We start from the raw sequence: 115,343 nt of genomic DNA on the forward strand, positions 1-115,343 counted from the left end.
TAGGGCAACCCAATATAACGCCTATAGGAACCGTATTCTTAAAAAATAATCAAACTGGATTTTTCTTTGATACTTATAGTGAATCATTTAAAGAAAACATTCCTAACAATAGCAAAGCATGTTTACAAGCAGTGAATATTAAGCGTTTTTTCTGGTTGAAATCGATGATTTTAGGTAAATTTTCAGATTTCCCTGGTGTTCGTTTAAATATCGAAATTGGTGAACTACGTATCGCCAATGCTGAAGAGTTAGCAATGATTGAACAGCGTATCAAACCACTCTCATGGACTAAAGGGAGCCAATTGATTTGGTCTAGTTTTACCCATGTTCGAGATTTTAACGTAACTGGTTTTAAATGGGTTCAATACCCAACCATGATGCCAAATTATGAGTTTTAAACTTACTTAAAGTAAGCCTATTTCTTTAAATAAGTTCTTATATGCCTCTGCCTTCTTATCCAGTGCTAATGGATATGCTCTTGATGAAGAAGGCATCCGATATAAACATATCTCTCGTTCAGCAAATATAGCTTGTGAGGATTGCCCTATCTGTGGCTTTTCAGTTTCTTCAGGCATAGATAACATCAGGGTATCTGTTGCCTTATCTCCAGTGGTCATGATGCTGTTACATTCAGGAATTTGCGCTAAAAGCTGTGATAGGTCTGTGGGGGTTTTAATCTGTAGGAATTTATCTGAGGCATTCCCTTTTAAGCGAATAACTTGATACGCCGTATCAAAAATTGCGATACCTTTTTCGATTAAGAATTCGCGAATATGTTGTTCCTTAAAATTTTTATTAGGTAAATCTAAAAAGTGATCTTTATTATCAAAGAAAATAAGCCCAAAAATTCGCCACATATCATTTTGATAATTCGGATAATAAAAATCCATCTTCCATCTGCTTTGAGGCGGTGGAAAGCTACCAAGCATCAATAGCTTGGCATTTGTAGGAAGAAATGGTTTGAGTGGGTGGGTTTCTATTTCGATATCAGTCATTTATTAAAAGAACCAAAGTTTATAATTTAGTGAAAATTTTAATGATTTTATCTGGATTTTAATTTTTTACCTATGCCTTTTGGTATCTCTAATTTGTACTTTCAAATTTTTTTACTGAAAATTCGGAATACTCTTTTTTATACAGCACATTCAACCTGTTTATCCGATAGATGCTATTTTATTTAAAGGCTTGCTTCTTATCCTAAATAATCTATTGAAACAGGATGATTTATAAATTGTTTTAGCCCTCTATAAATAGAGGGCTTTTCCATAGATATGGAATAGAAAATTTCAATTCATTTTCTAACTACTGGACATATAAATTTTATTTTGATTCAAAGGAATTAAGCAATAAAACCACCATCGACACTTAATTCAGCACCGCTAATATAGCTAGCTTCTTCACTCGCTAAAAATAAAACAGAATTCGCAATATCAATGCCCTCTCCATATCGACCTACGGGGATATTAGGCAGTAGTAGGCTTGCTATTGGTCCATCTATAGGGTTCATATCAGTATTGGTTGGACCAGGGTGAATGGTATTAATTGTAATACCTTTAACGCCAAGCTCCCTGACTAATCCTCGTGAAAATCCAGTGATTGCACCTTTTGTAAGAATATAAATTGATGCTCCACTAAAACCAGAATAATTGACCATCGTGCTGCCTATATTTATTATTCTTCCACCTTTCCCCATATGTTTTAAACTTTCACGTGTGGCCAAAAATACCCCCGTAATATTGACAGCCACCAATCGCTCGAAAGCACTGATTGATACTGACTCTAGACTGCCTAAATGACTTATTCCAGTATTGTTAATTAATATATCAATTTTATGAAATTTTTTAGCAACGTCTTCTATCGCTTTGCTTAACATTTCAGGGTTTCCTGAATCTGCCTTTATCGCTATGGCTTGTCCACCATGAAACTCAATTTCTTTAATCAATTCCTCAGCTTTGATTTGCGAAGAATGATACGTAAAAGCAACTATAGCGCCATGGGCGGCTAGCGTTTTGACAATTTCAGCACCAATACTTCGCGACCCACCGGTAACTAACGCAACTTTTCCAACCAGCGATAATTTATTTAACATTTCACATTACTCTTTCATTAAAGTCTCCAGACTATAAAATCAGTACTCATTGTGAAGTAGAGTGCTTTTGCTATAATCTTTTTCAAGTAAAAATTGAAAATAGAATATGGAAACGCTGTCTAATCTCGAATCATTTATAAAAAGTGCAGAATATGGAAGTTTTTCTGCCGCAGCACGACATTTAAGCCTAACACCTGCTGCAGTGTCTCGAAATGTAGCGCAGTTAGAGCAAAATTTAGGTGCTCGACTTTTTCATCGAAGTACCAGAAATCTTAAATTGACGGAAGATGGTGAACACTTTTTTATCAGTATTCGAGACAGTTTAAATAGTATTCAGACAACTATTTCAGAATTTAATGTTGATTCGAGCAAGCCCAAAGGCATTTTAAAAGTCAGTTTAAGTGCTGGATTTGGGGTGGAATATATCCTGCCATTGATGCCTGAATTTATTAGCAACTATCCAGATATCAAACTTGAGTGGCACTTATCTAACAGACAGGTCAACTTAATAACAGATAATTTTGATGTGGCAATTGGAAGTGGGATTAAATTAGGTCAAGGCATCATTATCAGACCACTGTCCCCGCTGCACATGATTATTGTTGCCTCACCTGATTATTTAAAACATAAAACACGGCCCAATCATCCAGCGCAAATCTCCGAATGGGATGGCATTGTCATGAAATCCCCTCAAACAGGTAAGTTACATGAATATCAATTCACAGGTCCAAATGAACAAGAGTTTTACTTAAATTTAAATGAAAAACTTATCGCAGATGATCCAAGTGCATTACATCAAGGCGCCGCTTTAGGATTAGGTGTTGCTGCGATATCCACTGCTCATGCAAGAAAATATATAGAAGATGGAACTTTAATTAGAATCCTACCTGACTGGTATGCAGATTTAGGAAATACCAATCTTTATTTTTCTAGCAAAAAGCACATGCCCGCAAAAACTAGATGTTTTATCGATTTTATTGCGCTTAAATTTGAACAACTAAAATTGAATCAACAACTATCCGCTTTGAATATGGGAAAAAACACAACACTTTCAATTAAAAATTAGTTTCATTGGCAGATTTTCAACAAATCAGAATAAGTGTTTCAACTGTTCTGTAGCTACAAGGGATGCTTCAATACAACAATAATGTATTGATCAGTCGTTAGATACGGCCCCCTATCTAGAGCAATGTTGGAGATCTATTTATGAATACTGTGAATATACAAAATACTGAAAATCGAGAAATAACTGAAACTTTAGCTGTTTTAGAAAGGCATCTAAATGCTTTCCGCTTAGGTGATGTAGACTTAACTGTTCAAGATTATGCACCTGATGCCATCATTATCAATGGAACCGATACGGTAATACGTGGTACCGATCAGATTCGAGAAACATTTATAAACGTATATCGGGATTTTTTCCCTGAAGGTACACGTGAAATTAGCATAGAAGAAAAAACAGTCTATGGTGACGTCGCCTATATTCGCTGGTCAGCGCCCAATGCAAAAATGGCCACGGATACGTTGATTGTGAAAAACAATAAAATCGTGGTGCAAACCTTTGCTTGTCATTTCGGTAATGAATCTCAGAAATAAATGCACGTCAGCTGAATTTAAATTAGCGAATACATTATATCTAGACATTCCCAAAATGGATGAAATGCTTCTTATTTTAAGCAATGAGCACAATGCATAAATCTGAGTGACGCTATTTTTTTTCATCCATTCTGCGGAAGATCATCATTTAGGTAAGATTATGCCTCGATCACCCCATATACAGAAATCAACTGATAACCCCTCTGAAACAAAACCTTATACCCTAGCATGGATCAGTATTTTAAGCTTTTTAACCTTGCTCGGCCCTATGTCAATAGATATGTATTTACCTGCATTTCCTGAAATTGCTATAGAGTTTGGTGTGACAACCAGTGTCGTGTCATCATCATTGCCCGCATATTTTTTAGGTTTAGTCATCGGTCAACTTGTTTATGGCCCGATTAGTGATCGATTTGGTCGTAAACCACCGCTATATTTTGGATTAACTTTATTTGTGATTGCATCTGTTTTGTGTATTTTTACCACACAAATAAATCAATTGTTAATGACAAGAGTATTGCAAGCTTTAGGTGGTTGCGTTGGAATGGCAATGGTTCGTGCAGCGATTCGTGATCGATTAACACCTAAACAGTCAGCAAGAGCTTTATCCAGCATGATGCTCATGATGGGGCTGGCACCAATTCTTGCCCCGATATTAGGTGGATGGCTTTTAGTCAATTGGGGATGGCAAAGTATTTTCATTTTCCTTGCCTGTTTTGGTGTCATCAATATTGTTCTTGTGCATTTTTATTTTGAAGAAACACTGAATGAGCATAAAAGAAAATCTCTTCATGTTGGCGATATTTTTATCAATTATTTCCATGTTTGTCGGGACAAAAGTTTTTTAACCCCTACACTTATAGGTAGTTTGTCTTATGCAGCATTCTTTTCTTATATTGCCGCTGCACCAGCGATTTTCATTGATCAATTCCAGATAAAACCTGAAAATTTCGGTTATTATTTCAGTATAAATGCCGCTGGCTTGATTATTTTCTCGCAAATCAATCTTCGTCTGATTGGTCGATTTAGCCTTATAAGAATTTTATTACTCGGTATTCTTATCCAAGTGATGAGTGCGGTTTGGCTATTTATCTCGCCTCGATATGATTTGGTCAGTCTATCCTCAACCATGCTCGGATTGTTTGGTCTTGTCGCAGGTCTTGGATTGGTAAGTGCAAACAGTAATGCATTGGCATTATCTCAACAAGGTCAACGTGCGGGTACTGCAAGTGCACTTCAAGGCGCTATTCAATTCTTAATTTGCTTAATTGTGGTGCCGATCAGTCATAGCTTTAATTTTAATCCACTTATGAATCTATCAATGATTATTATGCTTTGTACAATGCTGGCATTAATCCTCACAATGATATATCAGAAACAGTTCCATACCATTTAAGACATCGCTACTGATATTGTGTACATTGGAATAAACAGGAAATACAAACCTCAAACACTCAAAATCAATTCAGAAAATGAGCGTTTGTAACTATGTATTATCTTTTAAAAATAATTACTTAAGCCTGTAAATTACTTTTCCAATTTAGGAAAACTGACAGGTCTTTTAAGATGTTCATTATCTGAGTGCAATTGATAAACAAGCTTGCTGTTTAATCCTCTAAATTGTCTATGCAGATCTATAAAATGAATCAATATTATTTATGCTTCAAGCTAAAATTATATTAAAGATATACGTCATCACATTCCTTTAAAAAAATACCAAATTTAAACAATTCAGGATCCTGCTGACTACCAAAAAAGTGAATTACGTTCAATCCTTCTGCCTGTCTAAAAACCCGACTTGAACCAAAATCATCGTTACAAATTTCCCATTTAAGTCTTGATTGGATTTCATCAGTCTGAAAGTCAGGGATATACTTTATTGAAGCATTATCAATTTCATTATAAATAAGCAAATTTCTCCCTTCTATTTGAATCTTCTTTAATTCAACAAATTTATTGATCTCATAAGGTAGACCTTGGTTTATTTGTTTTAAAAATACTTTATGTAGATAATCATCAAAAGCCTGATTATCTACAATTTTATAATCTTGGTTGATAATACCCGCATTCAATAATAAAGCTTCAAGGGTTTCTATCGGTTTAAGTTGCGTTTTTGAACCATTAACATCAGCAAAAATATTCAGACTTAACAGTAGTGCAAATAGCAGTAAAAATAATCTCATATGTATCTATCTTTCTTTAATATAAAACCACCCGCAGGTGGTTTAAATGCGACAAACACAATAAAACTCAGTAGCCATTCGCGCTTAACTTAACTCTAAAAGGCTCTGTTTGATTTTTCATCATTTCCTTCATCTCTGCTGTGATCTCAACACCCATCTCTTCAAGCATTAACAAACCAAATTCTGAAGTGCTCTCTGCAAAATTTTTGTTATCAATTAACATTTGAGCAAGCTTTACATTTTTAGGAAAATCAGGGAAAAACTCATTAAAGTCTTTTTTATCTTCAATTCCAAAATAGATAAATCTTCTCCATTCATTAGTTTGAATATCGCGTATAAAAATTATGTCAGCTTTAGTCTGCATACGCTTTTTGAATATTTCATCTTGTGATTGCATAGGCACAACACAAACTTCACCTACACTTGAGATATAATTTAATTTTGGTTTTAAAAATGTAGAATCTATATTTTTATAAGATCCATCTTTGGCTAAATCTTGCTGTAATTTAATGTCTTTTCTGTACTCAGCATCGCTAATCCATTCGCCTGAAGAAAAAGTCTGTCCTTGATGCTTAGGTTTAAGTTTACGATCATATTCAATTTGATCATAATAACTGATCACATCATCAAGTGAACCATTTTTTAGTATTTCTATTTCCTTGTCCCCTTGCTTATTAAAAATTTCATAGCTTTTTTCACACTGTAAGTTCTCTGCAAAGGAGAAACTTGATGCTAAGGTTGTTAAAGCAATAATGAATAATTTTTTCATGAAATACCCTCTTAATATTTTGGGGATAAGATACTCAGGTTGAGATCAGAAATAAACCTTACAAAAAATTTATTTAACACAACACATTAGCTGATTTTTTCAACTTGACCACTAAGCTATTATTTTTAAATAAATTTTAACAACATTCCGACAAAACTATTTTGCATCAAATCTCTTTATGAAGGGTCAATTCTTTATTGCTGCTGTGATTACTGGTTTTAAAAAATTACTAGAAATTTCATATAGAACAAAGCTTTAATCAATATTCTTAGTTCTAATAAAAGTCGTTGCGTCAATTCCACCCGTATAAAAAATACAAAACTTAGCTATGTGCTGTTTTTAATCGGAAAGTTCAAATAAAATCATTAAACATCTTGAATTTGTAACAATTTCAAGATATGGTAATAAAAATCATTGCATATCTCGGTAATATATTTGATAGTTAAGGTTCTTTAAGATTTATCTAAATATTAACTGACTTTATACAACCGAAAACTTTTTCTTAACATTAAAAATCAATTCGTTATGAACATTAAACTTTTTACAGCATTATTCTTGATCATTGCCCTGTCTGCTTGCAATAAAGAGCCTGAGCAGCATGTAACTGCGCAAACAGATCGACCAACCCTCACTGCACAATTTGAACAATCAGATGAAATGATTAGTAAAATCTTGATCAACTTGATGATCCAAATACAACATTGGATGATAAGACCAGAATCGTATGTCAAGATTATCCTAAAGAATACAAATCGAATTACATGCCAAATTTACTTAAATTAAATCCAGAGAACTATACTGAAGCTAAATTACTTTCAGACTTAGATATTGCTTTAAACTATTACAAAGAAAAAGAAAATATTCAGTGTAAAGTTACAAGATAGTGATTTTAGTTAATTAGTTTTTTCTAATGAAATCAACAAAGTAATATTTTATGAATGGCGTTGATACTTTTTTGAATCGTACTTTTAGTCTTTTGTTATAGTCAAAGATAGATATTTGAACGTTGTATTAGCTAAATTTTTTAAAAATACACTGTGAAATTTGTTTTGCCCAAATTTGATAAATTTCCTGACTCGGGTGAAAACCATCACGTGCCATTTGTAAATTTAAAGTTTTAAAATGGGCTAAATCAAAACGAATCAATTGATAATTGATTTTATTTTCGATGAATTGGGCTAACTTCTGATTCATTGCACTCGAATACTGTCCAAACAGCCATCCCAGTGGATTTGGTAATGCTGGAAACAGATTCATTGGGGGAACACCCGTAACTAAAATCATCTTTGGCAAAAACTTAGCTTCAATTTCTGTATAAAGCCCCTTTTGTTGCTGAATCCATTTTTGTGGTGAAATAAGTTTTGTGACATCGTTTACTCCAACCGATGTAATCACAACATCAAACTGCTGATTGTCTAATTGTTTGGTTCTTTGCAAAATTTCTAAGGTGCTATCCCCCGTTTTCGCTTCTAATTGATAAGTGACTTCAAAATTAGAGGCTAATTCATCGAGTAAACACCCCAATAAGGCTTCACGTTGATCTTCAACCCCCACACCTGCGGCAGCAGAGTCACCCAAAATTAAAATAGATAGTGCTTTTCCTTGTCCTATAACACCTTTTCGCAATCCTTGAGGTTCAGCTAATCGAAGTGTATTTTTCTTGACGCGATAACCTTGAAGAATTAATGCTGGAACGAGAGCAATGGTAGAAATTTTTAAAAGCATATTTGGGTACCAATCCAACAAAGCTATCTCAAAATCAGTCAGAGTCAGATATAGTTTGTCGCAATATTAAAATCATAAAGTTCAATGTCGATTTTACTTAATTGTATGGCCAAGTTGCTATTGGGCTAAATCAACAAAATTTAAGGCAAAAGCAAATATAAATGTACCAATAAACTCAAAAACTAAAACCGCATACTTTCTACTTTTGCTCATCAAATAGGCATTATAGGTCCCGATTAAAATGATACCAAGATACATTAACTTTTGAATACCATCGATTTGCATAAGGCATTGTTGAATTTCACAGTGCTTTTCAAAAAAGAAGAGATACAAGATACGCGCAAGAAAAACTAAAAAGCTGGTCAGGAAAAAACCCAATACGATAAACATGTTAAAATTCTCATTATTTTTTTATCCAGTTAGATTTTAAAGCTTTATCTATGCAATGCAATAAAAAAGACCCTTGCTGGGTCTTTTTAAAGCTTAACCAAGTTTATTCACAATTTTTAATGGCAATATTTTCATGGCTAGTCCTATCGGTAACCAAGGCCATTGTGGTACATAAGCTTTAACAGGTTGTTTTTCAATTGCTTTAACCAATAAATGAGAACCTGTTTCAACATCGACCTCAAACGGTAGTTTTTTTGCCCCTTCATTAATTTCAGTACGAATATAACCAGGGAAAATCGTAGAAACTTTAATTTTCGTGTCAATTAACTCAGCACGTATCCCTTCCGCTAAAGCAGCTACACCAGCTTTACTTGCGCCATATGCGGTCAAGTGTTTAGGCATACCACGAAGTGCACTCATAGAAGAAATCACAACCAGATGACCAAACTTTTGCTCACGGAATATTTCAACAGCGGCTTCACACTGTGCCAATGCAGAAATGAAATTGGTTTCTACAGTTGCACGGTTAATCTCAAATTTACCATTGCCAATACGACGACCATCACCAACACCTGCATTGACAATAATACGATCGAGCTTACCAAAGTCCTGCTTAAAAGCTCGAAAGACTTGAAAAACTTGCTCATAGTTGGTCACATCTAAAGTTTTGGCAATTACTTTGATACCATATTTAGACTCCAACTCTTGTTTTAAGCTTTCTAAACGCTCTAAACGACGCGCACAGACGGCTAAGTTATAACCTTTTTGCGCAAATTCTCGTGCCATTCCTGCACCAATTCCAGAACTTGCGCCTGTGATTAAAATGGTTTTTGCCATGACAAATTCCTTAAACTGTTTTTATATTTCTAAAAGTGCGACTTTAAATCCACGTCAATAATTGCGGATCTTCAGCCTTAATAAAATGATGTTCATTCAGACTCAGTAATTGCGGTTCATTTCCCACCAGTCTTAATGTCGTTAAACTGGTATTGGCAATTGCCCAATTCAATGCAAAGGTTTTATTGGCACTTAACTCCAAGAGTTTTCCTGCAACAACTGAAATAACTCCGCCAGAAGTAAATACGATTGCATAGCGAGGTTTGGTTTTCACTAACTCATCACATAAATTCTGTAAAGCCGTTTCTACACGGTTTTTAAAATCTGGCCAAGATTCGTCATACTCATGGTGATATTCACCACCAGTCCAACGGTCAATTGCCCCTTCAAAAATTTTTGCCAAGTAGGCACGTGGACTTTTTTCTTTGGCAACATCTTGTTGAAGTAGATGCGGTTGATTAAAACGCGGATCATATTGAGCAAAAACTTGTTGGTGGTTAAATTCATTCCAATGATGGTCAGTCACAATTTGAGCATCGGAAAAACTTTCAGCCAAAGCAAAACTTGCTGTTTGCTGATGGCGTAACATTGAACCTGCAACCACATAAGGCTCTTCTTTCAAAATTTTATCGAGATATTGCCCCAATAGTTTGGCTTGTAACTCGCCATTGGGTGAAAGTTTGTCATAACTCTCTGCACCAAATGACGCTTGTCCATGACGAACGAGGTAGATTGTGGTCATTTTCCTAAAATTTCCTTAAATTTTTCAAGATATTTCTGTGCAACTTCATTGGCTTCAATTTTTTGTAAACCGATAAGTTTTAATGCACGAATATGTAAGGCATGAATCACAATCCAAAAATCTTTAAAAGCAGGATTATCTGTTTGTTTATGATAGTAACGATAATAAATTTGCTGTGCGATTACAGCTAAACGGAAAATACCAAATACTTCGTAGAATGCCCAATTATCAGGTTTTAATCCGGTTTTTTCTAAATAATATTCAACCACTTCTTTACGGGTAAGCATCCCTTTTAAATGTGTAGGCTGGCGACGGGTTGATTTAAAAATTTGGTTGTCTGTATCTTCCACCCAATAGGCCAAAGCAGAACCTAAATCCATAAGAGGATCACCAATGGTTGCCATTTCCCAATCCAATACACCAATCACTTGGGTTGGTTTTTTAGGGTCAAGAATGACATTATCAAAACGCCAATCATTGTGAATCAAACACGTGTTTGAGTCAGCAGGAATATTTTCATTAAGCCATTTACGTACAAATTTAAAACTCGGCACATTGATGGTGTGCGCCTTTTCATAACGTGCATCCCAACCTTCAACTTGACGACGGCAATACCCATCACCTTTTCCAAGTTTTTCGAGTTCGGTGCCTTGATATGGAACTTGATGTAATTCAATCAGCTTGTCTAAGACATTAATACATAATTCATGCACTTGCTGTTGAGTAAAATTCAGCTCAGGGGGCAGTTTGGCACGCGGAATAATACCTTCAATGCGTCTCATCACATAGAAGTCACAACCAATTACGGATTCATCCTGACACAGCGCGACCATTTCAGGAAGAACTGGGTAGTATGGTGCAAGCCATTTTTGTACATGATATTCACGCGCCATATCATGTGCAGATTTCGCCTTTGTCCCTTTGGGTGGACGACGTAAAATTAAATCAGCATTGTCATATTTTAAACGATAGGTCCAGTTTGAAGCTCCGCCAGAATATTGAGTCACTTCCACATTGCCTGAAATTTCAGATCCATTTTCAATGAGCCAATTTCCGACAGCACGAATGTCCAGCTCCTCGCCTTCACGTATACTTCCACCAATATCAATGACTGACATATTATTTCCCTGAATCTTATGTTTTAAACCATACATCTCTAAAGAATGATACTTTTAACTAAAAACTTCACTTGCTCACTACTTTATATATAACACCTCTAACATAAAGCAGTTATTTTTTATCAGCAAATTGTTATTTTTTACGCGAGCCATAACCTCGTTTTTTTAATTCTAATTTTGCAATCATCCCTTTATGCACTTCATCTGGGCCATCCGCTAAACGTAAACTGCGGGCTTGAGCAAAGAATGCTGTTAAAGGTGTATCTCGTGATACGCCCATGCCACCATGAATTTGAATGGCCATATCAACTACTTTTTCAAGAACTGAAGGTGCAACAACTTTAATGGCTGAAATCTCGGTAAGCGCAGCCATAGTCCCTTGAGTATCCATTTTATACGCCGCATACAGGGTTAACAGTCGTGCTTGATCAATCGCAACACGAGCATCTGCCACACGTTCTAAATTTCCACCTAATTTAAGCACTTCTTTACCAAAAGCAGTTCGACTCATTCCTCGATCAATCATTAATTCTAATGCTTTTTCAGCAGCACCAATGCATCGCATACAATGATGAATACGACCCGGACCTAGACGCCCTTGTGCAATTTCAAACCCTTGTCCAGCACCACCAATAAAATTACTTACAGGTACACGAACTTGATTAAAACTAATTTCGCCGTGACCATGTGGCGCATCATAATCACCAAACACGGGTAACATACGTTCAATGGTCACGCCTTGAGTATCTACAGGCACTAAAACCATGGAATGTTGATGATGACGATCTTTGCTTTCATCAGGCGTATGCGCCATAAAGATAATAATTTTCGCATTTGGATCTCCCAAACCTGAAGACCACCATTTACGACCATTCAATACAATTTCATCACCATCTACCACTGCAGTTGCCTGCATGTTGGTTGCGTCCGATGAAGCAACTGCTGGTTCAGTCATACAGAATACTGAACGGATTTTTCCTTCTAATAACGGCTTAAGCCATTGTTGTTTTTGTTGATCTGAACCATAACGCCATAGCACTTCCATATTGCCACTATCTGGAGCATTACAATTAAATACTGTGGGTGCGATTAAACTACGGCCTGACAGTTCTGCGATATGGGCATATTCCTGTACAGATAAACCTGCACCCAATACTGGGTCTGGTAAAAACATGTTCCAAAGTCCAGCAGCTTTTGCTTTATTTTTCAGGAGTTCAAGTTGTGCTGGCCATTGCCATTTTGTCCAATCACCGCCTTGATTCAAATGATGGACTTCATTCCAAAAATCAGCTTCTACTGGTTCAATTTCATTTTTAATAAAGGCTTGGGTACGTTCTACAAATTCTTGCGCACGTGCTGAAAGTTCAAACATCCTTATCTTCCTGTAAATATATGGATAAATATTTGAATAGTGACTCTTTACTTTACCTTAGCTGAAAACCTATTATGAACCAAATGATTTAATTCAATACCTCACTATGAATATGATTCATAATAAAACCAATCTTGATATGTCGATTTTCAATCATATTGATATTAATTTATACCCGCTTTTTATCACCATTTATGAACAAAGAAATATTTCAAAAGCGGCAAAGATTTTATGCATTACTCAGTCTGCTGCAAGTCATGCTTTACAAAGACTTAGGCTGCATTTGCAAGATGATTTATTTGTTCGCGCTGGGAGTAAAATGCTGCCTACCCCTTTTGCTGAACAGATTTATCCATCTGTACAAAATGCTTTATTTGCTTTTCAAAATATCTCCAAACAAAAACAACAGTTTGATCCCAGTTCAGTACAAACCTTACGCATTGCAATACATGATGAAATTGAACCGATTATTTTTCCTAAATTGATTCATCATTTTCAAAAATTGAATTTAACCATTCAGTTTCTAAGTACCAAGCTTGACCGCAAAAATGTAATTGCTGATTTAGCTGCTCAACAAGTCGATTTTGTCATTGATCTAGAACAAAATTATGGTGATAAAATTAATTATCAAAATTTGGTTCAAGATCATTTTGTGATTTGTTCTCAGCATACAAATATCAATTCTGAACTGTATTTTGCATCACCTCATATCGGTGTTTCTTCACGCCGTACTGGTTTGCTTTTAGAGGATATATATTTAAATCAAGCGCAATTTCGTCGTCAGATTTTTATGCGTTGTCAGCATTATTCAACTGCCCTGCAAGTTTTAGCACAATATCCTGATGCGATGTTAACCATTCCAAAGCAGATACTGGCACATTTACAAGTTGATCAAAGTATCAATATTTTTGAGCATCCTATTGATCTACCTGTATTAAATATGGGAATTTATTGGCACGGTGCGCTAAATGAAAATTCTAGGCATATTTATTTAAGAGAAGAAATTTCTAAAATTTTTGCTTAGGCTATTTTATAAACGATTGGATTTAGCATGCGGTTAAGCCGCTCATTTACTATCATTCCTATTCTTGATGATTTTCTTCATTCTAGTAGGTGAAATTAAGCTACTTAACTATTCCATTCAGCATCAATACATTGAACTCAAATTATAAAAATAAGACATAAAATCCATGTTAACCATGATAGTATACATTTTATGTCATGTTTTGGATGATATTGCTATGAGAACTTCGGCGCATAATTTTATGCTTGATGGTGTGGAAGACATGTTGACTCAAATTGGGACAAATATCAAAAAAGCCCGACTTCGACGTAATATGACCATTCATGATTTGGCCAATCGCATTCATGTAGATAACCGAACGATCTCACGTATGGAAAAAGGTGATCCAAGTACCAGCCTAAAAAATGTGATTTCAGTTTTAGTGATCTTTGGCCTTGAACATACCCTAGGCTCACTCGCGAATCCTGAGTTGGATGAAGTTGGCTTAGCACTCGAAAATCGTAATAGTTCAGTACGTGCAAGATTAAAAAAACAGTCTGTAATTAGTGATGATTTCTGATAGGTAAATGAACATGGATGAAGTTAAAGGATGTTATGTTTTCATAGATACAGGCTCCCAGCCAACAATTGCTGCACACTATTCTTATGAAAAGCCAATTTATCGCTTTCTTTATGGTCAATCATACTTACAACGTGCAGATGCCTTCCCTTTAGATCCACTTAATCTAAGCTTTCAGTCTTATAACAAACCATATGAAACTATTTCTAAAGATGGTTTTGGTGTACTTGCAGATGCAACACCAGACAATTGGGGTAAACGCTTAACCAATGCCTTACACCGTAGAACACCATTAAATCAATTGGAATGGTTACTCGCTTCACAAGGAAATTCAGTAGGCTGTATTGTTGGAAGCTTGTCTAAATCGCATATAAAAAACAATTCAAATATCATTCAATATGAAGAATTAGAAACTTTTATACAAATTACTGAACTCATCGAAAAAAAACGAGATCCGTTTGAGATGAAACTTGAGCAACTCGAATTAAATAAGCTGTTATATAACGGGGCTTCAATGGGCGGAGCCAGACCCAAAACCCTTGTGATGTATAAGAATAAGGAATGGATTGCCAAATTTAATAAAAGTGATGATTTGTTTGATACCTGTAAAGTTGAATATGCTTCGCTGAATATGGCACGAGACATGGGGCTCAATACATGTAATGCTGAACTAACAGAATGTGCCGGTCGCCCTATTCTCTTAGTTGAACGCTTTGATCGAAATTGCCCTGAACGTAAAAAACACTATATCAGTGCCAATAGTTTGCTCAATATTCAGAAAATTCGTATAGATGATCCTAAAATGTCCTATATGAGTATTGCCAAAGTCTGTAGTCAGATTTGTTTTGATGCTATCAGTAATCAAAAAGAACTCTATAAGCGGATGGTGCTGAATGTCATGATTAGCAATACTGACGATCATTTAAAAAATCATGGTTTTTTAATGTATGACATGAAAAAGCAACATTATGCCCTAAGCCCGCTTTTTGATGTTTTACCTCATGGTATGCCAAGCTCATTTCCAAATGAACATGCTCTGGTTTTAGGCAATGATGGACGGTTTGGAAGCTATGACAACCTTATCAGTCGTAGCAATGCCTTTGGACTAAACCTAGATCAAGCCAGAGCATGTATTAAGGATGTCCGTGATGTTCTCGAAAATAGAGAAAAATACTTGTTAGATGCGGGTCTTAAACCCACAGAAATTCGTCAATTAGAACCCTATTTCTTTCTAGATATACTCAAAAACTAAAATTCAACAATGCCAGCCATTTATATATTATGGATAATGAATCGGTATTTAACCATTCATCTTGGCAAGAAAATGATCCAAACATGACATAAAATCCAGTTTAAATTAGATAAAGTACTTTTTATGTCATTATAAAAGATAAAATCCAATTGCATTCCTATAATCTTGCTTAGGCTATTTTATTATTTTAAGATTATTTTCATTGTTGCCATTACTGTGATTCATATTTTTATTTCAGTCTATTATCTCAATAGTTAATGAAAAACAAAAAATGAGGAACTGCGTTCCTCATTTTTACTTTAGCAAAACCTTAGTAGGCCAACTGAATCAACATTCTAAAAAAACCAGCAATAAGTGCCAATGTTAGAAATCCACCTAGCCATAACACGACAAACCATTGCGTTTGAGATAGTTTCATACTTGCTTACCTCATTTAAACCTTTAAATTTTTTACCCTACTGCATGTTTAATCTTACTTAGGCTATTTTTTACTCAAGCCAAAAGATTAAACATGCTACTTTTAAGTTTAGTGATAACCTTCATCACCAATTCGAACTTTGTCTCGGAACACCCAATATGAAAGCCCGGTATAGATCAAAATAATTGGAATTAAAATCAATGCACCAATTAAAGCAAACAATTGACTGCTCTGTGGCGCAGCAGCTTCCCAGATAGTCACTGATGGCGGAATCACATAAGGCCACAAACTGATGATAAACCCAGTATAAGCAAGGAAAACCAAAGCCAAGGTATAAAGGAATGGGCTTAGTTCATAACGCTTTTTACATGCGCGAAGTACTAGGAAAGTAAACAGCACCACCAATATTGGTACGGGACTAAAATACATCAATTGTGGTTGGCTAAACCAGCGTGCTGCAATTTCAGGATGCGCCATCGGGGTATAAATACTGACTGCGCCAAAGATGACAAACAAAGCAACGATTAATTTAGGCATCAACTGATACATACGATCTTGTAAATCAAGTTCAGTTTTAAAAATTAACCACCCACAACCCAATGCTGCGTAAAGCACAACAACACCAATACCTGTAAACACAGTAAACGGCGATAACCAGTCTAAACCACCACCTGCATACATATGATTTTCAACTTTGATTCCTTGGATATATGCACCAAGAATCATCCCTTGGAAAAAGCTGGCAAGAATTGAACCACCAATAAATGCTTTGTCCCATAAATGCTTGGTTCGATTGGCTTTAAAACGAAACTCAAAAGCCACACCTCGGAAAATTAAAGCAATCACCATAAGGATAACTGGCATATATAACGCGGATAATACAGTGGCATAGACCATTGGAAACGCCGCATATAATGCTGCACCGCCCAGTACCATCCAGGTTTCATTACCATCCCAAACAGGTGCAACGGTGTTCATCATCACATCACGTTCGTGTTGATCCTTAACAAAGGGAAATAAAATCCCAATCCCTAAATCAAAACCATCTAGTACCACATAAATGAATACACCAATGGCGATAATAACAATCCAAATCAGAGATAAATCAATCATTATTTACGCTCCTGTTCATTGGAATCAACGCTATCTTCAACACTCGTCAATGGACGTTTAGAGGCCAAAATAACCGCTTCTTCACTATGCGCTACACTTTCTGGTGTGGCGTAGATAAATTGTGGACCTTTGTGCATCAATTTCAACATATAGTAAATGCCGATGCCAAATACGATGCAATACACCACAACGAAAATAATCAAAGTGAGACCGACTTGTTCCGCCGAAACTGGAGATAAAGCATCTTTGGTTCGCATCACTCCATATACCACCCACGGTTGACGACCAACTTCTGTGGTAAACCAGCCTGCAAGCAAGGCAATAAATCCTGAAGGTCCCATAGCAAAAGCAAAACGGTGTAACCATTTGTTTTCATAAAGCTTGCCGCCTTTGCGTAAAAACAATGCCATCACGGCAAGTAGAATCATCAGCATGCCCATTCCAACCATGATTCTAAAACTCCAGAATACCACGGTAGAATTAGGACGATCTTCAGGTGCAAACTCTTTTAAGCCTTTTACCTCACCATCCAGCGTATGGGTCATGATTAAGCTGCCAAGATTTGGAATACCGATAGCATATTTGGTTTCTTCTGCCTGCATATCAGGAATACCAAACAGATATAGCGGCATGCCCTCACCTTTGTTGGTTTCCCAATGCCCTTCAATCGCTGCAAGTTTAGCAGGCTGATGTTTTAAGGTATTTAGACCGTGATTATCACCAATCAGAACCTGTAATGGTGCAAGGACCAGAATCATCCACAATGCCATAGAAAACGATTTTTTGATTAATGCGTCACGGCGTCCTTTTAATAAATGCCAAGCAGCAGTTGCAGCCACTAGCAAGGCTGAAACAAGGAATGCTGCTGCAGCCATATGGGCTAAACGGTAAGGAAATGAGGGGTTAAACACAATTGCAAACCAATCTTGCGGCACGATAATCCCATTTTCGATGCTAAAGCCTTGTGGTGTTTGCATCCAACTGTTTGAAGATAAAATCCAAAACATTGAAATACAGGTACCAATGGCCACCATAGCCGTTGCAAAGAAATGCGCCCGAGGACCTACCCGTCCCCAACCAAAGAGCATAATGCCAAGGAAACCAGCTTCTAAGAAAAATGCACTCAGCACTTCATAAGCCAGTAATGGACCAGTTACCGAGCCTGCAACACGTGAAAATTCACTCCAGTTTGTTCCAAACTGATAACTCATCACCACACCAGAAACCACGCCCATCCCAAAAGCGACAGCAAAAATTTTCACCCAGAATTTAAATAAATCTTGGTAAACAGGATTTTGAGTTTTTAGCCAGCGCCATTCAAGCACAGCTAAAAAGCTTGCAAGCCCGATAGAAATTGAAGGAAAAATAATATGGAAAGAAACAGTAAAAGCAAACTGAATACGCGCCAATTCTAAAGCAGTTAATCCTAGATCCATGACATCACCTTATTCATTGGTAAAGTTGGTAAAGATTGAGTTTTGAATACATTGATAAACATTTTTTGTTGTACAAACTCAGCATACGCCTGAACATTCAGTACAATCTGTTGTTTTCTTTTTGCTGTATTTTTAAACAATACTAAAAATAGCATGCAAAGGCTGCTTTCCTGCAAATCGAGGAAATTTTGAAAAATCATGATCATTCTCTACACAATAAATTCGAAATACGATCGCATGGCTTTAAAGCATTTATTTAAAAATGCTAAACCTATGGATCGGTGAATGTGTTATGCAAAGACTACAGGTGGGGCTCGCCCTTGAGGAATCAGAAACAGGCGTTGTAATTGAAAATAGACATGCTGAAAGTTTTCAACATAGGCCATTAAACGTACTTGGATACGCACTAAAATTTCTTTTACGCCAATTTCTGGTGGCATCACTAAATTGCCATATACCACACAATACTGACATTGATGGTTAATGTCATGATGATCATGACCTGAGCTGCTTGCTTGCTGGGCTTGATCTAAATGCAAATAGTGATGAATAAAACTAGATTCTTGCTCATGATGAAGATGTGCATGTGTTGGTCGCAATAAAGCTTGAGTGATGTCTTCACAGACCGGAGCAATTTGATACTGCTCAGGTAATAACGGCTGTAAAAAAACCGCAAGCTGTAAAAATACTGTCGCAAATGCCAGCAACAGACCACTGCTTCTTAACACAATTGATTGCTCATATTGAGAGAGATAGAAAAAAGTATAAGTTTGCTTTTAACTGTAGATCTTTAACTTGAAATAAAGAATCAACTGCATAAAAACCAAGCATATTACTCAACTTTTCTAGCTTTACTATAGTACATTTAAATTTTAAATCAAAGCCTCTTTAGCACTTTTTTGGAAATCGTTTTCTTTTTTAATGATTTGTTTGTTATATAGCAATCATCAATAAAACTTAAAAAGCATCCATCGTCGCCTCAGCTTTTAGTGAGTAAATAGCACCAGCTCAATTTTCCAGCTAAATTCAATTGAAAAGCTGATATCCAACGACTAAATCTGCAACGATATTCTAGGGGTGTTAAGCTAGTTTTCTTTCTAAACAATCTGCGAAATGAACTTGGGTCTAGATAACCGACACTTTGTATAATTAGATCAATGGATTGATTAGCATTTTCAACAGCAAAGCTTCTTGGCTAAGCAAGCCAAGAAGCTAGAAAAAATAAAAATTATTTAAACACTTTAAAACGCACAGCATCATCGATATAGGCTTTTTCAGCAGCCTCCGCTTCAATTGAACCAAATACCAACTGTGCCCGAAGTTTCCAAGTTTTGGGTATATCCCATTCCGCATGAACTTGTTCATCGACAATTGGATTATAGTGCTGTAAGGATGCACCAATACCGTCACTATTTAAGGCTGTCCACGTTGAAAATTGTGCGATTGCTGTAGAGTGTTCAGCCCAAATCGGAAAGTTTTCTGCATATGCTGGAAATTTTTCCTGTAAGTTTTGGATCACCTCTAAATCTTCAAAGAAAAGAACGGTACCAAAGCCTGCGATAAAGCTGTCCATTTTAGTCTCTGTTTTTAAGGCACTTGCTTCATCTTTGGCATAAGCTTTCAGTTGAACTTTTACAAAGTTCCAGAACTTCTCATGTTCAGCATTAAACAAGATCACTGCCCGAGATGATTGCGAGTTAAAAGAAGATGGACTTTGCTTGATCGCTTGCTGAATCAAATCAGTAAGATGCTCAGGAGATTGATTAACATTACGTCCAATCGCATAAATTGTACGGCGTTTATGAATTAAATCTAAAAAATTATTCGACATTGCTGAATATCCTTGGATATATCCCCGGGGAAATCCGATACTTTAAAAAAGATTATCAAGATATTTTAAAAAATCATAACAAGTATGAATTGATTAAAATCAAAAGTATTACAACATAAAAAAACTTGCTAGAAATATCTACTTTTGTCATATGTTTCTAAGCAAAAGTGAATTAGCAGAAATATAAGGGGCTGTTGACATTTCATAACTGGCTTGCGTTGTAGTTTAAAATTGAGCATGAGATGTATACATCGTAAAGCATGAAGGATAATAGCGAATCTATTTTCGACTTTCATAACGAAGACTGAGATAATTTTAGCCACAATCAGAAGTTTTATCGTACAAACGCGTAATAAAGAAGATTGAATAAGAAGTGCCAACATTTAAAATTAAATCATAAAGACTTGCTAAATGAATGACCTCATTTAAATCATTGTCATCATGCTTAAACAACTGTCGAATAAAATCTAAGCATTAAAAATGTTTCCACTCAAAATTTAGATATCGCAATTGGTTAAAAAATGAAAGTTTTAAACATATTAAGTATCATCAGTTCAATATTTATTCTATTTTTTATGTTTTATACGCTTGGGCCTACAATTTAAAAAACTTAAACAGATGAATAAAAAATAAAAGGCAGTTTAAAACTGCCTTTTATACTTGAATTTGAGCATTTCAATCTATTGCTAATTTTTGACTAGAAATTAGCATTCAGCACTTTGGCAGGTACAGAATTTTTCCAAATATCTCGCAAAGTAGGTAAATAGAATTTTTCACCTAACTCAACCAATTCAGCGTCAATCAATGCATGTGTTTCATGCATAAATAAGTAGTCCAGTTCAACCGTAGACAATTGTTGCTGCTTTTTTGCAAATTCTTTACGTTTGGCTTGAGCTTGTTTAAGCAATTGATCTGCAAAATTTTTATTTTTATATTGGCTAATCGCTTGTAAACGTAACTCAATCACGCCCCAACCTGTAAGGAGTTTCTTAAAAATCTCAAAATCTTCAGTTGTGGATTCCCAAGTCATTTTATCCAAGTCTTCATCATCAGGAAGTACTGGGAGTAAAATTTCCATTACACTTGGAAAAATCTTTTTGAAATTTAAAATAAATTTAACAGGGTGCTCACCAGGGTAATCTTTAAACTGCACATTTTCCTGAACATCTGTTAAATAAATTGATAACATTAAAAAATCCTTAATTAAAATACTGTTTAATATAACGTTATTGGTCATCTTGCAGCCTAAGTACAAAATAAAAATAACATGAAAACAGCGAAAGAAATGCATTCTAACAATTATGACAGTTTATTCAATGCCAATTGCAGTATTCACCTGTTGTCGATCAAAGATTCTGGTGGGCGAATAGGTTAATTGTTAAAAAGAATTGCTCTTGAATAATTAAGCTCACCCTTGTTAGATGAGCCTATGTACACAAAATTACAAATAAATTTAATACTATTGTATTGGCAACTGAGTATTGTTTAGCAAACTAGGAGTACTAATTTTAGGGCTGCTTTGTATTAATTTATCTGTTTCAAATAATAGCTTTTCTTTATCTTTTGTTGAAGAAATCTTATTTATCTGATTTTTTAATTCCTTAATTTGCTCATCTAAATTCGTTACTTCATTTTTACTCTGCTGCTCTTGAGATGGTGTTACCACTGAATTTACCATTTTCGTTTGTATTACGCTTGAAGCATACTTACACTCACCAGCCAGCTTTATTGAATTAAAAACTGCATGATCAAATTTATTATCTTCTATATTTTTCAGGACAGCCTCATTGTATTTTCCAACTAACTCTTGTATAGATGTCAAGGAAGCAAATGTAGCTGTCGCAGAGAACATTTCGGTAGTAGACACTTGAAATGCGTTTGATGCCCCAGAAAAACCCGATAAGAATTTTGCAGATGTTCCTGATGTTGTAGTTCCGGCAATACCTAAAATTGCACCTAAAATACCGATCCCTCCTTTAATTCCTTTTACATTACTTATATCACTTCGATATTGATCATATATTGCTACACAATAATTCGAAGCTCTTAGAAATGATTCCACAGCATCTTTCTTATCACAAGCATCTGATTTACAAGATAAATTAGCCACACCAGTTTGGCTACCAACTCCAATCCATGGCCATTCAGGTTGTTTAGAGCCTTGTAGCGTGTTACAACCCGTCAATAATCCGATAATTATAGTAGTAAACAATAATTTTCCCATTTTTTTCTCCTTTTTGTTTCTTATAATGTCACGTTAAAAATACTATATTTATTTATAAAAATTAATAAGATGAATAAAATGTTACATTTTATAATGACTACTTATTATAATTTTCACGTGAAATTATTAACAAGATTAAATTTAGTTAAAAAACATTTTTTTCAAGAATTCTAGTTAATAAATACCCAATTCTAGGTATATCAATTCCAAGAATTACAATTAATATAATTTAAATAGATAACAACCTAATCATTAAATGGGAATATAAATATGACAAATATTTCTTTTTTTCCGAGATCTTTCAACATAACTCAAGAGGAAATAGAAAAGTTACAATTCAGTACAACATTAAGTGTTGAGCCACCCCCAAAAAACTCCTTGTTCCAAATCATGTGGGATGAATGCTTACCCATTGCAGAAAAAGTTTTAGCAACCGATTATTTTCAACATATGATTATAGGTAATCTTGACCCTCAAGATTATGGTCGTTTAATTAATCAAGATTCATTTTACTGCTTTAATGGTCAATTTGATTATGAGCTTGCATCGCAAAGAGCACAAAGTGATAAAATCTTATTTGACTTTTATAATGCAAAAGCACAAAGCTATAAAAGATATAATGTATATTTTACAAATTATTGGGGAATAAAGGATAGAAATAGTATTTTTCCAAACAACTTTATAAATGCATACGTTGAACATGAAAAATTAATTGCTAGTAATGAGCAAAGTCCATATCTCATGTGCGCAATGCTCCCCTGTGAATATCTATGGTTTTGTATAGCTAGAGGTATTGATAACAGGGTTAAGTTATCAAATATATATCGTTTTTGGGTTGAGGAAAATTTATCAGGAGGTGGCCAAGGTGCTTATTTAATGGGAAATATTCTAGAAAAATATAGAAATCAGTTAGATATAAATAAATGTATTAGAATATACATGGAGTCTATGAAGCATGAATTAAATGTATTTACTAATGCAACATTAAAAAGCGAATTTATGCATATAAAATAACCATTTCAAATTAAATCTCTTAAGTTGCAGTTCAATCAGAGAGTTACTCAAAAGCACAAGAAGTTGTGACAAACAAAGAAGTATTTGATTCAGTACGTAAATAATTTTAAATAAATGATGATTTTAGACACCTTTCGAGGTGTCTAAACCTTTGTTATGACGCAGTAATTACTATTTTCATTTTATTGCTACTTCAAGTTTAGAGAATAAATCATGTCTTTAGATTAAAAAAATTAATGTACATGATCCGTCTCCTTTTCCGCCACCTCAAGTGCGGCAGATTCATTGGCAACGTCATTGACCCAACCATAGCCATTTTTCATCAAAATGGTATAGGTTTTACCATCTGCTGTAATCGTGCCCATAGTAAAATTGTCTTTAATGGTTTGAGTAATATGAAACTTCTCATTATTTTGATCTCCTCCTTCTAGAGAGCCTGACCAACTAACAATATCTTCACCTGGATCTACTTCTATACGTTCTATAACAGCCTGTCTGTTTAAACCATAGCCTGGCACATTAAACACGATTTGATCGCCGACATTCTTCGCCTCTAAGGTATATAGATCATTCCTCAGAAATATTCGCCCATCTTTTTTTTGTGCATCTGTCAAAGGAACGGGATTATGCATAGACACCGTATCGACAGTACTCAAATTGAACATCTGTTGATTGAAAATCCCTGCACGTAATTTGTCCTCATCCAGCGTTACAAGATTACGGCGAGCATGGCTGTCTTTTATACGTTGCAATACTTGTGTTTCAGTAAGATTTGCATTTAGTTTCGGTGAATTCACTTGATCGATTTGTTCATTTTGTTTAGACGCAATCGCTTTAGCTATATCAGCTGTCTCCTGTTGACCTGAGATGAACCAAGCCAACAAAGAAACCACCAAAACAGTTAAAACAACGGAAATAATGAGATATATCCGTTTATTCATTATGGATTAACCGCCACTAAAAATTTTGAAATGGCTTCAACATTCTCATTAATTTTTCTTAAGCCATCAAATTTGTCAGTTTCACCTAAACGCACACCATATTCAGGACTATAGATATCTGGGCTTGAATATAAGCCAATTTGATTTCCACCCATAATGGTACTGCCTAAAGGATGACCGAATCCCCAGTTATAACCTGTAGTTCGATCAAAACTATGTCCTAGCCCCATGTTATGCCCTAACTCATGTCGCATTGCAGTGATACCACAACCATAGTTATGTGATCCGATCATGTTGTACTTGCTCGGTGTGCTATTTACATAGGCGAGACCGCAACCCGAATGATCTGTAATGGTATATATCGCATCGGCCCCTGTTCTGGTTCTTTCCGCTTGTACAGTGGCATCTGAACGTCCTAAATTAATCGCATCACCGAGTGTCGTTCCAGGGATTCGATAATCCAAGTATCCGACTTCTTTGTAGTAGGCTTTTGCTTGCGAGTTTTCAAGCGCTTCATTGGTTAATCTGAGTGCTTCACGGGCTTGAATTTTTGCAGCAGTTGAACCGAGTTTGTCATTGACTACCGGGCTATTCACAAGCAATAGATCAATCTGATAGCTATCGGTGTTCCAAACACCGTTGTTAAATACCAAACGGATTTTATCGCCTTTTTTCAAACTTGCACTAATGTTACTACCTGAAACTGTAAACGCTGTATCCGCAGAATTAGATACGATGACTTTGTCACCCGACTGAGCCGCTGGCAAGTTTACAACAGGTGCCCATTGTGCATTATCAGCGGTTATTTCAACAACAGGGGTTTTAAATGTAAAACCTTGTGCAGCGGTGTTTGCAGTAAATACGGTTTTAGGAGAAGAAGCCAAAACCCAATACGATTTATCTGCAATATAAATGAACTCGTAACGATTGCCCTTGTTGAGTTTTAGGGTTGCGGTGGTATTGGTATTTTCATTTTCAATCACTGATTGCCAGCTTGCTGTTGAGCTAACAATGATACGATCTCGGTCGTTTGCTGTTTGCGGTAATTTTAATGAAGACACCCACGCCCCATCAGCAAAACGAATTTCTGTTTTAGGTGCAGTTAAATTTTGCAAAGCCGTATTTAATGCCGCAGTATTACCATTGATCACGTTGATAATACGTGTCGGAACAGACAGTGGAACCCATTTACTCAGTTCTTGATTATATTGAAAGATATATGCATCATTTTTATTAACAACCAATGTACTTGGAAATAAAGCATTTTGTGAATTAATTTTTGAGGATTTAAGCGCATTAGACTTAATTACAAGGATCTGGCCATTCTGACCTGTTTGCGGTAAATGAATTGTCTCAGTCCAAGCAGCATCACTTAAAACATATTGGGCCTGTGATTGTTGAAATACTGGAATGGTATTGCCATTTTTTTCAGGCGTAAAATTGGCAGTTTCAGGCGCATAAAACTCCCATTTTCCATTACTAAATTTAAAACGATAACTGTTTCCAGACTTTAGTGTGAGAACGCCTTTTTTTTCAATATTTACATTACTTAAATCAATATCACTGTCATAACCCGCAGTTGATTGAATTGTAATTAGGGCACCTTCTTTTGCTACATTCGGTAAGGAAATATTCTTCACCCAATTGCCATTGGATACACTAAATATCAGATCATCATAGCCTGTTGGGATGATTCCACTCTGGTTATTCTGGTTTGGTGATAGTGTGGTTGCGGCTATGGCAAAAGTGACCATGCCACTTGTAATGAAGACTGTAATAACTTTTCTTTTATTCATGTTATACCTGAGTCAATATTATAAAGTTGAGCTGACACTATAAATTAATTTTTATTGAAAAATAAAATTAAAAATTGTTAATAAAATGGATAAAACTAACAGCAACCCCAGGTTCTATTAACTTATAAATATATGATATATAAATAAAAATAAATATTACAACCCCAGAATAATGCAGAGCTCATAAAATAAAACTTAGTAAAATCATTAATATAAATCAATCAATAATTCGTGAATTATCCTTCTTTTTGTTGAATAATCGCTGAGCTTAAATCTTAATATTCCATTATAGAAATTTGATATTTCTATAGCTGATTCAACCCATTAAAATTATTTCTATATCATTTCATCCACATTGATTTTCACATCTTTATTTTCTGGATTTGTAAATTAAAAAATAACAATATCAATAATTTAAATAAATAATGTTAAGTTTATAAAGCAATATTTTCTATTCAAAAGAGTAAAAATCACAAAAAAAGTGTCCTCAAAGGATATGGTCGCTAATTATTCTAAATGGTAAAAACTTTTAATCGCTTAACAGTTTCATGTTGGATAACCACAATGATCACGGAAAGTCATCAAATTAAAGCAAGAAAAGTACATTTCGATTTTTCTGAGTCTTCTGTATGTTGGATGCCAGATGATCCACTATGTTCACATATTGCCAATGGTATCAATATGCTTTTGCCTGCGGGTGAGTTTTGGTTTTGTCGGGTATTTAATAAAACCCTCCCACATATTACAGATGAAAAATTAAAACAAGAAGTTATTGGCTTTGTCCGTCAAGAAGCTGCACATGCACGCGCACATGAAAAAGTACAAGACTTTTTAAGAGAAAATGGCTATGACATACAAGAACCATTAAATCGTGCCCATCTTGTTTTCAACATTTTATTAGGTGACAAACCATTAGGAATTCCTTTTTTAAAAGGGAAAAAATTTGATGAATATTGGTTAATCTTTCGTGTAGGTGTCATTGCAGCAATTGAGCACTTCACAGGTACAATTGGGCAATGGACGCTTGATAGCAAATCTTGGGATAAAGCAGATCCAGCCATGGCTGATTTATTCCGCTGGCATCTCGCTGAAGAAGTTGAACATCGTTGTGTCGCTTATGATTTGTTTGAGCATTTATTACAACAAAAGCTAGGTTTTTATGTTTCCAGACAAATCATTATGATGGGAATTTTTCCGCTTTTTATTTACTTCCTTGTTGATTTTGCTCGTAGTCTTGGTCAACAAGATACTGAGCATCAACAAATCCAGAAATTAATGCGCCGTGGGTTCTTTGCTTTTATTCGAGAGTTTGAAAAAACTGCAACCAAAACAGATCACCTACCGACCATTAAATACCTATGGAAAGCCACTCTACGTTGGACATCTCCAAAGTTTAACCCAATTCATGAGGGTGATACAGAACAGGCTTTAGCTTATATGTCACGTTCACCTGCTGTTCAGTATTTTGAGAAAACGGCGCTCAATTAGAGTCAGGACATAATATAAATTGTGTTTATAAAAAGCCTTCTATAAAAGAAGGCTCATGTAATCACTTTATGAGTGGCATACTTTCTTTTGTACTATTTGGTGGGATGATGATTTGAACTCTGCGTTGGCCATTTCCAACGGCCTTAATTTCTCCACTGGTCAGCCCATATGTAATCTTAGCACTCTTAAAACTCTTTCCAGAATCACTTGAAATCTCGGCATTACCTTCTAATGTAACCAAAAGCCTATTTGCATCATATGTAATCTTTTCAGCGCTACCATTGATCAATTCACCTGTTTGATAATTTTTCTTTTTAAATTCTACTGGATGACCTAAAGCAATAATACGATCAAGCTGTTTGTTCTTCTTTTGTTTTAGCTCGATTTCATTTCCCTCAATACTCATCGACCCTTGTTTAGCGATGAAGTTTCCTTGATATACGCCTTCTCTAGCGTTTAAATTGAAACTTAAAAAATCACCAGACAACTCTAAAGGTTTACTAAAGTCAGGATCAAATTGAGCTCTAGAGGCAATAGGAATCAAAGACAAGAGGATTATAAATAAAGTTTTTTTCATATCGAAAGATTATTAATAATAATGAGTATCATTTTCAAATAATACCATAATGGCAATGTTTTCGACACCATTCAGAGCCATGACACCCTATTCCCCCTAAACAACGTTCAAACTATTAAAGGATTGTTTTAACCTTAGCACTCTATCAAGATATTTATTTACCAAACTCGCACATCCTAAATCTAGAGAATGTCGAGCCTTATCTCTTAAAATATAGCTATTATGAATCTAATTAATGTTGGCTTATTTGTTTTAATGACATTAATTGTGCTGATGATTAAAAGAATAAACGTCTTCACAATCAGGTTAAACAACTAATGGCGGAAAGGTTATACTAGCTATGACACTGACAGGATACAACAATCTTGATCTCGTCCCATTACAAACGACTTTAGATTTCATCAAACGAAAGCATCCTTTACTCGAACAATGGTGGCAACATGAATTCGGATTCCCGCTCGAATATCTCACACAAGGCGAACTCGGACATTTCAAAAAACCCCACAGCCTTGACGAAATCAGAAATCGACTCATTGAGGCTGGATTTCAAAGCTGCCATGAAACTCGCGAGAAACATGGTTAATGCGAGTCCTATAACTCCTCCAAATTCAAAATAAAAAAGCACCTTAAGGTGCTTTTTTAAACGACTGATGCTTGCTCAATAAATCATCAACAGTACCGTCACTTACAGCTTTTGATTATTTCGCGTTTGGACGTACCATTTTTTCAGGTTGTACCACTTCATCAAACTGTTCAGCCGTGACAAAGCCAAGTTCTATCGCGACTTCTTTTAAAGTCTTATCTTCTTTATAAGCCGTTTTGGCAACTTTAGCGGCATTTTCATAACCAATCACAGGATTCAGTGCTGTTACCAACATCAATGAATTATGTAAGAAGTAATCAATTTTTTCACGATTTGGTTCAATCCCTACAGCACAGTGTTCATCGAAGCTGTTACATGCATCGCCAAGCAATTGAATCGACTGAACAAGATTATATGCAATCACAGGCATATAAACATTCAGTTCAAAATTCCCCGCTGCACCTGCAAAATTAATCGTGGTGTCATTCCCCATCACTTGCGCAACCACCATGGTCATTGCTTCACATTGGGTTGGGTTGACTTTACCTGGCATGATGCTTGAACCTGGTTCATTCTCTGGAATACGCAACTCACCCAAACCACAACGTGGTCCACTTGCTAACCAACGTATATCATTGGCAATTTTATTTAAACTTGCAGCTAAGGTTTTCAATGAACCAGAAGCAAATACAGCAGCATCACGACCAGCAAGTGCTTCAAACTTATTTGGATTACTGATAAATGGCAAACCCGTCAGTTTGGCTAATTCTTCCGCTGCTTTGTCTGCATATTCAGGATGCGCATTTAAACCTGTACCAACAGCTGTACCACCAAGTGGTAACTCATAGAGCCACACCAAAGCCTGTTGTAAACGTTTTAGTCCATGATCCAGCTGTGAAACATAGCCACTGAATTCCTGTCCTAATGTAAGTGGTGTTGCATCCTGTAAATGAGTACGGCCAATCTTAACAATATCGTCAAACGCTTCAGATTTGCGATGTAAAGTGTCTCGTAAACGTTTTACTGCTGGAATAAGCAACTCATTGATTTGTACCGCAGCAGCCACATGAATCGCTGTTGGAAATGAATCATTCGTAGATTGCGCACGATTGACATGATCATTCGGATGCACAGGCTTTTGTGAACCTAATGGATTGCCTAGTTTTTGATTGGCGATATTGGCAATGACTTCATTACAGTTCATATTACTTTGCGTACCTGAACCTGTTTGCCAAACCACCAAAGGAAATTGTGAATCCCATTTGCCTGAAATTACTTCATCAGCAGCATCGACAATATACTGTGACAGATCATGCGGAATTTGGTTTAAGCTGGCATTGGTTATTGCCGCTGCTTTTTTGACTAGCCCCATCGCTCGAATCATCGGGCGTGGCATATGTTCTGTACCAATTTTAAAATTTTCTACGCTTCGCTGAGTTTGTGCGCCCCACATTGCTTCGCTTGGGACTTCAACATCGCCCATTGTGTCATGTTCAATACGTGTTTGCATTTTCAACCTCTTCTTCATCCATATCTTATTTTCAAGTTAAAGCTTGTTTTGACAACATCTGCGTAAAAACACCAGCTTCAGCGAAGCGATTATGCTAAACAAATCAATCAAAAATGTAAATGATAATTATTTACAACAATCATCTATTCTGGATTTTTATCGGTTGTTTAAGGTATTTTGATAAAAACGCCATTCATCTTCAATCATTTGTTTAAGCGAGCGCTGTGCTTTCCATTTTAAAATCTCAAATGCTTTTTGGCTGGTAGATGCAACCTGATCCAGTTCATCTAATTTATACACCGCATCAATTTGATGGATTTGACTTGCTGTAACCTCTTCGATCAAGTTGATCAGGTTTTGTATCGAACTGACAGGACCTGCAATATCAAAACTTTGATAAACATTGCCCTGCTCATGTAGCCAAAGAATAGTTGATTTAATTGCTTCACATACATCAAGTACATGCACAAAGCTACGCTCAGTCGTTTTATCCTCAGTCTCTGAATTACGTTGTACTTCAATTAGATCACGTTGTTGAGCCGCAACTTGTAAAGCCAAAGGGACAACATTTTTAGGTAGAGGTGCAACAAACTCACCCAAGACACCATGCTCAAATGCACCGACGACATTTGAAACCCTTAAAATGGCAATTTTCCATTCTTCATCAGTTTTGAATGTGTCTTTAATGATTTCTTCAATCATTTGCTGAGATTTTATATAAGGATTAGGGTAACTATAATTAAATGCGGTTTGTTCATTCAGCTCTAAACTTGATTGCGCATAAACCATAAGGCTAGAAAGATGTACCAAATTTCTGACACCGGTACGCTGCATCGCGCGTAATAAACTCATAATACAACTGAGATTGTCATTATAATATTCAAGTGGTTTTAGATTTGACTCTTCAATGGACTTAAATCCCGCACAATGCACAACGGTATCTATTGAATATTGTTCAAATACTTTATTTAAAGCGGGGGTATTACGAATATCAATTTTGACAAAGGGAATGTACATTCCTGTTATAAATTCTAAGCGTTCTAAGCATTGCAGATTGGCATTGGCTAGATTATCCACAATGACGACCGCTTGCCCTTGAGCTAGCAAACTTAAAACCACATGCGAGCCTATAAAGCCTAAACCACCAGTCACTAAAATCATTGTATACTACCTATCATTATCAAGTTTGAATGTTGCAAACTGTCCATTCTCCAAGTGAATCGCCATCAAATGAGTACTTTATTACTAATCACCGCAGCACCGACTTCAATCCATGCATGGCATGCATTGGGTTTAGCGCAGGCACTGCAAGCTGAAGATCAAGAATTTCGTGTTTTCTTTTATCAAGATGGTGTACAAGTTGCGAACAACTTGCAATGGGTTCCTGACGATCAACGTAATTTATCTGTAGAATGGCAAAAACTCTCAATTCGACTTCCTGTCTGTGTGAGTGCTGCATTAGCGCGGGGGATAACAGATCAAGAGAATGCCAAACGTCACCAAATTCCAGCCGATAATCTTGCAAAAGGCTTTGAGCTTGTGGGTTTAGGCGAACTTGCAGATGCTGTTCAATCTACAGATCGTATCATTCAATTCTAAGTTGATCATCCCATTAGCGTGTTGCATTTAAAAGGTAATTTGTGTGAATACTGTGCTCGTTGTGATAACTCAAGCAAATTTAAATACATTGCAGATACATGAAAGCTTGTCAGCAACCATGGTGCTTGCAACTTTTGGCTGTAAAGTCAAAGTGTTACTTAAAGACGCTGGATTAAGCCTACTTAAATCAGAAATGGCTTTTAGCCAATTAAATCACGTATTTAAGCTTGCTTCAAATCTGGTCGATAGCTTTGAATTCTATGATTTAACACCAGTTTTAGTAGAAAATATGAATAAATCCTCGACTTTTGTTACTCAATCACAACAAGAGTTGGAATTTGTAGAACTGAATGCTGAATTTATTCAGTCTTTTGATCATGTGTTGTATTGGTAAGCAGTAGATGGAAAGTCCAAATGTCAGATAAAACACTTTATTTAATTCAATCTTCTTTTATACATACAGACCATATATTGAATCAGTTGGATCAACTGTATGGTTCTCATGATCACGTTGTTTTAATGGGTGATGCGGTACTGTTTGTAGCAGACCAGCGTTTAACAAACAAACAGAATCTTTATCTTCTTGAAAATGATGCTGAGATTTTATCTGAATCCATTCCTGAAAATTTTAAATCAATTTCTTACCCACAATTTGCTCAGTTGGTTTTAGACTTTAGCCGTTGTATCAGTTTAAAATAGTGGGCTAGCTTGTCAATTATCTTCGATTTTTTAAAAATCAATCTTTGATGTTTTGTTGATCAAAAGTTACATTGTTTCAGTTGTTTTGTTTAGGTGGTTTTATGAGCTTTGAGTTAGACCAAGATGGTCATTTAGTAGATTACACCATTTGGAATGAACAGGTTGCTCAAGAGTTAGCACAAAGTTTAGATCTACAACTGACCCCATGGCATTTTGAAGTGTTGCATGCAGTACGTCAATTTTATACCCAGTTTGGCCACTCACCTGCAACTCGTCCACTGATTAAATTTTTAATGAAAACGATCAACCCAGCAATTGATAATGCTGTTCTACAAGACAAGTTTAATACAGGACTGGTTGCCCGCCATTTAAGCCGTTTGGCAGGTATCCCTAAACCTGCAAATTGTTTGTGATCAGTTCGTAAATATTAATTCGTTTAATTCAATATGAGATCAAACCCATCAATATAGCGAGTAAATATCTAAACTGGCGATAGCATAAATTATTTCACTTTCTTCCTGAGCAAATCCCATTGGTATTTGAAAAAATATTTTAGTGTTTGATTTGGATTGACTGCAGTTTTATTTTTTAAATTTACGCCATCCGAATGATCATAATCTAAAAAATTAGCTGTAGTACCCTGTATAAATTGAAAGCTCGATCCTTTGGCTGTAATTTTCTGTGATTCAAACAAATGATCTAATCCAAAACGATGCCCTAATTCATGTACCACGACTTGATTAAATATATTTTGAGGACAGTTAAATAAGGTAACGCTGTCACCACCAGCACCAACTGCGTTCTTTATCTCTACAGTTGTGACGAAAACATAATTTTTAGTCGCTAAGTTTTTATCTTGATATTTTTTATAAAACTTACTTAAGTCACTTAAAAAATAACCCGTGTCATTTATATTTAATTTATTCAAAGATATATTAACATCATCGTCTTTGCTACGATATTTGTTTAAATCAAATGTTGGGGCATTTTTTATTTCTACATTAATTAAAGTTTGGTTAAATGAGTTATGCTTTAAAAAATTTTCATAATCATGTGAACGGCTTGGTTTTTTTCCATCAGTTATAACGTCTACAAAGATAACCGATATAGTAGGAATCACAGCATTATGATAAAGCATTAGCTTCCCAACTTTCTCTTGGGTCTCTCCTTTTATTGCTGTTACAATGATTTCTTCATGTTTTTGCAAAGCACCTGTGCACTTAATATTCACTATTTCTGAAGCTAGATAATAAATCTCTTCTTCTCTTTTAATATCTTCGCCTAAATCTCGGGTCATTTTTTTGGCGTAAATAAAATCTTCGACACTGAACTCTGCTGGTTCAATAATAATATTCGGATTTGAAACTTCAAACTTAATCTTTGTTCCATCATTTTTTAATGAAAAATTATTTTCTGAATCTAATAGTCTCAACTCTAAATTAAGCCTAACCCCTTGATTGACAGGATTAGAACTATTGCTATCCTCCTGTGAGCTTGGGTAAATTGCTAACCATGCAGGGATATATTCTGTACCAAATGGGCTAATTTTAGTAATTTGGTCTTGAGTATATGTCGCTTTTAATGATTGTATCGAACCACTAACTAAAGCAACTTTGTTTCCAAATTTTGTTGCTGCATTCGGTCTATAGTTGGTTAATTTTTTAAAGTATTCAGGTCTGTACCAATCAAAACCATAACTTCCATCATATATGTTATCTTCACATCTTCGAAAATGAATCGTAAACTTCTGTAGGCACGTATCACAAGTACTTCCGACTGTTGGGCTTGAACCAATTCCCATTCGATGACTCCATATTAAATATTTTATAAATTATTAAATTTTTGCATCAGTTAAATAAGTATATAAAAATTAATAACTTGATCAAAGTTATCTGTTAAAAAAAACTCTAAATTCTTTATCAAGCAATAAACCTTATTTTCTAAACTAAGATTACAGTTACTGTTTTTCATACTTTTACTTATTAATTTAAATTATATCTTTTTAAAATTGAACAATCACATATTTTATATCTTGTTAACAAAAATCAAAAACAATATCAGTAATTAAAAGTTCAAATTACTTGCAACGCTTCATCTAAACATTTTCACAAACACTAAAGATAATGAGTGCCCCTGCCTTTAGATTTTTATGAAATTTACCAACAACTTAATCTAAAATTAATTCATGAAAAATATTGAAAAATCATCTAGGAAATAGCAATCAAGCTAATTTTTTCTGCGCTATGTATTGAAAAAAAGCTGGGGTAACGATTGGCTTCACCTGTCTTGCATTCACCGCCTGCTGACATTCTGAACATACCAATACCGGAGTAAACTCATGACCACAAACGGTATGTTGATACACCATAGGTGCACCCAGCCCCTCATCCATCCATTTATCCGCCCATGCCACCATGGTTAATAAAATAGGATATAGATCTAAACCCTTTTCAGTTAAGCGATATTCATAACGCTCTTGTCGATCGACATAAGCTACTTTAACCAATATTTCATGCTCGACCAAACGTTTTAGCCGTTCAGACAATACATGTCTTGTCACACCTAAATTTTCTTGAAAATCATCAAAACGACGTAAACCCATAAAAGCATTACGTAAAATAAGCATGGTCCATCGATCACCCAATACAGATAATGTACGCGCAATTGAACACGGTTGATTGCCTATTTCTTCCCATTTCATACGAAGTTCCAAATTACATTTGTAAATTTAAAATACCATTGCTGAATACTATGAAATAAACAGAAAAAGAAAGATAGTATTTCAGGGATTTTTTTTACATTCATTTAAATTGAGCGACAAGTGCTTATGCTTTACAAAAGGATGACTCACAACTAAAAGTAGCGTTAGTCAACATTAAAAAATGCTGGGATTTTTTTAATGCTCAAAAACAATAAAAGCCCAATTCTGGGCTTTTATCTTAAAAGAAATCTTACTTATTCAATAACTTGTCCACGACACCAAATTTTTTGAAAATACTTGCTCGGCGTTTAGGATAAATACTGGCCTTATTCAAATCACCCTTGTAATGATCAAATACACGCTTATCCATAATTTTAAACCACCACGATGGGATCATCGCTGGCAACAGCATACTTGCATAACCGCTTGGTAATTCAGGTGCTTCATCAAAGTGACGTAACGCTTGGAATGGGCGTGTCGGAAATGCATGATGATCTGAATGACGTTGTAACTGATATAAGAATAAATTAGTTACGATGTTGTTATTGTTCCAACTATGCTCAGGCATTGTGCGTTCATATTTGCCATTTTCATCTTTTTGGCGCAATAAACCATAATGCTCAATATAATTAATGATCTCAAACAACGTAATACTATAAGCTGACTGAGTTGCTAAATAAGGCAAAATACCTTTACCAAATAACCCGACCATAGACGAATGGAATGCTGCGGTCATTGTCCAGCCTTGCAATAACTCATTATCTTTAGACCAGAATCCAAGGCCCTTACGTTTAAGACGGTTGGTTTCAATCTCAATCGCTGATTTAAATGAGCCAATGACGGTACGTGGTAAAAACTCATAAAGCGTTTCACCCATTTGCGACGAAGCAGGATCTTCAGGCGTCGCAGCGCGTTTATGGTGTCCATAAGGATGTTCGATACGGAAATGGTTATAACCTGATGGAACCAATGCCAAATGCGATAAAATATGGTCCATACGGTCATGCTTATGGCTTAACTCATGTGCTGTGTTAATGGCAATACCATTAATTGCACCCATTGAAACACCTAGCAAAATCTTATCTAAAAGTGATGTTTGTTTACGTCCCACCAAATAACAAGCATAAACATTGGCGACATATTGAATCGGAATAAAGGATTTGACCAAACGTGAATAATACGGATCTTGCTCAAGTAATTTTACATCTTCACTGGTCGGATTGTTTTTATCCTTACCAATCAATGAATCAATGGCTGGAATAATCACATGCAGTACCAGTGGCCCACCCAATGCAAAAACTTTTTTTAGTGGCTTAGGTGCAACATGATATCCCGCTAAAATTCCTAACCCAATCACTGGAAGTGATGGGCTAATCATCCAAAGATAACGCTTTTTATCAAGTGCCAAACCTGACTTTGGTTTTAATTCTTGCAATTGCTGCTCTGTCAGTTGAACTGGTGCATTCATGGCTATATCTTCCCTATCTTTCTACTTAGTTATATATTTATGTAAAATTCAACTTAAAGACAGTTGTAAGCGTCCATAAAACCTATGAAAAAGTCTTTGGCATCTTCAACATAGAGTTTGTCCTTTGCGCACATGTTTTAATAGCATGAAACATTTTTATTATTTGAGAACAGGAAATTTGAACTGAATCTATGGATGCTTTAAGTAAAATTTTTGATGATATTCATCTCAACCATTCAGAATATATTTACCTTCAAGCTCAAGGTGATTGGTCATTTCAGAGCCCAAAACAAGATGCCGTGATCGCGCATATTGTTCTGTATGGAAATGCTTATTTAGAATTTTCACCCAAAATGACTGTTGCACTACAAACCGGCGATATGTTTTTAATCCCAGCAGGATTAGCACATACTGTAAAAAATCATTTAGACACGCAGTTAGTTGAAAGCCTCAATATAGAATCACTGTTTGATGGATTAAGACAAGACGCAATTGAATTTGGTCAAGGAAGCTCAGAAAAGACCCTTATCCTTTCTGTACGATGCCATATGAATGCAATCATGGCTCGTCCATTGATCAATGCACTCCCACCATATTTACATATTCAAAATGCCTTGAGTGATGAGGCACCTGAATGGCTTAAAATTGGATTATATTTTGTTTCTGCTGAAACCCGTAGAACCATGGCAGGTAAAAATAAAATTATGGACCACGTCGTCAGTATTTTGATGATTGAGTGTGTACGTGACTATATTGAGCAAATGCAAGATCACAATAACTGGTTAAATGCCCTGGTGCACCCTGAACTTTCAAATGCACTTGCAGCCATTCACAGCCGTCCAGAACAGAGCTGGACCGTAGAAAGCTTAGCAGAAACCTGTTGTATGTCGCGTTCTAAATTTGCCAGTTTATTTAATCAAATTATTGGGGAAACACCTTTAGCCTACTTGCAACAACATCGCTTACGTCTTGCCAGCCAGCTGATCAAACAAGGACAACTGCCTATTCAGCAGATTGCACACCAAGTGGGATATTCATCTGAAACCGCATTTAGCCAGGCATTTAAGAAACAATTTGAACTTAGCCCAAGCCAATATCGCAATCAGATCTAAAAAAGATTAGAGACATCCGCTAATCATATCTTAGTGATATAGCTCCTGTACTCACACTATATTTCATTTCACATAAAAAAAAGCGCCGAGGCGCTTTTTTTAATCAGAGAAGATCAATTATTTAATTTTTGCTTGTGCTTTTAAATAACGTGAATAATCATCTAATAATTGTTCACCACGGAACTTCTGATACATTTGCGTAAGTTGCTGAACTTCAGCAGGATCCATCTGAGCAGTATCTACTTTTTTCACATTCGCTACAGCCACAACAACTAACTCATTTGGCAGCTTGGCAGTGCTGACAGACCACATGCCTGCTTTAGGTACTGGCTGGCTAAAGGCAACGCGCTCAATCTCACGCTTAAGGCCTTTTGAACGTGTGAATGTTCCCGCATGGACAAAATTAGACTGATATTTCGCAGTAACCTCTTGAGCCGGCAATTTTTTAAAATCTGCAATCATGGCATTTAATTTTGCATGGGCAGCATCAAACGCTTTTTGTTCAATCAATTGTGCTTTTACACGCGCAGTTGCTTGCGCTAAAGGCTGTACACCTGCTGGATGATACTTACGAACTTTAACCCAGACAACATCACCATTGGCTGTTTGGATATTACTTGAAGCCGTCGTATTTCCGCTTTTCACATCTTCATTAAACAGTTTAGATTTAACAGCAGGATCAGCAAGAACTGGATTGGTTGTCGTTAAATTCACATTATTTGCAGATTGAACTTGAACAGTCTTCACTGCTTGTGAAACCACATCCAATGCATCACTGTTAACCACTTGCTCATTTAAACTATTTACAGTGTCTGAGAAATAGTTGGCTGATTTATTCTTTAAAACCTCAGCAGTCAATTCAGCTTTTTTCGACTCAAATGATGGCACTGAATCTACTGGTGTATTCACTTCAATCAAATGATAACCGAATTGAGTTTTAACAGGCTTAGACACTTGACCATTGCTTGTTGAGTTCACAGCTTTATCAAAATCATCACCAAAGGCACCTGGCGCATAGGCAGCAAGTGCACCACCTTTCGCTTTAGAATCAGGGTCTTCTGAATATTGCGCAGCAGCTTGAGCAAATGACGTACCTGCCTGAATTTTTGCATACACTTCATTTGCAAGTGTAGCAGCTTGCTCAGGCGTACGAGAATCAGTCGTGATCAGAATATGTTTAACATCACGCTTCAAACTTTGCTTATATTTTTCTACAAACTGAGTATAAGCTTGTTGTAATTCAGCATCAGTCACTGCCGCATTTGGCTGTGTCAATGTCGCTGGGCTGAGCACCACATAGTCCACATCCACTGAAGCAACTTGTTTAAACTTATTTTGATGCTTGTTGTAATAATCCACAATTTCCTGATTGGTCACTTTAACATTGGCTTTATAGTCATCAAGTTTAACGCTTGATAAGAATAATTCACGTTGTTCAGATTGCAAGTTGGCAATTTGCTGGATATCCAATTTACTGATCAGTGCATTATCCGAAATTGTAGAGCTCAAAATGCTTAAGGCAAAATCTTGGCGAATATTTTGGATAAAGGCTTGGCTAGTTAAACCCTGTGAACGTAAATAGTTTGCATATAGTGTATTTGAAAATTTACCATTTTCCTGAAAAGCAGGAATTTGTGCAATTTTCTGTTCAATTTGAGCATCGCTCAAAGTCACACCTAACTTATCAGCTTGTTGTCTTAAAAGACTTTGGCTAATTAGGTAATCAAGTGCTTTATTTGCAATAAATTCTTTGTTCAATAAAGACTCATCCCCATGTATAGCAGGATTTGCCAATAATTGATCTGTATAGCCTTTTGTAACCGTTTCTAACTCTTTTTTAGAAATATCTTGACCATTAACAGTTTTAGCTACGTCTGCTTTTTGCCCACCGCTGAAATAGCCTTCAATACCAACCACAGCAAATGGCGCTAAAAATAACACAAGGAGAACTTTACCAAACCAGCCCCTTATGAGAGTGCGAAACGATTCCATGAGTATTCCAATATTATATTTCGTAAGGATTCTAACTGAAATTGTGAAATGAATGAACGAGCAATCACTGATAATTTAATATATTTCATAAAAAACGCGCCACAAAGGCGCGCTTTTAACAAGCTCAGATTAAGCTACTGAGTCTTTTAAGCCTTTACCAGCTTTAAAGCTAGGTACTTTGCTTGCTTTAATCTGAAGCTCTTCACCAGTTTTAGGGTTACGACCAGTACGAGCAGCACGGTCTTTAACACTGAATGTGCCAAAGCCGACTAAAGTCACTGTGTCGCCTTTTTTAAGCGCTTCACCAATTGAAGCAATAGTCGCATCTAATGCTTTACCAGCATCGGACTTTGACAATCCCCCTTTTTCTGCAATCGCATCGATTAATTCTGATTTATTCATGAAGATTACGTCCTCTTATATCGTTTGTTTAAGTTCCAAGGCTGTAGATCAAAGGCCATGACGACTTTATAGCAATGCTTTGGGGGGAAACGCAAGACTCCAAACACGCTTTTCACAAAAATTACGACTAAAATTTACGATTTTTTTGGATTAATGGTAATTATTTCATTTTTTTTAGCAATTGGTCGCGTAAGTTTTGGTTCTCTTCAGCCAATGCATCGACCTTATTGTGGAGTTGCAGGATCAAGTTTTCCAAATGCTGAAGATCTTTAGCAGTCACTAAACCAATTCTGTTTAATGAATGATTTACACGCTGATCTAAAAGTTTTTCAACCTTGTCTTTGGTTTCTGCAACTGACTCTTTGGTTTTTTCAGTGACTTTATTGACTGTCTGATCTGTGACTTCAACTGTCTTGGATTCAAGCTCCTCACCCACCTTGACTAAAGAATCAAAGAGTTTATTGCCTTCTTCTTCGGCTCTGGAGAACGCTCCCAACCCTGCCAACCAGATTTGTTTTGTATATTTTCTGAAATCTAATCCTGACTTTTTATGATTTCTAGGCTTTATTTGAGATTCATCAAACTCATTTTGATCTTCATAAAGATCCGTTTGTTCTTTGTTGCTCTTTTTCATATCTTGCTCCATTTACCCCAAACTCCAGCGTGTAATGACCTATATGACCAAATTATGTAGAAAATATTGCTATATTATCAAATAAAACTATTGAACCTTTTGCTAAACTGTTCTACAAAGCAAAGTAATTGTTTTAATGTTAAGGAACACTTGGCAATTCGACAATGGTTATTAAGATAATTTTTATATCATTGTGGAAATATTGTGTTTCCAGTCATGGATGAGATTGTTTCAAATTTATTTAGAGATCGGACTCTCTGTTTTGCTATAGGAATTTTTTATGAATGAATCGCAACAAAAGCAAGGTCATTCTCGTTTGTTGCTAAACATTGTCATGATTATATTGGAAACCATTTATTCTTTCGTATTAAAACATGATCGTGTTGTTCGCTTACAGGCAAAAAAATTCGTCGGACAGCAGATTACAATTAAAATGAATAGTTATATTCCTTATTTTGACTTTTATGTTCAATTTACAGATCGTGGTATTCTTTTTGATTTGCAACCTCCAGAAAAAGCCATTGACCTTTCTGTGAGTAGCACACTCATCGATTTCATCCAAATTTTTGTCTTTGCTAATCGTCGTAGCATGAAAAAAATGCGTCTGGAGGGCGATAACCTGCTCAAGGAACAGTTTCGTGATCTGGTTGTACACTTAACTGCACCTAAATTGCTTTCAGACTGGAAGCAATGGTTAACCAATCCAGATGATGACAGCCAGACTAAAGCATCAAAAAAACGCATTGCCCCTTTGCTTGAAAAGATTGATCAGCAACGCTCTAAGATCAACACACTCCAAGTTGAAGTGAAACAATATCAAAATCGTGTTAAACGCTTGCAGCTCAATCAACAACGTTTATATACGGCTTTAGGCGTATTGGGCTTTCTATTTATGGCATTAGTCGTGTATAATCTTTGGCAAATATTTTCATAAAACTTGAACAAAAATTGAATTTTTCCTGTAATTTTTGTTCAAATAATAAATTCTGACTAAATTAGTCAGAATTAAACTTAAAAATACTTGACTATTTTAGTCAGGATTCATAAAATTCATACATCTAGTCTAAAACATGTGTATCGAATCATGCGCCTAACTACTCGCGGTCGCTATGCAGTGACTGCACTACTTGACTTAGCATTGCAGCCACCTGAACAAACGATTACGCTTGCAGAAATTGCAACCCGCCAAACGATATCTGTCGCTTATCTTGAACAATTGTTCGCTAAACTTAAACGTCATGGCTTAGTTTCAAGTGTTCGTGGAGCAAATGGCGGTTATCACTTAGCGCGCCATGCTGAAGAAATTACTGTCTTAGAAATTATTGAAGCTGTAAATGAAACTGTTGATGCGACTCGTTGTGACCACAAAGGCAACTGCCAAAATGGTGCAATGTGTTTAACTCACGATTTATGGCAAGAACTCTCTCTCCATATTGCCGATTATTTAGCTAAAATCACCCTTGCGGATTTAGTAGCTCGTGACAACGTACAAACCGTTGCAGTTCGCCAAAATTCAGCACCTCTTGATTCAGCCCTTTTATCGGTTACAGGTATTTGACATGAAACGTCCGATTTATCTTGACTATGCAGCAACTACGCCTGTTGATCCTCAAGTAGCAGAACGCATGATGGAGTGTTTAACCTTTGATGGTACATTCGGTAATGCTGCTTCTCGCTCACATGCTTATGGATGGCAAGCTGAAGAAAAAGTTGAATATGCACGTGAACAAGTCGCAAATTTAGTAAAAGCTGATCCACGCGAAATTGTCTGGACTTCTGGTGCTACTGAATCTGATAACCTTGCCCTTAAAGGTGTTGCTCAGTTTTACGGTTCTAAACGCAAACACATCATCACAAGTAAAATTGAACATAAAGCAATTTTAGATACTTGTCGTGAATTAGAAGAAGAAGGTTTTGAGATTACCTATCTTGAACCTGAACCTAAAACTGGTTTAATTACCCCAGAAATGGTTCAAGCTGAACTTCGTCCAGATACGCTACTTGTTTCATTGATGATGGTGAACAATGAAATTGGTACTGTGACAGATGTTGCTGCAATTGGTGAGTTAACACGTGCCAATAAAACCTATTTCCATGTTGATGCTGCACAAGCTGCGGGTAAAGTTGAAATCGATCTTTCTACCATGAAAGTTGATTTGATGAGCTTCTCAGGTCATAAGGTTTATGGACCTAAAGGCATTGGTGCTTTATTTGTACGCCGTAGCCCACGTGTTCGTATCAAAGCACAAATTCATGGCGGTGGTCATGAACGTGGTATGCGCTCAGGTACACTTGCAACCCATCAAATTGTCGGTATGGGTGAAGCATTTGAACTTGCTGGCAAATCTTTACAAGCTGAACAAACACGTTTACGTGTACTCCGTGACAAACTTTGGAACGGTTTACAAGATTTAGAACAAGTCTTCTTAAATGGCCATCCTGTATACAATGTTGCAAACTACTTAAATGTTAGCTTCAACTTTGTTGAAGGTGAATCATTGATGATGGCGTTAAAAGATGCTGCTGTATCTTCTGGTTCAGCATGTACATCTGCAACACTTGAACCTTCTTACGTACTTCGTGCCCTCGGTCTTTCTGACGAGTTAGCACATAGTTCAATTCGTTTTAGCTTTGGTCACTATACGACTGAAGAAGACATTGATCATGTAATTAAGATTACTAAAGCTGCTGTTGAGAAATTGCGTGAGCTTTCTCCGCTTTGGGATATGTACAAAGAAGGGATCGACTTAAATTCAGTTGAATGGGCTGAACACTAAGTTCCTTGAAATCAAAACGCGGCATTTTATTGAAAATCAGTAAAATGCCACCAAATTAGATTGTAGAAATACATATTATCAACGCTGACCCCGAGGTTTGGAGAAGCAACATGGCTTATAGCGAAAAAGTAATAGATCATTACGAAAATCCTCGTAATGTTGGTGTGTTGGATAAAAATGCAGAAAATGTTGGTACAGGTATGGTGGGTGCACCTGCATGTGGCGATGTAATGCGTTTACAAATCCAAGTGAATGACAGTGGTGTAATTGAAGAAGCTCGCTTTAAGACTTATGGCTGTGGCTCTGCAATTGCGTCTAGCTCACTCGTAACCGAATGGTTAAAAGGTAAAACGCTTGACGAAGCACAGGCGATTAAGAATATCGACATCGCAACTGAACTTGCACTTCCTCCTGTAAAAGTACACTGTTCTGTACTTGCAGAAGATGCAATTAAAGCTGCTGTTGAAGATTACCGTAGCAAGAAAACTAAAGCCTAATATCTGTTCGTCAAATTTAGCAGATGATTTTTTAACGGAGTTTTCATGATCAATCTAACTGAAAATGCTGCAACTCATATCAGCAATTACTTAAAGAATCGCGGTAAGGGTGAAGGTATTCGTCTTGGTGTGAAAACTTCAGGCTGTTCTGGCTTAGCTTATGTACTTGAGTTTGTTGATGATATTGACACTCATGATCAAATGTTCGAGCAGTTTGGTGTAAAAGTTTTTGTAGATCCAAAAAGTTTGGTTTATCTCGATGGTATGGAAATGGACTATGTTAAAAATGGTCTCAATGAAGGCTTCGAGTTCAATAACCCAAATAAAAAAGGTGAATGTGGCTGCGGTGAATCTTTCACTGTATAATCTGCCCTGCTTTTTCTCATGTTAAAACAGTGTCTTGCACTGTTTTAATCACATTTAATTACACCGTTTTCCTGTAAAACATCGTGGATGAGTATCTCCCATGAGTCATTTTGAGTTGTTCGATCTCCCGGAAGCACTCGATATTGATTTAGCGACATTAAAAGCTAATTTCCTAAAACTACAACAGCAGTATCATCCTGATAAAGCTGAAGATAAAGACAAAGCTTTGATTAAATCAAGTGAAATTAATCAGGCATATAAAGCTTTATCCAATGTAGACAGTCGTGCTGCTTATCTACTGTCACTCAAAAAGCAAGATCATCACTTAGATCAATCAATTAGTGATTTTGAGTTCTTACAATCTGCTTTAGAAATTCGTGAGCAGCTTGATGAAGCAACCAATACCGAACAATTGCATTCTTTAAAAAAAGAAGTCCAACAATGGATTGATGGCTTAGTTCGTGAATTCAAAATTGATTTTGAGGATGAAGATTGGGCTGAAGCACGTGACACGGTGCGCAAGTTACGATTCTTTCAAAAAGTCATGAATGATATTGATAAAGCGGAAGATCAGCTTTTAGATGATGAAGATTTTAGTTTAGATGATGATTTCTAAATTTTAACTTTCATTATATGTTTTACCCGAATTTGTTTTTAGTTTTTATTTTAAGGATGTGACAAATGGCACTCTTGCAAATTGCTGAACCAGGACAATCAAGTGCGCCACACGAACACCGTATTGCGATTGGTATCGACTTAGGGACAACCCATTCTCTTGTTGCTACGGTATTATCAGGCAAAGCCAAAGTACTGAACGATGAGCAAGGTCGCGTGTTACTTCCTTCTATTGTACATTATTCTAAAAATTCGACCGAATATGGCGATGCAGCAAAACCGTTTATTACTGCTGACCCTAAAAATACCATTGTTTCTGTTAAGCGCTTTATGGGGCGTTCTAAAGCAGATGTTAAATTTCAACACCCTTACACGCTTGCGGGTGCTGATAATGAAATGCCAGCATTTGAAACAGCGCAAGGTCGTAAAACACCCGTAGAAATCTCTGCAGAAATTTTAAAACAACTGAAAGATCGTGCCGAACAAAGCTTAAGTAATCCGGTGAATGGCGCTGTGATTACGGTTCCAGCCTACTTTGATGAAGCGCAACGCCAAGCTACACGCGATGCAGCTGAACTCGCAGGTTTAAATATATTACGCTTACTCAATGAACCTACCGCTGCAGCTGTTGCATATGGCTTGGACCAAGAGAGCAACCTAACAACAGACCGCAACTATGTCATTTATGATTTAGGTGGCGGTACATTTGATGTATCTATTTTGCGTTTTTCTCAAGGTGTGTTTGAAGTTTTAGCCACAGGTGGTCATACCGCACTGGGTGGTGATGACTTAGATCGCCTTATTGTGAAATGGGCAAAAAAACAACTCAATATTGAAACCTTAGATGATGCAGAATATGCACACTTTATCGTTTCTGCGCGTAAAGCCAAAGAAACACTCAGTGATGCAACCTCTGTTGATATTAAAGTTCTAACACATCATCTCACCTTAGATCGCACAACATTTGAAGAAATCATTCAAGTGGCATTAGATAAGACGATCAATGTATGTAAACGTGTCATGCGTGATGCAAAACTTGAACTCAATGATATTCAAAATGTAGTTCTTGTTGGTGGTTCAACCCGCTCTTATGCTGTACAGAAAGTGGTGCGTGAAGTATTTAAGCAAGAGCCGCTTTGTACCATCAATCCTGATGAAGTTGTGGCGATTGGCGCTGCGATCACTGCGAATCAACTCATTGGAAATTCTAAAGATGGCTCATTACTGTTAGATGTTACCCCGCTGTCACTTGGTCTAGAAACCATGGGCGGTTTGGTTGAACGTTTAATTTCACGTAATACAGCCATTCCTGTTGCACGCCGTCAAGAGTTCACCACCTATCAAGATGGTCAAACCGCCATGTTGATCCATGTCTTGCAAGGCGAACGTGACTTAGTTGAGCATTGCCGCAGCTTAGGTCGTTTTGTATTACATGGTATCCCACCAATGACCGCGGGTCAGGCACGTATTGAAGTCACTTTTCAGGTCGATGCAGATGGCCTGCTTACTGTTTCAGCCAAAGAAACCACATCAGGGGTCAATGCGCAAATCGACATTAAACCTTCTTATGGATTGTCTGAGACCGATACTGAACGCTTGCTTTTAGAAGGTTATAAATTCGCTGAAGAAGATAAAAATCTTCGCCATCTCAATGAAACTAAAGTTGAAGCACAGCGTGAACTTGAAGCCTTAACACAGGCGTTAAAGGTCGACTCCAACCTGCTCAGTACTGAACAACTGACTGCGCTCAACCAAGCCGCTGAAGCTTTAAAAGCCCAGCTTAAAACAAACGATATCAAATCGATTGAGCATGCTGTTGAACAGTTAAAAACTTATAGCGATGCCTTTGCAGCAGAACGCATGAATCAACACATTGATCATGCACTCAAAGGCACCAAACTTGATGATTGGTCTAACTCAAACTAATTTAAGGTAACGACTATGCCACGTATTAAAGTACTACCTCATGCAACAATTTGTCCAAATGGTGCTGAGTTTGAAGTTGAACCAAACGCGAACCTGTGTCAAAGCTTACTCGATAATGGTATTAAAATCGAACATGCCTGTGACATGTCTAAAGCATGTACTACATGCCATGTGATTGTACGTAAAGGCTTTGATGAGCTCGAAGAGATGGATGATATTGAAGCCGATTTACTCGATCGCGCTTGGGGCTTAGAACCCGATTCACGTCTGTCTTGCCAAGTCAAAATCACAGACGAAGATATGGAAGTTGAAATTCCAAAGTATACAATTAACCATGCTTCTGAAAACCACTAAGTTGCTTTTCATATAGGCAAAAACCACTCTTTATGAGTGGTTTTTTAATGTCTTGGCAATTTTTAATGGCTTAGGTATTTAATTTAATATTTAATGATTTTACAAATAATTTGAGTTGACTTCATCTTCAATATTAAGCTTTGCAACGCCTTGAGAGTTGGTAAGTTTTTGCTGAACCTTAATCCGTTCTACCATTTTTTCTAATACTTCCACCAACTCTGGATATTCAAAGTTTTGCACTTCTTCTAAATTCAGCACCAAATGGAAGCCTTTATACTCATAATCAAACCATTGTTGATTTTCATTCTTGGTTGCTGAATATTTTTCCATCACTTGCCAAGTGCGCACCTTACCTTGAATCCCTTTCAGTTCAATCGGGGTTTTGGGTGCACAAAGATAATCGTTTTTAATCAGCTTATAGGTCTCATCTGAAACCAAAATTTCATCGATATCTGCAGCATATTGCAAACGCGCTGCTAAATTGGCATCACGACCCACAATGGTATACGCCATACGATGTACAGCACCATAGTTTCCAACGTGGCAATAACCTGTACTTACCCCCATACGAATATGTAAAGGTGCATAGCCCATTTTCACCCAACGTTCACGGAGAAATTTCATCTGCTGGCGCATTGCAATCGACATATCAATACAGTTTTTTGCATCCTGCTCCACACCTTGTGAGTCTGGATCACCAAAGAAAATCAGGATTGCATCACCCATAAATTTATCAATGGTTGCACCATATTGTTTGGCAATTTCAGTCATATGACTTAAATAGTCATTTAATACAAAGGCCAAATCATCTGGAATCAAAGTTTCTGATAATTCTGTAAATCCTTGAATATCAGAAAAGAAAACCGTCATTTTTTTACGTTTATATTCAATCTTGGCTTCTGTATCGCCACGCATAATCGCCTGCCAAAGCTGTAATGGCGCATAACGACTGAGTTGATTTGACAACTCAATATAACGATTCATTTCATTGAAATAGGTGTTTTTCTTGGTTTCTACACTTTTGATACGGCGATTTTGATAATAATTTCCGATGTTTACAAACAAGATAATACTAATAAAAGACAGGACTGATAGCTCAGGGCTGGTTTGCTGAAAATAATCATAAAAACCAAAGATAAAAATAATATTGGTATAAAACACAACAAAGGCAACTAAAATTGCCAAAGAGCCCATCATAAAAGAAATTTTGTTGTTAATCGCTGTATAGATCAGTGCAAATAACAATACAAAAGTTACCACGAGGCTTAAATGTACAGCAGCCAATGCGGTAGAAACAACGATGACATCAATTAAAAAATAAATATTCTTCCGAATCTTAGAGCCATATGAATATTCTAGCCAACGCGATAATTTAGGGCTAACAATAAAAATAAAGCCAATAAAAAAAGGAACATAAAATTGATAATTTGCAATTGGGGAGGTGAAATAATAAACCATGACCACCAAAGCAATAATCAAATACCCCATAAATCGCTGGAATATTTCAAATTGCTTTGGCTCTTTATCTAACATACGTTCAAATGGCAAAATATTTTACCTCGGATGTCATTTTATTAAACACTTCCCTTGTGCTGTTTACACTTAATCCATACGCCAATCGAATGGCATCTCACCTTGACCACGTAACGCCAACATCAGTGTTTGACGCATGTGTGCTAATACTTCATTGCTATAAGGAACAGCTTGCAGGCCAAATACAGGTTTAGGCCAAGCTACATCATTCTGATAACGAACTACATGATGAAAATGTAATTGCGGAACCATATTTCCAAGTGCAGCGACATTCATTTTATCTGCACGAAAAACACGAGAAAGCTGACTAGACAACCAGCTTGATTCACGTAAAAACTGCTCTTGGTCAGCTTGACTTAGTTCATATAACTCAGTGATACCAGGAACACGTGGAATAAGAATCAACCACGGAAATTGCATATCATTCATTAAACGACATGTTGAAAGCGGAAAATCGCCTACAAAAAAAGTATCTTGAGCAAGTTGTGGATGCAAACTAAACATATCTTTATAAATGACGCAAAATTAAAAGGATGGCTAATACTAACACATCGGTTTTCGTGTGAATATTGGTTATCTTGTGTTTTGGTACAAATAAACACAGTTTGTTTTGAACCTGATCACAATTACACTTTAAAGAATCACAGAATTTTTTCAAGTGATTTACCTGAAAAAATTCATAAGCACTTTTAATCTCAGATTGAGCATTTTTTAAGCTCAAAATCCTGATAAATTAACGCTTTAATTCTGTCAGTAAATTGTTTAATAAATCCTGAATAAACTGAATTCGCTTGTCATTTTCTTCAAGCATCACCATCACTTTTAAACGTTGTCCACCTTCCATACGGAACCAAGTTGGATGCTTCTGCATGAGTTGAATAATACTGATCGCTTGCACAGGTGTATCAGGTGAAAATTCGATCACCCCACCATTGGCCCCAATATCAATTTTGGTAATTTCTAAGGCTTCAGCCTTAACCCGAATTTGATGAACACTAAACAGTTGTTTTACTGGTAATGGCGGTACACCAAAGCGATCAATCAGCTCCATACGGATATTGTCAAGTTTATCCTGAGTATCGGTATTACTAATACGTTTATAGAACATAAGACGCTGATGTACATCGCCCAAATATTCATCGGGAATCAAAGCGGGCATATGCAGGGTAATTTCAGAGGTAAGTGAAAGTGGTGTATCAAAATTAGGCGTCTTGCCCTGTTGAATTGCTTTGGTCGCTTTGGCCAACATTTCCATATATAGGCTATAACCAATTGCATTCATTGAACCGCTTTGTTGTTCACCCAGTAATTCACCAGCCCCACGGATCTCTAAGTCTTCCGTAGCCAGCATAAAACCAGCGCCAAGATTTGAAGCTCTCTGAATGGCATCTAAACGTTTTTCTGCATCACCTTTAAGGCCTTTAATCGATGGCACCATCAAATATGCATAGGCTTGATGATGGGAACGTCCAACACGACCACGTAATTGATGTAATTGTGCTAGGCCGAGTTTGTCTGCACGTTCAATAATAATCGTATTGGCATTGGGAACATCAATCCCCGTTTCAATAATTGTTGAACAGACCAGCACGTTAAATTCTTTGTGATAGAACTGTTGCATGATTTGCTCAAGTTCACGTTCACGCATTTGACCATGCGCAACCGCGACACGCGCTTCAGGTACAAGTTGACGAATATTTTCCGCAGCGCGTTCTATGGTATCAACTTCATTGTGTAAAATATAAACCTGACCACCACGTAACAACTCTCGCAGAATTGCCTCTTTCATGGTTTCATTGGTTTGTTCATTGACAAAAGTTTTGACAGCTAAACGACGTGCTGGTGGTGTGGCAATAATTGAAAGATCGCGCATTCCGCCAAATGCCATATTCAAGGTACGAGGAATTGGTGTTGCAGTTAAGGTTAACATATCAACATCTGCACGCATGGCTTTGATACGCTCTTTATCACGTACCCCAAAACGATGCTCTTCATCAACAATCATTAAACCTAAGTTTTTAAACTGCACATTTTCCTGAAGAATTTTATGTGTGCCGATGACAATATCAACTTTACCATCGATTAAATCATCAATGGTTTTGGTGTGACTTTTATTGGTTCCAAAACGCGAAAGTACCTCTATACGAATTGGCCAATCGGCAAAGCGATCTTTAAATGATTCAAAATGTTGTTGCGCCAATAAGGTGGTAGGCACTAAGACAGCCACTTGCCTATTATTTTGAACAGCAACGAATGCCGCGCGCATTGCCACTTCCGTTTTACCAAAGCCAACATCACCACAAACCAGTCGATCCATTGGTTTGGCTTGTTTCATATCGTATAGAGTCGCTTCGATGGCATTGGCCTGATCCAGTGTTTCCTCATAAGCAAAACCACTGGAAAATTGCATATATGCACTTTGATCCAGCTCAAAGCTAATCCCGGGTTTAGACTGACGACGTGCTTGAATATGTAGTAATTCAGCTGCCACATCATGAATCTGTTCAAGCGCTTTACGTTTTGCTTTATTCCATGCATCTGTACCCAATTTATGTAAAGGTGCTAAATCAGGATCACCGCCACTAAAACGGCTAATCAGATGTAAATTAGTGACAGGAACATACACTTTTGCATCATCTGCATAGTTTAATTGCAGGAACTCATAGTCTTGTTCATCAATATTTAAGGTGACTAAACCTGCATAACGCCCAACACCATGATCAATATGCACCACTGGCGCACCAATATTGAGTTCCGTCAGACTTCGAATAAGAAACTCTTCTGAAACCTCTTGTTGACGTTTTCTACGGCGCTGTACTACACGGTGTTCATACAGTTGGTTTTCAGAAATAACCGATAGATCATTGCTGATGACCAATCCACGATCCAAAGGCGCATTGGTAATCGCGACAGAGAAATTAGATTGTTGAAATACAGCAAAACTTTCAACAACTGGAATTTCACCTAAACTTGCACGTAAAGCATCTTTTAAAGTTTCACGACGTCCAGCACTTTCAGCCACCAGTAACACTGGATGATTGGCCTCATCTACATACTGCTTCACTGCTTTAAATGGCTGGTCTTGTTTAGGGTCTACAGGCAATCGTGGCGGCAATTCAACCGACAAATTGATACAGCCTGCTTTTAATTCAATGGCTTCTGTTGAGGCAATAATTCTTGAAAATTGATTTAAATATTCGAATAGTTGATTCGGTTGTATAAAAATTTCTTCAGGTGGTAATAGCGGTTGATCAGCATTATGGCGTCGGTCTTCATAACGGCGCATCACATCTGTCCAAAAACTCAACAATCCTTCGTCAATGTGTTTATCTGTAATGACAATCGCATTGCTTGGTAAGTACGATACCAAACAACTTTGTGTTTGCATGGCTTGCTGTGAAAAGAATAATGGGAAGTAGAAATCTAATCCTGGAGAAGCAATGCCTTCTAACACATCTTGATAAATTGGGTTTTTCTTGGGATTTGCAGTTGGAAAACTTTCTGCATAACGATCACGAAACGTTGAACGCGCTTCTTTTAACGGAAATTCTTTTGCAGGAAGTACGGTAAAACGCTCTAACTTTGTTGTTGTTCTTTGGGTTTCTGGGTCAAAGAATTTTAAACTGTCTATTTCATCGTCAAATAAATCAATACGGATAGGCGCGTTTTGCCCAGAGGCATAAATGTCCATGATGCTACCACGTACAGCAAATTCCCCATGATCATAAACGGTATCAACCAGATGATAACCCGCCTGAACTAATTTTAATTTTTGTTGTTCTAATGCAAATTTCTGACCAACGCGGATATCAAAATGCTCACCCAACACCCATGATGTAGGGGCAACACGTTGTGCCAAGGTGGTTGCTGATACCAATAAAATACCTTTTTGTGGCATATTGGAAAGTATTGATAGTCTTTCAGAAACAATATCTTGGTGTGGAGATAAACGATCATATGGCAATATCTCCCAGTCTGGAAATATTGTTGGTTTTACCCCATAAAATTCTAATTCACTTTCCAACTGTCCCAAGTGCTGATTATTTTTTGCAACCAATACAAAGAGCTGATCCGATTTCTCTGCGATCTCCTTAAACAATAAGGCTGCAGATGAACCGAGCATTGTGCCAATCCAACGTTTTTCGCCTGCTTTCAGTTGTTTTAAATTGAGGTCAGAGATTTCTTGTTTAAACATAATCGCATAGGGTCTAAAAGACATGAGCAATAGTTTAACATGATGACTTTATTCAGTTGAGTGATTTTGTTTATTCTATTTATCTGCGCAGTGACTCAACAGCAGCATTTCTTCATCAGTATAGAATTCACATCAGCCTCAAGACAAACTCACAGGATCCGTAGGCCTGTGGAAGCTCTTGCAAATGAATTGAGAATAGTCATTTGTATAACAGAGAAAAATCTAAGCAACATCACACATTATTCTTTGTTGAAATATTCTGATTCCACTTAATGTTATCCATACCTTAAATTGATTTATTTTTCTCGTTTAAACGCTTTATAATAATCATTGAGTTTTTGAATAATTTGTTTGAATTGTTTTAAATTTTCTTCTGTATTGCCAAGTCTTTGCACATAGTTGTTTGTCGCGATTTCTAAATCAATCTTTTCATTGATCAAAATTGTTTTATAGAACAAAGCCTTTAAATCATCAAAATTATTGAGTTTTCGGTTAGAAAAGTATTCCAGCCGTTCAGATAACTCACGATTTAAAACAATACCATCTACAATAAAACCCTGCTCAGCATCAATTTGCATATTATTTTCTTGTAGAAAAACTTGTTCAGGACCGTTTTTATTGCCCTTAAATAATGCTGCAATTTTATCAAACATCATTAAAACTCAATTAAATCAAAGATTCATCATAACAAAGATGACTAAAGTTCGCAGTAAAAGGCCGTTTTAAAACGACCATTTACCTGAACATAAACCATCAGCGTTATTCGTCACCTAAATCATCTAAGAAATCGACAGTAGGCACAAAGAATAAGGTTCCTGTCACTGCTGTACTAAAATCTAATAAACGATCTAAATTACCCTCTTCATCACCTTGAAACATATGCTCTAACATTTGTCGAGTGACACTAAATTTGCGTGCATAACCAATAAAGAAGGTGCCATATTCATTTTTAGATGGATTTGAGAACGGCATATTTGCACGCATGATTTTAATTTCATTACCATCTGCATCGTGTGCCTTACTCACTACATTGTGTGCTGTTTTAGGCTTTACATCATCACTCAGTTCAACATCATTAAACTTTTTACGTCCGATGACTTTTTCTTGTTCTTCATCACTGAGCGCACGCCACTTGTCCATATCATGCATATATTTTTGAATAAATGCATAACTGCCACCTTTAAAGTCTGGATCTTCATCACCCACCAGTGCATATTCAGCTGCAATTTCAGGCTCTGGGTTTTCTGTCCCATCAACAAAGCCAATAATCGCCCTACCGTCAAAATATCGAAAACCATTCACTTCATCCACTGGATAACTTACGGCTTTTAATTGCGTATTGATCATATCTGCCATTTCAAAACACAACGCTTGACGATCAGCACGAATATGGAAAAACAAATCACCTTCTGTTGAAACCGCCGTATATTTTGGCCCTTTAATTTCTTTAAACTGTTCTAATTCTTGTGGTTTAGCCTGATCGGGAAATAAACGCTCCCACGCATTTGCCCCAAATCCCATGACTGCACTAAATTGTGCATCTGGATAACGGTTGGTTAAACTACGTGTTAATGCTGAAAAATTTGCTGCAAAATCGATTACTGTATCTATTACTTCAGCCCCAAGCCTTAATCCTAAAACAATAAATAAGGCATTTTCCCCTGGACGATTCATTACAGGTTGAATTCGAGTTGAAGTCATAATTTATCTCAAAATATTCTATTGGTTACAATCTAACATAGGCTGTTTTAAAGCTTAAGTTTTTATCGTTAACAATCCACTAATTCACAATATTTATATGAATAGAAATGTTGCGAAAAATGATTAAAGCAATAATTTTTGAATTTTTTGTTCAGACACCTCTATTGTCATTATTTTTAAAATCACTTTGAGTAATAAGCATAAATTTTAAAACAACTGTTTTTTTCATCAAACACAATATTCAAACGCTGCAACAAAGTACGAAATTGATCTGTTTGATCTAAAATCAAATCACTGATCAATCTTCCTCTCGGTTTGCTCAGCATAGGCTTTACAATTAAATATTCAATTGCAATAAATACAGGCATAGCATCGTGATAGAAAGGATGCCAATCACCCAAATACCACGGAATTTTCTTCACAAATTGATCTTCAGCTTGTAGATCTCTATTTTCAGTCACCAATTTGACAATAAATGCAGGTGGAAAATCCAAGTCTGTCATTGCATGCAGAAGTTTGAGCCATTTTGAATCACTCATACAAGATACCAACTGCCGTTGATGCACGACCTGCTGAATTTTCAAAATATACTTTATATAGCCTTGGTCAGCCTTTAAAGTATTTATATGATTTCGATATTCAAGATAATTTTCTTGTAAACCCACATTTATCCTTCAATTAAAAGCACCTATGTTAGGTGCTTTTAACACATAGAGTTAACCATATTGTTTCTGTAAATAAGATACGATTGCTGCTGACTCAAAGAGTTTTTCACCTGTATTTGGATCTTCTAAATAAGGCACTTGAATGTCTTGCTTTGCGCGATCCATAACTGGAATAATTTTTTCACGTTTGCCACCCACCAAAGGAACATATTTACCCGGTTTTAAACGTAAAACTGCTGGGCCTAGATCTTGCCAACACTCTTTCGCCACATTATGAAAGATAAATGGAATTTCTAATTCAGTTAACACACCACGCACAACACGTGTATAGGGGCTTGCTTCAAACCCCCATAATTCCAATAATTGCGCTGGACTTGCACGATCAACAATTTTTTTATTAACCCAAACCCCGCGTGCACCATTAATAATGGTTCCCACCATAGCGACCGTTGGGTATTTAGGATAATGAGAATATTTCTTTGGTGTTTTGCCCGTTTTACCATAATGCTTAAATAAGTAATCAACAATCTTTTGCGATTCGTACATTGCTGTTCCCGTGTTTTCATCAATGAAATACGGAAAACGTAATTTCCCCCCTTTTTCTTTTACAACCTGACGATATTTAGTCCCACCTTTAGGGCATGGATAGACTTCATAATCCAAATTGAGCAAGGTCATCACTTCTCGTACACGGCGACAAAATGGTGAACCCTCAAACTCATATAACTTTAAAGCCTTTTCTGGCTGGTTTGGAAACGGAGTTCCTGTTACACCACGGCCTCCCTCAGTCAGTGATGAAGCCAAGGCTTGTACAACTTTAATTTGATGATGCACCATTTTATACCCCCTAGACGATTGCTTTCGCTTAAATAAAGCTTTTTATAAATCCACTAATTTTTCTTTTGAAACCACAATTCCATTGTTATCTGCATAGATATATTCACCAGAATTGAAAGTGACACTACCAAAATACACAGGAATATCGACCTCACCTATGCCTTTACGATTGCTTTTTTGTGGAATTGAAGCCAATGCATGGACACCTAGATCAAGCTCAACTAGCGCATCTACATCACGTACACAGCCGTAAATCACTACACCATTCCAGTGATGCTTAACCGCTGACTCTGCAATCATGTCACCCATCAGGGCACAACGCATGGATGCTCCACCATCGACAACCAAAACCTTGCCTGTTCCATCTGTAGCAAGTAACTCTTTCACTCGTGAGTTATCTTCAAAACACTTGACTGTCACGATTTGACCGCCAAAGGTTTTACGCGCCCCATAACTTCTAAAAAATTTACCATCTAGAGATGGGATCAAGGTTTGAATGTCTTGGTCTGGGTGATCATCTAATAAATCACAAGTTACAAAAGGTACTGTAGTCACGTTATCACTCCATTATTTGCTATTTTGTATACGCAAATTATCATAAATTTCAATTTTTTGAGTTTGTGTTTGAGCAGCCTCGACCATAGTATGAGCCACTTGTTGTGCTGTCACTGGCTTATATTTAAAAGAATTGGGTACCAAATGCGAAAATTTACCATACAGCTTTTGCGTTACATCTTCCAAGAATCGCTTTTCATTTCGATCACCAAGGAGTAACGATGGGCGAATAATTGAAAAACGATATAAATTCAACTTTTGTATATAGTCCTCAAGTTCACCTTTCACTTGATTATAAAAAATTGGCGAGCTGGCTTTTGCTCCCATCGCACTGACTAAAAGTAAATGGGTTTCAGTCATTTCAAATAAATCTGCAAAATGTGCATTGATCTCAAAATCAATATTATAGAAAGCTTCTTTAGAACCTGCCTTTTTAATAGTCGTTCCCAAACAACTGAATGCATGAGTGTAACCGCTGACATCTTGATCATTGAGTAGAAGGAAGTCATCCAATACAAATTGTTCAACTTTTTTAAATTTTAAAAAGTCAGGATTTTCTCGTCGCACAACAACTGTGATTTTTTCACAATCAGCCAATAAATTGAGCTGTTCAATGAGACGCTGCCCCACTAAACCTGTTGCTCCAATCACAATCGCATTTTTTATCGAATTAGTCATTTTTTAAACAATCTCCTAGATTTATTACTAATCTAACGTTTTATTTCAAATTTTTCTTCAACAAAAATGTTGTCAAAGCATGTCAACACTTGACTTTACTGGCCTCTTTAATCACAATATGGCACTTGTTTACGGGCTGGTGATAATCCTCTGATGTGGTTTTCAGATGTGGTTTCAGCCCGCCCAGACCCATCTAATTCAAGGAGTGCACGAGTGGCAAACTCTGCTCAAGCAAAAAAACGTGCTCGTCAAAACGTTAAAGCACGTAAACACAACGCAAGCTTGCGTTCAATGGTACGTACTTATATCAAACGCACAATCGCTGCTATCGCTACTGGTGAATATGCTGCTGCAACTGAAGCTTATAAAGCTGCAGTTCCAGTTATTGACCGTATGGCGGATAAAGGTATCATCCATAAAAACAAAGCTGCTCGTCACAAGAGCCGCTTGAATGCACAAGTTAAAGCGTTAGCTAACTAATTTTTGCATGTGAAAAGAGCCCTTTAAAGGGCTTTTTTTGTATGTAAAATTTGACTATAACGCTTTAAAATTAGAAAACATCAAAACTTATCTACCACTTCATCATTATTTCTCAGCAGATAGATAAGTAAGAGTTCTAAACTATAAAAATAATTACTTTGCTAAATGTGAAATTAAGACTGTTGCAGTGGATAAAATACCTTCCTGACGACCAGTAAAACCCAATTTCTCTGTGGTTGTTGCTTTAACACTAATTTGAGTCACATCAACATCTAACACATCTGCAATACTTTGACGCATTTCCAAATTGTGTTTGGCTAATTTAGGCCGTTCACATGCCACAGTAATATCAGCATTATTTAATTTATAACCACGGTCTAAAATTAATTGATAAACATGTTTTAAGAGCTTACGGCTATCCGCACCTTTAAATTCAGCATCTGTGTCTGGGAAATGCTGTCCAATATCACCTAAAGCCAATGCACCCAATAAAGCATCACATAATGCGTGTAACACGACATCACCATCAGAATGTGCTTTTAAACCATGCGTATGTGGAATTTGAACGCCTGCCAAAGTTACAAAATCACCTTCTTCAAAAGCATGTACATCCATTCCCTGCCCAATACGAATCGGTATGATCATTCTTAGCTCCTTTTGCAGTTTTTAAAATTTAAAAATCTTGTATTCGTACTTTCTCTTTCGCTATAGTACGTATGCAAACATTGTGAAAGTATAAGCGATCATGCTGTTGAATACAGAATTTAATCAAATTAAAACACTCTTGTCTGGTCTCATTTTGAGCTGTATCAGTACATCAGCTGTTTACGCCCTGCCTCTTGACTGTAAGCACCAAGATTCATCACTTTTAAAGAAGTTATGTGGTTCGCAGTATAGTGAACTACGCGCTCAATTAAATGAGAGCTATCTCACTGCATATCTGGTCACAGATGCACCAATACGCTTAATCAATGATACGCATCGTTTGTGGCTCAACCGTTTAAGTCAATGTAAAAGCAACGATTGTTTTAAACAACAGTTCGATATTCGCCTAGAAGACTTAAATTTTTACACTTCAATGAATCAAAGTTTAACCCAACATTTCATCAAATATGAACATGGTAAAATTTCAAAGCAACCCGCCCATTTACAAATCCATCAACTGACTAAAGATCGGATTAAAGTTGAAGGCATCGCCTACCGAAATCCCAATAACCGTAAAGATAGTCAAATTGTCTCATTGTTGGCTTACACCACGCCTGAAAAAAAGAATCAAATTTTGGACAATGAACATGACTGTAAATATGTGCTTAATTTCCAAAAAGCAATTTTGTCTGTGACAACAACACAAAAAGGCTGTGAGCGCTTTACTGGAATTTACCGTTTATATGATTAAGATTTATAATTAAATTTGGCAAAACCATGAGTACAAAACTAGCGTTAAGTGAAGAAAGATTAAAAATATTATCTGAATGTATGCAGAATTATGACGTGGGTGCTGATACAGATGAATGGCCTAACAATATCATTTCGCGCTTTACCAGCGTTTATAATGATGGGTCTATTTCAAAGCACAATATCCTATTGCAGCATGAAATTGATCCCGATGAATTAAAACTTTGTCAAAAACTAAGCGCTGAAATCGCCAATATCATGACAAATGTTGAAGTTGGTATGGGTTCAAACTCGGGTGATTATTTTCAAGATTTTTATATCATGCATTCACAAAACTCAGCTAGCCAAAAAATTACGCCTCAGCTGATTCAACAATACTTTGCCAATACTATTTTTCCTTTGGCAAACATTACGACTGAACCGCTTACAACCAATACACAGTGGTGGAAAGAAGTAGAACAAGATGGTGAAGAATCTCCAGCAGAATATTTTCAGCCTTGGCACAAGATGATGGATTGGTTTGCAGCACAACACGATTTTATCGACTGTGCATTTGTTCGGATTGGTGACTCAGCACTTTTAGAACAAATCAATTCTGATAATTACCCGAAAGGAACAATCATTACAGGTTGTGTCTTGCCTCGACTTGCATTGGGCTTAACCCAGAAGAGCAGCTTGGTTGGAATCTTTGGATATGTTGTACACAGTTAAGATCTAACGCCCCCAGAGCTAAAATACAAATAAAATAAGGTATAAACATGACTCAACTGTTAATTTTAGACCAAATCTCACAACACCTTGATCAAACCTCTTTTGGCGGTCTTCCTGTTAAAACGATTGGCTTACAAGTTGAATGGCCTTGCTGCACAAATTGTGATGGTGCAATGCAATACCTTGGCAAAGTAAAAACTGATCTCGGTTTAGAATTGATCTTTATGTGTAGCCAAGATCCGGGGATGTGTGATGACTGGGATGCAGATGGTGGTGGTAATAAAGTTATTGTCATTACAGAGATTCATGCTCTTGAAAAATTCCAACCGTTAGAACCTGAAAATACCTTACGTGAAACGGAATATGGCGCCAAGATTTTCCAAGATTCGCAAGAAGAATATTCACAATCGCGTGAACTTTGGCAAGGACCCAAGAGAGAAATTTTAGGTCAGCTTTCTGGCTCAGCTGAGTGGCTGCAAAATGATGAAACACCTGAATGTGATTGCTGCCAAAAGCCTATGCGCTTTGTTGCTCAACTAGAGACCGGACCTGATCATAGAACTGAGATGAATTTTGGTGGAGGAGGTTCCGCCTACCTATTTGATTGCCCTCAGGGTAAAACTGCTAAATTTCTATGGCAATGCTAGCCTTCACCATGGATATATCTAATGGATAAAAAAGTCATTTCCAAACTATTACAACGTCAGTTTTATCCCATTTTAAAAGCACAAGGCTTTATAAAAAAAGGCGATGTATTTAGGCAGGTTGAGGGAGAAGTTATTCGAATCGTCGATATACAGCACTCCATTAAAAGACATTGTTTTCAAGTTAATCTCGGTATTCACCTCATCCCATTAGGTGAATATGTTATGCGATGTACAGGTAACGCTTTAGATATTGAAAAAATGCGTGATTATGATTGTGCATGGCGTAGTTCGATCCTACCTTATTTAATCAATGATCATGACAACGATTGGTCATATACCTCAAATGAACAAGATGCTAACGAAATGGTGCAATTTCTAGTATCTGAGTGGAATCGTCAAAGCCAAAATTTCTTTAATCGATTGGCACATTGGCCTGAAGATTTTCTCAAGAAAGCGCATCAGGCCTGTATAAATCCCTTACATCCCGCACACATGTGTACCCTATGCTATGTAGCTGGTGCTGCTGGTGATTTACAATTGGTCAAGAGGCTCGCTGAGATTGCAATTGATGCTGTTCCTGAACGAGCCATCTCATTAAAAGAACGATTAGCATCATTTATCCAAGATCCAAGTTCGGCGATTCCGCAAATTATCGATGAATGACGAAATGAAGCAGTCAAATGCGCTATTCACCAAATTGAAATATTTGTTATATTTTCTAACAACTTTCACGATCCGATTTAAAGTTTTACGCTTTATTTCCTGACTTAATTAACTTATAAATAACTATATATAAATAGTCTGATGACATATTTGTTGTAAATACCGAACACCAAACAATAGAGGATCAAAGGTGTTGCTATGGATTTGAACATGTATCTCACCAATAAATTTAAGAATTTTAATGAGTTTCTAGAAACGCATTGGCATGACTACCCCAATAAATACAAAGAAATCCAAACACTGCTGTTTTTTCAAGCCTATACCACCAAGCCACTTTCCGAGAAATTTGAAATCAATATTGATCAGGCCTTAAAGTATCCAACCTTAAGATATTACTTTCAACAGATTGAAAAATATATCCATATACCGCCCAAGCAACTGTTTCCTAACTCATTTCATCGCCCTTATGAACATATTTTAAATGAGTTTAAATATTTAAGCTTTTACCAAGAAGCTTTTGAATTTCACAAAAACTTAGAAAAAATAAGAAATACCTTTAATAAAATTTCAATTCCAATTGCCAGTCATGCTATTTACACAGAAATTTTACAATATCTCAATTTGAGCTTTGAATACCTTGCTGATCCAAACTTAGCCAACGAGTTAAAGATTAAATTAATTTACCAATGGCAAGATATTCATAATTTAGAAACTGTTGCCGCATATAAATCATTAGAAAAAATTAAGACCACACTCAATCATTATCGGCAAAATTCCTGTTCAGAGTACTATTTTAATTTAATTCAACTGGGTGAAAATCAACGGATTGAATTTAAAGAACGTACCACTGACCTATTAACCAACCGCAAATCAGATAAATGGGTCAAAGCGTGCTTTGCATTTATGAATACCCGCAATGGCTATGTATTTATAGGCGTTGCTGATGATTTAACCATTGTAGGGATTGAAAATGAACTTGCGGAACACTTTAATAATTCACTCGACTTAATGAAGCGGAGTTTGATTGATAAACTGGCACACGAAAGTAACAAAATTTCAAATATTTATACCACACTAGAAGAAATACAGATTCAAGGAAAAACCATATTGGTCTTTAAATGTAATAAATCGGACCGTCCTTTGTATTACAAAGGCGAACTGTTTATGCGCACCAATGGACAAACAACACGCGTTCCACCTGAACTGATTGAAAGTTTTCGGGTAGAATTTTATTGTTAGCATTCAATAGTTAAAATCTTTGCCTAGAAGAATCAAAAATATGAATTACCCTCAGTTTAAATATCATCCCAATGCATACAAACTTGATCTGTTTGAAAAAGAAGATGGTATTTGTTCAATTTGCAATCAACAACGCGACTTAAAGTACGTATGTTCTTTCTATAGCATAGATGAACCCGATTATATCTGTCCGTGGTGTATTGCCAATGGTGCAGCAGCGCAAAAATACGATGGAGAATACAATGACTATTGTGGCATTGAAGGTATTTCTTCAAACCCAAATGTTCCATCCGAAAAAATCAACCCTGAGTTTTTAGATGAAATCTGCTTAAAAACGCCAAGTTATCATAGTTGGCAACAAGAAGTTTGGCTGGTGCATTGCAATGAACCATGTCAGTTTATCGCTTATGCGGATAGTGAAATGCTTAAACCAATTTGGGATGAGGTTAAAGCCGATATTGAAGAAAATGGTTATCCAGTAGAGCTTATCCAAGATCACCTCAGTATCGACGGTGATTTAACAGGCTATCTGTTTCAATGCATTCATTGCCAACAACATCGCTTACATATAGATTGTAGTTAAATACATAATCAAACTTTATAAGTTAAACCTTATAGCTTTGGCTAAGTAACTGGCTTAAATGCTGTTTAATGCCCTGCCATTCATCTTTGATTATGCTGTATATAACAGTATCGCGAACAGTTCCATCTTTTCGTAGTGCATCTTGACGTAGCACACCATCATAATGCGCACCTAGACGCTCAATCGCACTTTGACTTTTAATATTGCGAATATCCGTCCTTAATACAACCGAGTTAGCTTGTAGTTTTTCAAATGCGTACTCAAGCAACAACAACTTACAACTGGTATTAATATGACTGCGTTGTGCTGATTGTGCATACCATGTATAGCCAATCTCAACACGGCGCACCTCCCAAATAAAATCGCGAAAACTGGTGGTTCCTACAATACGACCATTCCGCTGATTTAAAACAACAAAAGGTACGCGTATTCCCAAAGATTTTTGTTCAAGTGCCTTGGCAATATAAGCCTTGATCTGAGAATAATGTGGAACCGATGTATATTCCAATTCCCACAAGCGGCCATCTTTACATACCTCAACTAAAGCATTCTCATGTTCTATTTGTAGTGGTAAAAGCTGCACTTGATGGGTTTGTAATGATGTATAAAGCGTTGAAAAGATATCTTGATTCATAGCAATTACACCAATGTAAAGAATGCTCCTCCATTGTCCGCTATGTTTTTGAAAGTTTTATGATCAAAATATGAAATCACCATGACGATCTTTCAAATGATTTCAAAGGCATTTGCATGCCCTTGAATCGAATATAATTCAACAAAATAGTTATTTTTTATAATGTGCCAACATGTCTTGTAAATGTGCTTTTACATTGTTCCACTCACCTTGCGAAATACTGTACAACACCGTATCTCGAATCGTACCATCTTTACGCATTTGATCACCCCGAATAATGCCATCTTTTTTAGCACCTAAACGTTCAATGGCTTTTTGGCTTTTAAAATTAAATTGATCAGTCCGCAACGCCACGATATTGGCTTGAAGTTGTTCAAAAGCAAATCCTAATAACAATAGTTTGCAGCTTGTATTGACATGGGTTCGCTGTGCCGATTGTGCATACCATGTATAGCCGATTTCAAAACGTTTTACGTTTAATAAAATATCGTGATAACTGGTCGTTCCCAAGACTTTCCCTGAGCTTTGCTCTATGACAACAAAGGGATAACGGCTGCCTTGTGCTTTTTGTATTAATGCTTTTTCAATATAATTTTTAACTTCTGTGTAATGTGGTGTAGAGGTAATTCGTAGATTCCACAATTCACCATCACGACACGCTTCAGCGAGTCCTTGCTCGTGTTCAAAAGACAGTGGTACTAAGCGAATATTATTTAGTTGTAAATCTAAATGAATAAATAATTGTTCAAATGCATCCATCTCATATCCACCAGTTTAATCTATAAAGTTACCGTTTGATTTCATTGTAAAGTGATCAGCATCAATCGTATTAACAGCGAAGCTTTCTTGCTGTTAAGTCATTATATTGCCAAGGCTAAACATACCACTCCAGCCAAACCTAAAACCAGTCCTAGAGCGGTAATCACTTTAAGCTTTTCTTTAAAAATTAACAGCCCTGCAATGACCCCAAATAACACCACAAGGATATTCATCCCTGCAAAAACGATGGCTGGAGAATCTTTTAATAAAATATGCGCTTTGACATATAAAGTAATATTGGCAAAATTTAAAATCCCCAAGGCCAAACCAGCAACACAGTTCTGCGGCTTCCACTGAGTTTTTCGAATCAGTAAATAAGCGACAGATAATAGGAATGAACAGATAAACATCAAGGTTAATGTAACTGGAAACTGTAAGCCCAGGCTGGTTGTATATTTCAATAAAACATCAACCAAAGCATAACCTACCCAAACACTGAGTAAATAAAGGATCCCTTTCTGATTGAGGGATGAATTTGATGGACTCGACTGGGAAAGTACAATACATAAAACTGCCACGATACCCAAACCGATACCAAGCATTTTTAATTGGTTAAATTGTTCTTGGAATAAAAAATATGCAGCCAATAATGATAAAACCACAGATAATCGTTGTGCAATTTCAGTTTTTAAAATTCCTGCACTATTTAATGATTTAGCTAGACATAAAAAAATACTGGGTAATACAACACCTAAACCAAAAATCAACCACCATGGTGTATTTGAAATTGAAATATGGGCCAAATCAGGCTTAAACCAGATATAGCTCAATACACTGGCGATTGCATAATTCCAAGCAATCATTTGCAATGCATCAAAACCTTTTTGTTTGGTCCATTTTAAAAGCATTGAAACCAACACACTACAAAGTGCTGCTGAAAATATGAGTTCCATAATTTACTTCTTATCTCACCAATCATTGCAAAATTTATGCGGAACCGAGTCGCTATGATTCAAGAAAAAGCCCACTAGCATGAGTGGGCTTTTAGGTAATCAACAACCATCAAAGATTATTTATAACGATCAACCATTTTTTCTAAAGAAATTGGGCGAATCTTATCTGCATTACCCGCAGTACCAAATGCTGTATAACGATCGACACAGATTTGTTTCATTGCTTCAACAGTTTCACCGAAGAATTTACGTGGGTCAAATTCACTTGGTTTTTCAGCCATCATACGGCGCATTGCACCTGTAGATGCTAAACGTAAATCTGTATCGATGTTGATTTTACGTACACCATGCTTGATTGCTTCAACCAACTGTTCAACTGGAACACCATAAGTTTCTTTGATGTCACCACCATATTGGTTAATAATCGCTAACCATTCTTGTGGTACCGAGCTTGAACCATGCATAACAAGATGAGTATTTGGAAGTGCCGCATGAATTTCTTTAATACGGTCAATTGCCAAGATATCGCCTGTAGGTGGACGAGTAAACTTGTACGCACCATGAGAAGTACCAACTGCAATTGCTAAAGCATCAACATTGGTATCTGCAACGAATTGACGAGCTTCTTCAACAGAAGTGAGAAGTTGAGAATGATCAAGTACACCTTCTGCACCAACACCATCTTCTTCACCAGCCAAACCTGTTTCAAGGCTACCCAAACAGCCAATTTCGCCTTCTACAGAAACACCACATGCATGTGCCATTTCAACAGTACGACGTGTTACATCAACGTTATATTCATAAGACGTTGGTGTTTTACCGTCTGCACCTAAAGAACCATCCATCATTACAGATGAAAATCCAAGCTGGATCGAACGTTGACAAACATCTGGGCTTGTACCATGATCTTGATGCATTACCACTGGAATATGTGGCCATTCTTCAATTGCAGCTAAAATTAAATGACGTAAAAATGGAGCACCTGCATATTTTCGTGCACCAGCAGAAGCTTGCACAATTACAGGTGAATTTGTTGCGTCAGCGGCTAACATAATTGCGCGCATTTGTTCTAAGTTGTTCACATTAAACGCTGGAACGCCGTAACTATGTTCACCGGCATGATCCAAGAGTTGGCGCAATGAGATAAGAGCCATAATATCCTCCCAAGTAATGCCCCATATTCTACATGTTGCTTTATTTCAATTCAGCAACAATATTGACTATTTCATAAAAAATCCCCGCGTTTGCGAGGACTTTTAACAAATAACAACATTTAGAAAGATTATTGAGCTTTAGGTGCTTCTTCTTCAGTCGCTGGTGTAGCCGCATCCGCTGGAGCATTTGCTTTTTCAGCTGGAACATCTGTATTTTTTTCATCCAAAACAGGCTGATCAAGCGCATCAATCACAGCTTGTTGTTCTGCAGATGTGTTTGCTGATTCTGCTGAAGCAGCTTCAGAAGAAGATGTTTGTTCTGAGGCTGGTGCTTTTTCTTGTTTAGAACATGCAGTAAATGCCAAAGGAGCAATAAGAAGTGCTGCAAGTGTAAATTTAAATTTCATCACATTTCCCAGTGTTGGTGATTGGATTTGATCTAGTTTATTGCAGTTATATTTCATTTTTATTACTTTACAATGAATCTCTCAGATAAAAAAGGCTGACACGAGGTCAGCCTTTCATATAAACGTCATAATTAAAATAATTTTTCAATTAAGCACGTTCAAGCAATACCGCTACAGCTGGAAGTGTTTTGCCTTCAACAAATTCAAGGAATGCACCACCACCAGTTGAAATATAACCAATTTTGTCTGCAACTTGGTATTTATCAATTGCTGCCAAAGTATCACCACCACCAGCAATAGAGAATCCTTCAGATTCTGCAATTGCCAAAGAAAGTGTTTTTGTACCTTCGCCAAATTGATCCACTTCAAACACGCCAACTGGACCATTCCAAAGGATCGTTTTAGACGTTTTTAAGATTTCAGCAAAAGCTTTCGCAGTTTCAGGACCGACATCCAAAATCATGTCATTGTCTGCTACATCTTCAACTTTTTTTACTGTTGCTTTAGCATTTGCCAATGAACCTAAGAAATCTGCAAAGTCGATTGCAGATGCATCTGCCACAACAACATCGGTTGGAAGTGGAACAGATACTTTTGCCGCAATCGCTTTCGCTGTGTCAATCAAATCATGTTCACACAATGATTTACCGACATTGAAGCCAGCTGCGGCTAAGAATGTATTGGCAATACCACCACCAACAATCAATTGATCACAAATATCAGAAAGCGAAGTTAAAACATCAAGTTTAGTAGAAACTTTAGAACCAGCAACAATTGCAACCATTGGTTTTTCAGGTGTTTGCAACGCACGACCTAAAGCATCTAATTCAGCTGCAAGCAAAGGGCCAGCTGCTGCAACTTTTGCTAAGCGTGCTACACCTTCAGTTGATGCTTCTGCACGATGCGCTGTACCAAATGCATCCATCACAAATACATCACAAAGCGCTGCATATTTTGCTGAAAGTTCAGCATTATTTTTCTTTTCACCCACATTGAAACGACAGTTTTCAAGTAATACCACTTGCCCTGCTGCAACTTCAACACCATCTAAATAATCTGTAAATAATTTAACGTCTTGACCAAGCGCCTCAGTTAAATAAGCAGCTACAGGAACTAATGATTGTTCCGCTTTTGGCTCACCTTCAACGGGACGACCAAGATGAGAATACACCATGACCGCAGCACCTTTCTCAAGTGCCAATTTAATTGTCGGTAATGCAGCACGTAAACGTGCATCACTTGTAATCACACCATTTTTAACAGGTACGTTTAAGTCTTCACGAATAAGTACACGCTTGCCTGCTAAATCGAGGTCAGTCATACGCTGAAAATTCATGTATAGCTCTCTTATAGATATTAAAAATCGCGTAGATTCTAAATGATTACACAAAAAAAGGTTAGATACTTTTGTAGAAAAGCTGTAGAAAAGTTGAGATTTGATTATTATAGGGCGAACTTTTAAATTCTATACGCTTATGTCTTTTCATCCCGATCCTAAAATCAATGGTTTAAATGTCTTAGGTGAACCTTTAGCAAGTTGTTGTTTTTCTCCAATCACAGGTTATTTTCGTAATGGTTTCTGCCATACAGCAACAACCGACCTCGGTCAGCACACTGTATGCGCTGAAATGACTTCAGAATTTTTAAATTTTTCACAAAAAGTGGGAAATGACCTAATTACACCGCTGCCAGAACACGGCTTTCCGGGACTACAACCTGGTGATTTTTGGTGTTTATGTGTGACGCGTTGGGTTGAGGCCTATCAAAATGACATGGCACCTCGTGTAAAACTACAAGCCTGTCATCAAGCTGTTTTGGCGTATGTTCCCTTAGATCTCTTGATGGAATATGCAGTATAACTAGGCATGAATTATTCAAAGATGAATCACCCTGAAATTATTTTGGCTTCATCGAGCCAAACCCGTAAAGATTTAATGAATCGTTTGCGTTTAGACTATCATTGTATCTCTCCTGAAATCGATGAATCACCACAGGGTGAGTCTCATGCCGATGATTTGGCTAAACGCTTGGCTTTTGAAAAAGCCCGAATCATTGCTCAAGAACATCCAAATGCAATTGTGATTGGGTCAGATCAGGTGGCTTGGCGTGAACATGCACCACAAGATTTTATTGGTAAACCTCTATCTGTAGAAAAAGCCATTCAACAGCTACAAGCCAATTCAGGCAAAAATGTCTTTTTTAGTACTGCCTTAAGTGTGCAACATTTGGCTTCTGGTTTTGAACAAACCTTGGTTGAGCATTATCATGTGAAATTTCGTGACTTAACTTTGGCTGAAATTGAGCGTTATATCGAAATTGATCAACCTCTGCATTGTGCGGGTAGCTTTAAGTGTGAAAGTCTTGGTATTAGTTTATTTGAGCAAATGATTGGGCCAGACCAAACCACTTTGATGGGTATGCCAATGATTCAGTTATGTGGAATTTTAAGGAAGTTGGGAATCCTGCTACCTTAATTTCCACATTGTATAATAAGCTCGATCTTATTATAAATTTTCATAATTACATGGACTTTGTGTTATTTGCTCATGCATTAAAAAAGGATGAAGACTTTTTGAGTTAATCCCATAAATCCTGATAATGCGTTGCAAATAACATAAGCCCTTCTTTAATCTTAGCCTTAGATTCTGTTTGGCAGTCCCCCATCAAGACCAAATCAAAAGCAAGAATCATCTTGTTTAAATACTCTAACCAAATTTGATTTAATTGCGCCTCACTAAAATCATTCACTTGCGCTTCATTCACCACCCAAGTTGGAATAGACATATTTTTGCCTTTGATAATCAATTGTCGATACGAACGCAATACTGAAAGTGTTTTGTTTGCAATTTCTTTTTTTGGGTCAGAATAATACGAAATAGGAACAAATCCATATCCCTCAATCCAATTAAAAATGCTTTCTTTTAAATCTAGGCAAATCTCGAATATATTATGAGATATTTTTTTTAAAATCATGACTTTTATAACTCCTTTAATTTTCAAAAAGCATGGCTGTTTTTATATAAATATATTTTGAATAAATTTACAAATACTTGCACCACCTGTCATCTCATAAGACAATAGCCACATTATAGATTCAAATTTGCTTAGGCTATTTTCATGTCCCTACCTTTAGATGTTCTTGGCGGAATTACTGCTGAACAATTCCTCTCAGAATACTGGCAAAAAAAACCTTTATTGGTTCGTAATGCTTTACCTGAAATTGCCAATATCCTTGTTCCAGATGACGTCATGGAGCTTGCTCTGGATGAAAACATCACAGCACGCCTGATTAAGCAAAAAGACAAAGATCCAAATCAATGGTCAGTAAAATCATCACCGCTCATCAAAGGTGATTTTCAAAAAATGCCAAAACTTTGGACCTTATTGATTCAAGCTGTAGATCATTATTCATTTGATTTAGCAGAGCTTTGGAAGAAATTTCCTTTTATTCCACAGTGGCGTCGTGATGACATTATGGTCTCTTATGCTGCTAAAGGTGGTTCTGTAGGTCAGCATTTTGACTTTTATGATGTATTTCTTGTACAAGGTTATGGACACCGTCGTTGGCAACTTGGACAAATGTGTGATGCTGAATCTGAATTTGTTGAAGGGCAGCCGTTAAAGCTACTTCCAGAAATGGAGATCAATTTTGATGAAGTTTTAGCGCCAGGTGATTTACTTTATGTCCCACCAGGATTGTCACATTATGGTGTAGCGGAAGACGATTGCCTAACCTACTCTTTTGGTTTCCGTATGCCGAATATTGCAGACATGATGGATCGTGTCAGCGATAAATTTGTCGAAGACCAACAACTACGTAATCCGCTTATCGACATCTTACGGAATAAACAAAACCCGATTGGGCAAGTAACACAAGCTGAACTCGATTATTTAAAAACTGAATTATTGGCAAAATTAAACAATTCTAAAGTGTTAGAAGATGCCATTATGAGTCTAATGGCTGAAGCAAAGTACCCTGAAAATATTCCAGATGCTGAAGCGATTGGCACTGGAGATTTAGAAGAAGTTCTTGACCAAGGCTATTTACTACAAATTGAGCCAGCCTCTCGATTAATTTATCTTCAACAGAATCATGAATTATTATTCTGGGCAAATGGTGAATCGATCTGTATTTCTGAACAATTTGCACCCCATTTAAAGCAGATTGCAGATGGACAAAGTGTCAAACTCAATCATGAATTGTCTGATGATGAAATATTAGAAGACATTGCTGGATTGTTGAATGAATCTATCTTGATGCTTGTTCCAACTGACGAATAAAATTTGCAATCTAACTCTAACAATGTAACGCTTAAATAAAGCTTGAAAATTCAGGCTTTATTTCTATCAATTTACTTTCAGCATAACTTTAAGAAATAACTCGCTCATCCTTGCTTAAGCTGATATTTGAGTGAGTTTGAGGACTTAACCAAAGTAAAATTAAACACTTCATCCCACTAGAGATAAAGACTTTGCTGTGACTTTATTGTCCTTTTATCAGACTATTTTTTCTCATAGTTTTCGATAAACTCCGAAATCTATTGTCAATATTTTTTGTCGTTCAAGTTTTTCAAAAAAATCTAAAGTACTACTAAAGGGATTAACGAAGTATTTTGTTAAGTGATTGAATTCAATTGTTGTCTTGAGAAAATTATAAAAGAAATATGGGTCAAGATTACCAATACTTTCTTTGTTTCCAAGCGAAACTTCAAGAATTTGCCCTGTTATTAAATTCTCAAACATACAATGCTCTCCATGCACAAAAAAAGACCAATCTTCCGATAGCGTTTTTTGTTCATTTAAAAAATCAGCATCTTGTATTTCGTAATAGTGTCCTGCATTAATTTTTTCTTTTTCAGGTTGGTCTGTTTCTGTAATTAATTTATCAATAAGCACTTCAGCAATGGCTTTATAGTTGTCCATTGCTGTTAATAATTCCTGTTCTACATCAGAAGTAAGGTTGATCATATAATTACTGTCAAAATTTCAAAGCTAAATAATTAAAACTTATCAAATAAAGCCTGAAAATTCAGGCTTTATTTCTATCAATTTATTTTCAGCATAATTTTAAGAAATAATTCCTTCATCCTTGCTCAAACTGATATTTGAGTGAGCTTGAGAACTTAACTGATGCTTTAATGTCTCATTTTCCTGTTTTAGATTTTTAATTTTAAAAAACTGGAAGAATAGCCCGATATAAGCAATAACAACGATTACAGAAACATAAATGGCTAAAAAACTGATACTTGGGTTTAACAATTTTGTCAGAAACTCTTCAAACATTTTCGATTCCTTTTTGTTTTCATCGCATATTGAATAAATATTTCAGTTAAATTAACTCAAATTGTTTAGAAAATAAATCATTCAATTATTAATCTAGAACCATTCTCAAGTCTAACAAATCATTACTTGAGCTTTTTCATCAATTTGGGCAATTTAGCGCTATATAAAGAATGAGATATTTACTTCATGGCAAGTCCTGCTCAAGCAATTCGACATCAACTTCTCAATACTTTTTTCTCCCGTTATTCCGTTTGGTTCCTTTGTATATTTGTATCTTTATATTTGACTTGGATTATTTTCTTTAACGAAGGTCATTATATTTATTACTTTTTTTCAGATACTGTACTGAATTTAGCTTGGATTATTTCATCCATACTGGCCGCAATTGGCTTTGCCGATATCATCCAAACACAACATTCTATTTTAAGAAATTATCCTTTAATGGGACATTTCCGATTTTTCTTTGAAGATATCCGTCCTGAAATTCGTCAATATTTCATTGAATCTGATGATGATGCATTACCTTTTTCACGTGCACAAAGAAGCTTAGTTTACCAACGTGCTAAAAATGAAAATGCAGATAAGCCTTTTGGTTCAATTATTGATGTCTATCAAGATGACTATCGTTTTTTAACCCATTCGATGACACCCAAAACACCTGCTGATTTTAATACATTTAGAATTAGTATTGGTAATGATCAGTGCTCACAACCTTATAGCGCTTCGATCATGAATATCTCAGCAATGAGTTTTGGTAGTTTGAGTGCAAATGCCATTCTTGCTTTAAATACTGGTGCAAAAAAAGGCAACTTTTATCATGACACAGGTGAAGGGAGCTTAAGTCCTTATCACCTTGAACCGGGTGGTGATATTGTTTGGGAAATTGCCAGTGGCTATTTTGGTTGCCGTACTTTAGATGGTAAGTTTGATCCTGAAAAATTTAAGCAACAAGCGGCTTTGCCTCAGATCAAAATGATCGAAATCAAACTATCCCAAGGGGCAAAACCAGGGCACGGCGGTATTCTTCCTAAAGATAAAATCACCAAAGAAATTGCCGAAATACGCGGGGTTTCTATGGACGTGGATTGTATTTCTCCAGCAACACATTCTGCTTTTAGCAACCCTATTGAAATGATGCATTTTATTCAGCAATTACGTGAGCTATCCAACGGTAAACCGGTTGGTTTTAAATTGTGTATCGGGCAACCTTGGCAATTTATGAGCATTGTAAAAGCCATGCTGCTGACCAAAATCACTCCAGATTTTATTGTAGTTGATGGTTCAGAGGGCGGTACAGGTGCTGCCCCTATTGAACTGATTGATCATATGGGTACACCTTTACGTGAAGGCCTGCTTTTTGTAAACAATACCTTAATTGGCGCAGGTTTACGTTCTCAAATCAAGATTGGCGCAAGTGGTAAAATTATCAGTGCATTTGATATCGCCAGTACTATGGCTATGGGTGCCGACTGGGTCAATTCTGCACGTGGCTTTATGTTTGCGGTGGGTTGTATCCAAGCACAAAGTTGTCATACCAACCAATGTCCTGTTGGCGTTGCAACGCAGAACAAAGAACGTCAAAAAGCACTTGATGTACCATCTAAAGCAGACCGTGTGTTTAGTTTCCAAAAAAACACCTTAAAAGCGCTTGCGGAAATGATTGCCGCAGCTGGTTTACAACATCCTGCTGAGATTAAAGCACATCATTTGGCACAACGAATTAATGACCGTGAAATCAAAAACTATGCTCAATTGCACTTTTGGATGAAAGACGGCGAATTGCTCAGTTGTGAAAATAAAGATGAAGAAAACTTCTATTTTAGAATGTGGAACTTAGCAACTGCTGAACATTTTTAATTATTCGCAAGCGAAATTTCATTAAGGAGATCAATATGATCTCCTTTTTTATATCTAGCATTTATAAAGAAACCTAATCTTGTGAATTTTTATTCTTCTGTTTTTTATTTAAATTTATATTGGAGTTTATTTTTACTCAAACGCCATTTTAATCTAAACAATATTTAAGCAAGATAGCTTAAAACACATCAAGAATATTTGCGGATGAAATTTCTAAAACACATAACCACCACCACTATCCTTACAACGTCATTACATTGTTATGCAACTGTCGGTGGTGGACAAACAATAGAAGTATTGGGTTATGAAGCAAAACAACAAAAACTTTATCTGTTACGACACTATGAAGATGAGCGTGGGCGCTTGCCACAGTTATACTATTATCAGCTCAACAGTAAAACACCTGACAAGTTGATTGAAGTACAATCGTTATATATTAATCCCAAAACGCATCAAATTGACTATGATCAAGATGCTATCCAGTTTGAAAAAGACCTAAATAAAATTAAAAAGCGTTTAACACCGTTACTTATAGGAAATGCCAATACAGCAAAAATTCAAGTGGTGCAAAGTCAAACTCATTACGTCCCTGCTTGGCATGATCAATCCCAAAAGATTCCTCAATATAAAACCATATACAAAGTTACAACAGCTTCTTTAAAAAGCAAAAACCAACAAGCTATACAGTATGCTAAAACAATAAAAATCACTCAGAACTATGTCGTGCCAAATCAGAATAAGCTGCTGATTGTGGTTAAATATTTCGGCATTCCAGAAGAAACAGGCTATGATGTTGAAGATGCTGTTTTGCTCTTACCAATACAATAATGAGGATAAATCGTGTTAAAAATAATCACATCAACGCTCTTATTCAGTTTTAGCGCTCTCGCTTTTGCAAAAAGTTATAGCAATATTTCACTTGAAGTCCTCGGCTATGATTCAGATAAAAAAGCGGTTTTAATTCTTGAAAATTCAGCAAGCTATGACATTCCAAGAGTTTATCGCTATTCACTGAGTGAAAAACGCTATGATCTGCTCAAATACGATGAAAATTTTACAGGTATTACAGATCAACAAACCTTTCAGCAAAAACTTTCAAGCATAAAGACTCAGCTTAAACCGCTTAAAAAGATCGTGCTTCAAGACTTTAACGTTAATCTACTCGAACAAAGACCATCTGATACTGAAAGCTCTGACTCATTTAAAACAATTTATGGCTCGATATTTACAATATCCAGTCCGCAATATCAAAGTCTTCAACAGAATTTAACCAGTTACAGTCCAGAAATTAAACTTAAACAGGCTTTTGAACTGCCAAAAAACAAAGGGGTGCTAATTACTTTTGAATCACTCAGCTTACCTTTTGATGAAGGATATAGCCGTGAAGAAGCTGTTGTTTTATTTCCTACAGGTCAGCTTCCTAAATAAATAAAGCCTCTTAAGAGGCTTTATTTTTACTGCTTTTATCAATCTTGATCAATTCATTACGCCGCAGAGCGCTCAGTGATTGGTACAACTTTGCGGAGTTCTGGACCAGTATAATCCGCGCTTGGACGAATAATACGATTGTCAGCACGTTGTTCCATTACATGCGCTGCCCAACCAGTAACACGAGACATCACAAAGATTGGTGTGAATAATTTTGTTGCAATATCCATGAAATGATATGCAGATGCATGGAAGAAATCCGCATTACAGAACAACTTCTTCTCACGCCACATCACTTCTTCACAACGTACTGATACTGGGTAAAGCACTGTATCACCAACATCTTTTGCTAAACGCTCAGCCCAAATTTTAATGATGCCATTACGCGGGTCATTGTCTTTATAGATCGCATGACCAAAGCCCATGATCTTTTCTTTACGTTCAAGTTTACCCAGCATTTCACGTTCAGCTTGTTCTGGTGACGTCCAGTTTTCAATCATTTCCATCGCAGCTTCATTTGCGCCGCCATGCAAAGGTCCACGCAGTGAACCAATTGCACCAGTAATACACGAGTGCATATCAGACAATGTTGAAGCACATACACGTGCAGTAAATGTTGACGCGTTAAACTCATGCTCAGCATAAAGAATTAATGAAACATTCATCACTTGTTCATGTAATTCATTTGGCTTTTCACCACGCAGTAAATGCAAGAATTGTGCACCAATTGAATCGTCATCGGTATTTTCTTCAATACGTACACCATCATGACTAAAACGGTACCAATAACAAATGATCGCTGGCAAAGTTGCAAGAATACGATCTGCCACATCTTGCTGTTGATCAAATGATTTTTCAGTTTCCAAATTTCCTAACATTGAAACCCCTGTACGCATCACATCCATTGGATGTGAATCAGCAGGAATACGTTCCAACACTTCTTTTAAAGCTTGCGGTAACTGGCGAAGTGATTTTAATTTGGCTTTATATGTCGCCAACTGTTCTGCTGTAGGCAATTCACCAAAGAAAATAAGGTATGCAACTTCTTCAAATTGGCAATTTTCTGCAAGGTCTTGCACATCATAACCACGATAAGTTAAGCCTGCGCCACTCTTACCTACTGTAGAAAGTGCTGTTTTGCCTGCAACTTGACCACGCAATCCTGCGCCTGTAAGTACTTTTCCTTCAGCCATTTTATTATTTCTCCTGGGTGAACAGTTTATCTAGAGTGTTTTCGAAAGTGTGATAATCAAGGAATTCGTAAAGTTCTTTTCGTTGTTGCATGCTATCCAGTACATTAACTTGTGTACCATTTTCACGAATTGAACGGAAAACTTCGAGGGCAGCCTTTTGCATTGCACGTGTTGCCGACAATGGATACAACACCATGCTGATACCCTGTTCACCTAGTTCTTGGGTGGTGTAATAAGGTGTATCACCAAACTCTGTAATATTTGCAAGAACAGGAACACCTACTGCATCACAGACTGTTTTATACATGGTAATGTCCGTCATTGCTTCAGCAAAGATCGCATCTGCACCTGCCTCGACACATGCACAAGCACGATCAATCACGGCTTGCAAACCTTCTTTTTGCAATGCATCTGTACGTGCCATCACAACAAAGTTCGAATCTGTTTTTGCATCAACTGCTGCTTTAATGCGATCAACCATTTCTTGTTGAGAAACAATTTCTTTATTTGGACGATGACCACAACGTTTTTGTGCAACTTGATCCTCAATATGGACAGCTGCCGCACCCGCACTAATCATTTGTTTAATTGTACGTGCAATATTAAATGCACCACCCCAACCTGTATCGATATCAACAAGTAATGGTGTATCTACACGTTCTGTAATACGACGAACATCTTCCAATACGTTGTCTAAGCTGGTCATCCCTAAATCAGGTAAACCATAAGAATAGTTTGCCACACCAGCACCTGAAAGATAGATGGCTTTATAACCCACCTGTTTCGCCATCATCGCTGCATAAGCGTTGACTGTACCAATGATTTGTAATGGTTTTTCCACTTCTAGAGCTTGTCTAAATCTTAAGCCTGCAGACGTCTGTTGTGTCATATTCCCTTCCACAGTGGTCACTTGTTTATTGAGTTTTGAGTATAGCCATAATTTATATTTCGCATATGACCATTTAGGTATATTACTCTAAAACTTTAGTCAAAGAAAAATGAATTTTGATTCATTTTTTCATTTTTATGCACTTTTTTTAATCATTTTTTCCAATAGCACGTTTGCTAAGAAATTTATTGACATCTTTGATATAATAGTGACAACCCATTTTTCCTCAGTAATTTATGAACGAAGATTTAGCACAAGTTGAAGCTACAGGATGTGATTTTCCACAAACTAAACGTGGGCATGAACGTCGCTTGGCATTACTGATTAGTGCAAACGATCTTTTTTTAGAGCACGGTTATGATGCGGTATCTTTAGATGACATCGTGAATCATGCAGGCGGATCAAAAGCCTCGATTTACAAATATTTTGGTAGTAAAGAAGGTCTATTTACAGCGATCTGTGACTATCGTCGTGATTTATTCTTTAAAGATATCTGCATTCCATTTAACCCCGCGTTGAATGAGCTCAGAGCATATTTGATCAATACCTTGATTAACTTTTATAAGCATATGATCATTCCTGAAAATATTGCTTTTATACGTTTGGTCTTAGAACGTTCACAAAAAGACCCACAATTGGCCGTCTATATTCATGAAAAAGGACCAAAGCAAGTACAACACTCTATTGCATGTGCCTTGGAACGTTGTGTAGAAAATCAAATATTAACCTGTGCAAATCCTTTATTTTCAGCACAATTTTATTTTGGAATTCTTAGAAATTTGGAATGGCGAATTTTAATGGGGATTGAAATCAAAGAATCTGATCAAGAAATATTCAATTGCGTAAGTTATTGTGTAGATCGCTTCTTAGAGGGCCATCAAAAGGTCTAATTTTTTTGCGTTTTCATATTCATATAGTATATTAGCTGATTCTCCTTTTTACTTTCATCAACCACCAACAATGAATTGTTGGTCAATTTCCCTATTGGTTTTGACTAAACAATTATTGTGGAGTAACCATGGCTCTACGACATTTTCTTACTTTACGTGATTTATCCACTGCTGAACTTAACCGTATCATTGAACGTGCTCAAGAGTTAAAGCGAAAACAACACAACAACGAAGTATTTCAACCCTTTGTTGGAAAAGTCATGGGGATGATTTTTGAAAAGTCGAGTACCCGTACTCGTGTATCTTTCGAAGCTGGTATGAGCCAATTTGGAGGCAGTGCAATTTTCCTTTCATCACGCGACACTCAATTGGGTCGTGGTGAGCCAATTGAAGATTCTGCACGTGTGATATCGAGCATGCTTGATATCGTGATGATTCGTACATTTGGTCATGATATTGTTGAACGTTTTGCTGAATATTCAACAGTCCCGGTTATCAATGCATTAACTGACGACCACCACCCTTGCCAGCTACTTGCGGATGTACAAACATTTGTTGAACATCGTGGTTCGATCAATGGCAAAACTGTGGCTTGGATTGGCGATGGCAACAATATGTGTAATTCATATATTGAAGCTGCGCATATGTGGGGCTTTAAGTTAAAAATCGCATCACCGAAAGGTTATGAACCAAAACCTGAATTTCTTTCAGAATTTGCTCATTGCGTAGAACTTTTTGAATCAGCAGAAGATGCAGCGGTCAATGCAGATCTAATCGTGACGGATGTTTGGGCAAGTATGGGCCAAGAAGAAGAACAAAAAATTCGTGAAAAAGCGTTTGCTGCGTATCAAGTGAATGAAAAATTAATGGATTTAGCGCATCCAGATTGTCTATTTATGCATTGTCTACCTGCACATCGCGGTGAAGAAGTTTCTGAAAATATGCTGGATCACAAAAACGCTGTGGTTTGGGATGAAGCAGAAAACCGCCTACATGCACAAAAAGCCTTGGTTGAATTTTTAATCAATGAAAATTTAAACAAAGACTAATTTGTTTTGTTTTAAGATAAATAAGTACCAACACTGGTGCTTATTTTTTGTTTCAGTATAATAAAATCCATATTTTTAATATGTGTATAATTCAAATGAAATTTAAAATAATTCCTTTATTCGCAATGTCAATGTACATGCTCATTTCTCAAAGTAGTTATGCAACTGAATTAGATGATTATTTGATTCAAAAGAATTTGATTGGACAGGATTATAAAATTATAGATCAACAAAATTTAGATGATGTTTTAACTGCGTTAAGTGAAGAAGACTCTCGCGTGCTGCCTGTACAAGTCGACCAAAACACAGTGATTGAGAAAATTCATATGTATCATGATCATGTTGATTTGCAAGGTTTAATTACATCTAAAGATTTTAATCAGTTTTCAAATAGCATGGGTAAAGAAAAAACTCAGCAACTTTTAATGGAAGGTATGCTTGAAAATTGTCATTTACTTTTTGAAAATGAATTCCAACGTCAAAATCATTATTATGTAAAAATAAAACTGATGTCTGAACAGAAAGCATATGAGCTAAAACTCAAAAATGAGCAATGCAAATTTTAATTTGTAATAATATTGTCTTGGTGCATTGTATCAGTTCACATTTTGTCTAAGCAGATTCGGTTTTTTTCAAGTCGATCTAACGATTAAAAAATTAATATTTTTTAATCGTTTAAGATTAAGACAATTTTTAACATTTTAGCTATCTGTAACAATTTTGTCATGTAGAATACTTACTATGCCCTTCAAGGTCGTTAAGACAGTTTCAAATGACGCAGATCATGCCCGCTTCAAAAAGTTTAACCACGCCTGAATTTCAACATAGCTCTAGCAGCTATATTAATCGTGAAATTTCCTTACTGGAATTTCATAAACGTGTGTTAGCCCAAGCAAAAGATGAAACTCATCCTCTGCTTGAACGATTGAATTTTCTCATTATTTTTTCACGTAATTTAGATGAGTTTTTTGAAATTCGTGTCGCTGGATTAATGAAACAACTGGACTTCAAAACCATTACCACAGCGCCAGATGGTATTCCAAACGAAGTTATTCTTGAGCAAATTTCACATAACGCACATCTTGCGATTCAAGAGCAATACGACACCTTAAACCATGTATTATTGCCTGAGTTAGAAAACTATGGCGTCAAATTTATCCAATATAATGACATTTTAGAAAAACACGCGGAATGGATTAAAAATTACTTTTTTAAACAAGTACAACCTGTTGTAACACCAATTAGCTTAGATCCTGCTCATCCTTTCCCACGCTTGGTCAATAAAAGTTTAAACTTTATTGTCACCTTAGAAGGAAAAGATGCTTTTGGTCGTCAGATTGAATTGGCCATTGTACCCGCACCTCGTTCCTTACCGCGTGTTGTACGCTTACCGAACGAGCTTACAGACGGCGCAGAACATTACATTTTATTGTCAGCGATTATCCAACAGCATATCAGTGATTTATTCCCCGGCATGACAGCAACAGGATGCTATCAATTCCGTGTTACCCGTAATGCTGACTTAACTTTGGCAGAAGATGTCGATGATTTGGCAGTCGCATTGAAAGATGAATTATCTTCACGTCGTTTTGGTCGTGCAGTTCGTTTAGAAATCGCAGATAATTGCCCAAATTCAATTAATAATTATTTATTAGAACAATTTGATTTAGATCCACAGCATCTTTATCAAGTGAATGGTCCTGTCAATTTAACACGTCTGATTACTGATTTTGATATTCCAGAATTAAGGTTTAAGCCTTATCAAGCCGTTATTCCCAAAGCCTTAAGAAATTCAAATAAAATATTTGAAATATTAAGCAAGCAAGATTTGCTATTACATCATCCATTTGATTCTTTCCAGCCCGTTATCAATCTACTCAAAGAAGCGGCAAAAGACCCCAATGTTTTAGCAATTAAACAAACCTTATATCGTAGTGGCCCAGACTCAGAAATTGTACAAGTGCTGGCAGAAGCTGCTCGCAATGGGAAAGAAGTTACAGCGATTATCGAATTACGTGCGCGCTTTGATGAAGAGTCAAATATTATCGTCGCAAATCTTCTACAAGAAGCTGGCGCAGTTGTGGTGTATGGTATTGTCGGTTATAAAACGCATGCCAAAATGATTTTAGTTGTGCGACGTGAAGTCGATAAACTCAAACGTTATGTACACCTTGGCACAGGCAACTACCATGCTGGAAATGCACGGATGTATACCGACTATGGTTTACTCACCACAAATGATGAAATTTGTGAAGATGTACATAAAATCTTCCAAGAGCTGACAGGTATGGGTAAATTGTTAAAGCTAAAAAAACTCTTTCATGCCCCCTTCACCTTACACTCCCAGCTGTTACATTTGATTGAGCAAGAAACAGCACATGCAAAAGCGGGTAAAAAAGCCCGTATCATCATTAAAGTCAATGCATTGACTGAACCTAAGCTGATTACAGCTTTGTATAAAGCATCTCAAGCTGGGGTTAAAATAGAGCTGATTATCCGTTCAATCTGTTGTTTAAGACCACAAATTGAAGGGCTTTCTGAAAATATTAAAGTTCGTTCTATTGTCGGGCGCTTCCTAGAACATACTCGTGTTTATTATTTTTATAATGATGCCAATGAGGACTTATACTGCGCAAGTGCTGACTGGATGGGTCGAAACTTATTTTCTCGGGTCGAAACCTGCTTTCCGATTGAAGATAAAAAGCTTAAAAAACAGATTATTGAATATGGGCTGCTCAGTTATTTAAAGGACAATATTCGTGCTTGGGAACTCGATGCCAATGATCAATGGCATGCAGTTCAACCCAAAGATGATGAGAAACCTTATATTGCCCAACAGGTGTTGATGCAACAACGGATTATTCCCACTACAGCGTAATTCTTTCATATTGTTATTTTCAATGACTCACCCCCCTTTTTTTTGAAAGGAGGGTTTGGATGATTAATGCGGCATTGAAACACCCCAATTAAGGCATAACTTTGATTGATCCTATGCGTTGATTTCAATATTTTTAAAATTAGCCAACTATAAGCCAATACCCTCAATAACCCCTTGTTGCTTTAACTGTAACAATTCATCATCTGAACAAAATTCTTCTAAAATCGCTTTGGTATGTTCTCCTAAGCGTGGCGGTGCATTACGATATTCAACAGGTGTTCCTGTCATTTTAATCGGTGAACCAATCACATTAAAATCAGGATTATCTGTATGTGGAATATTGACCACCATTTTACGATATTGAATTTGGGGTTCATCTAAAGCATCTGCAACAGAATTAATCACGCCAACAGGTACTTTCACTGCATGAATTGCATCGACCCAATGCTTCGCGGTATTTGATAAAAAATATTCAGACAACAAAGCAACCAATTCTTGACGATATTTCACCCGATCTTGATTACGGAGATAGTTTGATTGATCTAACAATTCAGGTTTTCCAATCGCAATACATAAATCTTTAAATTGTTTATCATTGCCACAGGCCAGAATAAACTCCTTATCTTGCGCTTTAAAAGTCTGATAAGGCACAATATTGGGATGATGATTACCCATTCGTTGAGGTGCGATACCTGAACTTAAATAGTTCATACCTTGGTTGGCGAGTCCAGCAACCTGTACATCTAACAAAGACATATCAATATATTGTCCAACACCTGTTTGCTGACGAGAAATCAGTGCGGCCTGAATCGCAATTGTTGCATATAGCCCAGTCTGAATATCAACCACTGCCACACCAACTTTTTGTGAACTTGCCCCTAACTCACCTTCTTTTTCACCAGTAATACTCATCAAGCCAGACATACCTTGAATAATAAAGTCATAACCCGGTTCTTCTGCACGCGGCCCATCTTGACCAAAACCAGTGATAGAACAATAGATCAATTTTGGATTAATATGCTTGAGTGTTTCATAATCCAATCCATATTTTTTCAATGAACCTGCTTTAAAGTTTTCAATCACAATATCTGCGGTTTTCACCATGTGTTGTAATAATCGCTGCCCATCCTGCGTTGCCATATCAATTGCCACTGAGGATTTATTGCGATTCGCAGATTGGTAATATCCAGATTCTCGCGTCGCTTTACCCTGTTGATCAAGCATCCACGGCGGGCCCCACATACGGGTATCATCACCAACTTTAGGGCGTTCAATCTTAATCACTTCGGCGCCTAGATCTGCAAGAACTTGTCCACACCACGGACCTGCCAGTACTCGACTCAGATCTAAAACTCGAATTCCTTGTAATGCACCCATATGTTTACCTCTATGTCAGGAGTAAGCGAATACTCCTCAATTTTACGATTTACTGAATCAGTCTAAACAAGCGTTGACTATTGTTGTTGGGGATCATATTGACGATCTTTGATAAATAAGCCAGGTAATACTCCTGCAACAAAATAAGCTGCGCCCATCACGATAAATGCCGTCATAAATGTACCTCCCGAAGCAAGGAAACCAATGGTTGCTGGGGCAATTGCAGCGCCTACTCGCCCAATGTTATATGCACCACCAATTGCTGTACCTCGGACATCGGTAGAAAATGATTCCGCCATATAGGTCGCATTTACACCATAAGGGATGCCATATAAGAAACCAAAAGTGATCAATAAGTACAAAATATTGTCTGGTGTATTAAAGATAATAATTACAGGTAAGAAGACAGCGCTGGCTATGGTACCGAACACAAATACTGCACGACGATTAAATTTATCTGCCAAATATCCCGCTAAGATCTTGCCTAAAATCATCGCTGTATATGAACCTACCATATAACTGGTCATGTTTTTAAAGTTCATATGCACTTCTGTTTCTAGATAACTTGGCATCCAATTGTTGATTCCGTAGTAACCAAATTGTAAGAAGAAGGCTGTAGTCATCCACAATAAAAACATTTTACGGTGCTTAAAGTTGGCAAAAATTTGTTTATAAATACTGCCACTTTTTGCTTTCTCGGGAACTGTGGCTTCAACTGGTTTCTTGCCTTGAAGCTGATTGATTTTGTTGAGCTGCCAAGACTTTGGTTCAGGTACAAAGCGTTGCAAGAAAATATTGATAAATGCTGGAATAACCGTGATAAAAAACAAGACTCTCCAACCATGATCAGGAATAATCGCACCAGCTAATAATGTAGCAACAATATATCCAACGGTTTGCCCGGTTTGTAATGTACCCAATACCGTAGTTCTATACGTTGTAGGAACATATTCAGCCATAAGGGTATTGCATGCCATATAAAGCGCCCCAATCCCTAGTGCACCAATAAATCGTAATGCCATAAATTGTTCAAAACTTTGGGTAAAGCCTAACAAACATGTTGCAACTGAGAAAAACGATACAGAATTGGCAATGGTACGTACGCGGCCAAACTTATCACATGCCCATCCACCTAGAATCCCACCAATCCCCATACCTGCCAGAGAGGCACTGCCTAAGGCGCCAGCCTGAAATGTAGATAATGCAAACTCACCCTTTAAACTGGTTAAGCTATAGGACAACAACATGATATCTACGCCATCGACGACCATAGCGAAATAGGCGAATAAAAGTGCCCATTTCCAAGTATTTGGGCCTATTTTTTCAAATGTTCCAATATTGGATGGCATGGATAATTTTGTTGAAGTTGTAACTGATCGAACATCATTGTTCATTTTTCCTCTACCTCATTTTCCCAAATGAGTCATCGGTCACTTTTTATCTTTCTCTCTACTTATTTCTTTGTTATTTTTATTGCATCAATCTAGAGTTAAGTATGAGAGTTAAAAGAATAATCAGATATTTTTCACGATGAATCCTTTTATCATTGATTTATTTTTACCTTAGTTTTGATGAAATTTAAGGCAAAAAATCCTACAAGGGATGCTAGATTTAAGCATCCCTGTTTTAAAGCAGTTGATTTTTAGTTACTAAAGGCAGCAATACCAGTTTGTGCACGCCCGAGAATTAAGGCATGTACATCATGGGTACCTTCATAGGTGTTGACTACTTCCAGATTGACCAAATGGCGAGCGACACCGAATTCATCACTGATACCATTGCCACCCATCATGTCTCGAGCAACACGCGCAATATCTAAGGCTTTACCACAATTGTTGCGTTTAATCAGTGAAGTGCCTTCAACAGAAGCAATACCTTCATCTTTCATACGACCAAAACGTAATGCGATCTGCAGTCCTAAAGCAATTTCAGTTTGCATATCTGCAAGTTTCTTTTGCACCAATTGATTCGCAGCCAGTGGGCGTCCAAATTGTTTACGATCCATCGTATATTGATGTGCGGTGTGCCAGCAAAACTCTGCCGCCCCCATCGCCCCCCATGCAATACCGTAACGTGCACTATTTAAACAAGTAAATGGTCCACGCAAACCACGAATTTCGGGAAATGCATTTTCTTCAGGAACAAAAACATTGTCCATCACAATTTCACCGGTAATGGAGGCACGCAAACCGACTTTGCCATGAATCGCAGGCGCAGAAAGTCCTTCCCAACCTTTTTCTAGGACAAAGCCACGAATTTCACCGACATTGCCTTCAGCAGAAACTTCTTTGGCCCAGACCACAAATACATCAGCGATTGGACTATTGGTAATCCACATTTTTGCGCCAGTCAGACGATAACCACCTTCGACCTTTTTGGCACGGGTGATCATACTGCCTGGATCTGAACCATGATCAGGTTCTGTTAAACCGAAACATCCAATAAACTCGCCAGTAGCTAATTTAGGTAAGTACTTTTGTTTTTGCTCTTCAGAACCAAATTCATTGATAGGTACCATCACCAATGAGCTTTGTACACTTGCCATTGAACGATAACCCGAATCTACGCGTTCAATTTCACGGGCAATAAGACCGTAACTGACATAGTTTAGACCTGCACCACCGTATTCTTCAGGGATTGTCGGTCCCAGCAAACCTAACTCACCCATTTCACGAAAAATAGAAGCATCTGTTTTTTCATGGCGGAATTGTTCCAAAACTCTTGGCATCAGTTTGTCTTGTGAATAGGCATAAGCAGCATCACGAATCATGCGTTCTTCAGAACTGAGTTGCTGTTCCAATAAAAATGGATCTTGCCAGTTAAATTGAACGCGTGCCGTTTTTGTAGAATTAACCATTTGATTCATAGCATCCTTTGCTGAACATATCTTGTTGTCTTAGTAGTGATGTTAGGTGTGAAAATTCATACTTTCAAACGATTAATTCTCACTCAGATATTCCATTTGCGCATATCTTATGTTTTTATAACATGGCTCGCTCAATGACTACTGTTCAATTATGTTGGTGTTAAACGAGGCTTTTTAACAAATTTTTATCATCTTTACGTCCTCTTATAAATTTTTATTTGAGGTTAAACCAAGTAACTTGATGAAAGATTCATTGCAAACATCTGCTTTGATTTAAGCTCTTTTTGCAAGATATGAATAGATTAAATTTAGTCTTAATTAAACTTTGATATTCAAGGAATGAATATGCGTAGAATGATTCCCTCATTACAATCATTGATATGTTTTGAAGCGGCTGCCAAGCATCTAAGCTATACCTTTGCAGCTCAAGAGCTACATCTTACTCAAAGTGCGATATCTCGCCAAGTACAACAACTCGAAGATTTTTTAGGACTCAATCTATTTAACAGAACACGGCATGGCGTTGAATTAACACAAGCTGGTGAACATTATTATAAAAACATCAAAGCTCATTTATTGGGTATTGAGCAAAGCACACTCGATTTAATGAGCCATAAAGGTTTAGGCGGTACGCTAAAATTAGGGGTTGTACCGACATTTGCAACACGCTGGCTTTTACCCCGACTGTATAAGTTCAATGAAATATACCCTGAAATCACCATTCATTTAGAGACCAGTACCAAACCCTTTTTATTCAGTGAGCATATTTTTGATGCAGCAATATATACAGGTACACCTGCGCAAATTGAAAATTGGCCAGGTGCAAAAGTCCACTATTTAATGAATGAAGATGTTGTTCCTGTGTGTTCTGCTGAGTTAATTTTTAAGCATTTTCCAGAGCTAAGAGGGCCTTCCGGAGATTTACGTCGAAGCTTAACGGCGGAAGAGATTGCCACGCTGCCCTTACTCCAACAAACCACACGTCCCTATATTTGGAAAGAGTGGTTTGAAGTTTCTGGTTATGAGCATCCTTTTGCATTAGAAGGACAACGGCATGAGTTATTTTCGATGCTTGCGGTGGCAGCCATACATCATATGGGGGTTGCGCTTATTCCACAAAAACTACTGGAGAAAGAACTACGCTCAGGTGATTTAATTATCGCCTCAGAAATTAAGCTAAAAGGTTCACGTGCCTATTATTTTGTCTATGCAGAACAACAGCAAACACCCCTCATTGCTAAATTTGTTGAATGGTTATTGACTGAAGTTGAGCGTTCACAAAGTACTTTTTTAAAATAACGCGAATTCGAGTTAAACAATAGCTTATTCAAGATTTATAGAATATAGCTTAATTTCTATATTGTGATGATAAAACTCAGCTTGTAGGAGATGAAAGAAACAGCGCCTACAACAGAAAATATAAGCCTACTCCGCTATTTTTAATGCCCTTCAGCATTTTAATAAGAATAGGCTTAAAGAAACACATTATTCAATTGAGCAGTGTTTAAACCGAATGGCTACAGATCTTAAAATTTAAGCGCTAAATCCAATATAACGATAAAAATCTTGATCCCCTACAACACCTAAGCTTGTTTTATAAATCAGATAATGAGGATAATTACTCTCAGATAATTCATTGAAAATATTCAATCCCTGATCATCATGAGCATGGATTTCATCGACGCTACGATGCATGGTCGCTTCAAATTCATCTGAAATATATTCAAAGCCCAAATCCATCGCAATAAACAAGGTATGTATACACGGCTGTAAATATTGTTCTTCATTCCAATCAATGACCGCATGTTGGCAATGTGGGCATGTAACATTTTCTTGAGAATTTTCTAAAGTGATCAGTTGAAATGGCATACGCTTTGGAACAGAATAAAATTGTATTTTAAACGAGTTAGGGAAATTAAACACTCGTTTTAGATAAATCTAAAACTGCTTTTCATATTTTATAAATACACGAAACAAAGCTAAGGATATTATGTCAACGATTGAAAAAGCGATTGCTTTAGCAGCTCGTAAACACGCAGGCCAAAAAGATAAAGCACAACAGCCTTATATTTTTCACCCTCTGAGGTTGATGTTCAAAGTTAAAACACCCAATCAACAGATTGTTGCTGTATTACACGACATCTTGGAAGATACCGATACCACTGTGGTCGATTTAATCTCACTTGGCTTTAGTCAAGAAATTGTCGATGCCGTTGTTGCCTTAACCAAAAAAGAAGGTGAATCTAGAATCGAAGCCGCCTACCGCGCAGTAAAAAATCCAATTGCACGTGTGGTAAAACTGGCAGATGTTGCTGATAACATGGATATCACCCGTATTCCGCACCCGACCACTAAAGACCTTTTAAGATTAGAAGAATATAAGCAAGTTCAAAATATTCTCATGACAGGCAATGCCTAATCTTAGAAAATTTTCACAATTAACAAGTTGACTTGATGCAACAATTAAGTTTAATAGTGCGTCATTGTTGCAATTATGGAATGTATTTATGCTCACTGATTTGGATGACTTTTACTGCTTTGGTTTGGTTGTAGAGCATGGGGGATTTAGTGCGGCTGAACGTGCAACGGATATTCCTAAATCCAAGCTCAGTCGCCGCGTATATAATTTAGAAGAAAAATTAGGGGTTCGTTTAATTCAACGGAGTTCTCGCCATTTCGCAGTTACAGACATTGGTATGAATATTTACCGCCATGCCCAAGTGATGATGAATGCAGCACAATCAGCGCATGATCTGGTCGATCATCTCAGTGAACAACCACGTGGTGTGATTAAAGTCAGTGTACCTGTGACGGTTGCGCAAAGTGAATTGTCCAAAATCCTTCCTGACTTTTTAAAAACTTACCCTGAAATTAGAATACAACTTTTGGTCAGTAATCGTCGAGTAGATATCATCAATGAAGGTTTTGATGTTGCCTTGCGCGTGCGCGCAAATCTGGATGATGACCCGAGCCTAGTGCTGAGAAAGTTTGGGCATATTGAACAGCACCTTCTTGCAAGCCAAGCCTATTTAAATGAATTTGGTATGCTCAAAAAACCAGAAGATTTATCTGAACACCGAATTTTAAGTATGGTTGATGAGCATTTAGATCAACAAATGGTGTTACATGATAGTGAAAACCAACAGAAAAAAATTAAAGTTAACCCGATAGTTATGGGTTCAGATTTAATGATGCTGGCTAAATTAGCCAGTCAAAATTGCGGTATTGCCTTACTTCCAGATACTATTGCCAATGATTTTGTCGCCACAGGTGAATTGGTTCGTGTCTTACCCGAATGGAAAGCACCGCATGGGATCTTTCACGCTGTTTACCCATCTCGCCGAGGCTTACTTCCTGCGGTAAGAGTCTTTATTGACTATTTGGTTAAGCACTTAAGTAAGTGTTGAACAACTCGTCATCATCATCACTAATCCTAGGATTATTTCAATAGACAAGCCGATCTAAATAAATTGACAAAGATGGACTGCAATCTGGTGTCCATCTGGTGCTATTTTTGATACCATCGCTACTGCTTAATTCCAATGTTTTTCTGATTTATATGACTTCATCTTATCAACAACAGCTTGATGCCAAAATTGAACGAATCCAAACTCAATTCGCAGAATTTAATCCACCTTCGTTAGAAGTATTTGCTTCACCTGAACAAAACTTCCGTATGCGTGCAGAATTCCGAATTTGGCATACTGAAGATGATATGTTCTATGCCATGTTTGAACGAGATGAAAATCAACAAAAAACTGTTGCTCGTATCGATGAATTTCCGATCGCAGATCAAAGTATAAATCAGCTTATGCCAGTTTTATTGGCTGAGCTAAAAGCCAATTCAGTCTTGTCAAAACGGCTTTTTGAAGTGCATTTTCTAGCAACGCTCAAGGGCGAAATGCTGGTTTCATTGATTTACCGTGCGCCACTGAGTGAAGAATGGGAAGTTTTAGCAAAACAATTGGCTGAAAAGCTGAATGTTAAAATCATTGGCCGCAGTCGTGGGCAAAAAGTTGTCTTAACCGATGAATTTGTTGTGGAAGAATTACAAGTTTTTGAGCGTAAATTTCAATATAAACAAATTGAAAGTAGCTTTACTCAGCCCAATGCGCAAGTTTGCCAAAAAATGTTGCAATGGGCGTGTCAGTCCGTTGCAGGTAAAAATAAAGACTTACTCGAATTGTACTGTGGTAATGGTAACTTTACCCTTCCCTTATCCTTGAGTTTTAACCGCGTTTTGGCAACTGAATTAGCGAAATCTTCGGTCTATGCGGCACAGTGGAATATTCAACAAAATCAGATCAACAATATTCAAGTTGCACGCCTTTCAGCAGAAGAGTTTACTCAGGCCTATAACGGCGAACGTGAATTCCGTCGTTTACAAGAAGCAGAAATAGACATTCAGGGCTATGAGTTTGATACAGTTTTTGTCGACCCACCACGAGCAGGGATTGATGACGAAACGTTAATGCTATTGCAAGGTTTTCAACGTATTCTTTATATTTCATGCAATCCAGACACATTACATGATAATTTAAAAACCTTGCTTAAAACCCATAAAATTGTGAAATTTGCGATGTTTGATCAATTCCCCTACACCCATCATGTAGAATCTGGGGTTCTTCTCGAAAAAATTTAAACAATTTATTACAAGATTAGACTGCCATGTAAATTAGCATGGCAGCTACTTCTTTAAATTATTTATTGATATATCATTAAGTTATAAATCATTTAAAACATGGCCTTTTAACAAACCGTTTAAAACATATCAAATCATCGAAAAAATCAGCCTATAACTCGACCATCTATTTCGCTCAGATCTTGTATTTTATTAAAAAACGGCTATATTTCGAACTATGTTAGGTTGTGTATGAAGGCTCTATGAGTTTTTGGCAAAAGCTGTTTACGGCTGAAGATACATTGCAAAATGAACATAAAAATCAAATTGCATGTGTTGAAAATGATTGCTCTTGTAAATCCAATGATCAACTTTTATCAGCGTTGATGAAAGCGACAGATCAGGATGTGATTACTGGGATTAAAAAGGTACTTATCTCTAGAGGTTTCAGTAAAAAAGAGTTAAACCAATTACAGCATCCACCTATTCAATAGTCATGGATGACCGCTAAGAAAGAAAAAGCATTCAGTTTACTGGATGCTTTTTTAATTCCAATAGAACAACTTTTGATGTTTCTCCTTGCCTTGTATACAATTATTTCAAAGAATAGATAAACGCAGAATCAACAATGAAAATTAAAATTGTTATTTTTTTATTATCACTCAACGCTTCAATTAGCTATGCAGATATCAACGATGATGAGATTCAAGCCATAGAAGATTTAACTGATCAAGTATTAGCAACCAAAAATCTTGCCAAACTTGAACCACAAATTAAGGCTCAAATCCAAAAAGCCCAACCCAATGTGCAAAAACTATTAAAAGCCAAAGACATTGAATATAACGATTCTGTCTATTTACACAACTATGCGATTCTGGCTTCTGGATATGCTGAATATTTGCTTGAACAACACTGCACCACGCTCTCTCAGCCTTTTCAAGAACTTACTGAACAAGCGTATTTTGCGTTAAAAAAGCATGATCCTAAAGATACAATCGCAATCAATAATTTAGGGTTATTCTACGCGCAAATGTCGGTGTATTATCGGAAAAACATAGACCCAACGCCACGTCTAAACTATTTGCTAAAGGCTGAACAACTATTTGAGACCTTAATGAAGTTGCAACCAGACAATGAGGAGTATGAGAAAAATTATTATGCTGTACTCAGTGACAAGCTGATGCTGTTACAGAAATATCATCGTGATCAGAATGAGCAAAAACGCCTCATCAATATACTTAAAAAGCCTTTATTTCACTATTTATCTGATCCCAATCAAGCTTTCGATGCAGGAAATTTTATTATTTTAGCGCAACAATATTTTAAATATCTCAATCGTGAAGACCCGAAACTTGCTGAAAAATGGTTGCGTGATAATCAGGCTAAAATTGAAGCTGTGGTGAATAAGAATCGGAAGCAAACTCAGCGAGAAAAGGAATTCCTCGCTGAATTCTATGCCCTGCTTGGTCAAACGGATCGAGCGCTGTCCTACTTAAAACAATTGGAATTTTCTGATGAGAACAATACAGAACCATCCTCTTTTGAAAATGAACCCAATCTTGCCAATTTAAGGCTAAATCCTGAATATCAGAAATGGTTTAAACAATATAAACAGGATTATGCTGCATACCGTAAAGCAATTCCCAAAATATGTAAGATCAATCAACTTGAAACAACACAAGATACGTTAGAATAATGCTGTTGAAGACTTAACGAATCAAACCTTGCGGTTGCAGAATAATCACCAAAGCCCCAATGATTACAATACAGCCGCCAAACAAATCCCATCGAGTTAAGCTGACTTGATCAACAAATTTCAGCCACATCAGTGCACTAAAAATATAGATACCACCATATGCGGCATAAATACGCCCTGAAGCAGCAGGATGCAAGGTCAATAGCCAGACAAATACAGCCAAACTTAAAACGGTAGGTATCCATAACCAATGGCTTTTATTTTGATTCAGAATTAAATAAGGAAAATAACAACCTAAGATTTCTGCAACAGCTGTGACAAAAAATAATATAATCGTGGTTAAAATTTTAGTAAATGCAATGTCCATTGATACTCAAAGAATAATCATCAAGCTAAAGTATATGTGATTTTCACGCGAGCTAAGCAATAAAATTTTGAGCATACTAAAACGGCTAAGCTTTTATCTATAAATTGTAGTTGTTGTTTGCCTCATCCACAAAAACATACATATTTAAATATGCTGATCATTTTGTCATGTTAAAAATAGAATAAAATATCAGCATCTACAATCTTTGGTTTTATGAATGAAAATAAATCATTTCTTGTTTAATTCCTTCATTTTCCTCTGGCTTAGCCAAAATGTAGATGCAGCAACACTAAGTCTTCCATTGTGGCCCAATACCGCAACACTAGCACCATCCAGTGAACAATATACGCTAATTAAGCACGGCGCTATTCGCCATATCACTTCCCCTCAATTGCGTGTATACCCCCCCAAACAGAGCAATCACATCGCTGTTTTAGTCATCAGTGGTGGTGGTTATGCCAGAGAGGAATTGGCCAAAGAAAGCACGCCAACTGCACAGTTTTTACAAGAACAGGGATTTACTGTATTTGAATTAATTTACCGCTTACCTAATCAGGATGGCAATAATCTGCTTGCACCCTTTCAAGATGGCCAAAGAGCCCTGCGTATCATTCGTTATCAAGCACATCAATTCAACATTGATCCAGACAAAATTGGTGTACTGGGTTTCTCCGCAGGTGGACATTTAGCTGGAATCATTACGACACAATGGCAACAACAATTTTCGAATTTAAATGATCCGATTGATCAAATTTCTGCTCAGCCTAATTTTGTGGCGCTACTCTATCCAATCATTAGTATGCAAGCGCCGCTTGATCATACCCATGCTTATAAAAGCTTATTTGGCTTAAAACATGATTTAGCCAAACAAATCTTGTTTTCTGTTGATTTACAAGTCAAACAGAATACACCTCCAACCTTTTTAGCCCATGCCATAGATGATCCAATTTCACCTGTTCAGAATAGCCTCAATATGCAAACCGCTTTGCAGCAACACAAGATCGCTTATGAATTACATCTTTTCAAAAATGGTGGGCATGGTTGGGGCTTAGGCAAAGCCAATACTGAAACAATGCAATGGCCCACATTATTCCTAGCTTGGTTAAAGAAAATTGATATTTTATAAGCTTATAATTCAAAAAATAACCCGCAATCAATGCGGGTTATTTTAAAGTTCATTCACAACTATGCTGGTTCAGCAGTCTGATCTTCAAAGACTTCTAATGTAAGCCCTACCGCCTTACCATTTTCTTTCTTCACAGAAACAGCAACATTACCACCATGATCTGCAAGCTCACCAAATAGAATCATCTCAGCAAGAGGTTTCTTCAAATGTTCCTGAATCAAACGTTGCATTGGGCGAGCACCCATTAAACGATCATAGCCATTCTCAGCCATCCAATCGCGAGCAGATTGATCAACTTCCAGCACCACTTTTTTGTCATCTAACTGCGCTTGAAGTTCGGTTAAGAATTTATCAACGACAGACTCAATCACTGTGGTAGGTAATGCTTTAAACTGAATTACACCATCTAAACGGTTGCGGAACTCTGGTGCAAATGCACGTTTCATCGCTTCCTGATTGTCATTACTATTGTCTTGCTCAGTAAAACCGATACTGTTACGAGAAATACTTTCAGCACCGATATTGGTGGTCAATACAATAATCACATTACGGAAATCAGACTTACGTCCATTGTTGTCGGTTAAAGCACCATGATCCATGACTTGCAATAACAAGTTAAAGACATCTGGATGTGCTTTTTCAATTTCATCTAATAACAAGACACAGTGCGGATTCTTATGAATCGCGTCAGTCAGTAAACCACCTTGATCATAACCAACATAACCTGGAGGCGCACCAATCAAACGAGAAACCGCATGACGTTCCATATATTCAGACATATCGAAGCGAACAAGCTCCACACCAAGCAATTTTGCCAATTGCTTGGTCACCTCTGTTTTACCAACACCTGTAGGACCAGCAAAAACAAAACTACCCACTGGTTTATCTGGCGCTTTCAAACCTGCACGTGACAGTTTAATCGCCGAGGCCAAAGCTGTAATCGCTTCATCTTGACCAAATACCACACGTTTAAGATCACGCTCTAGATATTCAAGTACCGATTTATCATCTTTAGATACTGTTTTTGGCGGGATACGTGCAATCTTCGAAATAATATCTTCGATATTTTCAACTGTAATCAAAGTATCATCTTGTTCAGCTTTTAAACGACGTTGTGCACCAGCTTCATCAATCACATCAATCGCCTTATCTGGCAAGAAACGATCATTAATAAACTTAGCAGACAACTCAACCGCTGAAACTAGCGCAGTATCTTCATATTTAACATGATGAAAATCTTCAAACTTGCTTTTCAAACCACGCAAAATATCAATTGTCTCTGAAATAGAAGGCTCATTCACATCAATTTTTTGGAAACGACGTGATAGTGCATGATCTTTTTCAAATACTTGGCGATATTCTTGGAAAGTGGTTGAACCAATACAACGTAAACTACCATTCGCCAACGCAGGTTTGATTAAATTCGATGCATCCATGGTACTGCCCATACTTGAGCCAGCACCAATGATCATATGAATTTCATCGATAAATAAAATTGCTTCTGGTTTCTTTTTCAAAGCATTGAGAAGCTGTTTCAATCGTTTTTCAAAGTCACCACGGTATTTTGTACCCGCAACCAATGCACCGATGTCTAAACTAAACACTTCAGCAGTCGCAAGTGGCTTAGGCGCTTTACCATTCACAATCAACCATGCCAGACCTTCAGCAATCGATGTTTTACCCACACCAGGATCACCCACAAGCAATGGATTGTTTTTACGGCGACGGCAAAGAATTTGAGCAGTTCGTTCAATTTCTTTTTCACGCCCGATTAAAGGATCAGTTTTGCCTTTTTGCGCTTCAATATTCAAATTCAAAGTATAAAGTTCAAGTGGTCCAGCATTTGCTGAAGCATTTGATTCACCTTCTAAATCATCAGATTCTTCTTCAACTTGAATTTCTTCTTTACGCGCACCGTGTGACAAATATTGGGTTAAAGTCAAACGATTGATTTGATGTCGTTTTAGCAAGTAAACGGCAAAAGAATCTCGCTCAGAGTACATCGCAACCAGTACATCTGCACCCTCTACTGTGCGATCACCGCCACTTGACTGAACGTGGAAAATTGCACGTTGTAAGATACGGTCAAAACTTTCAGTTGGATGAGGGGCTTGGTCGTTGTTTTCTCCTAGTTTAGGGGTATGTTGTTCTACATACTCCTCTAACTCTTTGCGCAAACTGATAATTTCAGCGCCGCATGCTTTTAAGGCATTAACCGCTGAATCGTTATCAAGTAAAGCCAATAATAAATGTTCAACCGTAAGAAACTCATGTCTCTTTTGACGAGCCATGCTAACAGCCAAACGGAGTGAAACTTCTAATTGACGACTGAGCATGAAACCCCCTTATTCTTTTGGCTCAATCTGACAAAGCAATGGATGACCTTGAGATCGAGCGTAGTTATTAACTTGGTTGGCTTTAGTCTCCGCAATGTCTCTTGGATAAACACCAGCTTCACCTTTTCCTTCATAATGTACTGTTAACATTACTTGAGTGGCTTGGTCAAGATTCAAAGCAAAGTATTGTTGTAAAATTTCAATAACAAAGTCCATCGGAGTGTAATCATCGTTCAATAAAACGACAGAATACATCGGTGGTCGCTTCACTTCAGGTGGCGCAGTTTGTACTGCAACATCTGCTTGATCATGGTCTGGATGGTTTGGATCTTCTGAATTACTTATACGAATACTCAAGTGCCAATCTATAAATCCTGAATCACGGAATGATGATTTCACTTCATTTAAACTCATTTGACGTTTATTAGTTCGCATATTTTTCAAAATACTTATGATTTATTGAGAATTAGCCGCAGCTTGAGGAACCTCTGCAGCAAACGCAGCTGCACTGTCTACAGCTTGCCCACGTGACCAACTAAAGCGTTTAACCACTGGCGTGGCACCATTTAGGCGGATTTCGATAAATTGTGGATTAAAGCCCTTAGGCATGGTCCAACGTCCAGTTAAGCGCTCATAATCAGTAAAATTATAATTCGCATCTGCCATTGGCACTGTTAACACCTCAGTACCACTAATCAAACGAATTTCAACAGAACCCGTCGCACGTCTTGGACTAACTTGAATAAGATCAAGCTGATATTCATAAGCGTTTTCTGGTAATGGCTTAACGGCCAAGTTTTGAATGGTTAAACTCAAACCGCCACGTTGTTTTAACACTTCACGATAAATCGCACTCATCACATCAACTTGTGATTTTTCAGCATTGGCTTTGTTCAATGACTCTAACAAATCGTTAGAGTTCGAAACAGCCACATCTCGTTCCTGTACAGCAGCATTTAAGCTTTTATTTAAATTAGCCAGCGTTGTTTTTTGTTGCTTCACAACTTCTACCAACTGTTCTGCATCTGCATCAAAACCAACTACCGTTAGCCCTTGGCGATGTCCAACCGTATAACCTAAAAGTACACTGCCAGCACATAATACAACCCCACCGATCACCAAAGGCATATTCCCTTTTAAAAAAGGCTTTTTCGGTGCTTGAGCTGGTTGTGACGCGGTATTTGTTTCTGTGTTCTGCATCATCATCTCTAAGTATTATTGATAGAATCAAAACACACATTTAACCGCAAAGTTATATGTGTGTGAAGCCATAAAGCGTTTTTTATGGTAATAATCCGATACCTTGTAAACCAGCATCTTCAGCAAAACCAAACATTAAGTTCATATTTTGTACAGCCTGTCCTGCCGCACCTTTGACTAAATTGTCTTGAACAGACAAAACAATTAACTTGTTCGGATGCGGTTTATACAGTGCAATTCTGAGTTGGTTTGCACCACGTACAGAACGTGTTTCTGGTGAACTATTTGCAGGCATTACATCTACAAATATTTCATTTGCATAAAATTTTTCATAAATACTTTGTAAATCTGCTGCTGCGCCTTGCTCTGTCAAATCAACATAGATCGTACTGAACATACCACGAATCATCGGAACTAAATGCGGTACAAAAAGAATCTGATCAAATACATTTTTTTGACCTGAAATATTTTCTAATGCTTCTACAATTTCAGGATGATGACGATGTCCAGCAACGCCATAGGCTTTAAAATTATCAGCATTTTCTGAATAAATCATGCCTAGACTAGCTTTACGCCCCGCACCTGATACACCAGATTTCGCATCAATGATAATACTTTCTGGTTTAACCAATGTTTCAGCTTGCTTAAAAAGTGGCGCTAATCCCAACTGTACAGTGGTTGGGTAACAGCCAGGATTACCGACAACATTGGCATTTTTAATCTGTTCACGATTAAGTTCAGATAAACCATATACAGAATCTTTCAGTACTTCTGGACAAGCGTGCTGCATCCCATACCATTTTTCAAACTGTGCTAAATTCTGCAAGCGAAAATCAGCGGCTAAATCGATAACTTTGGTATTTGCTGCCAAGAGTTGTTGCGCATGTTGCATTGCCACACCATGCGGGGTCGCAAAAAACACAACATCACATTTTTTTAATTCATCAATGTTTAAATCTGAATATTTAAGCTCGGTGTGTCCACGTAAGCTTGGAAACATATCATCTACACGGTGACCATCTTCGGTACGTGATGTCAGTACATTCACTTGAACATTTGGATGTCGTAGTAAAAGACGCAACAATTCAACGCCTGTATAACCTGTTCCACCGACAATACCCACTGAAATCACGTTTTTTACCTCGATTTAAAAGTATCCATTTTGTAGTGCTGTAGTATGACAGGAAGTTGATGCTTTCTAAACTATTTTACTGGGTTTTTATGATATTTTAGCATTATGACAAAGTTAAATTCGCATAAGTTCAATTGATGCATCTTGCGCAATACAGTTGCGCCCTCTACGTTTGGCGACATACAAAAGTTTGTCAGCAGCTTCTATACCGCTGGCTAAATTACGATGTCGCACTTGTGTTAAACCAAAGCTGGCTGTCAATAAGATGGGTTGAGTTAAAAATTGCTCAGTTTCAATAGCAGTCCGCATACGCTCAGCAATTTTATAGGCATCACTGAGATCTTCAACTTGTAATAAAACAATAAACTCTTCACCACCAAAACGCCCCACTAAGCCCTTTTCACTAACATGCTGACTGACAAGACGACCTACACTCTGCAAAATCTGATCACCCACCAGATGTCCATAGGTGTCATTAATTTTCTTAAAATGATCGACATCACACATCAACAAAAAATATTGCTTTTCTGGTAAATCGATTAAATTTATTTTAGCTGCGTCATAAAATCCACGACGATTGAGTAAATGTGTTAATGGATCTCTGCAACGTTCATCATTTAATTTAAAAATAATATCTCGAACTAATGTTCCCAAAAGTACGATCGCAAACCACATGCTCAGGATAATACTGGCAGCAAGCATCATTAACCACCATACAGAATCCACAAGCATACTGGCTTCAATATTTTTCAAAAAAAAGAAAATAATAATGACACGGACAAAAGTATATACAACGATAAAAAGATAGGAATAATCGACCAGCTTATTTAACCAATCACTTTGCTTATCATCTTTAAAAATAGATACTAAAACTAAGGATTCAACTGTGGCAATGCTCAGGTTTAAAATCAGCATCCGGATCCATAGCTGTTCATCAACAAAAGCATAATAGACCAACAAGCATATTGTGATAAAGATCAAGAAAAAAGCGACTAAAGCGTGTGAACTAGCATTCTTTCTCAATGCCATAGTATATGCACTGGCCCACGCGCCAAATAGGTATAAACCACCTAAAAGTGGAGCAGAAAATGTTAATTGTAGGTTAGACATAAAACTTTGTGCAGTTAAAGAAAAAGATGGCACGATATATCCAAGACCCAACCAAAATAAATAAGTAGGTGCTTTAAAAAAGTAATGGCAGATCAAAAGTAAACTGCCCATTAATATCAGGCAGACCGGTACAATCAAAATAAAGTAATGAGTATCTGCAAAATTCACGTCTGATATCTTTATGATAAGAAATAGGAAATATTGGCAAGTCGCCAAGTTTAGAGTATTTTTTAATTCACTCCCAACTTATGCTTAAAATAATCAGACTATTTTGTAATTTAACTGCTTTTATTAAGAAATACTTTTAAGGCATTATACCATCACTTAAAATTCATGATGATAAATACACAAATAAACATGTAATTTAATGACATCGCCTATAAAATCATCAAATTAAACCTCTAAAAAATGATAAAAACAAACCTTTTCATTTTAAATCTTGTTTTGGCATAAAAGACTATTCAAACAAATTCAAAGAAAACGGTCTTGTCTTGCTCAATGATCTATGCATAATAATTTAGAGTAATTACTCTAAAATTAACAAAAGGACGTATTGGTCATGATTGGATCACGAACGTGGATGAATACAAGTAATGGAAAACTTAGCTTTAAAGAAAAAACTCAGCTTATAAAACAAGTTCTCATTCCTGCCACACTGAACTATGGCAAAACATTTCGAAAGGCGAATCATGATTCAACTTCATTTACATTGGATAGTTTTCAGATTCCTGACACAGCAATTGTCAAAGAAGCGATGAACGAATTAGAACAAACAGCCTCTCAAGCGATCATCAATCATTCTTGGCGAAGCTATTTTTGGGCTGTTGCTATCGCCCACACCAAACAATGGCAATTTGACCAAGAGAGTCTTGTTATTTCATGTTTGATGCATGATTTAGGATTGGTTAATCATTTGGATCAATATGCATGTCAATGTTTTAGCTTTGAAAGCGCCTTAAGAGCAGAAACCCTCTGTAGCAAACACTATTATCCCATAGACAAAATGGATAATATTTCAAATGCGATTTGTTTACATATGAATGGCAGCTTAGATGAAAGTGATCACAACCTTTCTAAAGAAGTGCTATTACTACAAAAAGCCACTTCATGTGATGTAATTGGGACTGATCTCAGCTTATTTTCAAACAGTTTTAAAAACAAAATTTTAAGCCAATATCCGCGGGTACATTTTAATTCAGAAATGCGTAAACTTATCTCAATTGAAGCAAAAAGAAACCCTCAATCACGAACTGCTTTAATGCATACACTCGGACTTTCAAGCATGATTCAAATGAATATTTTTAAGGACTAAATCATGAAAAATACATCTTTCACCCAAAAGAATATTGATTTTGGGCAATATCCAATTGTAGTCGATATTTATTCCAACCCTGAAAACAGCCATAGTGTTATTTTGCTGGCTGCGCTTGGCATAGCAATCAATAAATACGAGGTGCTCATTACCGCTTTAAGCCAAAGTGGCTTGAATGTTATTGTGGCTGATTATCCTCATTGTGGGCGTAATACTCCGCCTGTTTCAGCAAAGATTGATTATGGTTATGCTGATTTACTCAATGACTTTATTCCTCAACTGGAAAAGCTGGCCTTAGAACTGAACCAACAAGTTCCAATCTTATTTGGACATAGTTTAGGTGGACATTTAGCAACACTTTATGCACAAAATCATGCAAATAAAGTCATTGGTGTTGCCACAGGCAATATCGGTTTAAAAAATTGGGACTTAAAAGGTAAAATCAATATTTTAAAAGCAGTCACGGTAATCAATGCCATGATTTTAAAAGATGGTTATTTTGCAGGCTATAAAATTGCTTTTGGGAATAAAGAGACAAAATCCTTAATGCGTGATTGGTCTAAAGTTATCTTTACAGGAAATTATGCACATATTATTGGTCAAGAAAACGTGGTGAATAACGCTGCCTTATTTGTCTATTTAAATGGCGATGATTTTGCACCAATGTCTTCAATGCTTGCCCTAAGTGGTTATTTTAAAAACCCACAAATAAACACGCTGGATTTGACCCATAAAACTAAAGGCAATCAACATAGTGCATGGATTAAACAGCCTGATGAAGTCGTCGAAATAATTATAGAATGGGTCAATAGTTTTACTGAATAAGTTTTGCTTTTGACATCAATATATATCCACCTTCTTCACTTTCTCCAGTGCTGATTGCTTCCCAGCCATAATCTAAATAAAAAGACAAAGCTTGTTTATTTTCAGATAAACATTTGAGATAGCCTGTACCCGTAAACAGTTGTTCTGCTGCGTGTAGCAATGCTGTCCCTACACCCTGATTTTGAGCATTTGGGGCAATAAATAGATGATGTAAAAAGTTCTCTTGCAGGTAAATAGATGCAAATCCCAAATATTCTTGGTCTTTTTCAGCCACTAAAATCATTTCATTTTCGGTATATTTTTCAAAATCACTCAGCTCCCATTTCGAAGAATCCAACCACGGCCAACTTAATTCTCTGGTATTTAAAAAAAGTTCACTCAATGGTGCTCGGTCATGATTTTGAAAAGATCTGATGTGCATTGCTGTACCTCCATTAAAGTCCCTATAACCTTAGCTTATTTAAGCCAGCCTTATTTAATCTAGTGTTATTGCTCTTTCCCCAATCACCTCAACAATTCGTAATAAATAACCATCTGGATCTTGAACCAAAAATTGCTTTTGTCCATGCTCTATAGTTTCTGCACGGTACCAACGTTCTTCTAACGCTGCAAACAGCGGCCATTGTGCGACATCCAAACGATTTAAAATACTGTCGAGTTGGTCTACTTCGAACTGAAAGTTAATCCCTCTTCCCAATGGGTAGGCCAATACTCCTGTTAACCATTGCCCTTGTTGTTGTTGCTCCAACATAAATTGAACACCATCAAGTTCCACATAGATAAATTTTTCTTCAGTTCGTTGATACATTACAGAAAAACCCAGTATTTCCACCCAAAACTGATAACTTCTCTTCAAATCGGTGACGATCAATTCTGGAACCAATTTATTCCACTGCATTTAAAAATCCTACTTAATTCATTAATTTTTAATATTCAATATGTTGTAAAACATTTACAACCTTTCCAAATGGATCTTTGACATAGAATCGCCTAACACCCCAGTCTTCATTGGTTAACGGATAGAGAATGTCTAAATCTAATTTTTTGGCTTTTTCATAAAGTTCATCCACATTGTCGACTTCGATTGAAAAATCGGGTACATCTGTATTATTTCCACCTTCCGAAGCAATACTGATTTGTGGATGCATGATTTCTTGACTGGCAAATGTTTTGATCCAGCCATGATCCATCACCAAATCCATCGCTAAAAAATCACCGTAAAAAGCTTGGGCACTGGATAAATCTAAGGCTTTAATATTACTTATGATTCTTTTTACAGTCATACGCTTTTCCTCATTTTTTGTTTTAATGCAATCTAGAAATTTACTTATTTTATTACGCCCACCACCAAGGCATTACACTACTTTTTAAAACTTTACGATGCTGCTGATAGTGTTGATCATGCTTTTCAACTTCAGACCAAAAAGCAGCGCTATGATCAAAATGTTTGGTATGTGCCAATTCATGTACACAGACATAACGGGTAATGTGTTGATCACATAAAACCAAGGCACTATTGAGCATAATATCATGACGGGCTGTACAACTTCCCCAACGCGTTTTCGGGTGTCGAACAGCACACTGCCCAAATTTTAAACGGGTTTCATCACTGACTTGCTTTAAATAGATTGGTAAATAATGCTTTGCATAAGCAATCACAAAAGCTTTTAAATAGCTTTCCGGCTGACGCTCGCTGACAAATAACTGATGCTTTTGCTCATCTAAAATATAGTTATTTTTTTGAGTTTTATAAATAATTTCTAGGGGCAGTTTTAAATTAAACAGTTGCAAGCTTGTCGGTAATATCTGATCAACCTGCTGTATTTTTTCCTGCTGTTTATGCCATGTCTCAATCATCCATTGTTCAGACTCGTGTAAAAAATGCTGAATTTGACGTTGGGTACAATACTTAGGCACAGTTAAGCGAATCTGCGTCGGTTCAACACGTAAACGTAAGCGTGTTGCCCGTGCATGATGTGTGATTTTTATTTCAGGAAGATTTGCCATCTTAATACGCTTATTTTTAGAATCTCCCCCAACCTTTCTTTACAAAGCAAGGAAAAGCCTTGTCTTTACTCAAGCAGAAGTTAGGGGAAATTTTTCTTATCCTGCGGTACGCTCTTCAATACCATGATTGGTGGCAACTACAGCAACATCAGCTTTATTGATCGCAAAAATACCATTACACACCACACCAGGAATATCGTTAATAGTTTTTTCGACCTCTAATGCATTCAAAATATTTAAGTTATAGACATCTAGAATGACATTACCGTTATCCGTTACCACACCTTCACGATAAACTGGGTCACCGCCTAAAGATACGATTTTACGTGCAACGGCTGAACGTGCCATAGGAATCACTTCGATAGGCAATGGAAATTCACGGCCTAATTGATCGACCCATTTCGAGTCATCAACAATACATACAAACTTTTTCGCAATAGATGCCACGATTTTTTCACGTGTGAGTGCAGCACCACCGCCTTTAATCATATGTAAATGACGGTCAATTTCATCAGCACCATCTACATAAGCATCTAAACCACCAACATGGTTCATATCAACCACTTCAATGCCTAATTTCTTAAGACGTTGAGCTGTTGCTTCTGAACTGGCTACGGCTGCTTCAAGTTGTAACTGAGGTAATAATTCAATTAAGAAGTTCACTGTACTACCAGTACCGACTCCCAAAATGCCCCCTCTTGGTAAGTGTTTTAAAGCGGCTTGGGCTGCAGCTTGTTTTTTCTCGTCCTGGGTTGCATAAAGGCTCATGACATCTCTCAATAAAATTTCAATTTCCTGCACATTTTGCATAATTTTAAAACGCAAAGGTACAACGGTTTGTTACAATGAGCGCTCATTTTAAACTGTTAGATGGAAAATTAACATGCTGTCTCGTTTGGTTCGACAAATATTACAGGCAACGGTGTATGACGTTGCAATCGAAACCCCACTCGAAGCAGCGCCACGAATTAGTGAAAAACTAAACAATAACATTCGCTTTAAACGCGAAGATTTACAACCTGTCTTTTCCTTCAAACTACGCGGTGCGTATAACCGTATTAGTCAATTACCGAAATCTCAGTTGGAACGTGGCGTTATTACTGCTTCAGCAGGTAACCATGCTCAGGGCGTGGCTTTATCTGGTCAAAAGTTAGGTATTCGCGCCATTATTGTGATGCCAAAAACCACCCCTGATATTAAAGTTCAAGCAGTAAAACGTTTGGGTGGTGATGTTGTGCTTCACGGCGACTCATTTGATGTTGCTAACAAATATGCCATTCAACGTGCAAATGACGAAGGTTTAACCTTTATTCCGCCTTATGATGATGAACTGGTTATGGCCGGCCAAGGTACAATTGCCAATGAAATATTGCGTCAATGGCGTGATGTTGAATACGTATTTGTTGCTGTGGGCGGTGGTGGTTTAATTGCAGGTGTAGCGGCATATCTTGGTGATGTTGCCCCGCATGTCAAAGTTATTCCTGTCGAATATGATGAATCTGCATGTTTAAAAGCAGCATTTGAAGCCAATCAACGTGTAATACTCCCTTCTGTAGGATTATTTGCAGATGGTACAGCTGTTGCTCAAATCGGTGAAAAGCCATTTGAAGTGATTCAACTACAAAAATCTGATAACTCAGGTCCAATTGTTGAACGTGATGTGGTACTGGTCAATACAGATGAAATCTGTACGGCAATCAAAGACACTTATGATGAATGTCGTAGTATTGTTGAACCATCAGGTGCTATGGCACTTGCAGGTATCAAAAAGTACGTCGCTGCACATGGTCTTGAAGGCAAAAACATGGTGTCAATTGTTTGCGGTGCTAACATGAACTTTGACCGTTTACGTTATATTGCTGAACGTACCGAACTCGGTGAACGTAAAGAAGCCATTTTTGCAGTGACCATTCCAGAAGAAAAAGGTTCTTTCCTGAATTTCTGTCGTGCTTTGCAAGGCCGTAATATCACTGAGTTTAACTACCGTGCCAGTGACGCATCTGCAGCTCAAGTCTTTGTCGGTATTAGCTTAAAGGCTGGTGAAAAAGAACGTCATGACATCTATGAAGCCATGAAATTACATTATGATGTCGATGATTTATCGGATGATGAAGTTGCAAAATTGCATATCCGTTATTTGATTGGGGGTCATGCCGATATTGCCAATGAACGTTTGTTCCGTGTTGAGTTTCCAGAACGCCCAGGCGCTTTATTAACATTCTTGGAGCGCCTTGGTCCAACCCATAACATTAGCCTATTCCATTATCGTAATCACGGTGCAGCAGAAGGACGTGTTTTGGTTGGCTTAGATGCAGAAGATGCGGTACAGAATCCAGATGGACTGATTGAGACTTTGGAAAATATCAATTACCCATATCAAGAAATTACCAATAACTTAGGTTATCAACGTTTCTTAAAATAGAAATAGCTTCAAAATTGAAATAGCCTATAAATTTTTTATGGGCTATTTTTTTATAAAATCAGAACAATTCGAAAAAGTTAACTTAATAAACCGCCATATTTAAATCACCATCATCATTAAATGCGTCATTAAAAGCATCCACAATTTGATTTAATTGTTGCTCATCTTGTGTAGGTACAAGCATCCAATACGGATTTTCACGATATATAACCAATAAAGAAAGCTGATACTGATTTGCAACCTGTTTAATTTTATCGAAAATGATTTCTTCTGTTTGTTGCATTGCGTCCATTTGATCATCAAATGAGACCTCATCATCTTCTTCATCGTATTGATCAAATATTTCAGCTATTGCAACTTCAATCTCATTTTGCAATTGCTCAGTATCAATATTGTGCTGGTTAAAGTAGAAATCATCTTCAACTCCATTGTCATAATATTCTTTTAATTCAATATAATGCAGGAAATCATGCTGTTGATTCAGCCATTCACTAAAACTATAAAATTTAGTATCTTGAGGAATTTTTTGTGCATTTAGCTCTGGAATTAAATGTTGAAGCAATGAATATATTTTCTGTGACATGGATATCTCTCTATTTTATTATCAATATGTTGAATTAATTGCAAAAAACTAAGTCGATCTTGAGCAATCAAATAATGCATAATGTTCTATACTGACATCTTCATCGTGAAATTGTTTATTAAAACACTTGCAGAATTTTTCAATTTTATATTCATGATTTGGTACGATCAACCAATAATAATCTTCAGCATAAATCAGCAACAGTTCATGATCATGTTGTCTGGCTTGTTTTAATATCTCCTCGAATACAACATCATAAACTTGATCTTGAACATTGTAATAGCGTCCAATAACATCTTTGTGTACTTCATAATGATCAAATAAAGGCTTCGCTCTTTCACGAATTTGAGTTTGAATTCCCAAGCTATCTACTGCATATTCATGAAAAACCGCACAACTCTCAATCTCATTTTCATGAAATTGCATACGATCAATTTTCATTAAATATCCACGAAATCGCCCACCAAACTTTTCAGCTTCGATCCAATTGAGAAACTCCACAAAACGTTTACGATGTTTCTTTTTAGGAATATCTCTTTGCTCCAACGCTGGGAACCAATGTTGGAGAATTTTAAAAATTTTCTTATCGTCCATTTTTTTATCATCCATTTTTTATTCTTGGATCGAAAGCCCAATCTTGGCTTTGCATTTTGAAATTTCAAAGCAATGATATCGGATCAATTTTAAGTTTTTATGACATAAATCTGGTTTTATTTACATTTATCGCTTTTTATTCTCAGTTTGTAGATTGGCGTTGCAATACTTTAAAGATAAAATATATAAAAATTGAATATGATCATACCAACACAAAATCAGTGTCGGGATAAGGACTTTGTAGAATGGCGCAATTCGCTGTCATCGGTTTAGGCAGTTTTGGTGAAGCAGTTGCACTAGAACTCACCAACTTAAATCACGATGTAATAGGTATTGATACATTAAAGAAAAATGTAGAAAACATTGCAGATAAAATCAGTCATGCAGTTATTGCAGATGCTACCGATGAACATGTGTTAGATGAACTGAATATCAAAAATTGTGATGCCGTGGTGGTTGCCATTGGTGAAGATATTGAAGCCAGTATTCTATGCGTACTGCATTTAAAAAATTTGGGTATCGAAAAAATCTTTGTAAAAGCCAAATCTAAATCACATCATATGATTTTGTCTCATTTAGGCATTACAAAAATCATTCACCCTGAAGAAGACATGGGGATTCGTGTTGCACAATCACTCAGTTATCCAATGGTGAGACGTTATATGGCGTTAAATAATGATCGCTATATCGTCAAAATTGAAATAGGTGCAAATTTACAAGGCGCGCAATTTCAAACGGTCATGGAAAATACCCCCGAACTTACAACCTTGTTATTACAACGCGGTTCGCATGTACTGTATGATATTGCACCGGGGACGATTTTACAGGAAAAGGATATTTTAATCCTTGAAGGACCTGTAGAAATGTTAAGACAATTTTCGATTCGTTTCTTATAGTCATAACTATGCGTTTATCTAAAAAAGAACTAATCAACAAAAAACACAATAGTATTAATCTCAGCCCACCGAGCTTACTTGCTTTAGGTTTTTTAAGCTTTATTATCATCGGAACATTGTTACTTAAACTTCCCTTTGCTAATCAAGGCAATTTGACATGGCTAGAGGCCCTGTTTACTGCCACGTCTGCTGTAACCATCACTGGGCTGTCTGTCGTTAACATTGGAGACTCCTTAACCACCTTCGGTCAAGTTGTGGTGATGATACTGATCCAATGCGGTGGCTTAGGTTTTATGACGTTTGCGATCTTAGCTGCTTTGAGTCTTTCCTCAAAAGTTGGTATTCGGCAGCAAGTCATGGCACAAGAAACCATTGGTCAAACCAGCTTGGCCAAAGCGACCTTTACAGTAAAAGGGGTTTTTCTTTACTCATTGTTCTTTGAAGCGATTGGTACAGGGATTCTAACCATGGCATGGTCACATCACTACGACCTAGAACATGCATTTTTCTACGCGCTGTTTTATAGTATCTCTGCTTTTAACAATGGTGGATTTTCTTTATTTCCCAATAGCTTAATGAGCTTCTCTGACCAGTATATGGTGACATTTACCATCAGTATGCTGTATATCATCGGTGGGATTGGTTTTGTTGTGTTGATGGATATTAAAAGAGCCAAGCGTTGGAAGAAACTCTCCACCAATAGTAAGTTAATTCTGTCTACAATTGCGGGCTTAAACCTTTTTGCCTTTATTGTTATTTGGGCAATCGAAGCATCCAATCCTTTAACATTGGCTCCAATGTCTGTTGGTGACCAAGCTTTAAACGCGTGGTTCCATGCTACCGTACCTCGTTCATCAGGTTTTAACAGCTTGGAAGTCAGCAGTATGACCAATGCATCGACCTTAATTACCATGGTATTGATGTTTATTGGTGGCGGTTCTTTAAGTACCGCTGGTGGAATTAAAGTTGGCACATTTATTATCATGATTTTAAGTGTCATTACTTTCTTAAAACGTTCAGATGAGATTACCATTTTTGGGCATTCTGTTTCTCATCAGGCGACCTTTAAGGCAATGGCGGTCATTTCAATTACTTCACTGCTGATCCTGATTGGCTTTTTTACCCTACTGATCCTTGAGCCTGATAAAAAGTTTTTAGACCTATTATTTGAAGCCGTTTCTGCGGCTTGTACTGTCGGCTTATCACGCGGAATCACTGAAAATTTACATGCTGGCAGCCAAATCGCTTTAATTTGTCTAATGTTTGCTGGACGCTTAGGACCACTAACACTGGCTTATTTGATTGCTACACCGAATAAAAGTCGTGTTCGTCATCCTAATACTGAAATTCAGGTGGGTTAATTGTTTTTAGTCATCAGACGAATACGACTTAAGCAGCTTTGTGGGATCATTTTAATCTTATCGTGTGTATTTAGAATAGGATGAACACCCTTAAATAGTTTGCTCACACAGTCCTTGCAAAATGCATACTGATGACAGTATCCCCTCATAAAAAAAGCGATCTTATCAATGATAAGATCGCTTTTTTACATCTTTCTAAGGATGATTATTCTACTTCTAACTCACTATTGCCTTTAATCAAACGATGCTCTGACTGTAGATATTCATCTGACTGCATTTCGAGTAAACGAGAACGTGTACGTTCAATTTCGAAAGCCAGCTTCTCTCCGTCATAAATCTCAATAATCGAGTCTTGAGATGTCAATAACAGTTTTACTCCACGGTCATAGAACTCATCTACCAAATAAATAAAACGACGTGTACCTTCTGACAGCAAATCAGTTAAGTGCGGAACATTGCTCACCAAAACAGTATTATAGATATTGGCAATTTCAATAAAGTCCGATGGGCTACGCGGTTTCATACAGAGTTCTCTAAACTCACACCACAATACATCTTCTGTATGGCCTAAAGTTTCAACAACACGGTTATTAATCGTAATTGGTTCTTCTGACACTGTTTGCGATGTGGTTAATGCATTAAAACGCTTTGCCATCCAGACTTTATTGTCATCTGTCAGTGGCGATTTAAACAATTGCGCTTGTTTTAATACCCGTAAACGATAGTCAACACCCGCATCAACATTCAATACCACACAATGTTTTTTTACCATTTCAATCGTTGGAATAAAACGATCACGATGGATTCCATTTTTATATAAACCATCTGGGGCAATATTTGATGTGGCAATCAAGGTAATGCCACGGGTAAATAATTTTTGGAATAAATCACTGAGAATCATTGCATCAGTTACATTCGATACAAAGAACTCATCAAAACAAATCACCACAGCTTCTTTATAAATTTGATCTGCAACAATATCTAAAGGATTACGCTGTCCAGAAAGCTTATTTAACTCTTTATGCACAAATTGCATAAAATGATGGAAATGCATACGGGTTTTACGGCGAAAAGGAATCGAATCGTAAAATTGATCCATGAGCCATGTCTTTCCACGCCCTACACCGCCCCACATATATACACCTCTCGGTGCAGTTTGACGACGGAAACGACGAAAAGCTTTCTTCGATGCTTTATAACGATTGATCAATTCTTGCCATACCCGCTCCAACTCATGTACTGCTTGAGCCTGAGCATCATCTGGTAAAAACTGTCCAGATGACAATGCTTTTGCATAACGCTCAGCGGGTGATACGGGAGTAAATGCTGTTGAAGTTGTATTCTGATCTAACATATCATTTTGTTACTTTTAAAGGCTAAAGGAAGTATATCGAATATTCATTTTTGATAAATAAAACTTTGGGATAATTCTAACTCTATATCTCATATCAGCACTACCTGTTTATTTACCATATTGGCGCGGGCTTTGCCCAAACCAACGTTTAAAAGCATGATTAAATGCAGCGGGTTCTGAGTAGCCGAGTAATTCCGCAATCACCTCAATTGAATATTCCTTATATTCAATCAATCGCAAAGCTTTGTGCTTAATCAGCTGTTCCCGAATTTGTTTATAACTGGTATTTAATTGCTGCAACTGATGGCGTAAGGTTCTTTCAGGCACATTCAACGCCTGTGCAACTTCAGCCATCGACGGAATAATCCCTTGCTGTAATTCCAAATAATCATTTACCCGTTGAATCAACGGCGCAATTTTCTGTTCTTCGGCATTTAATCGCTCAATTTCAGCAATACACTTGGCTTCGTAAACCCGATGTGTAATCGGATCTGCGGATGGAATCGGCAGTTGCATCACATCTTCATTGATCCAAAAAGCGGCTTTTTCACAATTAAAATGTAAATCTGAACCATAATAATCATGATATTGCTTTAATACACTTAAATCCTGAGGCTGCTGAAAGGGTAACTCGATTCTCACGCTGGGCGCTGTAAGTCCCATCATTTTATAAATATCATCCAGAAATTTATAAGTTCCAGAGATTTCACATTGCGCTCTCAACAAACCCATTTCTGTTTCTAAATCTACAGGCTTATAGGTTAATGCGACTTGATGATCGCCTTTCTCAAGCCCTAAGACACCGTATAAATAGGTTAAACCCTGATAATGCACACCATTTTGAATCGCATCACCAACATTACTGCATGTCACCAAGAGCATAAGCAGCGGACCATAACCCGCCAAAGAATAATGCTGACCGATAAACAAGCCTGTTTCTGGCTGTACACCCTGCCCAATCACTTTTTGTATATCCCACTCTAAGCTGGGGTGAATGATTGAACTGGGATCAAGTGCATCTGCTTTGATCCCAATACTAGCAAGTCGTGAATCTACATCGATTCCAGCATTACGCATACCATGAATTAAATACATTAAACCGAGAATCGAGCGTTTCATTGGATCATCATTTGATTTCTACCCAAACTTTGTACTACAAAGATGGTTTTTTGCAAATTGCCGAATATATCAATTTTTGTGTCAGTGCAATCATATTTCCAGCACTGCATTTCCGATATTCTATGCAAAACTGGAAAAGTCAGAGCGAACAAAAATGAGTACAGCCCCTACGACTGAAGCAAAACCCCAATCAACGCAAGTTGCAATTATTGGATCTGGGTTTGGTGGTTTAGCCATGGCAATCCGCCTATTGCAAGCCAATATTCATGATTTTATCATTTTAGAAAAAGCAGATGATGTTGGTGGTACATGGCGTGAGAACCAGTACCCAGGTGCGGCTTGTGATGTTCAATCACATATGTACTCGCTTTCATTTGCACCAAAAACAGATTGGTCAAAACGTTATGCCGAAGCGCCTGAGATTTTTGACTATATTCAAGATTTAATTCAGCAATTCAATTTAAAGAAATACATCCAATTTAATCAAGAAGTGGTCTCTACACGTTATGATGAGCACAATTTCAATTGGCATTTAACACTAAAAAGTGGACAAAAAATTGAGGCTCAATTTGTTATTTTTGCATCGGGGCCATTACATGTAGCACAGATTCCTAAAATTAAAGGGATTGAAAAATTCAAAGGTGAAGTTTTCCATTCTTCTCACTGGAAACATGACTATAATTTAAATCAAAAAAATGTAGCATCCATTGGTACTGGGGGTAGTGCAATTCAATATATTCCTGAAATTGCTGCAAAAGTTCAAAATCTTTATGTATTTCAAAGAACCCCTGCTTGGGTGATTCCTCGTGATGAACGTGCCTATAATGCGCTTGATAAAAATCTATTTAGTCGCTTTGAATGGTTTAGAAAATTACACCGTGCTCGTTTGTACTGGTCAAATGAATCACGTGTCGTCCCCATTGTAAAACCACAAATCATGAAATATGGTCAGAAACTTGCGGAAGCTTATATAAAATTCCAAGTCAAAGACAAAGAAATCGCCAAAAAACTGACCCCTGACTATATTATGGGCTGTAAGCGTATCCTGATTTCCAACAAATACTTTCCAACATTTAATCGTAAAAATGTTGAATTAATCACCGATGGAATTCAGGAAATTACAGAAAATAGCATCATCACCAAGGATGGCAAAGAACGTCAAATAGATTGTTTAATTTATGGTACTGGTTTTATTACAGACCCACGGATCTATTTAAAATCATTTGATTGCTATGGTGAACACGGTGTTGAATTAAAAACGGCATGGAAAGATGGTGCAGAAAGTTTTTATGGGATCAGTACTAAAGGTTTTCCTAATCTATTTCAATTGCTTGGTCCGAATACCGTACTGGGTCATAACTCTGTAATTTTCATGATTGAATCTCAAGTGAATTATATTTTGCAATTGATTCAAATGGTTGCAAAAACACAGACGCAAGCAGTGACGGTAAAAGCTGAAGTACAAGATCAATTTAATGAAAATGTACAAAAACAGCTTGAAGGTACGGTATGGCAATCTGGCTGTGTCAGTTGGTACCAACAAGATGGCGGTAAAAACTTTGCATTATGGCCAACCTATACCTGGAAATTTTGGCTCAGCACTCGCAAAGTAAACCCAGCAGATTTCCGCTTATTAGGCCGTGAGCAAAGCGCAAAACAAAAATCAAAAGCTGCATAAACTTGGTTGATATTCTTCTATAAATTTTCAACCGCTTTTCTGCGCTTCGACTATAATAGATAGGTATCCATTGCCTATCTATTTTTTCATGCAATCACTTTGGCTTATTTTCCAACTTTTATTTTGTTTATGTTTAGGGTTTATTTTAGCCCGCAGAATTCCACAATCCATTGAAAAAATAGCTTTTAAAATACTGCCTTATTTTACCTATATTCTTTTAATTGCGATTGCAATGGAGTTTTCTCAAACAATTCATAACATTGCCAGCCCTGCACAGATTCTCACCAGTTCAATCACGATTGCATTCACCACATCATTGGGTGCATTTTTCTGTTGTTATCTGGTATTTACAGCGATTGGCTATAAACCATCACAA

At 36.9% G+C, this 115,343-nt stretch carries 123 protein-coding genes and 2 pseudogenes (2 of these 125 cut by a window edge); 55 read left to right on the forward strand and 70 right to left on the reverse strand.

What is annotated here, in order from left to right; translation table 11 throughout:
- Nucleotides 1-398, forward strand: partial view of a pyridoxamine 5'-phosphate oxidase family protein gene (locus tag FHR28_RS09960; RefSeq protein ID WP_166782509.1) — the 3' portion only. Its footprint begins 94 nt before the window's first position; only the last 398 of its 492 coding nucleotides appear in the window; its start codon lies beyond the left edge, outside the window; the stop codon is at nt 396-398.
- Between the two features lie 6 nt (nt 399-404).
- On the opposite strand, the gene FHR28_RS09965 is transcribed toward FHR28_RS09960, so the two are convergent.
- The gene (locus FHR28_RS09965; RefSeq protein ID WP_056511095.1) at nt 405-995 is read right to left on the reverse strand and encodes a uracil-DNA glycosylase family protein; all 591 of its coding nucleotides are present in this window, start codon (nt 993-995) and stop codon (nt 405-407) included.
- 344 nt (nt 996-1,339) lie between these two features.
- Complete coding sequence (locus FHR28_RS09970) at nt 1,340-2,089, reverse strand: 3-oxoacyl-ACP reductase family protein (RefSeq protein ID WP_166782510.1); 750 nt, start codon at nt 2,087-2,089, stop codon at nt 1,340-1,342.
- A gap of 106 nt (nt 2,090-2,195) precedes the next feature.
- Between FHR28_RS09970 and FHR28_RS09975 the strand changes: the two genes are divergently transcribed.
- The 3 genes from FHR28_RS09975 (at nt 2,196) to FHR28_RS09985 (ending at nt 5,081) form a co-directional block, all read left to right on the forward strand.
- Nucleotides 2,196-3,155 carry a LysR family transcriptional regulator gene (locus FHR28_RS09975; RefSeq protein WP_105712658.1) on the forward strand — a complete coding sequence of 320 codons (960 nt, stop codon included), beginning with the start codon at nt 2,196-2,198 and terminating at the stop codon, nt 3,153-3,155.
- 140 nt (nt 3,156-3,295) lie between these two features.
- Nucleotides 3,296-3,685: a YybH family protein gene (locus FHR28_RS09980; RefSeq protein WP_105712659.1), complete on the forward strand. Its 390-nt coding sequence runs from the start codon at nt 3,296-3,298 to the stop codon at nt 3,683-3,685.
- A 160-nt stretch (nt 3,686-3,845) separates the two neighbouring features.
- Complete coding sequence (locus tag FHR28_RS09985) at nt 3,846-5,081, forward strand: Bcr/CflA family multidrug efflux MFS transporter (protein ID WP_166782511.1); 1,236 nt, start codon at nt 3,846-3,848, stop codon at nt 5,079-5,081.
- A gap of 283 nt (nt 5,082-5,364) precedes the next feature.
- On the opposite strand, the gene FHR28_RS09990 is transcribed toward FHR28_RS09985, so the two are convergent.
- Nucleotides 5,365-5,868, reverse strand: coding sequence for a hypothetical protein (locus FHR28_RS09990; protein ID WP_105712661.1), 504 nt, complete (start codon nt 5,866-5,868; stop codon nt 5,365-5,367).
- A 67-nt stretch (nt 5,869-5,935) separates the two neighbouring features.
- Nucleotides 5,936-6,637, reverse strand: a complete 702-nt coding sequence (locus FHR28_RS09995; RefSeq protein ID WP_166782512.1) for a hypothetical protein — start codon at nt 6,635-6,637, stop codon at nt 5,936-5,938.
- Nucleotides 6,638-7,162: 525 nt separating this feature from the next.
- On the opposite strand from FHR28_RS09995, the pseudogene FHR28_RS10000 reads away from it, so the two are divergent.
- Nucleotides 7,163-7,521, forward strand: a pseudogene (locus tag FHR28_RS10000) (hypothetical protein).
- 127 nt (nt 7,522-7,648) lie between these two features.
- On the opposite strand, the gene FHR28_RS10005 reads toward FHR28_RS10000, so the two are convergent.
- The 6 genes from FHR28_RS10005 to FHR28_RS10030 all read right to left on the reverse strand — a co-directional run bounded on the left by FHR28_RS10005 (nt 7,649) and on the right by FHR28_RS10030 (nt 12,821).
- Nucleotides 7,649-8,362 (reverse strand): SGNH/GDSL hydrolase family protein, encoded by a 714-nt coding sequence (locus FHR28_RS10005; RefSeq protein WP_166782513.1) that lies wholly within the window; start codon nt 8,360-8,362, stop codon nt 7,649-7,651.
- A 117-nt stretch (nt 8,363-8,479) separates the two neighbouring features.
- A complete protein-coding gene (locus FHR28_RS10010) occupies nt 8,480-8,752 on the reverse strand; it encodes a hypothetical protein (RefSeq protein ID WP_166782514.1) in 273 nt (90 codons plus the stop codon).
- Nucleotides 8,753-8,845: 93 nt separating this feature from the next.
- A complete protein-coding gene (locus FHR28_RS10015; protein WP_004720558.1) occupies nt 8,846-9,589 on the reverse strand; it encodes an SDR family oxidoreductase in 744 nt (247 codons plus the stop codon).
- Nucleotides 9,590-9,632: 43 nt separating this feature from the next.
- Nucleotides 9,633-10,331: a histidine phosphatase family protein gene (locus FHR28_RS10020; protein ID WP_004720559.1), complete on the reverse strand. Its 699-nt coding sequence runs from the start codon at nt 10,329-10,331 to the stop codon at nt 9,633-9,635.
- Entirely contained in the window at nt 10,328-11,449 is a 1,122-nt protein-coding gene (locus FHR28_RS10025; RefSeq protein WP_166782515.1) for a phosphotransferase family protein, read from the reverse strand. The genes FHR28_RS10020 and FHR28_RS10025 overlap by 4 nt, the downstream gene beginning before the upstream one ends.
- A gap of 133 nt (nt 11,450-11,582) precedes the next feature.
- Nucleotides 11,583-12,821, reverse strand: a complete 1,239-nt coding sequence (locus FHR28_RS10030) for an acyl-CoA dehydrogenase family protein (RefSeq protein ID WP_056511065.1) — start codon at nt 12,819-12,821, stop codon at nt 11,583-11,585.
- Nucleotides 12,822-12,927: 106 nt separating this feature from the next.
- On the opposite strand from FHR28_RS10030, the gene FHR28_RS10035 reads away from it, so the two are divergent.
- From FHR28_RS10035 to FHR28_RS10045, 3 genes are all read left to right on the forward strand, one after another.
- The gene (locus tag FHR28_RS10035; protein ID WP_004821458.1) at nt 12,928-13,845 is read left to right on the forward strand and encodes a LysR family transcriptional regulator; all 918 of its coding nucleotides are present in this window, start codon (nt 12,928-12,930) and stop codon (nt 13,843-13,845) included.
- A gap of 217 nt (nt 13,846-14,062) precedes the next feature.
- Entirely contained in the window at nt 14,063-14,404 is a 342-nt protein-coding gene (locus tag FHR28_RS10040; protein WP_051065603.1) for a helix-turn-helix transcriptional regulator, read from the forward strand.
- A gap of 13 nt (nt 14,405-14,417) precedes the next feature.
- On the forward strand, nt 14,418-15,656 hold the full coding sequence (locus FHR28_RS10045; RefSeq protein WP_004720569.1) for a type II toxin-antitoxin system HipA family toxin: 1,239 nt from the start codon (nt 14,418-14,420) through the stop codon (nt 15,654-15,656).
- A gap of 310 nt (nt 15,657-15,966) precedes the next feature.
- Here the strand turns inward: FHR28_RS10045 and FHR28_RS10050 are convergent, their stop codons facing one another.
- The 9 genes and pseudogenes from FHR28_RS10050 to FHR28_RS10090 all read right to left on the reverse strand — a co-directional run bounded on the left by FHR28_RS10050 (nt 15,967) and on the right by FHR28_RS10090 (nt 22,678).
- A complete protein-coding gene (locus tag FHR28_RS10050) occupies nt 15,967-16,074 on the reverse strand; it encodes a hypothetical protein (protein ID WP_004720571.1) in 108 nt (35 codons plus the stop codon).
- 108 nt (nt 16,075-16,182) lie between these two features.
- A complete protein-coding gene (gene cydB / locus FHR28_RS10055; RefSeq protein ID WP_004821432.1) occupies nt 16,183-17,187 on the reverse strand; it encodes a cytochrome d ubiquinol oxidase subunit II in 1,005 nt (334 codons plus the stop codon).
- A complete protein-coding gene (locus FHR28_RS10060) occupies nt 17,187-18,623 on the reverse strand; it encodes a cytochrome ubiquinol oxidase subunit I (protein ID WP_004720575.1) in 1,437 nt (478 codons plus the stop codon). The genes cydB and FHR28_RS10060 overlap by 1 nt, the downstream gene beginning before the upstream one ends.
- Nucleotides 18,614-18,778, reverse strand: coding sequence for a hypothetical protein (locus tag FHR28_RS10065; protein WP_228128948.1), 165 nt, complete (start codon nt 18,776-18,778; stop codon nt 18,614-18,616). The genes FHR28_RS10060 and FHR28_RS10065 overlap by 10 nt, the downstream gene beginning before the upstream one ends.
- Before the next feature lie 135 nt (nt 18,779-18,913).
- Entirely contained in the window at nt 18,914-19,351 is a 438-nt protein-coding gene (locus tag FHR28_RS10070) for a DUF2946 domain-containing protein (protein WP_105712668.1), read from the reverse strand.
- Nucleotides 19,352-19,602: 251 nt separating this feature from the next.
- Nucleotides 19,603-19,782: pseudogene (locus tag FHR28_RS10075) on the reverse strand (AraC family transcriptional regulator); the annotation flags it as partial.
- 69 nt (nt 19,783-19,851) lie between these two features.
- Complete coding sequence (locus FHR28_RS10080; RefSeq protein ID WP_105712669.1) at nt 19,852-20,454, reverse strand: nitroreductase family protein; 603 nt, start codon at nt 20,452-20,454, stop codon at nt 19,852-19,854.
- Nucleotides 20,455-21,151: 697 nt separating this feature from the next.
- Nucleotides 21,152-21,643, reverse strand: coding sequence for a hypothetical protein (locus FHR28_RS10085; protein ID WP_004720580.1), 492 nt, complete (start codon nt 21,641-21,643; stop codon nt 21,152-21,154).
- A gap of 270 nt (nt 21,644-21,913) precedes the next feature.
- The gene (locus FHR28_RS10090) at nt 21,914-22,678 is read right to left on the reverse strand and encodes a hypothetical protein (RefSeq protein WP_105712670.1); all 765 of its coding nucleotides are present in this window, start codon (nt 22,676-22,678) and stop codon (nt 21,914-21,916) included.
- Nucleotides 22,679-22,948: 270 nt separating this feature from the next.
- Here FHR28_RS10090 and FHR28_RS10095 point away from each other — a divergent pair, with 270 nt between their 5' ends.
- Nucleotides 22,949-23,692 (forward strand): hypothetical protein, encoded by a 744-nt coding sequence (locus FHR28_RS10095; RefSeq protein WP_166782516.1) that lies wholly within the window; start codon nt 22,949-22,951, stop codon nt 23,690-23,692.
- Between the two features lie 233 nt (nt 23,693-23,925).
- Here FHR28_RS10095 and cpaB read toward each other — a convergent pair whose 3' ends face one another.
- Entirely contained in the window at nt 23,926-24,633 is a 708-nt protein-coding gene (gene cpaB / locus FHR28_RS10100) for a metalloprotease secretion chaperone CpaB (protein ID WP_105712672.1), read from the reverse strand.
- Nucleotides 24,633-26,429, reverse strand: coding sequence for a metalloendopeptidase CpaA (cpaA, locus tag FHR28_RS10105; RefSeq protein ID WP_166782517.1), 1,797 nt, complete (start codon nt 26,427-26,429; stop codon nt 24,633-24,635). The genes cpaB and cpaA overlap by 1 nt, the downstream gene beginning before the upstream one ends.
- Before the next feature lie 564 nt (nt 26,430-26,993).
- Here cpaA and FHR28_RS10110 point away from each other — a divergent pair.
- The gene (locus FHR28_RS10110; protein ID WP_166782518.1) at nt 26,994-27,917 is read left to right on the forward strand and encodes a metal-dependent hydrolase; all 924 of its coding nucleotides are present in this window, start codon (nt 26,994-26,996) and stop codon (nt 27,915-27,917) included.
- Between the two features lie 61 nt (nt 27,918-27,978).
- On the opposite strand, the gene lptA is transcribed toward FHR28_RS10110, so the two are convergent.
- A complete protein-coding gene (gene lptA, locus FHR28_RS10115; RefSeq protein WP_096734069.1) occupies nt 27,979-28,494 on the reverse strand; it encodes a lipopolysaccharide transport periplasmic protein LptA in 516 nt (171 codons plus the stop codon).
- A gap of 340 nt (nt 28,495-28,834) precedes the next feature.
- On the opposite strand from lptA, the gene FHR28_RS10120 reads away from it, so the two are divergent.
- On the forward strand, nt 28,835-29,077 hold the full coding sequence (locus FHR28_RS10120) for a hypothetical protein (RefSeq protein WP_004720592.1): 243 nt from the start codon (nt 28,835-28,837) through the stop codon (nt 29,075-29,077).
- Nucleotides 29,078-29,192: 115 nt separating this feature from the next.
- On the opposite strand, the gene fumC is transcribed toward FHR28_RS10120, so the two are convergent.
- A complete protein-coding gene (gene fumC, locus FHR28_RS10125; RefSeq protein ID WP_004821410.1) occupies nt 29,193-30,587 on the reverse strand; it encodes a class II fumarate hydratase in 1,395 nt (464 codons plus the stop codon).
- Nucleotides 30,588-30,743: 156 nt separating this feature from the next.
- Entirely contained in the window at nt 30,744-31,748 is a 1,005-nt protein-coding gene (locus tag FHR28_RS10130) for an SDR family NAD(P)-dependent oxidoreductase (RefSeq protein ID WP_105712676.1), read from the reverse strand.
- A 69-nt stretch (nt 31,749-31,817) separates the two neighbouring features.
- Between FHR28_RS10130 and tusD the strand changes: the two genes are divergently transcribed.
- From tusD to FHR28_RS10150, 4 genes are all read left to right on the forward strand, one after another.
- Nucleotides 31,818-32,186 (forward strand): sulfurtransferase complex subunit TusD, encoded by a 369-nt coding sequence (tusD, locus tag FHR28_RS10135; protein ID WP_004720599.1) that lies wholly within the window; start codon nt 31,818-31,820, stop codon nt 32,184-32,186.
- Nucleotides 32,187-32,229: 43 nt separating this feature from the next.
- The gene (locus FHR28_RS10140; RefSeq protein ID WP_166782519.1) at nt 32,230-32,580 is read left to right on the forward strand and encodes a hypothetical protein; all 351 of its coding nucleotides are present in this window, start codon (nt 32,230-32,232) and stop codon (nt 32,578-32,580) included.
- Between the two features lie 20 nt (nt 32,581-32,600).
- A complete protein-coding gene (locus tag FHR28_RS10145; protein ID WP_166782520.1) occupies nt 32,601-32,885 on the forward strand; it encodes a DsrH/TusB family sulfur metabolism protein in 285 nt (94 codons plus the stop codon).
- Between the two features lie 101 nt (nt 32,886-32,986).
- Nucleotides 32,987-33,298 (forward strand): TusE/DsrC/DsvC family sulfur relay protein, encoded by a 312-nt coding sequence (locus FHR28_RS10150; RefSeq protein WP_004821403.1) that lies wholly within the window; start codon nt 32,987-32,989, stop codon nt 33,296-33,298.
- An 89-nt stretch (nt 33,299-33,387) separates the two neighbouring features.
- Here FHR28_RS10150 and FHR28_RS10155 read toward each other — a convergent pair whose 3' ends face one another.
- The 3 genes from FHR28_RS10155 to FHR28_RS10165 form a co-directional block, all read right to left on the reverse strand.
- Nucleotides 33,388-34,686 carry a reprolysin-like metallopeptidase gene (locus FHR28_RS10155; RefSeq protein WP_166782521.1) on the reverse strand — a complete coding sequence of 433 codons (1,299 nt, stop codon included), beginning with the start codon at nt 34,684-34,686 and terminating at the stop codon, nt 33,388-33,390.
- 420 nt (nt 34,687-35,106) lie between these two features.
- The gene (locus FHR28_RS10160) at nt 35,107-35,586 is read right to left on the reverse strand and encodes a winged helix-turn-helix transcriptional regulator (protein WP_166782522.1); all 480 of its coding nucleotides are present in this window, start codon (nt 35,584-35,586) and stop codon (nt 35,107-35,109) included.
- Nucleotides 35,587-35,836: 250 nt separating this feature from the next.
- Complete coding sequence (locus tag FHR28_RS10165) at nt 35,837-37,054, reverse strand: alkane 1-monooxygenase (protein ID WP_056511027.1); 1,218 nt, start codon at nt 37,052-37,054, stop codon at nt 35,837-35,839.
- A 191-nt stretch (nt 37,055-37,245) separates the two neighbouring features.
- On the opposite strand from FHR28_RS10165, the gene FHR28_RS10170 reads away from it, so the two are divergent.
- Nucleotides 37,246-38,166: an AraC family transcriptional regulator gene (locus FHR28_RS10170; RefSeq protein WP_004720615.1), complete on the forward strand. Its 921-nt coding sequence runs from the start codon at nt 37,246-37,248 to the stop codon at nt 38,164-38,166.
- Between the two features lie 117 nt (nt 38,167-38,283).
- On the opposite strand, the gene FHR28_RS10175 is transcribed toward FHR28_RS10170, so the two are convergent.
- From FHR28_RS10175 to FHR28_RS10185, 3 genes are all read right to left on the reverse strand, one after another.
- Nucleotides 38,284-40,158 carry a SurA N-terminal domain-containing protein gene (locus FHR28_RS10175; RefSeq protein ID WP_166782523.1) on the reverse strand — a complete coding sequence of 625 codons (1,875 nt, stop codon included), beginning with the start codon at nt 40,156-40,158 and terminating at the stop codon, nt 38,284-38,286.
- A 129-nt stretch (nt 40,159-40,287) separates the two neighbouring features.
- Nucleotides 40,288-40,560 (reverse strand): HU family DNA-binding protein, encoded by a 273-nt coding sequence (locus FHR28_RS10180; RefSeq protein WP_004720620.1) that lies wholly within the window; start codon nt 40,558-40,560, stop codon nt 40,288-40,290.
- A gap of 160 nt (nt 40,561-40,720) precedes the next feature.
- On the reverse strand, nt 40,721-41,206 hold the full coding sequence (locus FHR28_RS10185) for a phasin family protein (protein ID WP_171527311.1): 486 nt from the start codon (nt 41,204-41,206) through the stop codon (nt 40,721-40,723).
- A 268-nt stretch (nt 41,207-41,474) separates the two neighbouring features.
- Here FHR28_RS10185 and FHR28_RS10190 point away from each other — a divergent pair, with 268 nt between their 5' ends.
- The 8 genes from FHR28_RS10190 to fdx all read left to right on the forward strand — a co-directional run bounded on the left by FHR28_RS10190 (nt 41,475) and on the right by fdx (nt 47,729).
- A complete protein-coding gene (locus tag FHR28_RS10190; RefSeq protein ID WP_004720623.1) occupies nt 41,475-42,128 on the forward strand; it encodes a hypothetical protein in 654 nt (217 codons plus the stop codon).
- Between the two features lie 150 nt (nt 42,129-42,278).
- Nucleotides 42,279-42,752 (forward strand): Rrf2 family transcriptional regulator, encoded by a 474-nt coding sequence (locus FHR28_RS10195; protein ID WP_004720625.1) that lies wholly within the window; start codon nt 42,279-42,281, stop codon nt 42,750-42,752.
- Between the two features lies 1 nt (nt 42,753).
- Nucleotides 42,754-43,971: an IscS subfamily cysteine desulfurase gene (locus FHR28_RS10200; RefSeq protein WP_004720627.1), complete on the forward strand. Its 1,218-nt coding sequence runs from the start codon at nt 42,754-42,756 to the stop codon at nt 43,969-43,971.
- Between the two features lie 110 nt (nt 43,972-44,081).
- Complete coding sequence (gene iscU / locus FHR28_RS10205) at nt 44,082-44,468, forward strand: Fe-S cluster assembly scaffold IscU (protein ID WP_004720629.1); 387 nt, start codon at nt 44,082-44,084, stop codon at nt 44,466-44,468.
- Between the two features lie 45 nt (nt 44,469-44,513).
- Complete coding sequence (iscA, locus tag FHR28_RS10210; RefSeq protein ID WP_034610390.1) at nt 44,514-44,834, forward strand: iron-sulfur cluster assembly protein IscA; 321 nt, start codon at nt 44,514-44,516, stop codon at nt 44,832-44,834.
- Nucleotides 44,835-44,934: 100 nt separating this feature from the next.
- Complete coding sequence (gene hscB / locus FHR28_RS10215; protein ID WP_004720634.1) at nt 44,935-45,450, forward strand: Fe-S protein assembly co-chaperone HscB; 516 nt, start codon at nt 44,935-44,937, stop codon at nt 45,448-45,450.
- A 65-nt stretch (nt 45,451-45,515) separates the two neighbouring features.
- A complete protein-coding gene (gene hscA / locus FHR28_RS10220) occupies nt 45,516-47,375 on the forward strand; it encodes a Fe-S protein assembly chaperone HscA (protein WP_166782525.1) in 1,860 nt (619 codons plus the stop codon).
- Between the two features lie 15 nt (nt 47,376-47,390).
- The gene (gene fdx, locus FHR28_RS10225) at nt 47,391-47,729 is read left to right on the forward strand and encodes an ISC system 2Fe-2S type ferredoxin (RefSeq protein WP_004720638.1); all 339 of its coding nucleotides are present in this window, start codon (nt 47,391-47,393) and stop codon (nt 47,727-47,729) included.
- Nucleotides 47,730-47,828: 99 nt separating this feature from the next.
- Here the strand turns inward: fdx and FHR28_RS10230 are convergent, their stop codons facing one another.
- The 9 genes from FHR28_RS10230 to FHR28_RS10270 form a co-directional block, all read right to left on the reverse strand.
- Nucleotides 47,829-49,277: an adenylate/guanylate cyclase domain-containing protein gene (locus FHR28_RS10230; protein ID WP_004720640.1), complete on the reverse strand. Its 1,449-nt coding sequence runs from the start codon at nt 49,275-49,277 to the stop codon at nt 47,829-47,831.
- Nucleotides 49,278-49,331: 54 nt separating this feature from the next.
- Nucleotides 49,332-49,766 carry an HIT domain-containing protein gene (locus FHR28_RS10235; protein WP_004720642.1) on the reverse strand — a complete coding sequence of 145 codons (435 nt, stop codon included), beginning with the start codon at nt 49,764-49,766 and terminating at the stop codon, nt 49,332-49,334.
- Nucleotides 49,767-49,995: 229 nt separating this feature from the next.
- Nucleotides 49,996-53,457, reverse strand: a complete 3,462-nt coding sequence (mfd, locus tag FHR28_RS10240) for a transcription-repair coupling factor (RefSeq protein ID WP_166782797.1) — start codon at nt 53,455-53,457, stop codon at nt 49,996-49,998.
- A 296-nt stretch (nt 53,458-53,753) separates the two neighbouring features.
- Nucleotides 53,754-54,110: a hypothetical protein gene (locus FHR28_RS10245; RefSeq protein WP_151957374.1), complete on the reverse strand. Its 357-nt coding sequence runs from the start codon at nt 54,108-54,110 to the stop codon at nt 53,754-53,756.
- Nucleotides 54,111-54,216: 106 nt separating this feature from the next.
- Nucleotides 54,217-55,158 (reverse strand): Dyp-type peroxidase, encoded by a 942-nt coding sequence (locus FHR28_RS10250; protein WP_004720648.1) that lies wholly within the window; start codon nt 55,156-55,158, stop codon nt 54,217-54,219.
- Nucleotides 55,159-55,340: 182 nt separating this feature from the next.
- Complete coding sequence (locus FHR28_RS10255) at nt 55,341-55,823, reverse strand: DUF6678 family protein (protein ID WP_166782526.1); 483 nt, start codon at nt 55,821-55,823, stop codon at nt 55,341-55,343.
- A 51-nt stretch (nt 55,824-55,874) separates the two neighbouring features.
- Nucleotides 55,875-56,660 carry a glutathione S-transferase N-terminal domain-containing protein gene (locus FHR28_RS10260; protein ID WP_151957364.1) on the reverse strand — a complete coding sequence of 262 codons (786 nt, stop codon included), beginning with the start codon at nt 56,658-56,660 and terminating at the stop codon, nt 55,875-55,877.
- 42 nt (nt 56,661-56,702) lie between these two features.
- A complete protein-coding gene (rraA, locus tag FHR28_RS10265) occupies nt 56,703-57,215 on the reverse strand; it encodes a ribonuclease E activity regulator RraA (protein ID WP_004720654.1) in 513 nt (170 codons plus the stop codon).
- Between the two features lie 12 nt (nt 57,216-57,227).
- Nucleotides 57,228-57,893 carry a nucleoside-diphosphate sugar epimerase gene (locus tag FHR28_RS10270; RefSeq protein WP_166782527.1) on the reverse strand — a complete coding sequence of 222 codons (666 nt, stop codon included), beginning with the start codon at nt 57,891-57,893 and terminating at the stop codon, nt 57,228-57,230.
- 213 nt (nt 57,894-58,106) lie between these two features.
- Here FHR28_RS10270 and rpsT point away from each other — a divergent pair, with 213 nt between their 5' ends.
- Entirely contained in the window at nt 58,107-58,373 is a 267-nt protein-coding gene (rpsT, locus tag FHR28_RS10275) for a 30S ribosomal protein S20 (protein ID WP_004720657.1), read from the forward strand.
- Nucleotides 58,374-58,526: 153 nt separating this feature from the next.
- On the opposite strand, the gene ispF is transcribed toward rpsT, so the two are convergent.
- The gene (gene ispF / locus FHR28_RS10280) at nt 58,527-59,018 is read right to left on the reverse strand and encodes a 2-C-methyl-D-erythritol 2,4-cyclodiphosphate synthase (protein WP_004720660.1); all 492 of its coding nucleotides are present in this window, start codon (nt 59,016-59,018) and stop codon (nt 58,527-58,529) included.
- 100 nt (nt 59,019-59,118) lie between these two features.
- On the opposite strand from ispF, the gene FHR28_RS10285 reads away from it, so the two are divergent.
- The 6 genes from FHR28_RS10285 (at nt 59,119) to FHR28_RS10310 (ending at nt 63,611) form a co-directional block, all read left to right on the forward strand.
- Entirely contained in the window at nt 59,119-59,769 is a 651-nt protein-coding gene (locus tag FHR28_RS10285) for a hypothetical protein (RefSeq protein ID WP_004720662.1), read from the forward strand.
- A gap of 26 nt (nt 59,770-59,795) precedes the next feature.
- Entirely contained in the window at nt 59,796-60,479 is a 684-nt protein-coding gene (locus FHR28_RS10290) for a hypothetical protein (protein WP_171527312.1), read from the forward strand.
- Between the two features lie 47 nt (nt 60,480-60,526).
- Complete coding sequence (locus FHR28_RS10295) at nt 60,527-61,126, forward strand: hypothetical protein (RefSeq protein WP_151957367.1); 600 nt, start codon at nt 60,527-60,529, stop codon at nt 61,124-61,126.
- A 21-nt stretch (nt 61,127-61,147) separates the two neighbouring features.
- Nucleotides 61,148-61,789, forward strand: coding sequence for a DUF4304 domain-containing protein (locus FHR28_RS10300; protein WP_151957368.1), 642 nt, complete (start codon nt 61,148-61,150; stop codon nt 61,787-61,789).
- 198 nt (nt 61,790-61,987) lie between these two features.
- Nucleotides 61,988-63,028, forward strand: coding sequence for a helix-turn-helix domain-containing protein (locus FHR28_RS10305; protein WP_096734050.1), 1,041 nt, complete (start codon nt 61,988-61,990; stop codon nt 63,026-63,028).
- A gap of 40 nt (nt 63,029-63,068) precedes the next feature.
- Complete coding sequence (locus tag FHR28_RS10310; protein ID WP_105712724.1) at nt 63,069-63,611, forward strand: CbrC family protein; 543 nt, start codon at nt 63,069-63,071, stop codon at nt 63,609-63,611.
- 22 nt (nt 63,612-63,633) lie between these two features.
- Here FHR28_RS10310 and FHR28_RS10315 read toward each other — a convergent pair whose 3' ends face one another.
- The 6 genes from FHR28_RS10315 to FHR28_RS10340 form a co-directional block, all read right to left on the reverse strand.
- Nucleotides 63,634-64,245, reverse strand: a complete 612-nt coding sequence (locus tag FHR28_RS10315) for a GNAT family N-acetyltransferase (protein WP_096734048.1) — start codon at nt 64,243-64,245, stop codon at nt 63,634-63,636.
- Nucleotides 64,246-64,395: 150 nt separating this feature from the next.
- Nucleotides 64,396-65,004, reverse strand: a complete 609-nt coding sequence (locus FHR28_RS10320) for a GNAT family N-acetyltransferase (protein ID WP_166782528.1) — start codon at nt 65,002-65,004, stop codon at nt 64,396-64,398.
- A 101-nt stretch (nt 65,005-65,105) separates the two neighbouring features.
- On the reverse strand, nt 65,106-65,957 hold the full coding sequence (locus FHR28_RS10325; RefSeq protein ID WP_166782529.1) for a DMT family transporter: 852 nt from the start codon (nt 65,955-65,957) through the stop codon (nt 65,106-65,108).
- A gap of 116 nt (nt 65,958-66,073) precedes the next feature.
- A complete protein-coding gene (gene fba / locus FHR28_RS10330) occupies nt 66,074-67,111 on the reverse strand; it encodes a class II fructose-bisphosphate aldolase (RefSeq protein ID WP_004720677.1) in 1,038 nt (345 codons plus the stop codon).
- Nucleotides 67,112-67,239: 128 nt separating this feature from the next.
- Nucleotides 67,240-67,518 carry a hypothetical protein gene (locus tag FHR28_RS10335; RefSeq protein ID WP_004720678.1) on the reverse strand — a complete coding sequence of 93 codons (279 nt, stop codon included), beginning with the start codon at nt 67,516-67,518 and terminating at the stop codon, nt 67,240-67,242.
- A 148-nt stretch (nt 67,519-67,666) separates the two neighbouring features.
- Entirely contained in the window at nt 67,667-68,854 is a 1,188-nt protein-coding gene (locus tag FHR28_RS10340) for a phosphoglycerate kinase (RefSeq protein ID WP_166782530.1), read from the reverse strand.
- A 139-nt stretch (nt 68,855-68,993) separates the two neighbouring features.
- On the opposite strand from FHR28_RS10340, the gene FHR28_RS10345 reads away from it, so the two are divergent.
- Nucleotides 68,994-69,377 (forward strand): DUF2237 family protein, encoded by a 384-nt coding sequence (locus FHR28_RS10345; RefSeq protein WP_004720680.1) that lies wholly within the window; start codon nt 68,994-68,996, stop codon nt 69,375-69,377.
- A gap of 21 nt (nt 69,378-69,398) precedes the next feature.
- Nucleotides 69,399-69,992: a Maf family protein gene (locus FHR28_RS10350; protein WP_166782799.1), complete on the forward strand. Its 594-nt coding sequence runs from the start codon at nt 69,399-69,401 to the stop codon at nt 69,990-69,992.
- A 103-nt stretch (nt 69,993-70,095) separates the two neighbouring features.
- Here the strand turns inward: FHR28_RS10350 and FHR28_RS10355 are convergent, their stop codons facing one another.
- Nucleotides 70,096-70,491 (reverse strand): hypothetical protein, encoded by a 396-nt coding sequence (locus FHR28_RS10355; protein ID WP_105712730.1) that lies wholly within the window; start codon nt 70,489-70,491, stop codon nt 70,096-70,098.
- Nucleotides 70,492-70,635: 144 nt separating this feature from the next.
- Here FHR28_RS10355 and FHR28_RS10360 point away from each other — a divergent pair, with 144 nt between their 5' ends.
- The gene (locus FHR28_RS10360; RefSeq protein WP_166782531.1) at nt 70,636-71,799 is read left to right on the forward strand and encodes a cupin domain-containing protein; all 1,164 of its coding nucleotides are present in this window, start codon (nt 70,636-70,638) and stop codon (nt 71,797-71,799) included.
- Nucleotides 71,800-72,030: 231 nt separating this feature from the next.
- On the opposite strand, the gene FHR28_RS10365 is transcribed toward FHR28_RS10360, so the two are convergent.
- Both FHR28_RS10365 and FHR28_RS10370 read right to left on the reverse strand, forming a co-directional pair.
- Nucleotides 72,031-72,486, reverse strand: a complete 456-nt coding sequence (locus FHR28_RS10365) for a DUF6896 domain-containing protein (protein WP_166782532.1) — start codon at nt 72,484-72,486, stop codon at nt 72,031-72,033.
- Between the two features lie 99 nt (nt 72,487-72,585).
- Nucleotides 72,586-72,801, reverse strand: coding sequence for a hypothetical protein (locus FHR28_RS10370; RefSeq protein WP_034610331.1), 216 nt, complete (start codon nt 72,799-72,801; stop codon nt 72,586-72,588).
- A 186-nt stretch (nt 72,802-72,987) separates the two neighbouring features.
- On the opposite strand from FHR28_RS10370, the gene FHR28_RS10375 reads away from it, so the two are divergent.
- The 3 genes from FHR28_RS10375 (at nt 72,988) to FHR28_RS10385 (ending at nt 76,086) form a co-directional block, all read left to right on the forward strand.
- The gene (locus FHR28_RS10375; protein WP_004821337.1) at nt 72,988-74,658 is read left to right on the forward strand and encodes an FMN-binding glutamate synthase family protein; all 1,671 of its coding nucleotides are present in this window, start codon (nt 72,988-72,990) and stop codon (nt 74,656-74,658) included.
- 204 nt (nt 74,659-74,862) lie between these two features.
- Nucleotides 74,863-75,486 (forward strand): hypothetical protein, encoded by a 624-nt coding sequence (locus tag FHR28_RS10380; protein WP_166782533.1) that lies wholly within the window; start codon nt 74,863-74,865, stop codon nt 75,484-75,486.
- A 12-nt stretch (nt 75,487-75,498) separates the two neighbouring features.
- On the forward strand, nt 75,499-76,086 hold the full coding sequence (locus FHR28_RS10385) for a hypothetical protein (RefSeq protein WP_166782534.1): 588 nt from the start codon (nt 75,499-75,501) through the stop codon (nt 76,084-76,086).
- 56 nt (nt 76,087-76,142) lie between these two features.
- On the opposite strand, the gene prpC is transcribed toward FHR28_RS10385, so the two are convergent.
- Complete coding sequence (gene prpC, locus FHR28_RS10390) at nt 76,143-77,279, reverse strand: bifunctional 2-methylcitrate synthase/citrate synthase (RefSeq protein ID WP_004821331.1); 1,137 nt, start codon at nt 77,277-77,279, stop codon at nt 76,143-76,145.
- Nucleotides 77,280-77,283: 4 nt separating this feature from the next.
- Nucleotides 77,284-78,168, reverse strand: coding sequence for a methylisocitrate lyase (gene prpB / locus FHR28_RS10395; protein WP_105713019.1), 885 nt, complete (start codon nt 78,166-78,168; stop codon nt 77,284-77,286).
- Nucleotides 78,169-78,404: 236 nt separating this feature from the next.
- Between prpB and FHR28_RS10400 the strand changes: the two genes are divergently transcribed.
- The 4 genes from FHR28_RS10400 to ppk1 all read left to right on the forward strand — a co-directional run bounded on the left by FHR28_RS10400 (nt 78,405) and on the right by ppk1 (nt 82,985).
- A complete protein-coding gene (locus FHR28_RS10400) occupies nt 78,405-79,058 on the forward strand; it encodes a TetR/AcrR family transcriptional regulator (RefSeq protein WP_004720703.1) in 654 nt (217 codons plus the stop codon).
- Nucleotides 79,059-79,186: 128 nt separating this feature from the next.
- A complete protein-coding gene (gene argF, locus FHR28_RS10405) occupies nt 79,187-80,107 on the forward strand; it encodes an ornithine carbamoyltransferase (protein ID WP_004720705.1) in 921 nt (306 codons plus the stop codon).
- A 137-nt stretch (nt 80,108-80,244) separates the two neighbouring features.
- Nucleotides 80,245-80,673, forward strand: a complete 429-nt coding sequence (locus FHR28_RS10410) for a hypothetical protein (protein ID WP_228722055.1) — start codon at nt 80,245-80,247, stop codon at nt 80,671-80,673.
- A 206-nt stretch (nt 80,674-80,879) separates the two neighbouring features.
- The gene (ppk1, locus tag FHR28_RS10415; RefSeq protein WP_004720708.1) at nt 80,880-82,985 is read left to right on the forward strand and encodes a polyphosphate kinase 1; all 2,106 of its coding nucleotides are present in this window, start codon (nt 80,880-80,882) and stop codon (nt 82,983-82,985) included.
- A 147-nt stretch (nt 82,986-83,132) separates the two neighbouring features.
- On the opposite strand, the gene FHR28_RS10420 is transcribed toward ppk1, so the two are convergent.
- The 3 genes from FHR28_RS10420 to FHR28_RS10430 form a co-directional block, all read right to left on the reverse strand.
- Entirely contained in the window at nt 83,133-84,362 is a 1,230-nt protein-coding gene (locus FHR28_RS10420) for a CaiB/BaiF CoA transferase family protein (RefSeq protein ID WP_166782536.1), read from the reverse strand.
- Between the two features lie 77 nt (nt 84,363-84,439).
- The gene (locus FHR28_RS10425; protein WP_056510935.1) at nt 84,440-85,756 is read right to left on the reverse strand and encodes an MFS transporter; all 1,317 of its coding nucleotides are present in this window, start codon (nt 85,754-85,756) and stop codon (nt 84,440-84,442) included.
- 248 nt (nt 85,757-86,004) lie between these two features.
- A complete protein-coding gene (locus FHR28_RS10430; RefSeq protein WP_105712739.1) occupies nt 86,005-87,228 on the reverse strand; it encodes an acyl-CoA dehydrogenase in 1,224 nt (407 codons plus the stop codon).
- Nucleotides 87,229-87,573: 345 nt separating this feature from the next.
- On the opposite strand from FHR28_RS10430, the gene FHR28_RS10435 reads away from it, so the two are divergent.
- The gene (locus tag FHR28_RS10435) at nt 87,574-88,527 is read left to right on the forward strand and encodes a LysR substrate-binding domain-containing protein (protein ID WP_034610295.1); all 954 of its coding nucleotides are present in this window, start codon (nt 87,574-87,576) and stop codon (nt 88,525-88,527) included.
- 234 nt (nt 88,528-88,761) lie between these two features.
- Here FHR28_RS10435 and FHR28_RS10440 read toward each other — a convergent pair whose 3' ends face one another.
- A complete protein-coding gene (locus tag FHR28_RS10440; protein WP_166782537.1) occupies nt 88,762-89,097 on the reverse strand; it encodes a hypothetical protein in 336 nt (111 codons plus the stop codon).
- A 121-nt stretch (nt 89,098-89,218) separates the two neighbouring features.
- Between FHR28_RS10440 and FHR28_RS10445 the strand changes: the two genes are divergently transcribed.
- The 5 genes from FHR28_RS10445 to FHR28_RS10465 all read left to right on the forward strand — a co-directional run bounded on the left by FHR28_RS10445 (nt 89,219) and on the right by FHR28_RS10465 (nt 93,545).
- Entirely contained in the window at nt 89,219-89,647 is a 429-nt protein-coding gene (locus FHR28_RS10445) for an HD domain-containing protein (protein WP_004720720.1), read from the forward strand.
- Nucleotides 89,648-89,735: 88 nt separating this feature from the next.
- On the forward strand, nt 89,736-90,635 hold the full coding sequence (locus tag FHR28_RS10450; RefSeq protein ID WP_105712741.1) for a LysR family transcriptional regulator: 900 nt from the start codon (nt 89,736-89,738) through the stop codon (nt 90,633-90,635).
- Nucleotides 90,636-90,787: 152 nt separating this feature from the next.
- Nucleotides 90,788-91,870 (forward strand): tRNA (uridine(54)-C5)-methyltransferase TrmA, encoded by a 1,083-nt coding sequence (trmA, locus tag FHR28_RS10455; protein ID WP_166782538.1) that lies wholly within the window; start codon nt 90,788-90,790, stop codon nt 91,868-91,870.
- A gap of 242 nt (nt 91,871-92,112) precedes the next feature.
- Nucleotides 92,113-92,343, forward strand: coding sequence for a hypothetical protein (locus tag FHR28_RS10460; RefSeq protein ID WP_004720727.1), 231 nt, complete (start codon nt 92,113-92,115; stop codon nt 92,341-92,343).
- A gap of 134 nt (nt 92,344-92,477) precedes the next feature.
- On the forward strand, nt 92,478-93,545 hold the full coding sequence (locus tag FHR28_RS10465) for a hypothetical protein (protein ID WP_166782539.1): 1,068 nt from the start codon (nt 92,478-92,480) through the stop codon (nt 93,543-93,545).
- Between the two features lie 13 nt (nt 93,546-93,558).
- Here FHR28_RS10465 and FHR28_RS10470 read toward each other — a convergent pair whose 3' ends face one another.
- Complete coding sequence (locus FHR28_RS10470) at nt 93,559-93,912, reverse strand: YnfA family protein (protein WP_166782540.1); 354 nt, start codon at nt 93,910-93,912, stop codon at nt 93,559-93,561.
- 217 nt (nt 93,913-94,129) lie between these two features.
- Between FHR28_RS10470 and FHR28_RS10475 the strand changes: the two genes are divergently transcribed.
- A complete protein-coding gene (locus FHR28_RS10475) occupies nt 94,130-95,038 on the forward strand; it encodes an alpha/beta hydrolase (RefSeq protein WP_166782541.1) in 909 nt (302 codons plus the stop codon).
- A 59-nt stretch (nt 95,039-95,097) separates the two neighbouring features.
- Here FHR28_RS10475 and clpA read toward each other — a convergent pair whose 3' ends face one another.
- The 5 genes from clpA to FHR28_RS10500 form a co-directional block, all read right to left on the reverse strand.
- Nucleotides 95,098-97,374 (reverse strand): ATP-dependent Clp protease ATP-binding subunit ClpA, encoded by a 2,277-nt coding sequence (clpA, locus tag FHR28_RS10480; protein WP_004720735.1) that lies wholly within the window; start codon nt 97,372-97,374, stop codon nt 95,098-95,100.
- Nucleotides 97,375-97,383: 9 nt separating this feature from the next.
- Nucleotides 97,384-97,809 (reverse strand): ATP-dependent Clp protease adapter ClpS, encoded by a 426-nt coding sequence (gene clpS / locus FHR28_RS10485; RefSeq protein ID WP_004720737.1) that lies wholly within the window; start codon nt 97,807-97,809, stop codon nt 97,384-97,386.
- A 21-nt stretch (nt 97,810-97,830) separates the two neighbouring features.
- Nucleotides 97,831-98,574 carry a DUF6776 family protein gene (locus FHR28_RS10490; RefSeq protein ID WP_004720739.1) on the reverse strand — a complete coding sequence of 248 codons (744 nt, stop codon included), beginning with the start codon at nt 98,572-98,574 and terminating at the stop codon, nt 97,831-97,833.
- 82 nt (nt 98,575-98,656) lie between these two features.
- A complete protein-coding gene (gene argC, locus FHR28_RS10495) occupies nt 98,657-99,706 on the reverse strand; it encodes an N-acetyl-gamma-glutamyl-phosphate reductase (RefSeq protein WP_166782542.1) in 1,050 nt (349 codons plus the stop codon).
- Between the two features lie 114 nt (nt 99,707-99,820).
- A complete protein-coding gene (locus FHR28_RS10500; protein ID WP_004720742.1) occupies nt 99,821-100,927 on the reverse strand; it encodes a sensor domain-containing diguanylate cyclase in 1,107 nt (368 codons plus the stop codon).
- Between the two features lie 448 nt (nt 100,928-101,375).
- On the opposite strand from FHR28_RS10500, the gene FHR28_RS10505 reads away from it, so the two are divergent.
- Nucleotides 101,376-102,128 carry an HD domain-containing protein gene (locus FHR28_RS10505; protein ID WP_166782543.1) on the forward strand — a complete coding sequence of 251 codons (753 nt, stop codon included), beginning with the start codon at nt 101,376-101,378 and terminating at the stop codon, nt 102,126-102,128.
- Between the two features lie 3 nt (nt 102,129-102,131).
- The gene (locus FHR28_RS10510) at nt 102,132-102,953 is read left to right on the forward strand and encodes an alpha/beta fold hydrolase (RefSeq protein WP_166782544.1); all 822 of its coding nucleotides are present in this window, start codon (nt 102,132-102,134) and stop codon (nt 102,951-102,953) included.
- On the opposite strand, the gene FHR28_RS10515 is transcribed toward FHR28_RS10510, so the two are convergent.
- The 5 genes from FHR28_RS10515 to rpiA form a co-directional block, all read right to left on the reverse strand.
- The gene (locus FHR28_RS10515; RefSeq protein ID WP_166782545.1) at nt 102,943-103,374 is read right to left on the reverse strand and encodes a GNAT family N-acetyltransferase; all 432 of its coding nucleotides are present in this window, start codon (nt 103,372-103,374) and stop codon (nt 102,943-102,945) included. The two genes, FHR28_RS10510 and FHR28_RS10515, sit on opposite strands and share 11 nt — an antisense overlap.
- Before the next feature lie 54 nt (nt 103,375-103,428).
- The gene (locus FHR28_RS10520; RefSeq protein WP_154129752.1) at nt 103,429-103,851 is read right to left on the reverse strand and encodes a bleomycin resistance protein; all 423 of its coding nucleotides are present in this window, start codon (nt 103,849-103,851) and stop codon (nt 103,429-103,431) included.
- 28 nt (nt 103,852-103,879) lie between these two features.
- A complete protein-coding gene (locus FHR28_RS10525; protein ID WP_166782546.1) occupies nt 103,880-104,236 on the reverse strand; it encodes a VOC family protein in 357 nt (118 codons plus the stop codon).
- 52 nt (nt 104,237-104,288) lie between these two features.
- Entirely contained in the window at nt 104,289-104,960 is a 672-nt protein-coding gene (locus FHR28_RS10530; protein ID WP_166782547.1) for a M48 family metallopeptidase, read from the reverse strand.
- Nucleotides 104,961-105,056: 96 nt separating this feature from the next.
- Nucleotides 105,057-105,728 carry a ribose-5-phosphate isomerase RpiA gene (gene rpiA, locus FHR28_RS10535; protein WP_035372052.1) on the reverse strand — a complete coding sequence of 224 codons (672 nt, stop codon included), beginning with the start codon at nt 105,726-105,728 and terminating at the stop codon, nt 105,057-105,059.
- Nucleotides 105,729-105,843: 115 nt separating this feature from the next.
- On the opposite strand from rpiA, the gene ilvA reads away from it, so the two are divergent.
- A complete protein-coding gene (gene ilvA / locus FHR28_RS10540; protein ID WP_004821288.1) occupies nt 105,844-107,382 on the forward strand; it encodes a threonine ammonia-lyase, biosynthetic in 1,539 nt (512 codons plus the stop codon).
- Nucleotides 107,383-107,464: 82 nt separating this feature from the next.
- On the opposite strand, the gene FHR28_RS10545 is transcribed toward ilvA, so the two are convergent.
- Nucleotides 107,465-107,965, reverse strand: a complete 501-nt coding sequence (locus FHR28_RS10545) for a hypothetical protein (RefSeq protein WP_166782548.1) — start codon at nt 107,963-107,965, stop codon at nt 107,465-107,467.
- Between the two features lie 48 nt (nt 107,966-108,013).
- Nucleotides 108,014-108,559: a hypothetical protein gene (locus FHR28_RS10550; RefSeq protein WP_166782800.1), complete on the reverse strand. Its 546-nt coding sequence runs from the start codon at nt 108,557-108,559 to the stop codon at nt 108,014-108,016.
- A gap of 245 nt (nt 108,560-108,804) precedes the next feature.
- On the opposite strand from FHR28_RS10550, the gene FHR28_RS10555 reads away from it, so the two are divergent.
- Together FHR28_RS10555 and FHR28_RS10560 are read left to right on the forward strand one after the other, a co-directional pair.
- Entirely contained in the window at nt 108,805-109,455 is a 651-nt protein-coding gene (locus FHR28_RS10555) for a potassium channel family protein (RefSeq protein ID WP_004720766.1), read from the forward strand.
- An 8-nt stretch (nt 109,456-109,463) separates the two neighbouring features.
- Complete coding sequence (locus FHR28_RS10560; protein WP_004720769.1) at nt 109,464-110,816, forward strand: TrkH family potassium uptake protein; 1,353 nt, start codon at nt 109,464-109,466, stop codon at nt 110,814-110,816.
- A 205-nt stretch (nt 110,817-111,021) separates the two neighbouring features.
- Here FHR28_RS10560 and zapE read toward each other — a convergent pair whose 3' ends face one another.
- Both zapE and FHR28_RS10570 read right to left on the reverse strand, forming a co-directional pair.
- Complete coding sequence (gene zapE, locus FHR28_RS10565; protein ID WP_004720770.1) at nt 111,022-112,170, reverse strand: cell division protein ZapE; 1,149 nt, start codon at nt 112,168-112,170, stop codon at nt 111,022-111,024.
- A gap of 108 nt (nt 112,171-112,278) precedes the next feature.
- Nucleotides 112,279-113,289: an AraC family transcriptional regulator gene (locus FHR28_RS10570; RefSeq protein WP_004720772.1), complete on the reverse strand. Its 1,011-nt coding sequence runs from the start codon at nt 113,287-113,289 to the stop codon at nt 112,279-112,281.
- A gap of 154 nt (nt 113,290-113,443) precedes the next feature.
- On the opposite strand from FHR28_RS10570, the gene FHR28_RS10575 reads away from it, so the two are divergent.
- Together FHR28_RS10575 and FHR28_RS10580 are read left to right on the forward strand one after the other, a co-directional pair.
- Nucleotides 113,444-114,967, forward strand: a complete 1,524-nt coding sequence (locus FHR28_RS10575) for a flavin-containing monooxygenase (RefSeq protein ID WP_166782549.1) — start codon at nt 113,444-113,446, stop codon at nt 114,965-114,967.
- Nucleotides 114,968-115,055: 88 nt separating this feature from the next.
- Nucleotides 115,056-115,343 carry the start of a lysine exporter LysO family protein gene (locus FHR28_RS10580; protein ID WP_166782550.1) on the forward strand. The gene runs 621 nt beyond the window's last position, so 288 of the gene's 909 nt are visible here — the first part of the coding sequence; the start codon lies at nt 115,056-115,058; the stop codon falls past the right edge of the window.

This window comes from Acinetobacter sp. BIGb0196, assembly GCF_011759595.1.
GTDB lineage: Bacteria > Pseudomonadota > Gammaproteobacteria > Pseudomonadales > Moraxellaceae > Acinetobacter > Acinetobacter guillouiae.

Excerpts from the sequence above, each read along its gene's own strand:
- FHR28_RS10260 (WP_151957364.1), bottom strand. The coding sequence starts at position 56,660 with ATGGTGCATCATCAAATTAAAGTTGTACAAGCCTTGGCTTCATCACTG.
- FHR28_RS10375 (WP_004821337.1), top strand. The coding sequence starts at position 72,988 with ATGGCAAGTCCTGCTCAAGCAATTCGACATCAACTTCTCAATACTTTT.
- FHR28_RS10575 (WP_166782549.1), top strand. The coding sequence starts at position 113,444 with ATGAGTACAGCCCCTACGACTGAAGCAAAACCCCAATCAACGCAAGTT.
- FHR28_RS10235 (WP_004720642.1), bottom strand. The coding sequence starts at position 49,766 with ATGTTTAGTTTGCATCCACAACTTGCTCAAGATACTTTTTTTGTAGGC.
- FHR28_RS10010 (WP_166782514.1), bottom strand. The coding sequence starts at position 8,752 with ATGTTTATCGTATTGGGTTTTTTCCTGACCAGCTTTTTAGTTTTTCTT.
- FHR28_RS10035 (WP_004821458.1), top strand. The coding sequence starts at position 12,928 with ATGAATATGATTCATAATAAAACCAATCTTGATATGTCGATTTTCAAT.
- fumC (WP_004821410.1), bottom strand. The coding sequence starts at position 30,587 with ATGCAAACACGTATTGAACATGACACAATGGGCGATGTTGAAGTCCCA.
- FHR28_RS10145 (WP_166782520.1), top strand. The coding sequence starts at position 32,601 with ATGTCAGATAAAACACTTTATTTAATTCAATCTTCTTTTATACATACA.
- FHR28_RS10355 (WP_105712730.1), bottom strand. The coding sequence starts at position 70,491 with ATGATTTTAAAAAAAATATCTCATAATATATTCGAGATTTGCCTAGAT.
- trmA (WP_166782538.1), top strand. The coding sequence starts at position 90,788 with ATGACTTCATCTTATCAACAACAGCTTGATGCCAAAATTGAACGAATC.
- fdx (WP_004720638.1), top strand. The coding sequence starts at position 47,391 with ATGCCACGTATTAAAGTACTACCTCATGCAACAATTTGTCCAAATGGT.
- FHR28_RS10365 (WP_166782532.1), bottom strand. The coding sequence starts at position 72,486 with ATGATCAACCTTACTTCTGATGTAGAACAGGAATTATTAACAGCAATG.
- FHR28_RS10130 (WP_105712676.1), bottom strand. The coding sequence starts at position 31,748 with ATGATTTTAGTGACTGGTGGTTTAGGCTTTATAGGCTCGCATGTGGTT.
- FHR28_RS10305 (WP_096734050.1), top strand. The coding sequence starts at position 61,988 with ATGGATTTGAACATGTATCTCACCAATAAATTTAAGAATTTTAATGAG.
- FHR28_RS10435 (WP_034610295.1), top strand. The coding sequence starts at position 87,574 with ATGCGTAGAATGATTCCCTCATTACAATCATTGATATGTTTTGAAGCG.
- FHR28_RS10450 (WP_105712741.1), top strand. The coding sequence starts at position 89,736 with ATGCTCACTGATTTGGATGACTTTTACTGCTTTGGTTTGGTTGTAGAG.
- FHR28_RS10285 (WP_004720662.1), top strand. The coding sequence starts at position 59,119 with ATGCTGTTGAATACAGAATTTAATCAAATTAAAACACTCTTGTCTGGT.
- FHR28_RS10570 (WP_004720772.1), bottom strand. The coding sequence starts at position 113,289 with ATGAAACGCTCGATTCTCGGTTTAATGTATTTAATTCATGGTATGCGT.
- FHR28_RS10180 (WP_004720620.1), bottom strand. The coding sequence starts at position 40,560 with ATGAATAAATCAGAATTAATCGATGCGATTGCAGAAAAAGGGGGATTG.
- FHR28_RS10370 (WP_034610331.1), bottom strand. The coding sequence starts at position 72,801 with ATGTTTGAAGAGTTTCTGACAAAATTGTTAAACCCAAGTATCAGTTTT.
- FHR28_RS10425 (WP_056510935.1), bottom strand. The coding sequence starts at position 85,756 with ATGAACAATGATGTTCGATCAGTTACAACTTCAACAAAATTATCCATG.
- FHR28_RS10350 (WP_166782799.1), top strand. The coding sequence starts at position 69,399 with ATGAATCACCCTGAAATTATTTTGGCTTCATCGAGCCAAACCCGTAAA.
- rpiA (WP_035372052.1), bottom strand. The coding sequence starts at position 105,728 with ATGAGCCTTTATGCAACCCAGGACGAGAAAAAACAAGCTGCAGCCCAA.
- FHR28_RS10060 (WP_004720575.1), bottom strand. The coding sequence starts at position 18,623 with ATGGATCTAGGATTAACTGCTTTAGAATTGGCGCGTATTCAGTTTGCT.
- FHR28_RS10175 (WP_166782523.1), bottom strand. The coding sequence starts at position 40,158 with ATGGAATCGTTTCGCACTCTCATAAGGGGCTGGTTTGGTAAAGTTCTC.
- FHR28_RS10510 (WP_166782544.1), top strand. The coding sequence starts at position 102,132 with ATGAAAAATACATCTTTCACCCAAAAGAATATTGATTTTGGGCAATAT.
- FHR28_RS09965 (WP_056511095.1), bottom strand. The coding sequence starts at position 995 with ATGACTGATATCGAAATAGAAACCCACCCACTCAAACCATTTCTTCCT.
- FHR28_RS10470 (WP_166782540.1), bottom strand. The coding sequence starts at position 93,912 with ATGGACATTGCATTTACTAAAATTTTAACCACGATTATATTATTTTTT.
- FHR28_RS10015 (WP_004720558.1), bottom strand. The coding sequence starts at position 9,589 with ATGGCAAAAACCATTTTAATCACAGGCGCAAGTTCTGGAATTGGTGCA.
- ppk1 (WP_004720708.1), top strand. The coding sequence starts at position 80,880 with ATGACGCAGATCATGCCCGCTTCAAAAAGTTTAACCACGCCTGAATTT.
- FHR28_RS10290 (WP_171527312.1), top strand. The coding sequence starts at position 59,796 with ATGAGTACAAAACTAGCGTTAAGTGAAGAAAGATTAAAAATATTATCT.
- FHR28_RS10120 (WP_004720592.1), top strand. The coding sequence starts at position 28,835 with ATGACACTGACAGGATACAACAATCTTGATCTCGTCCCATTACAAACG.
- FHR28_RS10545 (WP_166782548.1), bottom strand. The coding sequence starts at position 107,965 with ATGTCACAGAAAATATATTCATTGCTTCAACATTTAATTCCAGAGCTA.
- argF (WP_004720705.1), top strand. The coding sequence starts at position 79,187 with ATGGCTCTACGACATTTTCTTACTTTACGTGATTTATCCACTGCTGAA.
- clpA (WP_004720735.1), bottom strand. The coding sequence starts at position 97,374 with ATGCTCAGTCGTCAATTAGAAGTTTCACTCCGTTTGGCTGTTAGCATG.
- FHR28_RS10420 (WP_166782536.1), bottom strand. The coding sequence starts at position 84,362 with ATGGGTGCATTACAAGGAATTCGAGTTTTAGATCTGAGTCGAGTACTG.
- FHR28_RS10155 (WP_166782521.1), bottom strand. The coding sequence starts at position 34,686 with ATGGGAATTGGTTCAAGCCCAACAGTCGGAAGTACTTGTGATACGTGC.
- FHR28_RS10045 (WP_004720569.1), top strand. The coding sequence starts at position 14,418 with ATGGATGAAGTTAAAGGATGTTATGTTTTCATAGATACAGGCTCCCAG.
- FHR28_RS10270 (WP_166782527.1), bottom strand. The coding sequence starts at position 57,893 with ATGACTAATTCGATAAAAAATGCGATTGTGATTGGAGCAACAGGTTTA.
- FHR28_RS10475 (WP_166782541.1), top strand. The coding sequence starts at position 94,130 with ATGAAAATAAATCATTTCTTGTTTAATTCCTTCATTTTCCTCTGGCTT.
- hscB (WP_004720634.1), top strand. The coding sequence starts at position 44,935 with ATGAGTCATTTTGAGTTGTTCGATCTCCCGGAAGCACTCGATATTGAT.
- FHR28_RS10490 (WP_004720739.1), bottom strand. The coding sequence starts at position 98,574 with ATGCAGAACACAGAAACAAATACCGCGTCACAACCAGCTCAAGCACCG.
- FHR28_RS10345 (WP_004720680.1), top strand. The coding sequence starts at position 68,994 with ATGTCTTTTCATCCCGATCCTAAAATCAATGGTTTAAATGTCTTAGGT.
- FHR28_RS10250 (WP_004720648.1), bottom strand. The coding sequence starts at position 55,158 with ATGACTTCAACTCGAATTCAACCTGTAATGAATCGTCCAGGGGAAAAT.
- FHR28_RS10335 (WP_004720678.1), bottom strand. The coding sequence starts at position 67,518 with ATGAAATTTAAATTTACACTTGCAGCACTTCTTATTGCTCCTTTGGCA.
- FHR28_RS09990 (WP_105712661.1), bottom strand. The coding sequence starts at position 5,868 with ATGAGATTATTTTTACTGCTATTTGCACTACTGTTAAGTCTGAATATT.
- FHR28_RS10090 (WP_105712670.1), bottom strand. The coding sequence starts at position 22,678 with ATGGGAAAATTATTGTTTACTACTATAATTATCGGATTATTGACGGGT.
- fba (WP_004720677.1), bottom strand. The coding sequence starts at position 67,111 with ATGGCTCTTATCTCATTGCGCCAACTCTTGGATCATGCCGGTGAACAT.
- FHR28_RS10555 (WP_004720766.1), top strand. The coding sequence starts at position 108,805 with ATGGCGCAATTCGCTGTCATCGGTTTAGGCAGTTTTGGTGAAGCAGTT.
- FHR28_RS09980 (WP_105712659.1), top strand. The coding sequence starts at position 3,296 with ATGAATACTGTGAATATACAAAATACTGAAAATCGAGAAATAACTGAA.
- prpC (WP_004821331.1), bottom strand. The coding sequence starts at position 77,279 with ATGGCTGAAGGAAAAGTACTTACAGGCGCAGGATTGCGTGGTCAAGTT.
- FHR28_RS10300 (WP_151957368.1), top strand. The coding sequence starts at position 61,148 with ATGGATAAAAAAGTCATTTCCAAACTATTACAACGTCAGTTTTATCCC.
- cpaA (WP_166782517.1), bottom strand. The coding sequence starts at position 26,429 with ATGAATAAAAGAAAAGTTATTACAGTCTTCATTACAAGTGGCATGGTC.
- FHR28_RS10550 (WP_166782800.1), bottom strand. The coding sequence starts at position 108,559 with ATGGACGATAAGAAAATTTTTAAAATTCTCCAACATTGGTTCCCAGCG.
- FHR28_RS10560 (WP_004720769.1), top strand. The coding sequence starts at position 109,464 with ATGCGTTTATCTAAAAAAGAACTAATCAACAAAAAACACAATAGTATT.
- FHR28_RS10445 (WP_004720720.1), top strand. The coding sequence starts at position 89,219 with ATGTCAACGATTGAAAAAGCGATTGCTTTAGCAGCTCGTAAACACGCA.
- FHR28_RS10080 (WP_105712669.1), bottom strand. The coding sequence starts at position 20,454 with ATGTCGAATAATTTTTTAGATTTAATTCATAAACGCCGTACAATTTAT.
- FHR28_RS10005 (WP_166782513.1), bottom strand. The coding sequence starts at position 8,362 with ATGCTTTTAAAAATTTCTACCATTGCTCTCGTTCCAGCATTAATTCTT.
- prpB (WP_105713019.1), bottom strand. The coding sequence starts at position 78,168 with ATGACACAACAGACGTCTGCAGGCTTAAGATTTAGACAAGCTCTAGAA.
- FHR28_RS10440 (WP_166782537.1), bottom strand. The coding sequence starts at position 89,097 with ATGCCATTTCAACTGATCACTTTAGAAAATTCTCAAGAAAATGTTACA.
- FHR28_RS10050 (WP_004720571.1), bottom strand. The coding sequence starts at position 16,074 with ATGAAACTATCTCAAACGCAATGGTTTGTCGTGTTATGGCTAGGTGGA.
- FHR28_RS10185 (WP_171527311.1), bottom strand. The coding sequence starts at position 41,206 with ATGGAGCAAGATATGAAAAAGAGCAACAAAGAACAAACGGATCTTTAT.
- FHR28_RS10040 (WP_051065603.1), top strand. The coding sequence starts at position 14,063 with ATGAGAACTTCGGCGCATAATTTTATGCTTGATGGTGTGGAAGACATG.
- ilvA (WP_004821288.1), top strand. The coding sequence starts at position 105,844 with ATGCTGTCTCGTTTGGTTCGACAAATATTACAGGCAACGGTGTATGAC.
- mfd (WP_166782797.1), bottom strand. The coding sequence starts at position 53,457 with ATGTTTAAACAAGAAATCTCTGACCTCAATTTAAAACAACTGAAAGCA.
- FHR28_RS10520 (WP_154129752.1), bottom strand. The coding sequence starts at position 103,851 with ATGCAGTGGAATAAATTGGTTCCAGAATTGATCGTCACCGATTTGAAG.
- FHR28_RS10400 (WP_004720703.1), top strand. The coding sequence starts at position 78,405 with ATGAACGAAGATTTAGCACAAGTTGAAGCTACAGGATGTGATTTTCCA.
- FHR28_RS09995 (WP_166782512.1), bottom strand. The coding sequence starts at position 6,637 with ATGAAAAAATTATTCATTATTGCTTTAACAACCTTAGCATCAAGTTTC.
- FHR28_RS09970 (WP_166782510.1), bottom strand. The coding sequence starts at position 2,089 with ATGTTAAATAAATTATCGCTGGTTGGAAAAGTTGCGTTAGTTACCGGT.
- FHR28_RS10465 (WP_166782539.1), top strand. The coding sequence starts at position 92,478 with ATGAAAATTAAAATTGTTATTTTTTTATTATCACTCAACGCTTCAATT.
- FHR28_RS09985 (WP_166782511.1), top strand. The coding sequence starts at position 3,846 with ATGCCTCGATCACCCCATATACAGAAATCAACTGATAACCCCTCTGAA.
- clpS (WP_004720737.1), bottom strand. The coding sequence starts at position 97,809 with ATGCGAACTAATAAACGTCAAATGAGTTTAAATGAAGTGAAATCATCA.
- FHR28_RS10360 (WP_166782531.1), top strand. The coding sequence starts at position 70,636 with ATGTCCCTACCTTTAGATGTTCTTGGCGGAATTACTGCTGAACAATTC.
- FHR28_RS10295 (WP_151957367.1), top strand. The coding sequence starts at position 60,527 with ATGACTCAACTGTTAATTTTAGACCAAATCTCACAACACCTTGATCAA.
- FHR28_RS10165 (WP_056511027.1), bottom strand. The coding sequence starts at position 37,054 with ATGAATGCACCAGTTCAACTGACAGAGCAGCAATTGCAAGAATTAAAA.
- FHR28_RS10525 (WP_166782546.1), bottom strand. The coding sequence starts at position 104,236 with ATGACTGTAAAAAGAATCATAAGTAATATTAAAGCCTTAGATTTATCC.
- FHR28_RS10110 (WP_166782518.1), top strand. The coding sequence starts at position 26,994 with ATGATCACGGAAAGTCATCAAATTAAAGCAAGAAAAGTACATTTCGAT.
- lptA (WP_096734069.1), bottom strand. The coding sequence starts at position 28,494 with ATGAAAAAAACTTTATTTATAATCCTCTTGTCTTTGATTCCTATTGCC.
- FHR28_RS10340 (WP_166782530.1), bottom strand. The coding sequence starts at position 68,854 with ATGAATTTTCAGCGTATGACTGACCTCGATTTAGCAGGCAAGCGTGTA.
- FHR28_RS10200 (WP_004720627.1), top strand. The coding sequence starts at position 42,754 with ATGAAACGTCCGATTTATCTTGACTATGCAGCAACTACGCCTGTTGAT.
- FHR28_RS10320 (WP_166782528.1), bottom strand. The coding sequence starts at position 65,004 with ATGGATGCATTTGAACAATTATTTATTCATTTAGATTTACAACTAAAT.
- iscA (WP_034610390.1), top strand. The coding sequence starts at position 44,514 with ATGATCAATCTAACTGAAAATGCTGCAACTCATATCAGCAATTACTTA.
- FHR28_RS10310 (WP_105712724.1), top strand. The coding sequence starts at position 63,069 with ATGAATTACCCTCAGTTTAAATATCATCCCAATGCATACAAACTTGAT.
- FHR28_RS10515 (WP_166782545.1), bottom strand. The coding sequence starts at position 103,374 with ATGCACATCAGATCTTTTCAAAATCATGACCGAGCACCATTGAGTGAA.
- cpaB (WP_105712672.1), bottom strand. The coding sequence starts at position 24,633 with ATGAATAAACGGATATATCTCATTATTTCCGTTGTTTTAACTGTTTTG.
- iscU (WP_004720629.1), top strand. The coding sequence starts at position 44,082 with ATGGCTTATAGCGAAAAAGTAATAGATCATTACGAAAATCCTCGTAAT.
- FHR28_RS10245 (WP_151957374.1), bottom strand. The coding sequence starts at position 54,110 with ATGTTTGATAAAATTGCAGCATTATTTAAGGGCAATAAAAACGGTCCT.
- cydB (WP_004821432.1), bottom strand. The coding sequence starts at position 17,187 with ATGATTGATTTATCTCTGATTTGGATTGTTATTATCGCCATTGGTGTA.
- FHR28_RS10085 (WP_004720580.1), bottom strand. The coding sequence starts at position 21,643 with ATGTTATCAATTTATTTAACAGATGTTCAGGAAAATGTGCAGTTTAAA.
- FHR28_RS09975 (WP_105712658.1), top strand. The coding sequence starts at position 2,196 with ATGGAAACGCTGTCTAATCTCGAATCATTTATAAAAAGTGCAGAATAT.
- zapE (WP_004720770.1), bottom strand. The coding sequence starts at position 112,170 with ATGTTAGATCAGAATACAACTTCAACAGCATTTACTCCCGTATCACCC.
- FHR28_RS10065 (WP_228128948.1), bottom strand. The coding sequence starts at position 18,778 with ATGCTATTTTTAGTATTGTTTAAAAATACAGCAAAAAGAAAACAACAG.
- FHR28_RS10315 (WP_096734048.1), bottom strand. The coding sequence starts at position 64,245 with ATGAATCAAGATATCTTTTCAACGCTTTATACATCATTACAAACCCAT.
- FHR28_RS10195 (WP_004720625.1), top strand. The coding sequence starts at position 42,279 with ATGCGCCTAACTACTCGCGGTCGCTATGCAGTGACTGCACTACTTGAC.
- FHR28_RS10160 (WP_166782522.1), bottom strand. The coding sequence starts at position 35,586 with ATGAAATGGGAAGAAATAGGCAATCAACCGTGTTCAATTGCGCGTACA.
- FHR28_RS10410 (WP_228722055.1), top strand. The coding sequence starts at position 80,245 with ATGCTCATTTCTCAAAGTAGTTATGCAACTGAATTAGATGATTATTTG.
- tusD (WP_004720599.1), top strand. The coding sequence starts at position 31,818 with ATGAGTACTTTATTACTAATCACCGCAGCACCGACTTCAATCCATGCA.
- FHR28_RS10150 (WP_004821403.1), top strand. The coding sequence starts at position 32,987 with ATGAGCTTTGAGTTAGACCAAGATGGTCATTTAGTAGATTACACCATT.
- hscA (WP_166782525.1), top strand. The coding sequence starts at position 45,516 with ATGGCACTCTTGCAAATTGCTGAACCAGGACAATCAAGTGCGCCACAC.
- FHR28_RS10530 (WP_166782547.1), bottom strand. The coding sequence starts at position 104,960 with ATGGCAAATCTTCCTGAAATAAAAATCACACATCATGCACGGGCAACA.
- FHR28_RS10430 (WP_105712739.1), bottom strand. The coding sequence starts at position 87,228 with ATGAATCAAATGGTTAATTCTACAAAAACGGCACGCGTTCAATTTAAC.
- FHR28_RS10030 (WP_056511065.1), bottom strand. The coding sequence starts at position 12,821 with ATGTTTGAACTTTCAGCACGTGCGCAAGAATTTGTAGAACGTACCCAA.
- FHR28_RS10170 (WP_004720615.1), top strand. The coding sequence starts at position 37,246 with ATGGATGCTTTAAGTAAAATTTTTGATGATATTCATCTCAACCATTCA.
- FHR28_RS10325 (WP_166782529.1), bottom strand. The coding sequence starts at position 65,957 with ATGGAACTCATATTTTCAGCAGCACTTTGTAGTGTGTTGGTTTCAATG.
- FHR28_RS10460 (WP_004720727.1), top strand. The coding sequence starts at position 92,113 with ATGAGTTTTTGGCAAAAGCTGTTTACGGCTGAAGATACATTGCAAAAT.
- FHR28_RS10095 (WP_166782516.1), top strand. The coding sequence starts at position 22,949 with ATGACAAATATTTCTTTTTTTCCGAGATCTTTCAACATAACTCAAGAG.
- FHR28_RS10190 (WP_004720623.1), top strand. The coding sequence starts at position 41,475 with ATGAATGAATCGCAACAAAAGCAAGGTCATTCTCGTTTGTTGCTAAAC.
- FHR28_RS10380 (WP_166782533.1), top strand. The coding sequence starts at position 74,863 with ATGAAATTTCTAAAACACATAACCACCACCACTATCCTTACAACGTCA.
- FHR28_RS10500 (WP_004720742.1), bottom strand. The coding sequence starts at position 100,927 with ATGGGCAGTTTACTTTTGATCTGCCATTACTTTTTTAAAGCACCTACT.
- FHR28_RS10020 (WP_004720559.1), bottom strand. The coding sequence starts at position 10,331 with ATGACCACAATCTACCTCGTTCGTCATGGACAAGCGTCATTTGGTGCA.
- FHR28_RS10025 (WP_166782515.1), bottom strand. The coding sequence starts at position 11,449 with ATGTCAGTCATTGATATTGGTGGAAGTATACGTGAAGGCGAGGAGCTG.
- FHR28_RS10505 (WP_166782543.1), top strand. The coding sequence starts at position 101,376 with ATGATTGGATCACGAACGTGGATGAATACAAGTAATGGAAAACTTAGC.
- ispF (WP_004720660.1), bottom strand. The coding sequence starts at position 59,018 with ATGATCATACCGATTCGTATTGGGCAGGGAATGGATGTACATGCTTTT.